We start from the raw sequence: 112,965 nt of genomic DNA, 5'->3' as shown, positions 1-112,965 counted from the left end.
GCGCGCGGCTGGCCGACCAGCCGCTCATGCGCAACGTGCTGGCCGATCTGGCACTGGAGTCCGAGGCGGCCACGACGCTCACGCTGCGGCTGGCCGGCGCGGCCGACCGGGCGGTGCGCGGCGAGGGCGGCGGCCTGACGGAGTCGGAGACGGCGTTCCGGCGGATCGCGACCGCCGCCGGCAAGTACTGGGTCACCAAACGGGGCCCGGCCTTCACCGCGGAGGCCCTGGAGTGCCTGGGCGGCAACGGCTACGTCGAGGAGTCCGGGATGCCCCGGCACTACCGCGAGGCCCCGCTGCTGTCGATCTGGGAGGGGTCGGGCAACGTCAACGCCCTGGACGTGCTGCGCGCGCTCGGCCGTGAGCACGGGGCCGCCGAGGCGCTGTTCGCCGAACTCGCCCTGGCCCGTGGCGCCGACGCCCGCCTGGACGCGGCCGTGACCCGGCTCGAGAACGGTCTCGGCGAGGCCTCTCCGGTCGGTGCGCGCCGCCTGGTGGAACTGATGGCGCTGGCCCTCCAGGCCTCCCTCCTGGTCCGCCACGCCCCGCCCGCCGTCGCCGACGCCTTCTGCGCGACCCGGCTGGGCGGCGACTGGGGGCACGCCTTCGGCACGCTGACGGACAGCGCGGACCTCGGCGCGATCCTCGGGCGGGCGCTGCCGGGCCTGGGGTAGAGGGGGCGCTGGGCGGGACGGCGCCCCGGCTCACCGAGTCCTGCGGCCCCACGGCGGGTCGAAGCGGGCCCACTCGGCGTCCCACTGGTCCATGCGCCGGCGTTCCAGGCGGCCGCGCAGGCGGCGGCCGCAGGCGAGGGGGACGGCGGCGGCGCCCACTCCGGCCAGGCCGCCCATCACCAGGGAGCGGGTGCGGGCCTGGCCGGCCGTCGGCGGCCGGGCCACCGGCCGTCCTCGCGGATCGGTCCACACGGTGACCGCGGCGCCCGCTGGGGTGCCCGGTGCGACCCGGGCCCGGCCGTCGCGCGCCGAGCCGTCGGACGCGGTCCAGCGCACCTTCGCCCAGACCGAGGCGCCGCCGCCCGGTCCGCGGCCCGTCTCCTCGTCGGCGGCGGCGTTGCCGGACCTGCCGGAGACAACGGGGCCCTGGCCCGGAGCCCGCTGGGCCACCACAGCCGCCGTGGGCCGGCGGTCGAGGCGTTCCCGGGCCACCCCGCGCTCCACCTCCCGGACGGCCGTCCAGCCGGCGAGCGCCCCGGCGACGACGGCGAGCAGCCAGGCGCAGAGCACGACCCACGCCTCCACCGTGTCGGCGCGGCGCCTGAGCGGATTGCGACGCCACCGCCACGACCACGCCTTGGGGCCACGAACCATCGAGGGCATCCTCTCTCACGAACGCGTGGGCGTCCCGGACCGCCCTCCCGTGCGCGGGACGGCTCGCCGGTGTGCGTGCCGGGTTCCCCGGCGTGGCGGCCCCATGGGCCCCGGCGTCGGGCCGGGAGCCGGGCGACGAGGCCGGAGCGGCCGTCGCGGCCGGGTGCGCTGCGCCGCGGCGGCTCCCCCTCCACGGCCGTGCGGTGCGCCGACCGAGCCGGTCCGACCTGCGAGGACGACGCGTCGGGGGTGACTGTCGGTGGTGGGGTGCACACTGACCGTTGTCCGGACGGATACGTCCGGACACCGATGTCGCGGAGGTGATCGGCATGACCGAGGTACTGCTCGCCGTGGGCACCCGCAAGGGTCTGTTCATCGGACGCCGGCGAGGTGACGCCTGGGAGTTCGACGACAGTCCCCACTTCAACGCCCAGGCCGTGTACTCGGTCGCCGTCGACACCCGCGGCAGCGTCCCCCGGCTGCTGGCCGGCGGCGACAGCGCGCACTGGGGCCCGTCGGTCTTCCACTCCGACGACCTGGGCCGCACCTGGACCGAACCGGCCCGGCCGGCGGTGAAGTTCCCCAAGGACACGGGCGCCTCGCTGGAGCGGGTGTGGCAGCTTCACCCGGCGGCGGAGCCGGACGTGGTGTACGCGGGCACCGAACCGGCCGCGCTGTACCGGTCCGAGGACCGCGGTGAGAGCTTCGAGCTGGTGCGCCCGCTGTGGGAGCACCCCACGCGCTCGAAGTGGGTGCCGGGCGGTGGCGGCGAGGGCCTGCACACCGTGGTGACGGACCGTCGCGACCCCAGGGCCGTCACGGTCGCCGTGTCCGCCGCCGGGGTGTTCCGCACGTCCGACGGAGGCGCGAGCTGGACCCCCGCGAACTCCGGGGTCTCCGCGGTGTTCCTGCCGGATCCGAACCCGGAGTTCGGCCAGTGCGTCCACAAGGTCGCCCAGGACCCGGTCGACCCCGACCGCCTGTACCTGCAGAACCACTGGGGCGTGTACCGCAGCGACGACGGGGGCGCGCACTGGACGGACATCGGCGAGGACCTGCCGTCGACGTTCGGCTTCGCGGCGGCCGCGCATCCGCACCGGGGCGGCACGGCGTACGTCTTCCCCATCAACGCCGACGCCGACCGGGTGCCCGCCGGCCACCGCTGCCGGGTGTTCCGCACCGCGGACGCGGGCAGGACCTGGGAGCCGCTTGCCGCGGGACTGCCTCAGGAGGAGCACTACGGCACCGTGTTGCGCGACGCGCTGTGCACCGACGACGCCGATCCGGCGGGCGTCTACTTCGGCAACCGCAACGGCGAGGTGTACGCCTCGGCGGACGACGGCGACAGCTGGCGGCAGTTGGCCGCGCACCTGCCCGACGTCCTGTGCGTGCGCGCGGCGGTGATCGGTTGACGACGTCGACGGCCCTCGGTCCGCACCGCGTGGCGACCGCGCCGGTCCGGTCGTCCTCGGCCGCCGTACGGCAACCGCTTGATCAACGCCCCGGGCGCGGCAGTAGGGTGACGCCCGTGGCACCACGACCGTTGCATGAGATCGTCGAGCCGGGCTGGGCGAAGGCCCTGGAACCCGTGGCCGAAAGCATCGCCCGGATGGGCGACTTCCTGCGCGCGGAGATCGCCGCGGGACGCACCTACCTCCCGGCCGGGGCGAACGTCCTGCGGGCCTTCCAGCAGCCCTTCGACGACGTACGCGTCCTGATCGTCGGGCAGGACCCGTATCCGACTCCGGGGCACGCGGTGGGGCTGTCGTTCTCGGTGGCGCCCGAGGTGCGCCCGCTGCCCGGCAGCCTCGTCAACATCTACCGGGAACTCAACAGCGACCTGGGGCTGCCCCAGCCGTCCAGCGGCGATCTGACGCCCTGGACCCGGCAGGGCGTGCTGCTGCTCAACAGGGCGCTCACCACCGCCCCGCGCAGGCCGGCCGCCCACCGCGGCAAGGGCTGGGAGGAGGTCACCGAGCAGGCGATACGCGCGCTGGCGGCACGCGGCAAGCCGCTGGTGTCGATCCTGTGGGGCCGCGACGCGCGCAATCTCCGTCCACTGCTGGGCGATCTGCCCTCGGTGGAGTCCGCCCATCCCTCCCCCATGTCGGCCGACCGCGGTTTCTTCGGCTCCCGCCCGTTCAGCCGTGCCAACGACCTGCTGACCAGGCAGGGCGGACAACCAGTGGACTGGCGCCTGCCGTGACGGGCCGTTCGGCGACCGGCACGGCGGGCTTCCTCGCCGTCGACTCCGGCGGATCCGGCGTCCGGGCCGTCGTCGGCGTTCCCGGCCGCGGGCCGCTGGCCGAACGACGCTCCGCGGAGCCGGTGCGCACCGGCTCCCGGGGCATCGACGCCGGGCACCTCATGACACAGCTGGTGCCCATGGCCCGGGAATTGTCCGAAGAGGCCGGGGTGGAGCGGCTGACGGCCGCCGTCGTCGGAGCCGCCGGATTCGCCACCCTCGGCGACGCCCTGCGCGCGGAACTGCCCGGCGCGCTGGCACGGGAACTCGGGGTGCGCTCGGTCGCGCTGGCCGCCGATGCCGTCACCGCCTACGCCGGCGCCCTGGGGCCGCGGCCGGGCGCGGTGATCGCCGCCGGGACGGGACTGATCGCGGTCGGCACCGACCTGGCCGGCTGGCGCCGCGCCGACGGCTGGGGTCATCTGCTGGGCGACTGCGGCAGCGGGGCGTGGATCGGGCGGGCCGGGCTGGAGGCAGCGCTGCGGGCCCACGACGGGCGCGACGGCGGTTCCCCGGCGCTGCTGGTCCGCGCCGAGGAGGCGTTCGGGCCGATGCCCGGACTTCCCGGCAGGCTCTACCCGCGTGCCGACCGCGCGGCGGTCCTGGCCTCCTTCGCGCCCCAGGTGGCCGCCTGCGCCCCCACCGACCCGGTGGCGGCGGGCGTGCTGCGCTCGGCGGCCCGGCACATGGCCGAGTCGGCCGCGGCCGTGTGCCCGCCGACGGGAGAGCCGCTGATCGCCCCCACCGGCGGCCTGTTCCGGATGGGCGACCCGCTCCTCGTGCCGCTGGCGGAGGAGCTGGCCGCACGGCTGCCGCACGCGCGGCGCGTCACGGCCGAGGGCGACCCGCTGCACGGCTCCGTGCGCATGGCGGTCGACCTGGCGGCGGGCGCCCTCGCCCTGCCGCATGACGAAAAGATGCTGTACGTCCCACCGGCACAAGGGGATTGATCCTCCGATTGGTCCCTCACATCCGCATGTGTGGACCATGCGTCGGACAAGTGCGTCGATGTCCTGGGCGTTTTGTCGCATTGGAGTCGCTTGCACACATCGATCGACCGCGATAGGTACGTAACCCATCAGACAAAACCGGACGGAAACCGCTCACCCGCACCCTCCCCGAACAGGGGGACCTCGAAAGCCAGTAACATGCGGCGCCATGAGCTCCCCCACTGGGCCCGCGTCCGGCCTGCCAGTACGAATGCCGCGCCCCCGCCAGCCCGGACGGCACCGCCGACCCGAACCGCTGGCGGCTCCCGAGGGCGCGCCCGCGCTCGTCCTCGCGGTGCCGGGCACGCCGGGCACCGCCACGCGCGGCCTCGCCGAGGAGGTCGTGAGCATCGCCCGTTCCGAGCTGCCCGGCCTCGACGCCCTGATCGGGTACCTGGACGGTGACGACTCGGAGTTCCCGACGCTGCAGACCGTTCTGGCCCGGGCTGCCGACGAGCGGACCGCCCGCTACGAGCAGGCCCTCGCCGCCGGCCTCGACACCAAGGAGCCCGAGGGCCCGGTCGCGGTCGTCGTACCGCTGCTGGCCGGTCCGGACAACGCGCTGCTGCGCCGGATCCGCCAGGCCGTCATGGACAGCCGGGTCGCGGCCGAGCTGACGGATGTGCTCGGCCCGCACCCGCTGCTCGCGGAGGCGCTGCACGTGCGGCTGTCGGAGGCCGGTCTGGCCCGCGCGGACCGCGCCCGCCTGTTCACCGTGGCGACCGCGGCGGACGGCATCATCCTCGCCGCGGTCGGCGGCGAGGAGGCCGTGCAGGCCGCCGGGATCACCGGCATGCTGCTCGCCGCCCGCCTCGCCGTCCCGGTGATGGCCGCCGCCCTGGACCAGGAGGGCTCGATCTCGGGGGTCGCCGAGCAGCTGCGTTCCTCCGGCTCCGGTCAGCTCGCCCTGGCGCCGTACCTGATCGGCCCGGAGATCGACGCCGAGCTGGTCGAGGCGGCCGCCAAGGAGGCGGACTGCGCCGCCGCGGAGGCTCTCGGCGCCTACCCGGCGATCGGCAAGCTCGCCCTGGCCAAGTACACGACGGCCCTGGGCATCGCCCCGCAGCAGCCGCAGGGCGCGCCGGTCCACTGACCGGACCGCACGAGCGCACGACGACGGCGAAGGGCCCGCACCGCACAGACGGGGCGGGCCCTTCGCCTCACGACCGGTCCGCCCGGCGGCCCCGCTCCCCGGCGCACCGGCCTGTCCGGCGGCCCTGCTGCCCGACGCACCGGTCCTTCCGAGGCGTTCAGCCGAAGATCACACAGGAGGCCGCCGCCACCCCCACCGCGCCGGCCCGCTCCGGGAGCCCGGTCCCCGGGTCCACGGTGAACCAGGTGACGTCTCCGGAGCGCTCGTTCGCGACGTAGAGGAAGCCGCCTGACAGGGCGAGCGCGCGCGGCCAGTGGCCGCCGCACGGCACCGTCCCGACCAGCTCCAGCCGCTCCCCGTCCGTCTCGACTGCGAACACGGACAGCACGTCCTCGCCGCGGGTGGCCGTCCACAGGAACCGGCCGTCCGGTGCGACCACCACACCCGAGGGATAGGCGTCGCCGGCCGGCGTGTCGGGCAGGACCGGAATCTCGGCCAGCGGCCTGAGGGAACCCGTCGCGGGGTCCCAGCGGCAGACGGTGACGGTGGGCGTGAGTTCGTTGACGACGTAGGCGTGGTGGCCGTTCGGGTGGAAGACCAGGTGGCGGGGGCCGGAGCCGGGGCGGAGCGCGATCTCCCGGTGCAGTCCGAGCCTGCCGTCCGTCAGCGTGCACACCCGCACCGAGTCCGTGCCCAGATCGACGCTGACGGCCCAGCGACCGCTCGGGTCGGGTTGCACCTGGTGCGCGTGCGGGGCCCGCTGGCGGCGTTCGTGCGGGCCGGAGCCGCTGTGCCGCAGCAGGTCGGAGGGCGTGTGCGCGAGGCGCCCGTCGGCCAGGACGGGTACCGCGCTGACGCTGCCGGAGCCGTAGTTGGCGGTGAGGACGTGTCCGGCGAACAGGCTCAGGTGGGTGGGTCCGTTCCCGCCGACCGGCACGGGCGGGCCGGTGAGCTCGATCGTCTCCCCCTTCACCCGGAAGGCGGCCACCGCGCCCTCGGCTGTCTCGCTGACCGCGTAGAGCGTGGCACCGTCGGGCGACAGGGCCAGGTAGGACGGGTCGAGAACGCCGTCCGCGCTGCTCAGCACGGTCAGCGCCCCGCTGTGCTCGGCCACGGCCGCGGTGACGACGCCGGGGCCGCCCGCCGCCGTGAACGATCCGATGAATGCCCGCTGTCGCCGCCTGCCGCCGTCCGCCACCGCTGTCCCCTCTCAGTCGACCCGTTGCGGCTGACGGTAGCAGTCGATCATGTGCGGTCTAGACCAAGATGCGGTGTGTTCCCGTCACGGTTGCTGGGCCCAGGCCCCGACCAGGGGTGATCCGGACGACGCGCGCAGGGGCGCGGACAGCTCCGCCAGCGCCCGTTCCAGGCCGTGCAGGTGAACGAGCGCGCCGCCGTCCGCGGCCGGCCCGGCGGCGACGGCGGTCACCGGTTCGCCGCCGCCGTCGGTGAGTGCCTCCACCGCGGCCTCCACCCGCCAGCAGGCGGCGGCCAGACGCGCGTCGTGCGAGGCCTCCGGGTCGGCGGCGACCGCGACGAGGCCACGGATCTCGCGGGCGCAGTCGTCGAGCAGGGAGAGCACCCGCCTCGCCCGCCGTTTGCGGCCGAGCATCGGGTTGAGCGGGTGCACGAGCGGGGCGACGGAGAGACGTACGCGGCCGAGCAGCTGTTCCAGTTCGGCCACGCGGGGGGCCGGGTCGGCCTGCGCCGCCCCCGCGAGCCGGGCGGCCGCTTCGCCCGTGCAGGCGTGGACGCAGCGCAGGGCGCGCTGAATCCAGGCGTCGGTCACGGCATGGGTGGTGACCGGCAGCACGAACAGGACGGCCAGCCAGGCGCCGAGCGCGCCGACGGCGGTCTCCCCGAGCCGCAGGGCGAGCAGGTCGGGGGTCAGCACACCGAGGAGGCCGTAGAGCGATTCCGCGAGCAGCGTGACCCACAGCATCATCCAGGTGTAGGACACGGCGGCTGTGTAGAAGATGCCGAAGACGGACAGGGCGACGAGCAGGGCCGTGGGCAGCGCCTCCCCGTGCAGGGGGGCGACCAGGAGGACACCGAGGCCGATGCCCAGCACCGTGCCGAGGACACGGCGGAAACCGCGCACCAGGGTCTCGCCGCGCGAGGCGGTGTTCACGAAGACCCACCAGGTGGCGCCGACCGCCCAGTACCAGCGCTGTCCGGACATCAGCTGGCCCACGAAGAGCGCGAAGCCGGCGCCGGCGGTCGCCTGCACGGCCTGCCGGGTGGTCACCCGGATCAGTCCGGTGCCGCCGACCGGTGCCACGGGAGCGGCGGCCGGGGCGGGCCTGCGCTCGTAGCACCACAGCCCGAACCGGACCGCCGCCGCGCTGAGCACGGACAGGACGACGGCCGCGGACAGCTCGGGCAGCTGACCGGTGGTGGCGTGCAGGAACTGGGCCACGAAGAAGGTCATGAACGCGAACACGCCGAGGCTGTGACCGCGCGGCCCCCAGCGGCGGGCGTACACCCCCGCGCCGACCACGGCGAGGAAGGCGAGGTCCCGGGCCAGGGGATGCTCGTGCAGTCCGGCCGCGGCGGCCAGCACCGGCAGACCGGCGACCGGCAGCAGAGCGGTGGTGACGGCCTGGCCGCGGACCGTGGGGTCGGCGACGGTGAACAGGGCCAGCAGCGCGGCGAGCCCGCCGGTGACGGCACCCGTGAGGGAGTGCCCGGCCAGAGCGCACACCAGGACCGCCAGGCCGATGCCGAGCACCGCCCGGGCCGCGAAGCGCAGTCGCGTCCGCCCCGGGTCCGCGGCGACGAACATCGTCTTCAGCACCAGTGACCTCCCCCTCGGAGTGTGCAAGGCGTCGCAGCACGCCGAACGCGCCGGGCGCGCGGACATCCGGACGCCGGCATGGAAAAGGCGCCGCGGGGACCCGCAGCGCCATCGACGTGTCCATCACAGCATCCTCTGGGTTCCTGGCTCAAGTGACCCGGGTTGCACTGGTCCATTGGCCCAACCTCAAGGTCGGAATCCACGCCGGTCGCGAGCCAATGGACGAGGTTCTCTGGCCCAGTCCGATTGGCCTCCGTTGAGCCATTGGTACAGTCGACGTAGATCGAAGCACCCACTGGGAGGCCGGTGCCGTCATGGCCGTGGACGAACTCGACACCCGCATCCTGCGCCTGCTGCTCGAACAGCCGCGCACCAGCGTGCGCGAGTACGCCCGCCTCCTCGGCATCGCCCGCGGCACGCTGCAGGCCCGCCTGGACCGCCTGGAACGGGACGGCGTGATCACCGGCACCGGCCCGGTCCTCTCCCCCGCCGCGCTCGGCCACCCGGTGCTCGCGTTCGTGCACATCGAGGTGACCCAGGGCCATCTGGACGACGTCGGTGGCGCGCTGGCCACGGTCCCGGAGATCGTCGAGGCGTTCTCCATCACCGGCGGCGGCGATCTCCTCACCCGGGTGGTGGCGCGTGACAACGCCCACCTGGAGGACGTCATCCAGAAGCTCATCAGCCTGCCGGGCGTGGTGCGCACCCGCACCGAGGTGGCGCTGCGCGAACGTGTCCCGCACCGGCTGCTGCCGCTCGTGGAGTCGATCGGCCGGAACGCGGGGAAGTGAACCGCGGACGGGGCCCCGGGCGCGGTCCGACGGCTTCCGGACGCGGTGCGACGCCGCCTGACGGTGCCGCCTCCCCGGCTGTCCCGGTGCCACCCGGGCGGCCGCGGTACGACGCCACGACGACGGGAGGCGACCTCCGTAGTCGCTCCACGACGTGTCACCACGACAAGTGCGGCCTCTTCTCTACGTGGCCACGACAACAGGGGCAACCGTCGCGGTCGCGGTATGACGCCACGACGACAGGTGCCACCCGCACCGTCGCTCCACGACGTCACGACAACAGGGCGACCGCCACGTCGCGGCACGACATCACGACGGCGTCGCAGACGGCAGCGCGGCGTCGATCTCCGCCAGCCATCGGGCGACCGGTCCGAGGGTGACCAGGGCGCTGCCCGCCCCCGCCAGCTCTCCCGCGGCCGGCCGCAGCCGCGCGAGGGCCCGTTCCAGCGCGGCCCGGTCACCGAGTTCCAGGGCGACCGCCGCCTCCAGGCAGCACAAGGCCTCGTACAGGAGGTCCGCGGGCGGCTCGGGCGCGGCGGCCAGAGCCGCCCGGGCCCTGGCGCGGCGTCCGGCGCCCAGCAGGGCGAAGGGAAGGATCCAAGGACGGTACGGACCCCAGTCCGCGTCCGGGTCGACGGTCTCGGCCGCTTCGGCGGCGGCCCCGGGCCGGCCCGCCAGGCGCAGGCACAGCAGCGCCAGCGGGAGCAGTCCGTCCGCCAGGCCCGGCATGCCGGCGCCGTCCAGAAGCGCGGCGGCGGACCGCACGGCCTCCTCGTTCCCGGCCTCCATCGCGCGGTACCAGCCGGTGAACACCCCCACCAGCGGGCGTTCATGGCGCTCGCCGAGGCGATCGGCGGCGACGGCGTGCGCCCGCGCTCCGTCGGCGTCGCCGAGGGCGGCGCGGGCCTGCATCCGTACGAGGTGGCCCAGCACCTCGTACGACACCAGCCCGTGCCGCGTCGACAACGCCACCAGTGCGCCGCCGATCGCATCCCGCCGGGGGGCGAGCCCCGCGCGCGTGCAGGACTGCATGAAGCGGCCGTTGAGGGCGAAGGCGAGCAGCGCCGGATCGTCGAGCCGGCGGGCCAGCGCCTCGGCGCCGTCCGCGGCCCGCGGCCCGCGCGGCGACCGGATGCCGCGGGTCTCCAGGGCCACGGTGGCCAGCAGACGGCAGCGGTCGGTGTCGTACACGGACGCCGACGGCAGCGCGGCGAGGGTGCGCTCGGCCGCGGCGACGATCCGGCGGGCCGCCTGCGGATCGTCGCTCCGGGTCCAGATCGCGGGCACGTCGTAGCCGCCGATGATCCGGGCGGTCAGCGCGGGATCGCCCAGTTCCTCCGCGGCGTCGACCACCGCGGTCCGCTGCTCCCGGGCGGCGGCCAGTCCGCCGCCGCCGGTCAGGGCGAGGCCCCGCAGCAGTCCCACCGTGGACTCCAGCCGGGCGCGGGACCCGGCGGCGACGGCGCGGTCGTACGCCTGTGCGGCGCGGTTCCACAGGCTCGCCGCGGCGTTCGAGTCCGGCTCCAGGCCGGGGCTGTGGGCGAGCACGTCCGCCTCCAGACGGCGCAGTCCGGGGCCGGGGTCCACACCGAGCTGTTCGACGAGGGTGGTCCGCGCGCGGCGGAGCACGGCGAGGGCGTCACCCTGGCGGCCGGTGCGGTACAGCGCGAGGGCGAGCAGCCGCCATGCCTCCTCACGCCACGGATGATCGGTGACGTGGGCCTCCAGATCCGGCACCGCCTCGGCGGCGCGACCCAGTTCGAGCCGGGTCCCGGCCCGCTGTTCCTCGGCGCGCAGCCTCAGTTCCGCCAGCCGGGCGCGCTCGGCGCGGGTCCAGTCCTCGTAGGCGAACTCGGCGTAGGCGGGGCCCCGCCACCACGCCAGGGCCTCCTCGAGCCGGCCGAGCGCCTTCTCCGGCGGGAGGCGGGCCGCATCGGTCATCGCCGTCTCGAACCGCCAGGCGTCCACCTGGTCAGGGGCGGCCCGCAGCGCGTATCCAGGACCCTCGGTGACCAGCAGGCGGGCGGGGGCTCGGGGCGGGCGGTCCGGTTCCAGGGCACGGCGCAGCGCGGCGACGAACGTCTGCACCGCGCCGACGGCTCCCGCCGGCGGCTCCGCCCACAGGTCCGCGACGAGCCGGGCGACCGGGACGACGCGACGGCGAGCCACGATCAGCCGGGCCAGCACGGCCCGGTGCCGCGGTCCCTTCAGATCCAGCGGGCCGTCGCCGCCCTCGGCCACCACCGGGCCGAGCACGCCGAACCGGACCCCGGTCATCGCCTACCGTCCTCTCCTCGCCCGACCGGCACCGGCCCGGCGTCCGCACGTCGGCCGGACACGGTGCTGATCCCCGTGCTGATTGTCCGCTGATTCGGCCGCGGCAGGCTCGGTGCCACCGGCTGATCCGGCCGGCCCCGCGTACGAAAGGCATCGCAGATGACACTCGGCATTCCCGGCTTCGAGCCGCGTCGTGTTCCCGTCGCCGACGGAGTCGAACTGACCACGGCCGTGGGCGGTTCGGGTACGCCCGTCGTTCTGCTGCACGGTTTCCCACAGACCCACCTGATGTGGCGGCACGTGGCCGCCGACCTCGCGGCCGACCACACCGTGATCTGCCCTGACCTGCGCGGATACGGCGCCAGCGACAAACCTGCCGACAGCGACGGGACTGCGTACGCCAAGCGGACCATGGCCGCGGACGTGGTGGCGCTGGCCCGTGCCCTCGGCCACGAGCGTTTCGCGCTGGCCGGGCACGACCGCGGCGCCCTGGTGGCCTTCCGGGCGGGCCTGGACCACCCGGAGCGGGTCACGCACCTCGCCCTGCTCGACATCCTGCCCACCCTCGACATGTGGGACGTACTGCACGGGGTGTCGGCCGCCGTGGCCTTCCACCTGTACCTGACGGCCCAGCCGCCGGGCCTGCCCGAGCGGATGATCGCCGCCGCGGCGGACGACTTCTTCGGGTACTTCCTCGACGCCTGGACCCGGGACCCGGAAGCCCTTCCCGCCGATGTGCGCGCCGCCTACCTCGCGGCCTCCCGTGCCGCCGTGCCCTCGATCGTGGCGGACTACCGGGCCTCGGCCGGCATCGACGTGACGCACGACCGTGCCGACCGGGACGCCGGCCACCAGCTGGGAATGCCCGTCACCGTCCTGCAGCAGGACTGGGGCGCCGCCCTCGGGTACGACGCCGCCGCGCTGTGGCGGGCCTGGGCACCGGACCTGCGCCACACCACGGTCGCCTGCGGCCACTTCATGGCCGAGGAGGACCCTGAGGAGGTGGCGCGGGCACTGCGCGAACTGCTCATGCGGTGAGCCGGTCCGCCCGTGCGGGAGACGGTGTTCAGGACCGCCGGCGCGGCCCGCCCTGCCTGCCGCTCCGGCCGCCTTTGGCGCCCTTGCCGCGCTTGGCGCCTCCGGCGTCCTTGCCCGACCGGGAGCCGCCGGAGCCGGCCTTCGCGGCGGTGGCCCCGCCGCCGCGGCCCGCCGGGGGCTTCCGGCGGGTGCCGGCCCCTTCACCGCGCTTCTCCTCGGACCGCTCCGCGGTCCGGGCCCGGGGGCGTCCGCGGGTGCTGTTGACGGTCCGGCCGCGGACGATGCCGATGAACTCCTCCACCAGGTCCGTGGTCGCCTCCTCCGGCCACGCCAGCGCGACGGCCGACTGCGGCGCGTCGACGACCGGCCGGTAGGTGAGGTCCCTCCGGTGGTACAGGCGGGCCAACGACTGGGGGACGACGAGCAGGCCCACACCGGCCGCCACCAGTTCGACGGCGTCCTCGGTGGTGGCCGGGCGTTCGAAGCCCGGCTCTCCGGGCGGCTGCTCCCAGCCGATGACGTCGTCCTGGGGGTGGAACAGGACCTCCTCGGCCAGGTCTTCGACGGACACCTCGTCCGCGGCCGTCAGCAGATGGTCCTTGGGCACCACGACGACCGTCGTCTCGGTGTAGAGCGGGATCGCGCTGAAGAACGTACGGTCCACCGGCAGCCGTACGAGACCCGCGTCCGCCGCACCGTCGCGCAGCGTCCCGACCGCCTCGGCGGCCGGGAGCTGGACGAGGGCGAGAGGGACGTCGGGCAGGCGCTCGTTCCAGGTCCGCACCCACTTGGCGGGCGTCACCCCGGGGACGTACGCGAGCCGGAACGTGGGGGATGTCTCCGAGCCTGTCACCCCGCCAGGTTACCCGCCGTGGTCGGACCTTCCTCCGGTGGTCGATAGTCTGGACACCATGAAGTCGCACCAGACCGCCCAGACCATGAAGGCCGCCACCGCGGCGAAGAAGCTGGGTGTGTACCTCCCCGCCACGCCCGCGGAGTTCCAGCAGGGCGTCGTCTCGCGCGCCGAGCTCAACGAACTCCAGGCCAATCCGCCCGAGTGGCTGCGGGAACTGCGACGCAACGGCCCCCACCCGCGTCCGGTGGTCGCGGCCAAGCTGGGTGTCTCCATCGCCGGCCTCGCGCGCGGCGGGGTGACCGAGGCTCTCACCACGGAGCAGATCGAGGCGCTGAAGCAGGACCGGCCCGAGTGGCTGGAGAAGGAGCGCGCCACTCAGGCGGAGGTCCGCAAGGAGACCGCCCGGATCAAGAAGCGGGACGCCGAACGCGCCGAGCGGAGCGACGAACCGCGCCCCTGACATCCGGCGCGTCCCATGACGCCCCCCTGCACTCGCCATGGCGGCCCGGGGAGGCCGGAGAACCGGGGATCGTTTCGAACCCCCGATCCTTCCCGCCGCCGAGGCCTTCCCGTCCATCAGACCTCTCCGGCGCCGTGCCGCTTTCCTCGGACGGCCGGCCCGGGCACCGGCGTTCCTCAGGCCGCCCGAGCACCGGTCCGATCCATCCCGTCACGGTGGATCGGGGTGCCGGAGCCGGTCAGCGGAACGCCCGTGCCCCCGCGCCGGGACGCGACGATCTCCGCCGCGATCGACAGAGCGGTCTCCTCCGGTGTCCGGGCACCGAGGTCCAGGCCGATCGGGGACCTCAGCCGGGCCAGCTCCCGGTCGCCCAGACCCGCTTCCCGCAGCCGCCGCTCCCGGTCGGCGTGGGTGCGGCGTGAACCCATCGCGCCGACGAACGCCACCGGCAGCCGCAGGGCCACCGTCAGCAGGGGCACGTCGAACTTGGCGTCGTGGGTCAGCACGCACAGCGCGGTGCGCGCGTCGGTCGCGGTCTGTCGGAGGTAGCGATGCGGCCAGTCGACCACGATGTCGTCGGCCTCGGGGAAACGGGCCCGGGTGGCGAACACGGGGCGGGCGTCGCACACGGTCACGTGGTACCCGAGGAACTTGCCCGCCCGTACCAGGGCCGCGGCGAAGTCGACCGCCCCGAAGACGATCATTCGCGGCGGTGGCACGTTCGACTCGACGAGCAGCGTCAGCCCGCCCGGGCACCGAGAACCGTCCTCCGACAGCTCCACCGTGCCGGTACGGCCGGCCTCCAGCAGGGCCCTGGCTTCGGCGGCCACGTTCCTTTCCAGCCCTGGTTCTGCGGCGAGGCCGCTTTCATCCGCTCCCTGGTACGTCCCGTCGGGCCGGACCAGCAGGGCGGCGCCCGGCAGACCCGCGGGGCCACGGACGACCCGGGCCAGGGCCACCGGCTCGCGCCGGACGGCTGCCGACAGCGCCGCCCGAAGGACCGCTCGCCCGGGGGATTCCGCGCGGACCGGGGTGACCAGTACGTCGATGGTTCCGCCGCAGGTCAGTCCGACGGCGAAGGCGTCCTCGTCGCTGTAGCCGAACCGTTGCAGGACCGTCTCGCCGTCCTGGAGGGCCTGGACGCACAGGTCGTACACCGCCCCTTCCACACAGCCACCGGAGACCGAGCCGATCGCCGTGCCCGCGCTGTCGACGGCGAGGGCGGCGCCGGGGCCGCGCGGTGCGCTGCCGCCGACGGTCACCACGGTGGCGACGGCGAAGTCCCGGCCCGCCTCGATCCAGCGGTGCAGTTCCTCGGTGATGTCAAGCATTCGGTGCTCCCGTCACCGCCTGGAGAACGCGGTCGGGCCGGATGGGGAGGCTGCGGTGGCGGACGCCGGTGGCGTGCCAGACGGCGTTGGCGATCGCCGCCGCGGCACCGACGATGCCGACCTCCCCGATGCCCTTGATCCCGACCGGGTCATCCGGGTCCGAGTCCTCCACCCAGTCCGCCTCGACACACGGCACGTCGGCGTGCGTGGCGACGTGATAGCCCGCGAGGTCGGCGGCGTAGAGGCCGCCCGTGCCCCGGTCCCGGACCGCCTCCTCGTGCAGAGCCATGGAGATGCCCCAGGTCATGCCGCCGACGAGCTGGCTACGTGCCGTGAGCGGGTTGACGATCCGACCCGCCGCGAAGATGCCGAGCATGCGGCGGACCCGTACCTCGCCGGTGGCGATGTCCACCGCGACCTCGGCGAACTGCGCTCCGAAAGAGTGCCGTTCCTTCTTCGTGAGGCCGGCGATGGCTTCGGTGGTGTCCGACCGAACCGTGATGCCTTCCGGTGGGATGTCGGCACCCAGCGTCAGCCGCTCCCGCAGTTCGCGGGCCGCGACGCTGACCGCCCAGCCCCAGGACCGGGTGCCCATGGAGCCTCCGGCGATCATCGCGGGTCCGAAGTCGCTGTCCCCGACCCGGACCTGGACCCGGCCGGGTGGGACCCCCAGGGCGTCGGCGGCGATCAGGGTGAGCGCGGTCCGGGCGCCGGTACCGATGTCGGCGGCGGCGATCCGCACCGTGAAGGTGCCGTCCGCCTCGGCGGTGGCGACCGCGGTGGAGGGCGCGGCCCCGGCGGCGAAGGACGCGGCGGCCGTGCCGGTGCCGATCAGCCAGCGTCCGTCACGGCGGAGACCGGGGCGTGGATCCCGCTCCGCCCAGCCGAACCTGCGGGCGCCCTCCCGGAAACAGGCCGGCAGGTTGCGGCCGCTGAACGGCAGCCCGGAGACGGGGCCCCGCTCCGGTTCGTTGCGCAACCGCAGTTCGATGGGGTCGAGACGGCACTTCTCGGCGAGTTCGTCGAGCGCCGACTCCAGCGCGAACGACCCCGGGGCCTCGCCCGGCGCGCGCATCCACGTCGGGGTCGGCACGTCCAGCCGTACGACATGGTTCGTGGTGTGGTGGGCGTCGGCGTCGTACATCACCCGGGCCGGGGCCGCGGTGTGTTCGACGAACTCGTGGACGGTCGAGGTGAGATTGACGGCGCTGTGCTCCAGCGCTCGCAGCCGCCCGTCCGCGTCCGCGCCGAGCCGGACCCGCTGGATGGTGGGGCTCCGGTAGCCGGTGAGCGAGAACATCTGGCGGCGGGTCATGACGACGCGCACCGGGCGTTGCAGTGCCGTCGCGGCCATCACCGCGGCCACCTGGTGCGCACGCACGCCCTTGCTGCCGAAGCCGCCGCCGACGTGTTCCGAACGCACCCGCACGGAGCCCGGGTCGAGTGAGAACAGCCTCGTGAGCTCGTCCACGACCCAGGTGGCACCCTGGTTGGAGTCGATCACCTCGAGCCTGCCGCCGTCCCACAGGGCGGTCGCCGCGTGCGGCTCCATCATGCTGTGGTGCTCTTCGGGTGTGGTGTACTCGGCGTCCAGGACCACGGCGGACGCGGCGAGTTCGGCCTCCAGGTCGCCCTTCCGTGCCACCGCGGGCATGTGCCCGTCCACGGCGTACGCGTCCGGGCGCCCGGCGTCGAACGCCACGTCGTGCGGCTCCTGTTCGTAGTGCACGACCAGCGATTCGGCGGCTTCCCTGGCCTGTTCGGAGGTCTCCGCCACGACCAGCGCCACCGGCCAGCCCAGGTGGGCCACCCGGTCGTTCTGGAAGACGGCGCACGTGGGGTCCGGTGGAACGCCCAGCATGCCGACGTAGTCGGTGTCCAGGCGCGGAGCGTTGCCGTGGTGCAGGACGGTGAGCACGCCGGGCATCCGGAGGACGGGCTCGGTGTCGATGGAGCGGATTCGGCCACGTGCGACGGTGGACAGAGCCAGCCAGCCGTGGGCGAGGTCGGCGAAGGGGATCTCGCCCGCGTACCGGGCGGCTCCGGTGACTTTCTCGTAACCCTCCACCCGGGTGTGCGCGGTTCCCACGGAGCCCTTCGCGGCCGCGGTCGTCCGGGTCGTCGCGGTGGTCATCGGGTGGGCTCCTCGGTGAGTTCGGTCAGCACGGCCACCATGAGGTTGCGCATCAGGGTCACCTTGTATCCGTTGCGGGGCAGCGGTCGGGCCGCCGCGAGCTCGGCGTCCGCGGCCGCGGCGAAGGCGTCGGCGTCGGCCGGGGCCCCGGTCAGTGCCTGCTCGGCCGTCCGGGCCCGCCACGGCCGGGACGCGACCGCCCCGAAGCCCAGGCGCACGTCGCGCACCACACCGTCCCGCACCTCGAGTGCGGCGGCCACCGAGCCGATCGCGAACGCGTAGGAGGCTCGTTCGCGCACTTTGCGGTAGCGCGAGCGGGCTGCGACCGGGGCGGGCGGCAGGGTGACTCCGGTGATCAGTGCGCCCGGTGGCAGGGCCGTCTCCCGGTGCGGGGTGTCCTCCACCGGCAGGTAGAGGTCGGCGAGGGGCAACGAACCGGGGCCGTCGACTGTCTCGTAGGAGACGGTGGCGTCGAACGCGGTCAGCGCGACCCCCATGTCGGAGGGATGAACGGCCACGCAGTGCTCGGAGGCGCCCAGGACGGCGTGATTGTGGTGCTCGCCCTCGATCGCGGGACACCCGCTGCCGGGAACGCGCTTGTTGCACGGTTTGGTCACGTCGGTGAAGTAACCGCAGCGGGTGCGCTGGAGCAGGTTGCCGCCGACGGTGGCCATGTTGCGCAGTTGCCCGGAGGCGCCAGCCAGCACCGCCTGCGTCAACGCCGGGTAGCGACGGCGGACTTCGGGGTGGGCGGCCAGGTCGCTGTTGGTGACGGTCGCGCCGATGCGCAGGCCGCCGTCCTGGGTCGGCTCGATCCCGTCCAGGGGGAGCTCCCGCACGTCGACGAGGCGGCCGGGCCGCTCCACACCGGTCTTCATGAGGTCGACGAGATTGGTGCCGCCTCCGAGGTAGCGCGCGTCCGGGTCGGTACCCAGCAGCGCGACGGCGCCCGCGACGTCGTGCGCCCTCTGATAGCCGAACTCCCTCATGCCGCGGCCTCCCGGTCCTTCTGGTCCCCGTGGGACGCCTCCTCCTCGGCCGGTGTCGCGGCCGCCCTGGCGACCGCCTGGGCGATCGCCACATACGCGCCGCAGCGGCACAGGTTGCCGCTCATCCGCTCCCGGATCTCTTCGGGGGTCAACGGCGGCGGACCCGCTTCGGGGCTTACGTCGTCGGTGACGGCGCTCGGCCAGCCGGCCGCGTGTTCCTCGATCACCGCGATGGCGGAGCAGATCTGTCCGGGGGTGCAGTAACCGCACTGATAACCGTCGAGGTCGAGGAATGCCTGCTGCACCGGGTGCAGCCGCCCGCCGTCGGCCACGCCCTCGATGGTGGTGATCTCGCGCCCCTCCGCGGCCACCGCGAACTGCAGGCACGCCACGGTCCGGCGGCCGTCGAGCAGGACGGTGCAGGCGCCGCACTGCCCCTGGTCGCACCCCTTCTTCGTACCGGTGAGATCGAGACGCTCACGCAGAGCGTCGAGCAGTGTGGTGCGGTGGTCGACGGACAGCGCGTGCTTCTCGCCGTTGATGTTCAAGGTGATGGCGCTCTGCGTGGGCGAGAGGGCTGGGTCCATGATCAGCTTCTTTCGCATATCCGGAAGTGCGCGCCGGGAGACCCGACGGACGGAGGATTCGGAGGACGAGCAGAAGAGAAGGGTCAGGAGTCGTAGGACGAGAAGCCTGGCGTCAGGAAGAGGGCACCGCACATGGCGGAAAAGCGCTGCCCGCCACTATGGTGGACAATAAGCGGACAGCTGTCCGCTATCAGGAAAACTACCGGACAGCTGTCCGCTTAGCAAGACCGGGCTCGGCGACGCCACCCGCGAGGAGGACGAGTGCGGCAGGAGAAGGACGCGCCCAAGCGCTCGGACGCGCAACGCAATCGCGAGAGCATCCTGGAAGCGGCGGTGGCCGAACTGACCCGCTCCGCGGACGTCGCGCTCAGCCTGATCGCCAAGAGGGCGGGAGTCGGGCAGGCCACCTTCTACCGCAACTTCCCCAATCGCGAGTCGCTCGTCCTGGAGGTCTACCGCCACGAGATGCAGCAGGTCGCCGACAGCGCGGTCCAGTTGCTGGAGAGCCGGGAGCCCGACCGGGCCCTGCGCGAGTGGATGGACCACCTGGCCCGGTTCGCGATGACGAAGGCCGGCCTGGCGGACGCGATCCGGCAGGCCACCAGCGCCCCCGGCAGCCCGGCGAAACCGGGGCACAGCCCGGTGTCCGCCGCGGCCGAACTCCTGCTGCGAGCGGCCGAGGAGGCCGGTACCGTCCGGCCGGGCGTGACCGGGGACGACTTCCTCCTGGCCATCGCCGGTCTCTGGCAGCTCGATCCGCACGGCGACTGGCAGTCGCGCGCCGCCCGTCTGCTGGACCTCGTCATGGACGGCCTGCGCGCCGGGGCGCCTCGGCGTCCCGCACCCGGCCCGACCGACCAGGCCCACCCGACCACGCAGGCGATCCGGACGCGTCCGGCGGGCCGGTCCGGCTGAGACGTCGGCACCGCCGCGTTCGGTCCGATCCGGAGGGCGAGGAGAACGGGAAGGCTCCGGCGTCTCCCCGGCCGCGTGCGCGGCCATGGACCACGGGTGGCGGCACACGGCACTTCGCACCGTGCCGCCCGCCCCACCTCCTGAGCTCTCCGGATATCCGCGAACAGGCAGTCGGGGACGGTTCGGCTCGCGGGCACGGCGGCCGAGGTCCGCCGGTGCACGTCCCCGAATGCCTCAGCGGCAGTCGAGCAGGCCCGCGTTGCGCTTGGCGTCGAGTATCCGGCGCACCGCGGCGTCGACCTTCGCCCGGAACGAAGCGTCCTGCCGCATCCGGGCCTGGACGGCCTGTGTCATCGCGGGCACGGTGCTCGGCCGCACCGTGAGGACCATGTCCCCGCCCGCGGCGATGAAGTTCACGGCCCGCTGGCCGGGGCTGAAGGACCGTACCGCGACCGCGTTCCCGAGGTCGTCCGAGATGACGACGCCCTTGAAGCCGAGTTGGCCGCGCAGCAGGTGATCGACGACCGTCGGCGAGAAGGCCGCGAGGTGCTTGGGGTCGATCTTGGTGTAGGTGGCCGACGAGATCATCACGAAGGGTGCCCCGGCGCGTATACCGGCCCGGAAGGGCGCGAGGTTGGAGCTGTTGGCGGTCGTCACCGAGTCCACGACGTTAGCGGTGGTGTCGGTGTTGCCGATCACCTGGCCCAGCCCGGGGAAGTGCTTGAACGTGGTCATCACGCCGGACTGTGCGAAGCCGGCGGCGAAGGCACCGGTGTGGGAGGTCACGGTGTCCGGGGTGTGGCCGTACTCCCGCTGGAAGGAGCCGATGGGGATGTTGCGGGTGCCCAGGGCGGCCGGGACCACGTCGGCGACCGGTGCCAGGTTCAGGTCGACCCCGGCGGCCTTGAGCTGCTTGGCCCATCCGGCGGCCCGGCTGCGCAGCGTCGCGGTCGGCCAGCCGCCCTGGGTCAGCCCGCTGGGCATGGTCGAGAAACCGGGGCCGTTGAGGACCTGCACCCGGCCGCCCTCCTGGTCGGTCGCGACCAGCAGGCCGACCCGCCGGCCGGCGACCTGGTCCGCCTGGCCTCGGAAACCGTCGACGAGCTTCCTGGTCGCCGTCGTACCGGCGGTGCTGCGACCGGTCAGCATGACGGACCCCACATGGTTGTCGCGCAGAGTGCGCAGCTGGGCCTGGTCGGGGTGGGCCGCGGAGACGCCGCCCATGAAAAGCTGTCCGACCCGTTGCGCGGTGGTCATGCCGGAGAAGTACCGGTCGGTGCAGGCGGCTGCGGACCGGGCGGCACTCGCGGTCACCGGGGGTGCGCCGTTGTCGCTGCGGCTGGGCAGCGCACTGACAGCACCAGGGTCTCGTGTGCCATGACTGGCGGCGACGGATCGAGGGGAGTCGGCCGCTGCCCCGGGGGGGACCGATGCACCGCAGCTGGTGACGGCGAGCACCAGGGTGGCGAGCGAGACTCCGGTGCGAAGTGTTGTGCGGCGGCTCCTGGGCTGCTGCCGGACGCGTATTGTCATTGCTTCTTCTCCCGGCCTGGACGAGCCGGGGCCGCCGCCGGCCGCGTGCTGCACAACCGATCCCGTCACGGCTAACCCGGCTTGCTGCGTCCATCACACCGTACGTTATTGGGCACTTGTTCGCCCCTCGGCGGGTGTGGGGATTCATGGTGGACCGGTGTGGCGACGCGGCAGCGCGCGGCGGTCCGGCGGCGGGCACCCGCCTGTGCCGCTCTTCGGGCCGCGCCGTCTGTTCGTCGCCGCCCACGTGCGGCTACGCGGTAGGTATGTCAGTTCGGGATCTCGGGACTTGCGGCAGGACCGGCCTTCCGGGATCCGGCGGCAGTGGGGCACGCCGCGTCTCGTGCAGGGCCCGAGCCACGGACGTCTCCGGCGCCGGCGCATCGGCGCGGGTGCGGGCCACGCCCGGGAATCCCACGCCGAGCCCGCGGCGCCTCCCGGACGATCACCCGTGGTCGACGACGCGACCGGCCGCGGCGATGCGCGGCCTCGACGGTGTGGCGAGAAGGCGTGGTCGGTACCGATCCGCGGTATGGCGAGAAGGCGTGGTCGGTACCGGTCCGCTCCGACCACGATGCGCGTGCCCGCTCCGCGTCACCTCACCGGCGGTGAACGCTGACGGCATAGCCGCCGCCGTCGTAGGGATCGGCGTCCCAGGTGGCGAAGCGGTCGACGAGGGTGAGGCCGGCCGCGGCGCAGCAGTCGTCGTACTCCGGCAGCGTGATGCCGGGCGGCACGGGCAGATGGGCCTCGTCCAGACCGAAGCCGGCGACCATCAGACCGCCCGGACGCAAGGCCGTGGACAGCCGCTCGACCACCATGGCCTCGGTGCCGGGAGCGAGCAACGGAAAGATGTTGCCTGCGGCGACGACCAGATCGAAGCCGCCCGCGACACCGACCCGGGCAGGCTCGAATTCGGCCAGGTCGATCTGGAACCAGGGCAGTTCCGGCGCCTGCTGCCGCGCCACGGCCAGCATCGACGCGTCAAGATCCACCCCGACACAGTCGTACCCGAGCTCCGCGAGCCGGATCATGACCCGTCCAGTACCGCACCCGGCGTCCAGCACCCGCGCTCCGGCGGGCACGAGAGCCGCGCAGAACCGCGCTTCTCCGTGCACATCCTCGCCGGTGCGGGCCAGGGCCGCGAACCGTGCGGCGTAGTGCTCTCCGGACGTACCCCCGGTCAACTCCCTCCAACGGCTCATGAGGCCCACTATAGGTCGACGGTTCGACCACTCGAAGAGGCCACCGAACTCGAGGCGCCGAAGACCGGCACCGAAGCCCGAGCCTCCGCGACGGTTGCCGAAGCCGTCCCCCCTCGCTCCGCCCGGGCCCCTGAGATGACGGGCGTCGACCGCACCACGCAGAGGTGGGAACGAATCATGCGCAGCCTCACCGAGGCGGACATCAAGGCGCTGACCGGAACCCGTTCCTTCGAACGCGGTCTCGGGTACCTCGACGCGGTGTCCGGAATCGAAGTCGGTGACGGCTGGGTCACCGCGTTCGTCCACGGCACGGAGCGTTACGAGGTGGAACTGAGCCTGGACCGGGCCGACGGGCCGGCCGGCGAGTGCGACTGCCCGTACGGTCCGGAAGGCAACTTCCGCAAGCACCTGGTCTTCCCTCGGCCTGACCGTACTGGCCCGGCACGAGAGCCTGCCGCGACAGCGGAAGGCGGCCCGGGAGCGTAAGCGGGGGCTCGACGAGTGGCTGTCCGCGCTGTCCAGGGACGAGTTGCTCACTGTGCTGCGGGAACAGGTCGGTGAGGACCGGCAGTTGCGACGACGCCTGGAGCTGCGGGCGGCGGGCGACCGCGGGGACCTCCCCGCGGTCCGGTCCCGCGTCCGCGACCTGCTGGACATCGGCTCCTTCGCACAGTATGGATACGTCGAATACTCCGACGCCCGCGCCTATGCCGACCAGGCCCGGGCAGGCCGTCTCCGCGATCGACGCGCTCAGCGGTTCCGGCCGGGCCGCCGACGCGGTCGACCTGGCGCGGGAGGCGATGCGGTTGCTGGCCGAGGCGGCGGAGAGCGTCGACGACTCGGACGGCCGGCTCGGGCGGATCGGCGCGGCCCTCGCCGACACGCATCTCGGCGCATGCCGTGCGGCACGCCCCGTCCCCGAGGAACTCGCGCGCTGGTTGGCCGGTCATGTGCTCGGTGACCTCGACGACGGCCTGACCGACATCGATCCGCTCGACCACGAGGACGTCCTGGGAGAAGCGGGGATGGCCGCCCTGCGTGAGTCGGCGGTCCGGTCCTGGCGGGCCAACCCCCGCGGCTGGGCGGAGAAGCGCCTGGTGGAGCACCTGGCCGGGGCGGGAGGCCATGTCGACACGGTGATCGCCGTGCACGCGGCCGACCTCTCACCGGACGGCCGCACACACCTGGTCATCGCCCGTGAGCTGGACGCCGCCGGTGGTCAGCTTCCGCACCGGTCGGACCGCGCGTTGTGCCGCTGTCAGGGCCACACCGACGGTCGCTCACGCGCTCGGGACGTGAACAACCACCGCGTCACGTTCCCCCCGACTCAGGGGAGCTCGGCAGGCCGAGTGGCGTACGGACAGTCACATGCCAGGCTGCGGAGGGAAGATGCGCGCCGGCCACGGCATGCCCGGCGGTGATCCGACGGGGCGGCGACGCCCGCGTGGAGCCCGGTCCGATCAGCCAGTCCGCCGCACTCGAGTGCCGTCACACCCAGGGATGAAACCGCGCGTGCATGATGCCTCCGTCGCACCCGGCAACGGCCGGACTGCGCGGCGGGTCGCCCCTACCCGTTGATACCGGCTGATCGGCGCAACCGGCCCGGCTGTTCTCCCAGAAAGCGGCAAGCACTCATACAATCAGTCCACGGTCTTTGATGCAGGCCGTCTCTCGCCCTGGCAAATGTCCACTTACACCTGTGCCGGGCGGAGCGACAGAATCCTTCGGTAATCACCAGGAGAATTCATGCGCGTGGCCGTGACAGGTGGTGGCGGTTTCCTCGGGTCGCATCTCTGCGAAGCGCTCCTTCGGCGTGGTGACGAGGTCGTATGTCTTGATGACTTCTCCACCGGCGACCCGTCGAACATCGCCGCCTTTATCGGAAATCCGGCTTTCGAACTCGTGCGGGGTGACGTCAGCCAGTCGGTCGACGTGCGGGGCGCGGTGGACGCGGTGGCTCACCTGGCCAGCCCGGCCTCGCCCCCCGATTACCTCCGACGTCCGCTGGAAACCCTTGCGGTGGGCAGTCGCGGCACGGAGAACGCGCTTCGGTTGGCTACGCAGCACGGCGCCCGCTTCGTTCTCGCCTCCACGAGCGAGGTGTACGGAGACCCAGAAGTACATCCTCAGGACGAGACGTACTTCGGCAACGTGAATCCCGTCGGGCCGCGCAGCGTCTACGACGAGGCCAAGAGGTTCGCCGAGGCTCTGACACAAGCCTACCGGAGGAATCGCGCAACGAATACGGGAATCGTCCGGATCTTCAACACCTACGGTCCGCGGATGCGCCCGCACGACGGTCGAGTCGTCTCCAGTTTCGTGGTCCAGGCACTTACCGGAGAGCCGTTGACCATTTATGGCGACGGGAAGCAGACGCGCAGTTTCTGCTACGTCGACGACCTGGTGCGCGGGATCGTCCGCATGCTGAACCATGACGAACCCGGACCGGTCAACCTCGGAAATCCCGTCGAACTGACGGTTCTCGAACTGGCCGGACTGGTCCTCGACCTGACCGGATCCCGGGCCGAGATTCAGTTCCATCCGCTGCCCGTCGACGATCCCGCCCGTCGCCGGCCGGTCATCGCCCGGGCGTCGGAACGCCTGGGCTGGGTGCCCGAGGTGGGAATCGAGGAGGGACTGCGTCGGACGATCGAGTGGTTCGCCGAGCGGCCCGGTGACATCACCGCTGCGCTCGCGGCGATTCGAGGCGGGCAGCAGGACGGGGCGACGGCCCCGGAGGGCCGACTGCCCATCACCACCCCCGCGACCTCGTGACACAGACGGATCCCGGCCCCGCGACCGACGCCGCCGTCGGCCGCGGTCCGCGGCCGACGGACACCGACGAGGCGATGAGAAACCACCTGCTGACCCTGTCGTCGGGCAACGTCCTCGACACACAACCGATCGGGCCGGTGTTCGGCAATCCGCGCACATCGCTCGACCCGATCCCCAAGGCGTGGATTCCCCGGCTGCGCAGAGCGGACCGGGTGACGTTGGCGCTGCTCGCCGGGTGCTGGCTGGCTGCCCTTGTGTGCTTCTGGGAGTGGTGGGTGCGTCCGGAGCACCGGGTCGGCTGGCCCGGTTTCGTGGCCAACAGCGCGTTGCTGCTGTACCTGTCGCTGCTGCCGCTGTACTTCGTCGTCGTCGTGCTGCGGCTGCGCACCTTCGACCCGTCCGCCGAAGTGCCGCGACTGCGCACAGCGTTCGTGGTGACCCGGGCCCCCTCCGAACCCTGGAACGTCGCGCGCACCACGCTCATCGCGATGCTGCGTCAGGACTTCCCCCACCCGTACGACGTCTGGGTGTGCGACGAGGACCCGGACCAGGAGATCCTGGACTGGTGCGCGGCCAACGGCGTGCGCGTGTCCTGCCGGCGCGGGATCGCCGCCTACCACCGGGACGCCTGGCCCCGTCGCACCCGGTGCAAGGAGGGCAATCTCGCGCACTTCTACGACCACTGGGGATATCGCGACTACGACGTGGTCGCTCAGCTCGATGTCGACCACGTGCCCCGGCCCGGCTACCTGAAGGAGGTGGTCCGGCTGTTCGCCGATCCGGCGGTCGGTTATGTGGCCGCCCCCAGCGTGTGCGACGCCAACGCCCGCACATCGTGGTCAGCCCGCGGGCGGCTGCACCGCGAGGCCACCTTTCACGGGCCGATGCAGCTCGGCCACTCCGTCGGCCTGGCACCGCTGTGCATCGGCTCCCACTACGCGGTGCGGACCCGTGCCCTGCGGGACATCGGCGGGATCGGGCCCGAGCTGGCCGAGGATTTCTCGACCACCTTCCTGCTGAACTCGGCGGGTTGGCAGGGCGCCTTCGCCATTGACGCCGAGGCCCACGGCGACGGCCCCCTCACCTTCGCCGCGATGGTGACGCAGGAATTCCAGTGGTCGCGGAGCCTGATGGTGATGCTGCTCGGCATGCTCCCGAAGCATCTGCGTCGGATGCCGCCCCGGCTGAGGCTGCGCTTCACCTTCGCACTCTCGTACTATCCGTTGCTGGCAGTGACCACGACCGGTGGGCTGCTACTGCCCCCTGTCGCCGCGGTTACGGGCATTCCGTGGATCGACGTCAACTACGCGGCATTCCTCGTCCATTTCTGGGCCATGTCGTTCTTCCTCGTCCTGCTCACCGCGCTGCTGCGACGGCGTGGGCTGCTGCGGCCCGTCGACGCGCCGTTGCTGAGCTGGGAGGGATGGTTGTTCGCACTCACTCGCTGGCCGTACGTGGCCTGGGGAGCCGTGGCAGCGCTGGTGCAGTTCCTGCGGCCGAGGGAAGTCGTCTTCAAGGTGACGCCCAAGCGCCGTGACGGAATGGAGCCGCTGCGGCTCCGTCTGATGCTCCCCTTCCTTTCGATCAGCGTCGTTCTGTCCGGGGCAGCCCTGGTCGGGGAGCTGACCGGTCCAGCAATCGGCTATGTGTTCCTCTGTCTGCTGGGTTCACTGTCGTACGGGGTGGTGACGATCGCGGTAGGCGCCCTGCACATCCGGGAGACCGCTCGCTCCGCAGGCGTCGACGTGTGCGAAGCCCTGCACACCGCCGCCCGGCCGTTGATCGCTGGACTCGTCGCGCTTGTACCGCTGGCCTGGGCGCTACTGCTGTTTCCGGCTCGCGCACGTGGAGTCCTCGTGGGCTGATGCCCACGTGTCCCCGAACCTGCCCGCGTGTGTCAGTCGGGTCCCGTCCGGACTCCCGCTCCTCCCGTCGAATCGAGGTATCTCCGTGCCCGAAACGGTTCTGGTGACCGGTGGCGCAGGTTTCATCGGCAGCCATACCTGCGTCGAACTGCTCGACCATGGCTACGAGGTCGTCACCGTGGACAACTACGTCAACAGCTCCCCCCAGGCACTGGACCGCGTCGCCAAGATCGCCCGTCGGCCGCTCACCGCTGCGTACGACGTCGACGTGCGCGACCGGAAGGCTCTCTCCGAGGTTTTCGCATCCCACCCAGTGGACGCCGTCATCCACTTCGCGGCTCACAAGGCGGTCGGAGAGTCCGTGTCCCTGCCGACCGAGTACTACGACACGAACGTGGGCGGCACCTGCGCACTGCTGTCGGTCATGCGCGAGCACCGGGTCCACCGGCTGGTGTTCTCCTCGTCGTGCTCCGTGTACGGCGACGCCGAGACGGTGCCGCTGACCGAGGACAGCCCCGTGGCGCCCACGAACCCGTACGCCTGCACCAAACTGATGTGCGAGCACATTCTCCAGGACGTGTGCGCACGCCTCAGTGAGATGAAAGTGCTCGCGTTGCGCTACTTCAACCCCGTAGGCGCCCACCCGAGCGGTCTGCTCGGCGAGGCCCCGCGTGGCATCCCCAACAATCTGATGCCGTACGTCGCACAGGTCGCCGTGGGCCGCCGGGAGAAGCTGAGCGTCTTCGGAGACGACTACCCCACGCCCGACGGCACGGGAGTACGGGACTACATCCACGTCATGGACGTCGCGGAGGGCCACCGGGTCGCCGTCGAGCACTTGGACGACCACACCGGCATGCAGGTGTTCAACCTCGGGACGGGCACCGGCACCTCCGTGCTCCAGCTGATCTCTGCGTTCAGCGAGGTGAGCAGGCGCCCGGTGCCCCACCAGGTCGTCGAGCGCAGGGCGGGAGACGTCGCCGCACTCGTCGCCGACGCGAGCGCGGTGGCCACGGCCTGGCGCTGGAGCACCACACGTGACCTCACCGCCATGTGCCGCGACACCTGGCGGTTTCAGGAACTCAATCCTGACGGATACTCCCCCGACCTCGTGCATGCCGGCCCGAAGACAGGAGAACTCTCATGCGGTTGACCGTCATCGGTACGGGATACCTCGGAGCCGTACACGCCGCATGCATGGCCGACATCGGACACGAGGTCCTCGGAGTCGACACCGACACAAGGAAGGTGGAGGCCCTCGGGGCAGGCCGGGCACCGTTCTTCGAACCCGGCTTGCCGGAGATCCTCGCCAGGAACACCAGGTCCGGGCGCCTGCGCTTCACGACCTCCCTTCAGGAGGCGGCGGACTTCGCCGACGTGCACTTCGTGTGCGTCGGCACACCTCAACGCCCCGACTCCCTCGCCGCCGACCTGAGCCACGTCGATGCGGTCGTCGACGGCCTCGTGCCGCTCCTCACCCGCGACAGCCTGATCGTCGGCAAGTCGACCGTCCCGGTGGGCACCACTCGCTCGCTCAGCCGCAGGGTGTCGGCGGCAGCCCGTCCCGGAGTCGGGGTTCAGGTCGCCTGGAATCCGGAGTTCCTGCGCGAGGGATTCGCTGTCCAGGACACGCTGCGCCCCGACCGGCTGGTGGTCGGGGCCACCGCGTCCCACGCCGATCAACTGCTGCGCAGCGTGTACGAGCCGATGCTGCGGGCCGGTGTCGTCTACATCAGCACCGATCCCGCCACCGCGGAACTGGTGAAGGTCGCCGCCAACTCCTTCCTCGCGACGAAGATCTCGTTCATCAACGCCATGGCGGAAGTGTGTGACGCTTCGGGCGCCGACGTGGTCACACTCGCCGATGCCCTCGGCCACGATGCGCGCATCGGGCGCAGGTTCCTTTCCGCCGGCCTCGGGTTCGGCGGCGGCTGCCTGCCCAAGGACGTTCGCGCCTTCCTCGCCCGGGCCGAGGAATTGCAGGTCGGGGATGCGGTGTCGTTCCTGCGCCAGGTCGACCGGATCAACGACCGGCAGCGCCGGCGGGCGGTCGACTTCGCCCGTCATCTGCTCGGCGGTGCGTTCGCCGGACGACGGGTCGCCGTACTGGGTGCCACTTTCAAACCCGACAGCGACGATGTACGGGACTCACCGGCGCTGGCCGTCACCGCGGAAATCCTCGCGCAGGGCGCCGACGTTCGCGTGCACGACCCGGAAGGCATCGACAACGCGCGGGCCGCCTTGCCGGGTCCGGCGTACTGCACGGACGTCATGGAGGTGTGCCGGGACGCGGATGTGGTGCTGCACCTGACGGAGTGGCGTCAGTACCGCGCGCTCGACCCCGCGAGGCTGGCTGAGACGGTCCGGGCGCCACGGCTGCTCGACGCCCGCAACGCCTTGGACCAGGCGGCCTGGCAAGCGGCCGGCTGGCACGTCCGTGCCCTGGGACGTCCCACGTCCGTGCCGCAGCCCGGGCAGCGCGCCGTCCACGTCACGGTCTCTCAGGCCCTCGGTGCGGCCGGCACGGCCCCCGCACCGGGGGACCCGGTCAGCGGGGTTCCGAGGTAGTCCACCGGGCCGGGGTCGATTCCGAGGGCCTTCAGGTCCACCACCGCACCGGCCAGCGCGGGGGCGCACCGGGATGCCAGTGCGCCCCGCGTCGGACCACTGTCTCGTACGTCGGAGCCGCTCGTGGGCAGCGGGACCTCAACGAGGCAGGGGTCGTCGCCGGTTCCGGTGGCTCGCGAGCCGGCCATCTCCTGACGCGACTCGCTCCGCCAGGCGGACAGATCGGTGTACCAGCGCTCGCCCCACTGCAGGTTGAAGCCCGTCGGGCTGTGGTAGTCGTTGCCCTGCATCACCACTTCCGACGTGTCGAAGTACTTGTGGGCTGCCACCACGGGAGAGCCGTCCGTGAGGAACACGTTGTTGCGCACCGAAACGGCGCCGAGGCTGGGCTGCAGCCGCAGCGCGGGGGCCCGGACCGATCCCTCCGTCGCAGCCAGCACGGTGTTCTGATAGATCGCGAGGTTCGTGATCCGCGATCCGAATACCACGATGCCGCCGTAGTCCTGAAGCTTACGGCTGTTGTTCTGGCTGATGTTGTAACGGATCGCGTTGTTCGTGTGCGCCGAGTTCGAGGCGGCGGAGAACGCAAGGAAGCCCGCGCCGTCGTTCCCGTACGACAAGTTGTACTGCACCAGCGAGTAGGACACGTTGTTGTCCAGGTCGAAGCCGCCGCCGTCCACCTGGGACCCGGTGTGGTTGCCGTAGGCGATGTTCCTCTCCAGGATCATCCGTGTCGAGTCGTACGTCCAGATACCCTCCGGGCCCTCCAGAGCGGCCGGCGCAGAGGATCTCCCGTTGTCGTAAGCGACCGACCCCCTCACCACACCGCGGTGGACGCTGCCGAGGACGATTCCGCTGCCGGTGTTGCGGTCGGACGCCTGCGGGTCCCCGTCATTCCTGAACGCCACCACTTTCGAGACCGTCACGTCCTCGTGCGCGTAAGCAGGCGCTCCCGCGTTGAAGGGGGGGCCGTCCGAGATGAGACCGGCGTCCTTGTTGTCGTGCACCGCGCAGTCATTGATCACCACGTCCTGGAAGCCGGACGCTTCGGCGCCGCTGTGCAGTCGGATGCCGTTGCGGAAGCCCGACACGTCGACGCCCGTGACCCGGACGTACGGCAGCCTGTGCTTCCTGGGCAGGTCGCTGATGAAGGCGATGCCGTCCTGCGACCGGTAGGACGTGGTGTCCCCCGCCAGGATCAGGTTGCGGATGACGATCCCGCTCGTGTTGTTCACCTTGATGCCGTGCGTGCCTGCGGCCGCGATCACCGCACGGCCCTCTCCATAGGACTCGACCAGCACGGGCATGCGGGCGTTTCCGGCGTCGTCCTGGCCGATGGTCAGCGTGCCGGAGAACCGCGCGCCGCCCTTCAGCAGGAGGTGATCGCCCGGCTCCAGCCGTACCGTGTCGGCGCGCCGCAGCGTGCGCCAGGCCGTCTGCGGCGTGCGGCCGTCGGCATCGTCATCGCCCTCGGGACTGAGATAGAACGTACGTCCCTCCTGCCTGGCCCCCGACACGGAGACGCGCGGGACGGACGTGCTGACCCCGGCCAACAGCAACGCCGTTGCCCCCAGGCCCATCAGGATGTGGTGCCACTGCCGGCCGGTGACGGCCTCCATTCGCCCTCCGATGACCGGCCGCGGCGATCCGGTGGCTCTCCTGGTGTCGTTCCGCCAACGCAATATCGCTCCTGTCCGGGCGATCGCCGAACGGCCTCCGGTCCGTGAGGGCCGCCAAGCTCACCCTGGCGTGCGGTCCTGTGATCGGCGGACCAGCGCGCGGAGTCCGGCTCAAGCCACGTCTGATCGGCCCCCTGCCACCGCAATGGACGGATTGCCGCCTTGGTCCGACCGGGGGTCCTTTCGGTGGCCGCTCGGGAGCGAACCTCGGTCTTCTACTCCCGGACGGATCCCACTGCGCCGCCGCCAGAACCACTCGAACACGCACTGAGGGCGAGCGCCCGTCATCCGAAGGTACCGGAGGTGCACACCAAGCGCTGTCCGGCACTGGTCAGACGTCACCGAGGATCGACCAGTCAGGGGAGGCCGACGAACGGCGTCAGTTCTTGCCGGACACCCGGGCCGGTCTCCGCAGGCCATACCCGTAGCGGCGATCGCCGGGGTGACGTGCGTCGGGCGGACCGGGCCCGGGACCCACGGCTCGCCCGCCTGCCCGCGTACGCCAGTCCTGCCCACGCAGCCGCCGACAGCACAGCGAGCGGCAGGCAACGTACCTGCCGCTCACGGACTGATCACGTACGGGCCGACAGACGTCCACCAGGACCCGATGCCGCAGTGCCGTCACACGCGTCAGCCGAGGAAGCTCAGCCGTACCTGGCGATTCGGATTGTCCTTGTTGGTGTCCACCAGGCACACCGACTGCCAGGTGCCCAGTTCCAGGCGGCCGGCGAGGACCGGGATCGTCGCGTGCGGCGGGACGATCGCGGGCAGGACGTGGTCACGGCCGTGGCCGGGGCTGCCGTGGCGGTGCTGCCAGCGGTCGTCCGCGGGCAGCAGGGTGTGCAGGGCGGCGAGGAGGTCGTCGTCGCTGCCGGCGCCCGTCTCGATGATCGCGATCCCGGCGGTCGCGTGCGGCACGAACAGGTTCAGCAGGCCGTCGCGGCCGTCGGAGGTCTCCCGCAGGAAGGTTTCGCAGTCGCGGGTGAGGTCGACGACCCTCTCACGCGATCCGGAGGCGACGTTCAGCACTCGGGTGGTGAAGGCATGTGACATGCCCCCATCCTCTCCGATGCCCGGGGAAGATCCGGGCCCGTGGCGCGGTTGACGCCTGCGTGAACAGGACACGCGAGGTCGCAGTGGTCGTCGTGGGCGCCGGGCAGGCCGGCCTGTCGAGCGCCTATCACCTGCGGCGCGCCGGTCTCCGGCCGGACCACGACTTCGTCGTCCTCGACCACTCCCCCGGCCCGGGCGGCGCCTGGCAGTTCCGGTGGCCGTCGTTGACGTTCGGCAAGGTGCACGGGATGCACACCCTGCCGGGGATGGAGCTGACGGACGCCGATCCCGCGCGGCCGTCGGCCGATGTCGTCGCCGAGTACTTCGCCGACTACGAGCGCACGTTCGATCTGCGGGTGCGGCGGCCGGTGGACGTGCGCGCCGTACGGGAGGGCACGGGTGGGCGGCTGCTCGTGGAGACTTCCGACGGGACGTGGGCGACGCGGTCCCTGATCAACGCGACCGGCACCTGGGACCGGCCGTTCTGGCCGCGTTGTCCGGGCCAGGAGACGTTCCGCGGAAGGCAGTTGCACACGGCGCAGTACACGGGGCCCGAGGCGTTCGCCGGCCGGCGGGTGGTCGTGGTCGGCGGTGGCGCGTCCGGCACCCAGCACCTGCTGGAACTCGCGCCGTACGCGGCGGCCACCACGTGGGTGACCAGGCGCCCGCCGGTCTTCCGTGAGGGGCCGTTCGACCAGGAGGCGGGCCGGGCCGCGGTCGCGCTCGTCGACGAACGGGTGCGCCAGGGGCTGGCGCCCCGCAGTGTCGTCTCGGTCACCGGCCTTCCGTTGAACGACGCCGTACGCAAGGGACTGGCGGACGGAACCCTGGACCGGCAGGCCATGTTCGACCGGATCACGCCGGACGGCGTGGCGTGGCGTGACGGGCGACGGGTCGCGGCCGACGTCATCCTCTGGGCGACCGGATTCCGGGCCGCGCTCGGACACCTGGCGCCGCTGGGGCTGCGCGAGCCGGGTGGTGGCATCCGTGTGGAGGGTACGCGGGCGGTCGCCGACCCGCGGGTCCATCTGGTCGGCTACGGCCCCTCGGCCAGTACCGTCGGAGCCAACCGAGCCGGTCGCGCGGCCGTCCGGGACATCCTGCGGCCGACGGCCGGGGCGGTCGGGGGCGCGGCGGCCTGAGACTCGTCCGGCCGTCGCGGCGGCGGCCTGAGCCCCGTCCGGGCATCCGGCGGCCGCCTTCCTCACCGGGCTCGGCGGCCGGTGCGACGGCCGGGGCCCGTGCGGCTCACTTCTCGGGTTTCGGGCTGTCGTCCTGCTTCCGGGCGGGGCCCTGCCGGCGGGCTTCGAAATCGGCGATGTTGCGCTGGTGCTGGGCGTAGTCGTCGGTGAAGCGCGTGTCCCCGGGTCCGACGGTGACGAAGTACAGCCAGTCCCCCGGGGCCGGGTCGAGCACGGCGCGCATCGCGTCCTCGCCGGGGTTGTCGATGGGGGTCGGGGGAAGTCCCATGCGCCGGTAGGAGTTGTACGGGCTGTCCAGGCGTGTGTCGTCCTCGGTCGTGCGGGCGGTGGCTCGGTTCAGGGCGTAGCGCAGGGTGGAGTACATCTGCAGCGGCATCCCGTGCCTCAGCCTGTTGAACACCACCCGGGCCACCTTCGCCATGTCGTCCCTCGAGGCGGACTCGGCCTGGACGATGCTCGCGATGGTGACCGCCTGATGGAGGTTCATGGAGTCGCGCTGCGCGCCCGCGGCGACCGGCGCCGTGCCGAACCTCTGGTTGGCCGTGTCGACCATGGCGGACAGCAGCGACCGCGCGGTCGCCTTGTCGTCGACCGGGTACGTCGCCGGGAAGAGGTAGCCCTCCGGGTTGCCCCCGGCGGCGTTCGGCAGCTTCAGGCCGGCCTCGGCCGCCGTCCGCCGGGTGCTGCCGGCGGGCAGGGCGAGGGCCTGGTCGACGGCGGCGTACACCTGGCTCGCCCGCCACCCCTCGGGAATGACCAGCGTGCGCGGGCGCGTGGGCCCGTCGCCGTCCAGGGTCAGCAGCGGCACCGCCACGGCGGTGCCGGCCAGCACGGCCCCGGACACGACGAGGACCATCCGGCCCCGGCGCGTCAGTTTGACGGTGTTCCGTGACGGAGCGTTCGTCTGCATGGGGGCACGGTAACCCCCATGAGCTCATAAACCTGGCATATCTTCAGCTTGTCGGTTCCAGTTGGGCGTCTCGGCGGACCAGCGCCGCATAGCGCCCGTCGAGCTCCAGGAGTTCCTGGTGGGTGCCACGTTCGGCCACGCGCCCGGAGTCGAGGACCACGATCTGGTCGGCGCCGCGGACGGTGGACAGCCGGTGGGCGATGGTGAGCGTGGTCCGGTTGGCCGACAGGGCGTCGATGGCTTCCTGCACGGCCGCCTCCGTTCGGGTGTCCAGAGCACTGGTCGCCTCGTCGAGGAGGAGCACCGGCGGGTCGCGCAGGATGGTGCGGGCGATGGCCAGGCGCTGCTTCTCGCCGCCGGAGAAGCGGTGGCCGCGTTCCCCGACGACGGTGTCGTAGCCGTCGGGCAGGGCCGCGATGTGGTCGTGTATCTGAGCCGCCCGAGCGGCCGCTACCAGTTCCTCGTCGGTGGCGTCCGGCTTGGCGAAGCGCAGGTTCTCCGCGACGGAGGCGTGGAAGAGGTAGGTCTCCTGGGAGACGACGCCGACGGCTCGGGCGAGTGTGTCGAAGTCGAGGTCGCGCACGTCGATCCCGTCGAGGGTGACACGGCCGCCGGTGACGTCGTAGAGCCGGGGCACCAGGTAACCGAGGGTGGACTTGCCGGCGCCGGTCGGGCCGACGATCGCGAGGCCGCTGCCCGCCGGGACCGTGACGTCGATGCCGTCGAGGACGGGCGCGCCCCCGTCGTCGTAGCGGAAGGCGACGTCCTCGAAGCGGACCTCGCCCCTGATCCGGTCCAGCCGGACCGGCCGCTCGCGCTCGGTGATGTCGATCGGCAGGTCAAGGTACTCGAAGATGCGCTGGAAGAGCGCCAGCGAGGTCTGGATCTGCACCCCGGTCGACAGCAGGCTCACGGCCGGCCGGAACAGGCCCTGCTGGAGCGAGACGAAGGCGACGATCGTGCCGATGGAGACCTTCGGGCCGCCGAGCTGGAGTGCCGTGCCCGCGGTCCAGTAGATGACGGCCGGCATGGCGGCCATGACGATGGTGATGACGGCCATGCGCCAGCGCCCCGCCATGTTCGACCTGACCTCGAGGTCGACCAGGCCTTCGGACTCCTCGGCGAAGGACGCGGTCAGCGAGTCCGAGCGGCCCATCGTGCGGCCGAGCAGGATGCCGCTGACGGAGAGCGACTCGGTGACGGTCGCCGCCATCGCGGCCATCTGCTTCTGCCGCTGGGTGGTGATCTTCTTGCGCTCGTTGCCGACGCGGCGGCTGATCCACACGAACACCGGGAGCAGGAGCAGCGAGACGACCGTCAGCCGCCAGTCGAGGGCGACCATCGCGACGACGGTGGCGACCACGCTGGTGAGGTTGGAAACCAGCGAGGTGGCGGTGGAGGTGACGGTGGCCTGCATGCCGCCGATGTCGTTGGCGATGCGGGACTGCACCTCGCCGGTGCGGGTGCGGGTGAAGAAGGCGAGCGACATGCGCTGCAGGCGGCCGTAGACGGCGGTGCGCAGGTCGTGCATGACGCGCTGGCCGACGGTCGTGGAGATCAGTGTCTGCAGGACCCCGAAGACGCTGGTGAGGACCGCGCTGAGGATCATGCCCGCGGCGAGCAGGCTCAGCAGGCCGGTGCGGCCCTGCGGGATCGCGACGTCAAGGGTCTCCCTCAGCAGGAACGGCGTCGCGACGGAGACCAGCGAGGAGGCGCCGACGAGCAGGCCGACGACCGCGAGACGGCCCCGGTAGGGGCGGAAGAGCTTCAGGATGCGGCGCACCTGCCGGGGTTGTTCCCCGGCGTCGGCGGGCGGGGTCCAGGAGGGCTGACGGTCGGGGTGCATGGGCTCCTACGGGGTGTGCGGGCGCCGTCCCGGTCAGGGGAGGGCGATGATTCACGGATCCTAGCTCATTGTTACCTATGCTCACAATGAACATGGTCCTGATATTGTTCCCGCATGACCAGCCCCGACCCCGACGGCCTCCTCGCCGAGCAACTGCTGCGGCTCACCCGGCGGGTGCACCGCATCCAGAAGCGCCACCTGGAGGAGCGCGCCCTGGGCATCACACCGGCCCAGTCCCGGCTGCTGCGCACGCTGGCGCACTTCGGCGGACCGCCGCGCATGGCCGATCTCGCCGAGTCCCTGGAGGTCGTGCCCCGCGCGGTGACCACGCTTGTGGACGCCCTGGAGGCGGGCGGCAAGGTGCGGCGGGTCCCCGATCCGACCAACCGCCGGGTGATCCGCGTCGAACTCACCGACGACGGCCGCGCGGCCCTGCGCCAGCTGCACGACGCCCGCCGGGCCGCGGCGGAGGAGATCCTCGACCCCCTGACAGGCCCTCAGCGCGAGGCGCTCGGCGGCCTGCTGGACACACTGGTGGGTACGGTGCCCCCGCGGGGCCGCCACTGCTGAGTCACGGCGCCCCGCCGGGCCCCGCGGCGGCTACGCCCGCAAGTTGGCCCTGTCCCCCATCACCACCACGGGTTCGTCCTCGGGGTCCAGTGTGCGCAGCAGGTACTCCATCGCGGACTCCGGAACGCTGACACAGCCCAGCGTGCCGTCGCCGTGGTCCAGGTGGAGCCAGATGCCGCCGCCCTTGTCCTGCCCCTGAGGACGGGTCGGGTCGTCGGGACGGGTGCCGCGCAGGCGGTTGTAGTCGATGGCGATGACGTAGTCGAAGTCGTGCCAGTGCGCCTCGTCCCAGTAGTAGGGGGAGGTGAAGGCCTCCTCGTCCTGGGTGTAGGGCAGCCGGGCGCCCGGGTCGTCGAGGATGCCGCCGGCGTCGGAGAGCGTGAACACACCCACCGGACTGCGCTCGTCACCTTCGTGATGGTCCGTCGTCCAGCCCCGCTTGCCGTTGTGCGCCGCCCAGCTGCCGGTGCGCTGCCACACCTCCCCCTGCCGCTCGTAGAGCACGAGCGTGGAGTCGGGGGAATCCTCACCGTCCCCGTAGACCACCACCATCTGACGGGTGCCCGCGGGGATCCGCCGCCACATCCGGTCACCGACACCCGGGACGCGGACCGGCTTCGCGATCGGACTGGGCCTGGCGGTCCCCGAGGGGCCGCCGGGCCTGGGGACGTCCGTGTGGCGGACCTCGGTCCGCGGGCCGCCGCACGCGGCCAGAGCCGTCAGCAGGAAACCGCAGGCCGCCACCGCGGCCGTCGCACGCCTTGTACCGCCTCTTCGCATGATCCCATGGTGGCCGTCCCGAACGGAATGATCTACCTGGTATTGGACCAAATAGCCTTATCCGCTGCTTTTTATGACCAAGTGACTATGTCGGTCAGGTGTGCGAGCGTGTCGGCCTGGTAGGCGCGCGTCGGCGGACAGGGACATGCCGAGCGGGCGCGAAAGGTCCTCCGGGCTGCCGGGTGCGCTCCGCACGGGCCCCAGGGTGTCGGGCCGACGCGGGACCGTCCGCGAGCGGACCGCCGGGACTCCGTGGACAGGGAGGCACCCACTCCGGGGGACCGGTCCGGGCGTGCGGTGGGCGCGGGGGCCCCGGGCTCAGGCGTGCCCCGGCCGGCAGGCGTGCGCCGGCCGGGGCACACCGGCGCACGCCCCGGTGCCGAGGAGCGCCGGGGCCCTTGGTCGCGAAGGCCCGTCAGCGGCCGGGCACGGAAAACCGTTTGCTTCCGGCGACTGCGTGAAGCGAGGCTGTCACGGCTCGTCGCCGCCTCCGGCGACCCCGTTCCGCCCCTGACACGAGCCACTGGGACGTCATGCAGATTCAAGACCTTCCGTATCCCGACCCGGGTGTGCCCGACGCACGCTCGGGTCCCCGATTCCTGTGGTGGCTGGGTCGGAACCAGCTCGGCGGCCAACTGAGAGCACTGGCCTGGGGACTGCTGCACTTCGCCTCGGTCTCCGCCCTCCCGTTCTGCGTCGGCCTCGCCGTCCAGGCGGTCGTCGACCGCTCCGGCACCCGACTCGCCCTGACCGGCGCACTACTGGTGCTGGCCTGCGCGGGCAACGCGCTCGGCGACACCTTCCTGCACCGCGCCGCCGTCACCAACTGGATCACCGCGGCCGCACGTGTCCAGCAGCTGCTGGCCCGCAAGGCCGCTCAGTTGGGTTCGGCCCTCACCCGGCGGGTCGCCGCCGGCGAGGTGGTGGCCGTGTCCACCGGCGACGTGGAGAAGATCGGCTGGTTCGTGGAAGCGGTGTCCCGGTTCACCGCCGCGGCCCTCACCATCCTGCTGGTCTGCGTCGCCCTCATCGTCTACCAGCCGGCCCTCGGCCTGATCGTCGCGGTGGGGCTGCCCGCCCTGGCACTCGCGGTGCTGCCGCTGCTGCCCCGCGCGACCCGGCGTGCCGACGTACAGCGCGAGAAGGCCGGCCGGGCCACCGAACTGGCCTCGGACACCGTGGCCGGGCTGCGGGTGCTGCGCGGCATCGGCGGCGAGGAACTGTTCCTCGACCGCTACCGCCGTGCCTCCCAGGAGGTACGGCGGGCGGCGGTCCGCAGCGCCCGCATGTGGTCCCTGATCTCCGCGATCCAGGTGCTGCTGCCGGGCCTGCTGCTGATCGCGGTGGTCTGGTACGGCGTGCACCTGGCCCGCGCCGGCCGGATCACCGTCGGCGAACTCGTCACCGTCTACAGCTCCGTCATGGTCCTCACCTATCCTCTGCGGCACTTCGAGGAGATCGCCATGGCGTACTCCTTCTCCCGCCCGTCGGCCGGGCGGGCCGCGCGGGTGCTGTCGCTGGAGCGCACGACGGAGCCGCAGTGCGCCTCGGAGCCGAGCGGGGCGCGGGGGACGGAGCCGGAGAGCACGGGGACCCCGATGACCGCGGCCGAGGCCGACGCGCCGTCCGACGGCCTGTACGACCCGGCGACAGGGCTGCGGGCGCCCGCCGGGCGCCTGACCGCCGTGGTCTGCGGTGATCCCGACGCGGCGGGCCGCCTGGCGGAGCGGCTCGGCGGCCACTCCGCCGGGGTCAGGCCGGGAGGCTCGGTGCTGCTGGACGGCGTGGCTCTCGACGAGCTGCCGCTCGACTCGGCGCGCACGGCCGTCCTGGTGCAGGACAAGGACCCGGTACTGCTGTCGGGCTCGCTGCGCGACCTGCTCGACGTTCCCTCCTCGGGCGACGTCACCCCGCAGGCGGCGCTGACGGCGGCGCAGTGCGGTGACGTCCTGGCGGCGCTCGCACAGTCCTCCGTGGAGGCCGAGGACCCGATGGACGTCCGCATCACCGAGCGCGGCCGGTCCCTGTCCGGCGGCCAGCGCCAACGGCTGGCCCTGGCCCGGTCCCTGATCACCGACCCGCGGGTGCTCGTGCTGGACGAACCGACCTCGGCCGTCGACTCCCACACCGAGGCGCGGATCGCGGAGGGGCTGCGGAGCCTGCGGGCCGGGCGCACCACGGTGGTCCTCACCTCCTCGCCGCTGCTCCTGGACCGCGCCGACCGGGTGGTACTGATCCAGCGGGGCCGCGTCGCGGCGGTCGGCGCGCACCGCGACCTGATCCGGACCGAACCCCGGTACCGGGCCGTGGTGACACGTGAGACGGACGAGGAACGCGCCGTGAGCGAGGTGCTGAACGGCGAGGGGACGCTCAGCGCACCCGCCGCCGCGCCCGCACAGCAGGAGGCCGCCCCGCGGGGCGTGCTGGAAGAGATCGAGGAGACCGCATGATCGGCGTGGCCCCACCCGCGTACGACCCGGCGGCCCCGACGACGGCGAACACCCTGCCCGTCGGCGCCTCCGCCACCGTACGCGCCTACGTGACCGAACTGTGGCGCCGGCACCGGCGAGCCTTCGTCCTCCTCGTCGCCGTCAACACGGTCGCCGTGCTCGCCTCCATGGCGGGTCCCTGGCTGCTGGGCGGTCTGGTCGAGCGGGTCTCCGACGGCACGCGGGAGCTCCGTCTGGGGCTCACCGCCACGCTGTTCGTGCTCGCGCTGATCGTCCAGGCGGTGTTCGTCCGGGAGGTGCGGCTGCGCGGCGCCGTGCTGGGCGAGCGGATGCTGGCCGATCTGCGGGAGGACTTCCTCGTCCGGTCGGTCGGGCTGCCACCGGGCGTGCTGGAACGGGCGGGCACCGGCGACCTGCTGTCGCGCATCACCACCGACATCGACCGGCTCGCCAACGCGATGCGCGAGGCCGTGCCGCAGCTGGCGATCGGAGTGGTGTGGGCGACGCTGCTGCTGGGCGGTCTGGTCGTCACGGCGCCGCCGCTCGCCGCGGCCGTGCTGCTCGCTCTGCCGCTGCTGCTGGTCGGCTGCCGCTGGTACTTCCGCCGGGCGCCGTCCGCGTACCGCTCGGAGGCCGCGGGCTACGCCGCCGTGGCCGCCGCGCTCGCCGAGACCGTCGACGCCGGCCGCACCGTGGAGGCGCACCGCCTCGGCGACCGACGCATCGCCCTGTCGGAACGCCGGATCAAGGAGTGGACGGCGTGGGAACGCTATACGTTGTGGTTGCGGTCGGTGCTCTTCCCGGTCATCAACGTCACCCATGTGACGGTGCTCGCCTCGGTGCTGATGGCCGGCGGCGTGTTCGTCCTGCGGGGATGGATCGGGGTCGGCCAGCTGACCACGGGCGCGCTCATCGCGCAGATGCTCGTCGATCCGGTGGGGCTGATCCTCCGCTGGTACGACGAGCTGCAGGTGGCGCAGGTGTCGCTGGCCCGGCTGGTCGGTGTCCGTGACATCGAGCCGGACGCCGGGGACCCCTCGCTCGTCCCCGACGGACGGGACGTCCGCGTCGACGGGGTGCGTTTCGGCTACCGCGAGGGCGTCGACGTGCTGCGCGAGGTCTCCCTGCGGGTGACACCGGGCACCCGGGTGGCCCTGGTCGGCCCTTCCGGCGCCGGCAAGTCCACGCTGGGCCGCCTCCTCGCCGGGATCTACGAACCCCGGGAGGGCCGGATCACCCTCGGCGGCGCGGAGCTGTCCCGGATGCCCGCCGAGGGCGTCCGCTCCCACGTGGCCCTGGTCAACCAGGAGCACCACGTCTTCGTGGGCACACTGCGCGACAATCTCCTGCTCGCCCGTTCCGGCGCCGGCGACGCCGAGCTGTGGGCCGCGCTGGGCGCGGTGGACGCCGACGGCTGGGCCCGTGTCCTCGACGACGGCCTGGACACCGAGGTCGGCTCGGGCGGCCTCGCGCTCACCCCGGCCCAGGCGCAGCAGATCGCGCTGGCACGTCTGGTCCTGGCCGACCCGCACACACTGGTCCTGGACGAGGCGACCTCGCTCCTCGACCCGCGCGCCGCCCGGCATCTGGAGCGGTCCCTGGCCCGGGTCCTCGACGGCCGTACGGTCGTCGCCATCGCCCACCGGCTGCACACCGCCCACGACGCGGACGTCATCGCCGTGGTCGACAACGGCCGCATCAGCGAGCTGGGCAGCCATGACGAGTTGGTCGCGGCGGACGGCGCGTACGCGGCGCTGTGGCGGTCCTGGCACGGCTGAGCGGTCGGCGGCGGTGCCCCGGAAGCCGCGTGGCGGCGGTACGCGGAAGGCACCGGTGGGCGGGTGCGGCGCCGGGCGGTAGCCGGCGGTCGGCGCCGGGTGGCGCGCCCCGGGAACGCCGCCGACGGGCGGGACGGGCGTGCCCCGGCGACCGCCCCGCCGGCCTGGCACCGCGCCGTGCGCGGCGGCGGTACCGGGAGCGGTGTCCGGGGACCGCGGGGCCCGGTGGGCGGTGGACGGTGTGCGGGCGGCTCGCCCCCTCCGTGCCGTTGCGCGGTGCCGAACAGGGGTGGAAGGCTGGAAAGCGGCAGCGGCTCGGGGAGCGCCCGGGAACCGTGCGGTTCGCGCCGGACGACAGCCGTGCCCAGCGCACCGGCGGCCGGCCGTCGGCCGCGGTGAGACCGGGCCCGTCCCCACCATCTGGAGGTATCCGTGGACAGCGCCGACGGTTGGGGAGACGACGTCTACCAGCCCGACGACGACTCCGAGATCAAGGAGGACACCGGAGTCCTCGACTCGGAGGACACACTGGAGTACGACGGTGTCGAGGATCCCCTGGACCGTGGCTGGTCCCCTCCGGAGCGGCCGTGGGCAGTGGAGCACACCGGTGTGACCGCTGCGGAGCGCAGGCAGGGCGAGAGCCTGGACCAGCGCCTCGCCGAGGAACGGCCCGACCTGACCGCACCCGACGGCGACGGGATCGGCGACTGTGAGGGCGGCGACGGGGAACTCCTGGACAACGAGGTCGGCGCGGCCCGCTCCGGCCGGCTCGTCGCCCCCGACGAGGGCGCGCACGAGGACGAGGAGAGCGCGCTGGTCGCCACGGACGTGGGCATCGACGGCGCCGCGGCCTCGGCCGAGGAGGCCGCGATGCACGTCGTCGACGAGGACACCCTCTACAGCTGACCGGGCCGTCACGGCCGACCGGGCGACCTGCCCGCCGCCGCCTCCGCCACCGCCGTACGAGGAGCACCCATGCAGCAGGACAAGCACCCCGAGTACCGGCCCGTGGTCTTCCGCGACCGCTCCGCCGGTTACGCCTTCCTCACCCGGTCCACCGCCACCAGCGACCAGCACATCGAGTGGGACGACGGTCGGACGTACCCGGTCGTGGACGTGGAGATCTCCTCGGAGAGCCACCCCTTCTACACCGGCAAGGCCCGCACGGTGGACTCCGAGGGCCGCGTCGCCCGGTTCGAGCGGCGCTACGGCGGCGGAACGGGGCAGGGGTCCGGCGGTGACGCGCCGGCCTGACCCGCCGCCCGGGCGTCGGCCGGGGTCCGGGCCGGTCACCCGGCGGCCGCACGAGCACGGCTTCCTGCGGGCCCCGCCGAACGGGCGCCTCAGATGAAGTTCAGCGCGGCGGCGCAGCCGACTCCGCCGAGCACCATGAACACCGGCATCAGCACCTTGAGCTCGACCCAGCTGCCCGCGCGGAACCGCATGGCCTTCGGGGGGCCGATGGGGTACCAGCGCTTGCGGCCCACCGGTATCGGCCACAGGATCGGGCAGCCGGAAACCGTCAGCGCGTCCCCGATGTCGTGCACCAGCGCTCCGAGCACGATCGGCAGGCCCAGCCACAGGTACTCCTGGCCCGGCGCCGTGAACAGCCAGTCCGAGCCCTTGCCCGGCTCGTCCAGGATCCCGGCGAGGATCCAGGCGCTGGTCGCGGCCAGCAGCCACACCAGGATGTCGCTGCTCGACCCCCTGGCCGCCCGCCACAGCAGGCCCTCGATGGCCAGCACCATGTGCGCGAAGAGGATCGCGAGCACCGCCCAGCGGCCCCCGGTGATCGCCGCGGCGGACGCCCCCGCACCGATCAGCACCGCCCACAGCCAGGTGTGCGTCAGGGTCCGGTGGCCGCCGGAGCGGCGCGGGTCGCCCTTCTTGCGGGTCGCCTTGTAGACGGCGTAGGAGAGCTTGTCGACGATCTCGCAGAGCCACCGTGAGAGCGGTCCGAAGGCGTGCGAGATGGTGGCGGCCTTGTGGTCCAGGTCGGGGGCGAGCGCGGCCCCGGCGCAGATCAGCGCACCGACCAGCAGGACCGGCCAGGGCATCGGATGCCCGGCCGCCGCGGTCGCGGCTCCGACGCCGAGCCAGGCGGCCGCGCCCGACAGTGAGTGTGCTGGTCCCATCATGGCCGTTCCCCGCCCCATTCCTCGTGTGCCGCTGTCCAGTTGGCCAGGCGCGCTGATCCCGTGCCGGCGACACAGCGTAGCGGCCGTGATCTTCACTCCGGCATCCGATTCCCGTCCCGGCCGGAGGGCCAGGCAAGATGGGTGCGTGACCCTCATCGATCAGTTGCCGCCGACCGCCGACCCCGACGCCCTGTACGAAGCCTTCGAGTCGTGGGCCCAGGAGCGGGGGCTCACGCTCTACCCCCACCAGGAGGAGGCGCTGATCGAGGCGGTCTCCGGTGCGAACGTGATCGTCTCTACGCCCACCGGTTCCGGCAAGAGCATGATCGCCGCGGGCGCGCACTTCGCCGCGCTGGCCCGGGACGAGGTCACCTTCTACACGGCGCCGATCAAGGCACTGGTGTCGGAGAAGTTCTTCGAGCTGTGCAAGCTGTTCGGCACCGAGAACGTCGGCATGCTCACCGGCGACGCCTCGGTGAACGCCGACGCTCCGGTCATCTGCTGCACCGCCGAGGTGCTGGCGTCGATCGCGCTGCGCGACGGCAAGGACGCCGACGTCGGTCAGGTCGTCATGGACGAGTTCCACTTCTACGCGGAGCCGGACCGCGGCTGGGCCTGGCAGATCCCGCTGCTGGAACTGCCCCAGGCGCAGTTCGTCCTGATGTCGGCGACGCTCGGCGACGTCTCCTTCTTCGAGAAGGACCTGACCCGCCGCACCGGCCGTCCCACCGCGGTGGTCCGCTCGGCGACCCGCCCGGTCCCGCTGTCCTACGAGTACCGGCGCACCCCGCTCACGGAGACGCTCACCGATCTGCTGCAGGCGCGGCAGGCGCCGGTGTACATCGTGCACTTCACGCAGGCCCAGGCCGTGGAGCGGGCGCAGGCGCTGATGAGCATCAACATGTGCTCGCGCGAGGAGAAGGAGCAGATCGCGGAGCTGATCGGCAACTTCCGCTTCACCACCAAGTTCGGCCGTAACCTCTCCCGCTACGTGCGGCACGGCATCGGCGTGCACCACGCCGGCATGCTGCCCAAGTACCGGCGCCTGGTGGAAAAGCTCGCGCAGGCCGGTCTGCTGAAGGTGATCTGCGGCACGGACACGCTCGGAGTCGGTGTCAACGTCCCGATCCGCACGGTGCTGTTCACGGCGCTGACCAAGTACGACGGCAGCCGGGTGCGCACCCTGCGCGCCCGGGAGTTCCACCAGATCGCCGGCCGGGCGGGCCGCGCGGGCTTCGACACGGAGGGCTTCGTCGTCGCCCAGGCTCCCGAGCACGTCATCGAGAACGAGAAGGCGCTCGCCAAGGCGGGCGACGATCCGAAGAAGCGCCGCAAGGTCGTCCGCAAGAAGGCGCCGGAGGGATTCGTCGCCTGGTCGGACAGCACCTTCGACAAGCTCATCGCGTCCGAGCCGGAGCCGCTGACGTCCCGCTTCCGGGTCACGCACACGATGCTGCTGTCGGTGATCGCCCGTCCGGGCAACGCCTTCGAGGCCATGCGCCGTCTGCTGGAGGACAACCACGAGCCGCGCAGGCAGCAGTTGCGGCACATCCGGCGGGCGATCGCCATCTACCGCTCGCTGCTGGACGGCGGCATCGTCGAGAAGCTCGACCGGCCGGACGCCGAGGGGCGCATCGTGCGTCTCACGGTCGACCTCCAGCAGGACTTCGCGCTCAACCAGCCGCTGTCCACCTTCGCGCTGGCCGCGTTCGAGCTGCTGGATCCCGAGTCGCCTTCCTACGCGCTGGACATGGTGTCCGTGGTGGAGTCCACGCTGGACGACCCGCGGCAGATCCTGGTCGCCCAGCAGAACAAGGCGCGCGGCGAGGCCGTGGCCGCGATGAAGGCGGACGGCGTCGAGTACGAGGAGCGCATGGAACGCCTCCAGGACGTCACCTACCCCAAGCCGCTTCAGGAGCTGCTCTTCCACGCGTACAACACGTACCGCAAGAGCCACCCGTGGGTGGGCGACCATCCGCTGTCGCCGAAGTCCGTGATCCGCGACATGTACGAGCGGGCCATGTCCTTCACGGAGCTGGTCTCCTTCTACGAGCTGGCCCGCACCGAGGGCATTGTGCTGCGCTACCTGGCCAGCGCCTACAAGGCCCTTGAGCACACGGTCCCGGACGATCTGAAGTCCGAGGACCTGCAGGATCTGATCGCCTGGCTCGGGGAGATGGTGCGTCAGGTCGACTCCAGTCTGCTGGACGAGTGGGAGCAGCTGGCCAATCCGGAGGAGATGACCGCCGAGGAGGCGCAGGAGAAGGCCGACCAGGTGAAGCCGGTCACCTCCAACGCGCGGGCCTTCCGTGTCCTGGTCCGCAACGCCATGTTCCGTCGTGCCGAACTCGCCGCCCTCGACCAGCTGGAGGAGCTGGGCGAGATGGACGCCGAGTCCGGCTGGGACGCCGAGGCGTGGGGCGAGGCGATGGACAGGTACTGGGAGGAGTACGAGGACCTGGGCACCGGTCCCGACGCCCGCGGGCCCAAGCTGCTGGTGATCAATGAGGAGCCGGAGCACGGGCTGTGGCGCGTGCGGCAGATCTTCGACGACCCCAGTGGCGACCACGACTGGGGCATCAGCGCGGAGGTCGACCTCGCCGCGTCCGACGCCGAGGGCCGCGCGATCATCCGTGTGACCGCCGTCGGACAGCTGTGAGCACAGGAGAATCCCACTGATGACGAACCCGGCCGAAAGACTCGTCGACCTGCTGGACCTGGAGCAGATCGAGGTCAACATATTCCGTGGCCGCAGCCCGCAGGAGTCCCTGCAGAGGGTCTTCGGCGGGCAGGTGGCGGGCCAGGCGCTGGTCGCCGCCGGCCGCACCACGGACGGCGAGCGCCCGGTGCACTCGCTGCACGCGTACTTCCTGCGCCCCGGACGCCCCGGGGTGCCCATCGTGTACCAGGTCGAACGGGTGCGTGACGGCCGGTCCTTCACGACGCGCCGGGTCACCGCGGTGCAGCAGGGCCGCACGATCTTCAATCTCACCGCCTCCTTCCACAAGCCTGAACAGGGAGGTTTCGAGCATCAGTTGCCGCCGGCCCGCGAGGTCCCGGCCCCTGAGTCCCTGCCGACGGTCGCCGAGGAGATCAGGGAGCACCTGGGCGCGCTGCCCGAGCAACTGGAGCGCATGGCACGCCGCCAGCCCTTCGACATCCGCTACGCGGACCGGCTGCGCTGGACCGCCGAGGAGGTGCGGGACGCCGAGCCGCGCAGCGCCGTGTGGATGCGCGCGGTGGGACCGCTGGGCGACGACCCGCTGGTGCACACCTGCGCGCTCACCTACGCCAGCGACATGACCCTGCTGGACGCGGTGCGCCTTCCGGTGGAACCGCTGTGGGGACCGCGGGGGTTCGACATGGCGTCACTCGACCACGCCATGTGGTTCCACCGCCCCTTCCGGGCGGACGAGTGGTTCCTGTACGACCAGGAGTCGCCGATCGCGATCGGTGGCCGGGGGCTGGCCCGCGGGCGCATCTACGACACGGAGGGGCGTCTGCTGGTGTCGGTCGTTCAGGAAGGACTGTTCCGACCGGTGCGGTGACCGGTCCGCGCCGCAGGTCCGTTCGTCGGCCGTATGGTGTCGCCGAACATGTCCGCCCCCCGTGGAGTCCGTGGCTCGCGCCGTCCGCGTTCACCCGCCAAAACCGTAGCCGGTGTCGAGGATCTCGGCGCGAGCCTGTGGAAAACTCCGAAGACGGCAGCGAACCCGCTGGTCAGAGGTTTGTTGATGAGGCGCCCCCGGGGCGGCGGGCGTCCACGTCGAGGTGCTCGCCGACCCGGTTCACCAGCAGGGTCATCTCGTAGGCGATCTGGCCGATGTCGGCCTCCGCGCCGCTGAGGACGCACAGGCAGCTGCCCGCGCCCGCGGCCGTGACGAACAGGACGGCGTCGTCGAACTCGACCATGGTCTGGCGCACCGAGCCCGCCCCGAAGTGCCGTCCCGATCCCTTGGCCAGGCTGTGCAGTCCGGACGAGACGGCGGCGAGGTGCTCCGCGTCCTCGCGTCGCAGCCCCGTGCTCGCCCCCGTGACCAGCCCGTCGTTCGACAGCACCAGGGCGTGCCGTACGTCTTCCACCCGCTCGGTCAGGTCGTCGAGCAACCAGCCGAGTGTCTGGTTCTGCGCCATGCTGTGGTCCCCCTGTGGTCTCCTCCCCCGTGACCGGAGGATTCCCTGCCAGCCTTCCCCACCGCCGCCGTGGCGGCAAGCAGGATGGGTGCATGGCACAGAACATGACCGATGAGGAATGGCGGGCGTTCGTCTCGCACGGCACGCGCACCGGCAAGCTGTCGACCGTGCGGGCCGACGGAAGCCCGCACATCGCGCCGATCTGGTTCCTGCTCGACGGGGACGACGTGGTGTTCAACACCGGCGAGGAGACCGTCAAGGGACGGAACCTGGCGCGTGACGGCCGGGTCGCCCTGTGTGTGGACGACGACCGGCCGCCGTTCGCCTTCGTGGTGCTGCAGGGTCGCGCCCGGGTGTCCGAGGACCTCGCCGAGGTCCGGCACTGGGCCAGCCGGATCGGTGCCCGGTACATGGGCGAGGAGCGCGCCGAGGAGTTCGGGGCCCGCAACGGCGTCCCTGGCGAGCTCCTGGTCCGGGTGGCGGTCGACAAGGTGGTGGCGGTCCGGGGTGTCGCGGGCTGAGGAGCCGCGTCGGCGGGCTCCTGGCCCGCTACCCGTTCGCGGCCGTGTCCGGCCCACCGGGCCGAGCGGCCGGGCGGACGCGCCGCCCGGCCGCTCGACGAGCGGATCAGCGCCTCCTGGCCCGGGTCGCGATTCGGGGCGTCGCGGGGGACCGCGGTGCTGCCCGGTCGGGACCGAGCGCGCGCGAAAGGGCGCTCGCCCCGTGCGCTCGGGCACCCGGGAAACGGTCGACGGCCGCCACCGACGGAATGCGGCGGTGGCCTGCGGCGCCCGGTCCGATGGGAGATCATGCGGGACATGAGCGAGGACCACACCCACGTCCAGGAGTTCTTCTCCGCGCGGGCCGCCGACTGGGACAGCAGGTTCCCGGACGACGGCCCCGCCTACGCTGCGGCGGTCGCCGGGCTCGGACTGCGCGAGGGCGACCGGGTGCTCGACGCGGGCTGCGGCACCGGGCGCGCCCTGCCGCCACTGCGCTCGGCCGTGGGCGCGTCGGGTGTCGTCGTGGGCGTCGATCTCACCCCCGCCATGCTGGAGGCCGCCGTCCGGGCCGGCCGGGACCGGGACGGGCGGCTGCTGCTCGCCGACGCCGGCGCCCTGCCGCTGAGATCCCGGTCGGTCGACGCCGTGTTCGCCGCCGGACTCGTCGCGCATCTGCCGCATCCCGCCGAGAACCTGCGGGAGTTGTGGCGCGTGGTGCGGCACGGTGGCACGCTGGCGCTGTTCCACCCGATCGGCCGGGCGGCACTGGCGGCACGGCAAGGGCGGCGGATCACACCGGACGACCTGCGCGCCGAACCCAACCTCCGGCCGCTGCTGGCCGCCGCCGGGTGGCGTATGACGTCGTACACCGACGAGGACGCCCGCTTCCTGGCGCTGGCGGTGCGGGAGGACTGACGACGGCGGCGCCGCCGGGTCCCGGGCGTGTGCTCACAGCGCCCCGGCGACGGCTGCGGCGAACACTTCCGGGTTGTCGAACATGATGTTGTGAGCTGCTCCGGGGACGGTCACGACACGCACGCCGGCCGCCTCGAGGCCACTGCTGTCCGGCAGTTCACCGCTGAGCTCGCCCTGCAGGAAGAGGCGGTCGACGGTGAGTCCTTCGAGGATGCTGCGCATCGTGGGGTCCGTACCGCGCCGGAGCCCCACCGCGCTGCGGTGCAGGGCGCGTGGATCGGCCAGCCGCATGGTCGCCGCCCACACCGGCCCGACGTCCCGCAGCACGCGCGCGCAGGCGCCGTCGACGAACGCCTCCTCGTCGAAGGAGGCGATGCCGCTGCTGCCCGCCGTGACCGGGGGGTGCGGGTCGAGATTGGCCTCCGCGAGGACCAGCCGGGAGACCAGGTCGGGTCTGCGGTGGGCGAGCACGATGGCGACCGCGCCGCCCATGCTGTGCGCGATCAGCTCGGAGCCGGTCAGCGCCGCCGCGTCCAGCGCGGCGGCCAGGGCGTCCGCGTGGTCCTCCAGGGTGTAGCCGAAGTCTGCGGGCCGGTCGCTGATGCCGTGTCCGGGCAGATCGACGAAGAGGCTGTGCCGGCCCGCGAGTTCGGGTCGGGCCGCGATGTGCGCGTGATACACGGACGAGACCGAGCCCAGACCGTGGACGTAGACCCGCGCGGGTCGCGCACCGGGCACCTCCGTCCAGCGGATCCGGCTGCCCCGGCCGTCGAACTCGGCCTCTCTCACGTCACCCTCCCTGTTGTCACCGCCGCCCTTGTCAGCAGCCACCGGAGCATACCTCGTAAGCGATGTATTACTGAAGCGATGTACGAAGGAGGCGATGTACCACGCGGGTAGGAGAGAATGCGGGCATGCTGGAGCTGGCGATCCTCGGTTTCCTTCACGACACCCCGCTGCACGGGTACGAGCTGCGCAAACGCATCACCGCGCTGACGGGACACGTGCGGCCCGTCGCCGAGAGCACGCTCTACCCGGCGATCAAACGGCTGGAACGGGCGGGCCTGCTCGAACGGGCCACGGAGCCGGGGGCGGTGGCGGCACCGCGGCACGTCCTCACGCTCACCGAGGACGGCCGGCGCGAGCTTCTGCGGCGGCTCGCCGAGCCGGCGCAGCGGGACATCACCGACGAGAACCGCTGGTTCACCGTTCTGGCCTTCCTCCGCCATCTGGCCGACCCCGCCGCCCAGGCGGCCGTGCTGCGGCGCAGACTGGCCTTTCTCAAGACGCCGTCGAGCTTCTTCTACGAGGGCGACCGACCCCTGCGCGCCGAGGAGCTGGACGACCCCTTCCGGCGTGGCGTCCTCACCGTCGCACGAGCCACGACGCAGGCGGAACTCAGCTGGCTGCGCGCCACGGTCGAGTCACTGGACGGCCTCGCCCGCTGAAGCGCCGCCGGCCCCCCGCACGGGGCAGCCCCGAAGACCGGGGACCGGACGGGTGCCGAGATCGGCCACCCGGTAGCCGCTCGGGTAGCTCCTGATCTCCCGGTTCTGCCGCGCGAAGTGCGGGGCGCGGCGCGGTGGCAGCAGGCGCACCGCCCGGCCCCGGGCACGCACGGCGCGGCGCACGAGCGCACGGGTGAGGGCGGCCGGGGGCTCGTAGCGGAAGGCCCTCAGCAGGGGCTCGTCGAGCAGGGCGAGGGTGGCGCCGCGCAGGAGGGGCGCCAGGGGGCGCGGGTACCAGGAGGCCATCAGTTCGAGCGTGGCGTCGGAGACCTTCCTGGACCGCTCGTCCCAGCCGAAGTGCAGCTCCTCGTAGGCGTCGAGAAGGGCCTCGAACTCCTCGTACGTCTCGGGGACGTCCTTGATGCCCAGGTGCCGGCCGAGCGTGCGGTAGTGGACTGCGGACGCCACGACCTCGTGTTGGGAGAGCCTGCGCCACCCGTAGGCGTCGATCCACCGTCTGGGCACCACCACGAACGTGCAGAGCACGTAGCGCATGTCGTCGTCGCTGATGTCGTAGCGGCGGTGCATCTGGTTGATGCGCCGGATCGCCGTGCGGCCGGCCTCGCTGCCGAAGCCGTGCTCGACGACGGTGTCGAGGAGCAACGAGGTGTCGTCGTAGCGCTTCTGCGTGCGGTCGGTCAGCTCCGCGGTCGCGGCGAGCAGGCGGCCGATGCTCGGGACGGCGTACGTCCGGTAGAGGGCCAGCTCCAGGGCTCGGGTGGTGTCCCAGGGGAACTCGTAGGCGGCGCTGAGCCGGTAGATCTCCGAGGCGTCCGCCACCGGATCCATGCGACGGATCCGCTCGAGCCGCTCGAACCGCTTCAGCACGTCGCGCCCCCTCTACCGGCAAGGCCCCAACTGTACGTCGCGCGACGGCGGACGCACGGTCGGCGTGGCGAACGCGTTCGCGTGTTCGACGGGCTCCGCACTCCCTTCACCGGGTTCCCCGAGCGAAAGGATTCGCCGCGGACGGCACGGCGTCGCCGGGCTCCCGGCCGCCCGCGCGTCCGGGAAGCCAGGGACGCGTGACAGCCGTTTCGCCCCTGTCCGAATGGAGAACCGCAGGTCCCGATGGTCACGGCAGTCGTGACAACCGCCTCGGCCCGCACTAGGGTGCGCGCCGTTGGACGAACCGATGGGGAGGCTGGGATGGCCGGGACGGACGAGGAAGCCGTCGCCGCCGCGGACGACGCGCTCTATGTGCTCACTGCGGTACTGATGACACCGGCGCAGTTCCCGAGTGTGCTGGGCGACGACTACCCGGAGGCCTGCGCCGCGCTCGGGCTGGCACCGCTCGCCGACGGGTACGGCCTGGTGCTCGGGCAGGACGGTGCCGGGGCCCGGTGGACGGTCGCCGTCGACGACGTGTCGCTCGTCGCCGTCGCCATCGCCTCCTGGGACTGCGGCATGGAGTACGAACTGTCGCCCGACGAGCGGACGGTCGTCGCCGCCCTGCCGGGCTGGCCGCTCTCCGTCGCCGTGGCGGCCCCCGGCGTGCCCGCTCCCCACGACCCGGACCCGCGGACCGCCGACGGACCCCCGCTGTCGCCACCGGACACCAGTGTCTGGGGGCCGGCCCAGCGGCGGCTGGGCGCCGACGAGATCGCGCGGCAGTGGACGGTGTGGCGGGACCAGATCGACGACGCCGTCTTCGCACCCTGGAGCGAGCGGCACGGGGCACCCGGTACGGGCGGGAGCCCGGAGGGCGGCGCGGCGGACACCGGGGCGGGGAGCGAGCCGAGCCCCGCGCCGAGCCCCGGGCCGGGCGACGGCTCGCCGGACTCGCCCGGCGGGAGCACGGCGCCCTTGCGCCGCGGGGTCCGGCGCGCCCTGGCGGAGGCCCGCGCGTACGTGGACTCACCGCCGCCGCCGGGTCGCGTCCGGTCCTCCTTCGCCCCGGGCGACGCGCGGACCCTGCGCGCCGACGGGCCGGGGTGGTCGATGGTGGCCCGCACCGACGACATCGCCTTCGTGCTCCTGGACGAGGAGCCCGGCGAAGTCGTGCCGGTCGGCCGGGGCCCGGAACTGCCCGGCCTGCTCGACGCCCTCGACAAGCTGGCGGTACGCCCGAGCTGACCGGCGTTCCCGTATGGCGAGCCGCGGTCAACACATGTCTTCGTCCCCCATGCCGTATCAGAGATCCATATGGCGCCACCCCATGGAGGTCGTAAGGACGGACCAGCACGATGGGGCAGCTCCGGGCTCCTTCGCCCCGCGCTGTCGTCACCGTCCCGTCGTGCCCTGGAGGCCGTCATGCGTCTGTTCCGAGGTGTGCCACTCGTCACCGCAGTCCTGTTGACCGGAGCCGTCGCGTGGCCGGCGCCCGCGGCGGCCACGGCCCGCGCCGGCGGGCACTGCGCGCACCAGGAACGGGTGCGGGTGCCGGGCGCGGCCTTCGAGCAGACCGCGTGTCTTCCCGACCTGACCACCACGGGGCTGGCCGGGACCCCGTACACGGACCCGGCCGACCAGGCAGGGCTCACCGCCCGGGCCACCCGTACGCCCTCCGGAGTGCCGGGGATCCAGATCGACGGCTACTTCCCGGACTCCTCGCACTTCAACACCACGCACGGCTGGCAGCACGACGCGCAGTTCGTGATCCGGCTGCCGGACCACTGGAACGGCGGCCTGGTGGTCACGGGCGCACCCGGCACGCGCAAGCAGTACTCCACGGACAAGGCCGTCTCGGACCAGGTGCTGGCGCGGGGGTACGCCTACGCCGCCACCGACAAGGGCAACAGCTCGGCCGACTTCTACCGCGACGGCGCCCGGCCCGGCGACGCGGTCGCCGAGTGGAACGCCCGGACCACCCAGCTCACCCGGGCCGCCAAACGCGCGGTCGCCCAGCGCTACGGGCGCGCTCCACGCCGGACGTACATGACCGGCGTCTCCAACGGCGGCTACCTCACCCGCTGGCAGCTGGAGCACCACCCGGAGCTGTACGACGGCGGCGTGGACTGGGAAGGCACCCTGTGGACGGCGGACGGCCCCAACCTGCTCACCTCGCTGCCCGCGGCGGTGGCACGGAGTCTGGGCTCGGCCGACGACGCGGACCTGTACGCGGTGGGCTTCGCGCGTGGCTCGGAGTTCCTCTGGCCGTACCACGCGCAGGCGTACTGGGGTGTGACGCAGAAGACCTACCGCGCCGAGTTCGACCCGGACTACGACCCGGCCTGCCCGGGAACGTCCGCCGGAAGCACGGTCCAGCAGATCCTGGCTCCGTGCGCCTCGGACGCGGCGTACGACTACGCCTCCCGGCCCGGATCCGTCCACCGTGCGGTGGGCCGTGTCGCGCTGACCGGGCGGATCGGCCGGCCGCTGATCACCCTGCACGGCGACCTGGACACGCTGCTGCCCGAGGCGGCGGACTCGGACGTGTACGCCCGCATGATAGACGCGAGCGGACGCGGCGGGCTGCACCGGTACTACACGATCCAGGGCGGCACGCACGTGGACGGGCTGTACGACACGTTCCCCGACCGGCTCAGGCCGATCCTCCCCTGCTACCGGGCGGCGTTCGACGCGCTCGTGGCGTGGGTGGAGGACGGCGTACGGCCGCCCGCGGACCACACCGTCGGCAGGCCCGCGAGCGGTGACGTCGTCGACTCCTGCTCCCTGGCCCCGGGCGCGCCGGGCCGGTAGGCGTCAGCGGCCGAGTTCCTTGCGGGTGACGCGGCGCAGCCGACGTCGCTGCGAGGGGTCCAGCGCGAGGTAGGCGGCGGCCGGGACTCCCAGGACTATCAGGAGCGCGGCCCACCAGGGCAGCCAGATCAGCAGGATCAGGCCGGCCGCCACACCTCCGGCGGCGATCTTCGCGTTCTTCGACATCTGTCGCCTCCTTCGCGGCCACTGCCGCTCTCTGTCGTGAAAACGGCCCCGCCTCGCCGGCGGTTCCGGGCCGCGCCCCTGAGACTTCCCGGAGCCGGTCCCCTACGGGTCCCGCCCACGGATCGCGGCGGGCGTCGCGCCCGAAGGCCGGGCGACGTCCACCGCGCGGGAGGGCCGGGCGACACCCGCCGCGTCTAACGCGTCCTGAGCGGCTCCCCCACCTCGTGCAGGTGCCGCAGGGCCTGCCGGTAGGAGTCGACGAGGCCGGTCTCCGCATAGGGGACGCCCAGTTCGCGGCAGTGGGCACGCACCAGCGGCTGGGCGAGCCGCAGATGGGGGCGGGGCATGCTCGGGAAGAGGTGGTGCTCGATCTGGTAGTTGAGGCCGCCGAGGAACCAGTCCGTCAGGGCCCCGCCCCGGATGTTGCGGGAGGTGAGCACCTGACGGCGCAGGTGTCCCCAGTGGTCGCCGTCCGGGTCGGGCATCTCCATCCCCTTGTGGTTGGGCGCGAAGGCGAGGCCCAGGTGAAGGCCGAACAGCGCCTGGTGGAGGGCGGCGAACGCCAGGGCCCTGCCGGGCGACAGGACGGTGATCAGCAATCCGGCGTAGGCCGCGACATGGGCCACGAGCAGCGCGCCCTCCACCAGCCGCGCGCGGGGAGGCTGCCGGCGCAGGTCCCGGAAGCTGTGCACCTTGAGGGCGACTCCCTCCAGAAGGGTGAGCGGGAAGAACAGCCAGGCCTGGTTGCGGGTGAGCCAGCGGCGCAGACCCCGCCGTTGGCCTGCCTGCCCACTGGAGAACACCAGTACGTCCGCGGCCACGTCGGGGTCCTTGTCGACGTGGTTCGGGTTGGCGTGATGCCGGTTGTGCTTCGCGTTCCACCACGAGTAGCCGAGGCCGAGGAGCAGATTGCCGTGCACCAGCCCGATGAGCCGGCCAAGGCCCTTGTCGCCGGTGATCTGCGCATGACCGGCGTCATGGCCTATGAACGCGGTACGGGCGAAGAGCACGGCGAGCGGCACCGCCAGGAGCAGCGCCCACCAGGAGTCGCCGACCGCGACGAGCCCGGTGACGACGGCGGCCAGGGCCAGCGCGTTGCCCGCGATGACACGGGCGTACCAGGCGTTCCGCCGTCCCAGGAGACCCCGGTCCTTGACCGTGCGCAGCAGGGGTGCGAACTCGCTGCCGGCGGACGTACCGCCGGTCCTTGCTCGGGATCCGTCCAGGACGGCTGCGGCAGGTTGGGGCATGGCGGGTCTCCGGCTCTCTCGGCAACGGCCTGACCTGAGGAAACGTACGGATCGGGGCCGTGTGCCGACCATGGCGCCAGCACCCGGGCGGGTACGGGGGCCAGCCCCGCGCGCGGCAGGGGGGTTGACGGCACCCGTAAGGGTGCGGTGGCCCCCATCACCGCCGCGCCGTTGTCGGCCGGCCGCCGTCGCGTTGTACCCACGGCGACTCCGACCGGTGGCCGAGCCGGCCGCACCGGACGGTGTGGGCGCGGCACGGGCCCATGCCGCCGGACGTCCGCCGGCTAGGCCGCCGCCCCCGCCCGCGGGGCCCGGCGCGCCGCCCTCCCCCGGCACGGGGACGGCCCCGGGCGCCGGTTCGGGCGTGCCGGAGTCGCCGGCCGGGCCGGGGGGCCGCCGTGGCGGCGCACCACTGTCCCGCCGAGGCGTCGGGGGGCGGCTCCGGCGACCGCTCGACGGATCGGTACCCGTCCGGCGGCGGGAGCGGCCACAGGCCGACGGGCGGCGGTCGCCCGGCATTCACCCGCCCGTCTCCGGCCGTTGCCCACGGGGTCCGACCCTGACCCCTGTCAGCGCACTTGTCTCCCAGGAGGCCCGATGTCCTCGCACGCCGCCGACCGGCGCCGCGTCAACCGTTCCCTCGCGGCCGGCCTTCCGCTCGCCCTGCTCGCCGCCGTCACGGCGGCGGGCCCGGCGGCGGCCGCCCCTGCCGGGAGTGACGGCCCCGGAGCGGCCCCCGCCCGCAGCGCGCACGTCACCCGCACCGCGACGCTCGGCGACATACCGCTGGGCGCGTTCAGCAACGCGCTGCTGCCCGGCACCGTGGCCGACGACCGGGGTGTGGACCTCGGGGGCATCGGCAGCGACCTCTACCCGGCGGGGCGCGAGGGCGAGTTCTGGACGGTCACCGACCGCGGGCCAAACGGCCAGATCAAGGTGGGCGGGACCAAGCGCCGCACCTTCCCGGTGCCGGGCTTCGACCCGGCGATCGTGCGGATCCGGGTGTCCGGCGAGACGGTGCGGGTGCTGGAGGCGATCCCCCTGACCACGTCCTCCGGCAAGCCCGTCACCGGCCTGCCCGACCAGGCGGGGCGCGACGAGGCGCCGTACTCCTACGACGCGTCGACGCCGTTGTCCTACGACCCGGACGGTCTGGACACGGAGGGCATCGTGCGGGCGGCGGACGGCACCTTCTGGCTGGTGGACGAGTATGGCCCCTCGCTCGTGCACGTGTCCGCGCACGGGAAGGTGCTCACGCGCTACGTGCCCAAGGGGCTCGGTCTGACCGGCGCCGGCTACCCCGTCGTGGAGGCGCTGCCCTCCGTCCTGCTGCACCGGAAGATCAACCGGGGTTTCGAAGGGCTCGCCCAACTGCCCGGCGGTGATCTGGTGATGGCCCTGCAGAGCCCCCTGTCCCTGCCCGACGCGGACGCGGGGAACACCTCCCGCACGACCCGGCTGCTGCGTTTCTCGCCGCGCGAGCGGGCGGTCACCGCCGAGTACGCGTACCGCTTCGACCCGGTGGGCGTGGTCGATCCGGGCGAGGACGACACCTCCGAGCTGAAGATCTCCTCCGTGGTCGCCGTGGGACGGGACCGGCTGCTGGTCGAGGAGCGCACCGACAAGGCGGCGCGGCTGCAACTGGTGCGGCTGGAGCGCTCCGCGGACATCCTCGGTGACCGCTGGGACGACGCCACCGCCTCCCCGTCGCTGGAGCAGTTCGACGACCCCGCCGCCGCGGGTGTGCCGGTGCTCGCCAAGCGGCTGGTCGTCGACCTGGGCGCCGTGAAGGGGGTGCCGGGGAAGATCGAGGGCGTCGCGCTCGTGGACGACCGCACGCTCGCCCTGATCAACGACAACGACTTCGGGATGACGGACGGCCCGGGCGCGTTCGACGCACGGGGCCGGCTGGTCGACAGCGGAGTGGAGACGACGGTGACCTACGTGCGGTTGCCGCACCGCGTCTGACCGGCCGGACGCGGGCGGGGGACGCGCGCGCGTGTCCCCCGCCCCCGTTTCCCGGTGTCAGCCCCGCGCTCCCAGCAGGTGGTCCATCGCCAGCTGGTCCAGGCGCTCGAAGGCCATCCCGCGCGCGGCGGCCGCGTCGACGTCGAAGTCCTCGAAGGCGGAGCTGTCCGCGAGCAGTGCCCGCAGGCCGTCCGCCGCCGTGGGCTGCGCCAGCTGGTCGAGCCGGGAGGCGCGCAGGGCCTCCTGGACCTCCGGGTCGGCGCGGAAGGCCGCGGCGCGCTCCTTGAGGATGAGGTAGTTGCGCATGCAGCCGGCCGCCGAGGCCCACACGCCGTCCAGGTCCTCCGTCCGCGGCGGCTTGAAGTCGAAGTGCCGCGGGCCGTCGTAGCCCGCGCTCTCCAGCAGGTCGACCAGCCAGAAGGCGGCACGCAGGTCACCGGCGCCGAAGCGCAGGTCCTGGTCGTACTTGATGCCGGACTGGCCGTTGAGGTCGATGTGGAAGAGCTTGCCCGCCCACAGGGCCTGGGCGATGCCGTGCGGGAAGTTGAGCCCGGCCATCTGCTCGTGGCCCACCTCGGGGTTCACGCCGTACAGCTCCGGGCGCTCGAGGCGCTCGATGAACGCCAGCGCGTGACCGACGGTGGGCAGCAGGATGTCGCCGCGCGGCTCGTTCGGCTTGGGCTCGATGGCGAAGCGGATGTCGTAGCCCTGGGCGGTGACGTACTCGCCGAGGAGGTCGAACGCCTCCTTCATGCGGTCCAGTGCTGCCCGCACGTCCTTGGCGGCGCCTGACTCGGCGCCCTCGCGGCCGCCCCAGGCCACGTACGTCTTCGCGCCCAGCTCGGCCGCCAGGTCGATGTTGCGGATCGTCTTGCGCAGCGCGTAGCGGCGCACGTCGCGGTCGTTGGCGGTGAAGGCGCCGTCCTTGAAGACGGGGTGCGTGAAGAGGTTGGTGGTGGCCATCGGCACGGTCAGGCCGGTCGCGTCGAGCGCCTCCCGGAAGCGCTTGACGTGCGACTCGCGCTCGGTGTCGGAGGACCCGAAGGGGATCAGGTCGTCGTCGTGGAAGGTCACTCCGTGGGCGCCCAGTTCGGCCAGGCGCCGTACCGTCTCGACCGGGTCGAGGGCGCGGCGCGTGGCGTCGCCGAACGGGTCCCGTCCCTGCCAGCCGACGGTCCACAGGCCGAAGGTGAACCTGTCCTCGGGGGTGGGCTGGTAGTTCATGCCGCGGCTCCTTGCTCGCTTGCGACTATTTCGTCATGGCGATTTACAAATTAGTATGCCGACGCGTCCCTGGGAAGGGACAGACGGGTCCGCCCTGGGTCCAACCCCGGCGGCCGGACCCGCGAAGTCGAGACAACCGCAGGTCAGCCGCGGTGAGCCGCGAAGAAGAGGGAGTGCCGATGTCAGCAGCCGAGGGTCCGCTCGTCGTCGGTGTGGACTCGTCCACCCAGTCCACCAAGGTGCTCGTCGTCGACGCGGCCACCGGCCGGGTCGTGACGAGCGGCCAGGCGCCGCACACGGTCTCCGGTGGGGCCGGCCGCGAGAGCGACCCCCGCCAGTGGTGGGACGCCCTGGGCGCGGCGCTGCACCAGTGCGGCGAGGCCGCCCGCGAGGCCGCCGCCGTGTCGGTCGCCGGGCAGCAGCACGGGCTCGTCACCCTGGACGCCCAGGGCGACCCGGTACGGCCGGCGCTGCTCTGGAACGACGTGCGTTCGGCGCCGCAGGCCCGCAGGCTGGTGGCGGAACTGGGCGGCGCGAAGACCTGGGCGGAGCGCACGGGCAGCGTGCCGGGCGCCTCCTTCACGGTCACGAAATGGGCCTGGCTCGCCGAGAACGAACCGGAGGCGGCCCGGTCGGTGGCGGCGGTGCGCCTCCCGCACGACTACCTCACCGAGCGGCTGACCGGCCAGGGCACCACCGACCGGGGTGACGCCTCGGGGACGGGCTGGTGGGCGTCGGCGAGCGGGACGTACGACGAGGACATCCTCTCCGGCGTCGGTCTCGACCCGGCGCTGCTGCCCCGGGTGGTGCGGCCCGGTGAGGTGGCGGGAACCGTGCGCGACGGCCATGACCTGCCCTTCACACGGGGCACCCTGGTCGCTCCCGGCACCGGCGACAACGCCGCCGCCGCGCTCGGCCTCGGGCTGCGCCCCGGCACGCCGGTCCTGAGCCTCGGCACGTCCGGCACGGTGTACGCGGTGTCCGAGCACCGACCCGCCGACCCCTCCGGCACCGTCGCGGGCTTCGCGGACGCCCGCGGCGACTGGCTGCCGCTGGCCTGCACCCTCAACTGCACGCTCGCCGTCGACCGGGTCGCCGCCCTGCTCGGCCGCGACCGGGAGGACGTGGAGCCGGGCGGCACCGTCACCCTGCTCCCCTACCTGGACGGCGAGCGCACCCCGAACCTCCCTGACGCCTCCGGGCTGCTGCACGGACTGCGCCACGACACGACCGCCGGGCAACTGCTGCAGGCGGCCTACGACGGTGCCGTCCACTCGCTGCTCGGCGCCCTGGACCTGGTCCTCGACCAGGACGCCGACCGCACCACCCCCCTGCTGCTGATCGGCGGCGGCGCCCGGGGCACGGCCTGGCAGCAGACGGTACGGAGGCTGTCGGGACGCCCGGTGCAGGTGCCCCGGGCCGGGGAACTGGTCGCACTGGGCGCCGCGGCGCAGGCGGCGGGCCTGCTGACCGGCGAGGACCCGGCCGCGGTCGCCCGCCGCTGGGGGACGGCCGACGGACCGGTGCTGGAGGCCGGGGAACGGGACGAGGCGACGCTGACCAGGATCTCCGGGGTACTCTCCGACGCGGCCCCGCTGCTGGAGCGGGGAGCGGAGACCCGCTGACGGAAACCGGCGGGCACCCGCTGACGGACCCGGCCGGCGGGCACCCGCCGGCCGGACACCGACCGAGGACGACGGAGGCATGACCGCACCGCTGCACGAGCCCCACCCGGCCGGCCCCGGCCGCGCGCTGCCCGACACCCAGCAGGGCATGCGCCGCCGCAACCTGGCCCGGGTCATGCACACCGTCAGCGCCGAGGGCCCCTTGTCGAGGGCGGCGGTCGCCTCGCGCATCGGGCTGACCCGTGCGGCGGTCTCGACCCTCGTCGACGAACTCATCCGCACGGGACTCCTCGAGGAACTGGGGCCCGAGCGGCCCGGCCGGGTGGGCCGTCCCGGTTCGGCGCTCGCCGTCAGCGGGCGCGGGCCCGCCGGGATCGGCGCCGAGGTCGGCGTCGATCACCTGGCGGCCTGCGTGGTCGACCTGCGGGGTGAGGTACGGGCGCGAGCGGTGCGGCACGGCACGAACCGGGGGCGCTCCCCCGAGCCGGTGGCCGAGGACCTCACGGCGCTGATATCCCAGGTCGTGGCCGAGGCGGAACGGCAGGGCCTGTGGCCCGCCGGTCTCGCCGTCGCCGTGCCCGGCCTGGTCGCGCGGGACGGCCGTACGGTCGTCCGGGCCCCCAACCTCGACTGGCGGGACACGGATCTCGGTGCCCTGCTGCCGGACGGGTTCGCCCTGAGCGTGGACAACGAGGCCAACTTCGGCGCCCTGGCGGAACTCTGGCTGGGCGAGGGCACACCACCCGACTTCCTGCACGTGTCGGCGGAGATCGGCATCGGCGCCGCCGTGGTCGTCGACGGCCGGCTGCTGCGCGGGACGCGCGGCTTCGCGGGCGAGCTGGGCCATGTGCCGGTCGAACCGGAGGGGCCCGCCTGCCCCTGCGGCGGCCGCGGCTGCCTGGAGCAGTACGCGGGCGAGGAGGCCGTGCTGCGCGCGGCCGGCCTGGAACCGGGCGGGGGCCGGGTCGGGCTCCTCGCCACCCGCGCCGCCGAGGGCGACGAGCGCGTACGGCGGGCCCTGCGCGACGCCGGTACCGCGCTCGGCGTCGCCCTGACCGGCGCGGTCAACCTGCTCGATCCCGAAGCCGTCGTGCTCGGCGGCGCGCTGGCCGGACTCGCGCCCTGGCTGCTGCCGTCGCTGGAGGCCGAACTGGCCCGGCGCACCGCGGGGCCGGCCTGTCCGGTGTCCGTCTCCCGGCTGGGCCCCGAGGGCCCGCTGCTGGGCGCCGCGCACTCGGTGGTGCGCGCCGTCCTCGACGACCCGGCCGCGGTGGCCGAACGCGCCTGACCCGGACTCACCTCACCCGTCCGAGTGGCCGAGTTGTCCACAACCCGCCCCGCGTCCACCGAACGCCGCCGGGCCCTTCTGCCCGGCCCATGAGCGCCGTACCGTGATTCACGCGAGCGCCGGCCACGGGCCCAGGACGGCGACACGCGGCACGGGCGGCCGTATCACCGCGACCCGCCCGTACGACACGACACCCCGCCACACGCGTGCGGCCGAGCTCCCCGAGGAGCGGCCGGCCGTGCGCGAGACTCACCGCGACCGACGGGACGTCCCCACGTACACGAGCACCTCTCAGGTTCCCCACGAGAAAGGTCACCGCCCATGAACCGGGCCGGACCACCGCCCAGCAGACGGCGGATCCTCAAGGGCGCAGCCCTCGCCGCCGTCCCCTACTCGTTACTCCCCGCCGCGCGCGCCGGCGCCCTGCCCCAGGGGGTCGACTATCCGCCCGCCGAGTGGCAGCCGGCGAGCGGTTCCAACTACACGGTCTCCGACCGGCCCAGCAGTTACTCCCTCGACCGGGTGGTCATCCACGTCACCCAGGAGTCGTACGCCGACACGCTGGCCATCTTCCAGAACTCGCAGAAGAAGGTGTCCGCTCACTACGTCGTCCGGTCCGCGGACGGGCACGTCGCGCAGTGCGTGCGCGAGTCGGACATCGCCTGGCACGCGGGGAACTGGGACTACAACACGCACAGCATCGGCATCGAGCACGAGGGATGGGTGGACCAGCCCGCCTACTTCACCGACGCCATGTACGCGCAGTCGGCCGGACTCACCGCGGCGGTCTGCGACCGGTACGGGATCCCCAAGGACCGGGCGCACATCATCGGGCACTACGAGGTGCCCGGCACGGACCACACCGATCCCGGCCCGAACTGGGACTGGGTCCGCTACATAAGGATGGTCAACTTCTCCTGACGGCAGGCGGCCGGGACGTCGGCCCGCGCACCCGGCGCGGGCGGCACCGGGTCCTCGACTCGAGCCGCGGGCGCGCCGGCCGGGACGCGGAGCGTACGCCGACCGCCGCGGCCCCGGCTCGGTCCGGACCGCTCCGCACGCGGGCCGCACCGGCTCCCGAAGGGGCGGCGGAGGCGCGCTCACGCACCGCGCCGGGCACCGGAGCGGGCCCCGGCCGGGACCGCCGTGGCGGGCGGTCACCCCCGGCCGCGGTGATCCGGCCGCGTCCATGACGGGTGATCCGGTCGCGCCGCTGCCACGATGATGCGGGGTCGGGCCCGCACGGATCGGCCGCCGTGTCCGTGCACCCGCTGCCCGGCGGTTCGCGGAGCGCGGAACGGAAGAGGCACCAGATGAGCGATTCAGCGGCTCGCCGCACGGGGCGCGCCGGTTCGGGACGGCGCCCGTCCAAGACGGGTCGACGGCCGCGTGCGCCGCGGTGGGCGGCCGTCGTGGCGCTCACCCGCACCCTCCTGGTCACGGTGGGCTCCGTGACCGCGTACTACCTGCTGCCCCTGGAGGGACACGGCACGGTCCGGGCGTCGGTCGTGCTGGCCTGCGGGCTGGCGGCGGTCGCGGTGCTGTTCGGATGGGAGGTGCTGGTCATCACGCGTTCGCCCTACCCCCGTCTCAGGGCGGTCGAGGCCCTGGCCGCCACCCTGCCGCTCTTCCTGCTGCTGTTCGCCAGCGCCTACTTCCTGTTGGGCCAGTCCGCTCCCGGCTCCTTCAACGAGCGTCTGACCAGGACGGACGCCTTGTACTTCGCCCTCACCACGTTCACCACCGTCGGATACGGCGACATCACGGCGCTGTCCGAGACGGGGCGCGTGCTGACCATGTTCCAGATGCTGGGCGGGCTGCTGCTGGTGGGCGTCGCCGCGCGCGTCCTGACCGGGGCGATCGAGGCGGGGCTGCGACGCAGGCCGCACGGGGACCGCCCGCCCGAGTAGGACGGGCGCCGCCGGCCGTCCCGGCGTCACCGCCGCACACGCGCTCACAGGAGGCGGAGTTCCCGCGCCCGGCGGACCGCGTCGTTGCGGCGGTTCACGCCGAGTTTCCGGTACGCGCTCTTGAGGTGCGTCTTCACCGTGTTGACCGACACGAACAGATCCGCGGCGATCTCCTCGGTCGACATCGCCCGGGCCAGCCGCCGCAGCACGTCGCGCTCACGTCCGCTCAGCGCCTCGACGACCGGCGGCGCGGCCGCCCCGGGATCGGATCGGCGTCGTGCGCCGGGCCGTGGCGCGAGCCAGTCCAGGTCCATTCGGTGCGCCGCGTCCGTGTCCAGCACACGCTGGACCCACGGGCCCGCCTCGGCGAAGGGACGCCGCAGCCGCTCCCGCCGGGCTTCGCTGACGGCTCGGTGGGCCAGCCGGCGCGCGGCGGCGTGGTCGCCCGTGCGGTCCGCCGCCTGGGCCCGGGCGAGCATGACCCGGACGGTCACCGCGGGACCGTCTTGCTCCCCTGCGGTGAGGCCGTCGAGCAGTTCGACGGCCTCGGCGACGTTGCCCGCCGCGAGCTGGGCCCGGGCGGCGGCCGCGGCACAGGCGGCCCGCCGGCACACGGCGTCCGCCACCACCTTCGCGGCGGTCTCCGGCCGGCCCTCGGCGAGGTGGGCGGCTGAGGCGAGCAGCGCGAGGTGGTCCTCCAGCCACGGTGACGCCACGACCGCGGGAACGACCGACTCGGCGGTCTCCAGGGCCGCCCGAACCTGTCCGAGGGCGAGCTGGAGGTTTCCCCGGACGATGACGCGTCCGGCCGCCGTCACCGGGTCCGGTGGCCCGGTCCGCTCCGTCCCGGTCCGGGCCAGCAGGGTCCGTGCCTGGTCGAGTTCGTCACGCTCCACGGCGACCGCCGCCAGGACCAGGCGGGCGAGCTCGGACCCCGTAGCCCCGGAGAGGCTGAACCGTTCCGCCTCCGCGAGCGCGGCCAGGGCCTCGCCCTTCGCACGTGCGGGCCAGCCGTCCAGCCAATCGATGAGGGCCAGCAGGCTCAGGGACTCCGCCCTCGGCAGCGCCGTCGAGGCGCCCGCGCCACCGGCCGCGGCCGCGTACAGGGCCGTGCGGGCGTCGGCGAAACGCCCCGCCCACAGCCGGACCGAGCCCAGCTGGGTCTGGAGCAGGTCCTCGAGTTCGGGGTGCCTGTCCAGAAGTCCGGACGGGACCTCCCGCCGGAGCCTTCGTGCCGTCTCCGCCGCGTGCTCGGCCCGGCCGGGTGCTCCGGCGAGCCGCGCGACGAGGACGTCCAGCAGGGCACAGCTCAGCCGTCCCGTCACCGGGTCCGGCGCGCTTCCGCCGCGCGCGGCCCGCTCCCGCCCGACCGGCTCCCACCCGATCCGGTCGAGCTCGCGCCGGGCGTGTTCCAGATGGGCCCCGGCACGGCCCGGGTCACGGCCGGTCAGCTCGCGGGCCGCACGCACGAGCTCGGCCTCCGGGCCGCTCGCCTCCGAGGTCATCCGCGAGAAGAGCTCGTCCAGGCCGTCGGAGCGGGGGCCGGTGAAGAACCGCCCGATCGCGAGGTCGTCGACCAGCGCACGGGCGGTGAACTCCCAGTCGCCCGCGGCGGCGCCGTGGGCGAGGGTCTCGGACAGGGGTCCGTGGTGCCGCAGCCATCCGGCGGCCCTGCGGTGCAACTCGGTCTCCAGGCCGGGGGACCGCGCTCTCAGGTGCGCGCCGAGGATCTCCGCGAACAGCGGATGCAGGCGGTACCACGAGTGCCCGAGGTGTTCCACGAACGCGTTCGCGCGGTCCAGGCCGGCCAGCAGGGGCCCGGCGTCCCGGCGGCCGGTGAGCGCGTCGGCCAGGTCGGGACAGAACCGGTCCAGGACGCTGACGCGCAACAACAGGTCCTGGGTCTCCTCCGGCTGACGCCTGAGCACTTCGGCGAGCAGGAAGTCGGCGATCGCGCTCTGGCCGGCCTCGAACTCCCTCAGACAGGTCTCGGGGTGGCCGCTCTGCCGCGCGGCCAGAGCGGCGAGCCGCAGACCGGCCGCCCATCCCCGGGTGCGTTCGACGAGCGCGCGGGCGTCGGCGTCGGCCAGGCGCAGGCCGTGCGACTCCAGGAGGGTCGCCGCCTCGTCCGGGGTGAAGGCCAGTTCGGCGTCCCTGATCTCGGTCAGGGAGCCCTCGGCCCGGTAGCGGTGCAGGGGCAGCATGGGTTCGGTACGGGTCACGAGAACCAGGTGCAGCCCCGGTCCGGCGTGGTGCAGTACGAAGCCGAGCTGTTCCGCGATCTCGGGGGCGGTGACGCGGTCGTACTCGTCCAGGACGACGACCAGCGGCCGGTCGCGGCCGCTGAGCCGCGCGGCCAGCCGGACGAGCAGACGGTGGTCGACCGAGCCCGCGTCGGCCGGGCAGCCGACGCCCCGGATCTCCCGCACACCGCAGGCGCGCAGGGACTCCAGCAGGTAGGACCAGAAGACGCCCGGCGCCTGGTCGGGAGCCTCGTCGGTCAGCCACGCCACCGGCAGACGCAGATGGGCCGCCCAGTCGGCGACCAACAGGGTCTTGCCCGCGCCCGCGCACCCGTCGACCAGCGTCAGGGGTGTGCGGAGCCCCTGGTCGAGGTGCCGGGTCAGACGCGTCCGGCGCAGGAAGGTGGCGGGCCGTTCCGGGACCGCGAACCGGGTGCGCAGGAAAGGATCTCCCAGGGGATCGAGACCCGTCGCCGGACCGGGGTCGTTGTCACCGGATGCGGGCACCGCGCTCACCACCACTGTCCGTACCACTGTCCGTCAGGCCATGGGCTGCGCTCTCCTCCCGTCAGGATCCCAGTGTTCGTTCCCGCCCGCGCGTCGCGGACGGGACGCGGGAGCTCCGTGGTCACGGAGAGCCGGTGGCCCGGTCCACCGTCGGGAGCGGCCGGCCGCCTCCCCCGGTCCACGCGCGGCCTCGGGCCCGCCCGCGCCCACGGCCGCGCGAGCCGACGACCGGGCACGCTCACGACCGGGCACGCTCACGACCGGGCACGCTCACGACCGGGCACGCTCACGGCCGGACACCCACTGCCGGACGCCCACGGCCGCTCGCACCGAGGACCCGGCGCCCCACACACGGCCGCGCACCCCGATCAGCGGATGCCCCAGCCGCGCACGCCGACGACCGGACGACGTAGCGCCCGCCGGACGCGTTCGGCGCTGCACATGCGCCGTACCTGCGGCTGGAGCACGCTGGAAGCGCGCCCCCGGCCACGGGCCGGAGCGGGCGCACCGGCGCGCGGCCCGAAGGAGGTCCCTGTGGCGTACGGCAATCCGGGCCGGCCCGTGGACAGGACGACGGCCGCCATGCTGGAGGCCCTGTTCACCAGCTCACCGGTCGGACTGCATCTGTTGGACACCGACCTGCGGGTGGTGCGGCTGAACACCGCGACGCGGGCCATGCGGGGCGTGACCCTGGACGACCTGGTCGGACAGCCGATCCGCGACGTGTACCAGATGGTCTCGGACAACGAGGTGGAGCCGGTCCTGCGCCACGTCCTGCGGACCGGCGATCCGCTGTGGAAGCACATCGTCCGGGCGCACATCAGGGGCGATCCGCCCGAGGAGCGCTACTTCGAGATCACCGCCCTGCGTCTGGAGAGCCGGCGCCAGGAGGTGCTCGGGCTGGCGGTCACCGCGATCGACGTCACCGACCGCGAACGGGCACGCGAACGCACCGAGGTGCTCGACGCCGTGCGGCGGCAGGTGGGACGGACCCTGGATCCGGCGGTGACCGGCGAGGAGCTCGTCAGCGCGCTGGTCCCGGAGTTCGCCGACATCGCCGTCGTGGAGGTGGTCGACTCGGTGATCCGCGGCGACGAACCCCCGCCGGCCCCGCTGCCGCCCGGCACCCCCCTGATGCGCACCGCGTTCCGCAGCGGCCACACGCACCCGCCGCAGGCGCATCCGGTGGGGGACGTACGGCGGGTGCCGGCGCCCACACCCTTCACCCAGGCCCTGACCGACCTGCGGCCCCGCGTGGTGGAGCTGCGGCCGGCCGCACCGTGGATGCCCGTCGACCCGGAGCGGACGGAGGCGATGCACTCCTCCGGCTCCCACACTCTGCTGGTGGCGCCGCTGGCCCTGCGCGACGCGGTGCTGGGTCTGGTCAGTCTCTACCGCGCGGGGCAGTCGCCGCCGTTCGACGTGGGCGACCGGCAGCTCGCGGTCGAGCTGGCCGCGCACACCGCCCTGGGCATCGACAACGCGCGGCGCTTCGTCCGCGAGCACGCCATCGCCGCCACGGTCCAGCGTCAGCTGCTGCCCCGGGCCCCCGAGGCGCACGCCTCGCTGGAGACCTCCTACCTGTCGGTCAGCGGCGCCGATCCCGGTGCCTGGTACGACTCCATCGCCCTGTCCGGGGCCCGTACCGCGCTCGTGGTCGGGAACGTGTCCGGTCGGGGCCTGAACGCGGCGGCCAGCATGGGCCAGCTGCGCACCGTCATCCGTTCCCTGGCGGCGTTCGACCTCGCTCCGGACGAGCTGCTGGCCAGGCTGCACGACACGGCGGCGGAGCTGGCGTTCGAGCGGGCGAACCTGCCGCTGGGCGACCCGCTGCGCCGGGAAGCGCTCACCGCGAACTGCGTGTACGCCGTGCACGACCCCCTGGCCGGCACCTGTGTGATGGCGACGGCCGGCCGGCTCGCCCCGGTCGTGGTCCGCCCCGACCACGGCGTCTTCGTCCCCGACACCCCGACCGGGCCGTGCCTGGGCGCGGCGGAGGACGCGCCGTACGCGACGGCCGAGTTCTCGGTGCCGCCCGGCAGCGTGCTGGTCTTCACCAGCGATCCGCTGGTCACCGACTACCTGGCGGAGTCCTCACGGCAACTGCGGGCGGCGTCGGACTACGCCGAGCGGCCGTTGCAGGAACTGTGCGACGCCGTGGTCTACGCCCTCCCGGACGGTCTGGGCGCGGGCGACGCCGCGGTGATCATCGCGCGTACCCGCGCCTTCCCGCCCGGCGACTTCGTGACCTGGGACCTCGACTTCGACCACACCGCGGTCGCCACGGCGCGTCACCGCGCCGGCGACCAGCTCGCCGAATGGGGCGAGAACCCCGAGACGGCCTTCAACACCCAGCTCATCGTGAGCGAACTCGTCACCAACGCCCTCCGCTACGGGGCCCCGCCCATCGAGCTCCGCCTGATCCACGACCGCACCCTCACCTGCGAGGTGGGGGACGCCAGTCCGGCCGCGCCGCACCTGCGGCACGCCCACGTCGCCGACGAGGGGGGCCGGGGCCTGTTCCTCGCCGCCCAGCTGGCCCAGGCGTGGGGCATCCGGTTCACGTCCTCGGGCAAGACGGTCTGGACCGAGCAGTCCCTCGTGCCCAGCCGCTGACAGCGGGCAGCCGACCCGGTCGCGCGCGGAGGGAAGGGGCGCACTCCTCCCCCGCGCCGCGCCGGTGCCCGCGGGCGTGTCCGCCGACCGTCTCCCCCGTCGTCCCGTCCGCCCACCGGGCGCGGACGGGCGGCGGCCGGGGCCGGGACCGTGCGGGGCGAGGACCACCAGCACAACGACCGGCACCAGGACCGGCCAGGGCGAGGACCACCAGGACAACGGCCGGGGCCAGGACCGGCCAGGACGCGGACCACCAGAACGGCGACCGGGGCCAGGACCGGCCAGGACGCGGACCACCAGAACGGCGACCGGGGCCAGGACCGCCAGAGGGAGACAGGAGGGGCCGGGGCGGCCGGTCCCGGCCCTCCTGTCTCCCTCTTGGCGCCGCGGTTCACCCAGCACCCCGGCGTCGCGGCGACCGGGTCGGCCGTCGGCCCGGAGATCGCGGACGGCCGGGCACTGAAGGCCGCGGTGCCGCGCGGCCGGCGCTTCGGCCCCGCCCTGCCGCCAGGTACGACCACCGAGGACGTCCTGGGCGTGGGCACGGACGGCACGGCCCGCCTGGGCCGGCTGGCCCTGACCGGCTCGGTGAGCACACCGCAGGGCCGACTGGAGCTGGGCGGGATCGACCAGTACGCCCTGCCGGTCGGCTCGATCGGGGCCTACACCTCCGACTGGGGCGGCGTCTCCCGGGCCCGGGCCTTGTGCGGCACGGACACCGACCGGGGCGCGCCGTGCGGCACGGACGCCTACGAGGTGACGGTCAGCGGCGGCCGGGTCGTCGCCACGGCCGACCAGCCGGACGGCGGCGCCCCCGTCGGCACGACGGTGCCGGTGGGCCGTGAGGCGGGGGCGCGGCGGCTGCGCGAGCTGGTCAGGGGCGAGGCGGTGCGGGTGAGCACGATCTGGTGGCGGCCTCCGGCGCCCGGCTGGCGTTCGCGGTCGGCGGCTACCCGGCGCTGCGGCACGGCATCGCGCCGTCCGGTCCGGACGACACGGTGTCGGCGGTGCGCACGGCCGTGGGCATCGGCGGCGACGGGCACCGTCTGCTGCTCCTGGCCCTCGACGGCGGGGCCGCGTACCGCGGCGGGCTCACCGTCGCCGAACTCGCGACCGCGCTGCGGCACCTGGGCGCCACCGGGGGTTTCGACCTGGACGGCGGCGGTTCCGGCACGCTGGTGCTCCGGACGCCCGGCGAGGACGCGGTGCGTGTGCTCAACCCCCCGAGTGGGGCGCGCAACGGGCGGTCGCGAACGGGATCGGCGTGTTCTCCGCCTCCTGAGGTCCGGCACGGGACCGGTTCAGGGCCGCAGGCTGCTGACGATCTGCGCGGTGGCCGCGAGGCCCTCGTGGATGGTGGGGGCCAGGCAGGAGCCGGCCAGGAAGAAGCCCAGCATGCCGCAGACCAGGGCGTGCGAGAACTTCAGCGAGCAGTTGCGCACGAAGATGACCGCCAGGACCGCGAGCAGCAGCACCACAGAGATGGAAATGGCCACCGTCAACCTCCTCCGCCACGCCCACTTCGCGGCTTTCGGCGGCAAGTGTGACGTAGCGGAGGGTTCGCTCGGGCGGCTGACGTGTCCGCCGAACGTGTGGTTCTGCCGTCGGTCCTACTCGCCCCGCCCGCGCGCGTCGAGGAAGGCCTCCAGGCCGGCGAGGTCGTCGGTGTTGAGGTGGTCGACGCCGGCGGCGAGCAGTTCGCCCCAGAGCGCTTCACGGGCCGGGCCGGGCGTGTCCGGGGTGGCCCAGAACCGTACCCTCTGGCCGTGCGCGTGGGCCCGGCCGACGATGCCTCGCAGTTTGCGCCGTTCGGTGTCGGGGAAGGGGCCGGTGCCGAGCCAGCCGAAGTTCAGCGTCCAGTTGTCGCTGATCAGCGGGACGAAGGTGGCCGGGGCGGGGCCGTCGAGGTCGGTGAGCCGGCCGTCGTAGAAGGCCCGCCGTACGCTCTGCGCCTCCATCGGGCCCCGGGCCGCGCGGTCTCCGGAGACGACGGCGGTGACCGGGCCCGGGTGGACGCGTCCGTTCGCATAGGTGGTGAACAGGCGCGGGTAACGCCTCAGGTGCCGGTCGAGCTCCAGGTACGTCGAGGCGCCCTCCGTCTTGACGTCGATCAGCAGTTGCAGCGGCGGGCGGCGCCAACCCCGGTAGACGGAGCCCTGGTTGGCCTTGATCCGGGCGGCCAGCGGGGCGAGGTAGAGGGATTCGAGGGTGCGTCGCGGATCGAGGTCCACCGGGTCGTGGGCGACCAGGAGCCGGTCGCCCACGAGGTAGATGTCGGCCTCCACGCTGCCGAAGCGGTGGTCGAGGGCGTCGAGGAGGGGCCGGGGGTGCTCGTAGTCGTTGTGGGCGTGGGCGCGCCGCAGTGGGCGTGGGCCGTGGTGGGCGTCGTCCGCGGACGCGCGCGCCGCGGGCAGCGCCACCGCGCCCGCGAGAGCGGCGCCGAGGGTGGTGAGGGCTCTGCGACGGGTGGTGAGGGCCATGCTCTGCCTCCCTTGAGGGACCGTACGGAACCTCAAGGGAGTATGCGGACCGCGGCCGCCCGAAGTACGGCAGTGGCAGGTGAGTTGGCCGGATGGACGGCCGTCGTTCACTCGCCCGGGGCGGGACGCGGCGCCGGGCCCGCCCCTGGTGGGACGGGCCCGGGCGGGTGCTCGCGTCAGGGCGCCCGGAGGTCGGCCAGTTCGGCCAGCGCCTCGCGGTGGGCGCCCGCCGTGCCGAAGGCGATGGAGTCGGCCTTGGCCCGCTTCAGGTAGAGGTGCACCGGGTGTTCCCACGTCATGCCGAGACCGCCGTGCAGTTGCAGCGCCTCCTCGGCGGCGCGGACGGCGACCGGGGCCGCGTAGGCCTGTGCGAGGGCGGACGCCAGGTCGGCGTCCTCGTCCCGGGCGAGCGCGTCGGCGGCGTTGCGGGCGGCGGCGCGGAGGTTGACGACCTCCAGCCAGAGCTGCGCGAGCCGGTGCTTGAGCGCCTGGAAGCCGCCGACCGGCCGGTTGAACTGCTTGCGTTCCTTCAGGTAGCGCACCGTCTCCGTCAGCGTCCAGTCGGCGAGGCCGAGTTGCTCGGAGGCGAGCAGTCCGGCCCCGGCGCGCAGGGCCCGGCGCGCGGCGAGCCCCGCGTTGCCCAGCCGGCGCCCGGCCGCGCCCGCGAGGGCGACCGTCGCCACCGGCCGGGTCAGGTCCAGGGACAGTTGCCCGGTGACCGACACGGCGTCCGCGTCCGCGTCGACCGCGTAGAGCCCGCCGTCGTCCGCCGGCACCAGCAGGACATCGGCCGCGGCCGCGTCGGCGACACCGGTCAGCTCGCCGTGCAGGCGCCCGTCCGCCGTCCGCGCGGTGGCGAAGGCGCCGCCCGGTGCGGTGTGCAGTCCCACGGCGAGGGCGCCGACGGTGCGGCCGGAGGCGAGCCGGGCCAGCAGCTCGGCGGCGTCCCCGGCGCCCTCGGTGCCCCGCGCGCCCGCGCAGGCCAGCAGCGCCTCGGTGGCGACCACGGCGCTGGTGAGGTACGGGACGGGGGCCACAAACCGGCCCAGTTCCTCCAGTACGACGGCCGCTTCGCGGTGCGTGGCGCCCTGGCCGCCCCGCGCCTCGGGCACCAGCAGACCGGCCAGGCCCATGCCGTCGGCGAGCGACTTCCACAGCGCGCGGTCGTGCGGCGCGTCGGACTCCACCCGCGTGATCACGCCCGCGGCGTCGCAGTGGTCGCCGAGCAGGTCCCGCAGGGCGGCGCGCAGCGCCTCTTCCTCCTCCGAGTACAGCAGGTCGGGCTCGGTGCTCGGCGTGCTCGGCGTGCTCGGCGTGCTCATCGGGCGAGGTCCTTCCAGGCGACGTCCTTGTCGGTGCGCGGCTCGGCGGGCAGGCCCAGGACGCGCTCGGCGACGATGTTCAGCAGGACCTCGCTGGTCCCGCCCTCGATGCTGTTGCCCTTGGAGCGCAGGTAGCGGTAACCGGCGTCGCGGCCGGTGAAGTCGACCAGCTCGGGACGGCGCATGGTCCAGTCGTCGTACAGCAGCCCCTCCGCACCGCGCAGTTCGACCTCCAGGCCGCTGATCTCCTGGTTGAGGCGGGCGAAGGCCAGTTTCATGCCGGAGCCCTCGTAACCGGGCTGGCCGGCGACTAGCTGCTGACGCAGGCGCTCGGCGGTCAGGCGGGAGACCTCGGCCTCGACCCACAGTTCCAGCAGCCGCTGGTGCAGGTCGTGGGTGCGCAGCTCGGGGCGTTCGCGCCAGGTCCTCGCGACCGGGCCGATCATGCCGCCCTCGCGGGGCAGCCGCATGCCGCCGATGGAGACGCGCTCGTTCATGAGCGTGGTCTGGGCGACCCGCCAGCCGTCTCCGACGTCGCCCAGGCGGCGTGAGTCCGGGATGCGGACGTCGGTGAGGAAGACCTCGTTGAACTCGGCCTCGCCGGTGATCTGACGCAGCGGCCGGACCTCGACGCCGGGGTCGGTCATGTCGCACAGGAAGTAGGTGATGCCCTGGTGCTTGGGCAGGTCCGGGTCGGTGCGGGCGATGAGGATGGCCCAGCGGGCGAGATGGGCGCTGGAGGTCCACACCTTCTGCCCGTTGACCACCCAGTCCGCGCCGTCGCGGACGGCGCGGGTGCCCAGGGCGGCCAGGTCGGAGCCGGCACCGGGCTCGCTGAACAGCTGGCACCAGACCTCCTCCCCGGTCCACAGGGGCCTGAGGAAGCGCCGCTTCTGCTCCTGGGTGCCGTAGCGCAGGATCGTCGGGGCGGCCATGCCCAGACCGATGCCGATGCGGCGCGGGTCGTTGTCGGGGGCGCCCGCGGCCTCCAGTCCGGCGTCCACGACGGCCTGGAGCGAGCGGGGCGCGCCGAGGCCGCCGAGGCCCTCCGGGTAGTGCACCCAGGCGAGCCCGGCGTCGAAGCGGGCCCGGAGGAAGTCGAGGCGGTCGGTCGCCTCCGGCGGGTGCGCGGCCAGGAACAGGCTCGTGCGGCGGCGCAGTCCGGCCGCGTCGATCCGGCTGTCGGTCATGCGACGGCTCCGTTCCCCGACGCGGGCACCACGACGACGCGGCCGGTGGTGGACCCGTCGGCGACCCGTTGCACGGCGTTCGCCGCCCCGTCCAGCGGCACCCGCTCGCTCACCAGTGGCTTGATCGCGCCCCGGGCGGCCAGCTCGGTGAGCCGCTCGTGGCAGTGCCGGACCAGCTCGGGATCCTCGGTGTTGTACAGGCCCCAGTGCAGGCCGAGGATCGAGTAGTTCTTCACCAGGGCGTGGTTCAGCGCCGGGCTGGGGACGGTCCCGCTGGCGAAACCCACGACCACGATGCGGCCCTCGAAGGCGACGGTCTTGGCCGACTGGGCGTAGGCCGGTCCGCCGACCGGGTCGAAGACGACATCGGCGCCCCGGCCGCCGGTGGCCTCCTTGACGGCTGCGACGACGTCCTCGCCGCGCCGGTCGACCACCACGTCGCAGCCCAGCTCCCGGGCCACGGCGGCCTTCTCGGGCCCGCCGACGACACCGATGACGGTCGCGCCGGCCGCCTTGCCGAGCTGCACGGCCGCGCTGCCCACGCCCCCAGCGGCGGCGTGCACGAGCAGGGTCTCGCCGGCCTCCAGCCGGGCCCGGCGGTGCAGGCCGAACCAGCCCGTCTGGTAACCGATGTGCAGGGCCGCCGCCTCGGCGTCGTCCAGCGCCTCCGGCGCGGGCAGCAGCGCGGCGGCGTCGGCGACGGCGTACTCGGCGAAGCCGCCGTACGGCAGCGCGGGGTTGGCGATCACCCGGCGGCCGTCCTCGGTCTCGCCGCAGATCTCCACCCCCGGGGTGAACGGCAGCGGCGGCCGGACCTGGTACTGGCCGCGGCACAGCAGGGCGTCCGGGAAGTTGACGCCGGCGGCCCGCACCTTCAGCAGCACCTGGCCCTCGCCGGGCGTGGGCGGCCCGGTCTCCTCCAGGCGCATCACCTCGCCGGGCTCGCCGTTCTCGTGCACTCGCCATGCCTGCATGCGCCGCCTCCACGGGTGACTGCGTCGTCGGACCGGGTCGATCGCATACTAAGCGGTCGCTTGCCGATCGCGGAACACCCGGAGTCAGTCGCCCTGGCCACGCGGGGCGTGCCGCGCCCGTACGTGCATGCGCTCGCCCTGCGGACCGAAGAGGCTCAGGAACTCCACCGGCCCTTCGCCCGTCGACCCGAACCAGTGCGGCACGCGCGTGTCGAACTCCGCCGCCTCGCCGGCCTGGAGCAGCACGTCGTGCTCGCCCAGCACCAGCCGGAGCTTTCCGGAGAGCACGTACAGCCACTCGTAGCCCTCATGGCTGCGCGGATCCGGTTCCAGCTTCCGCTGCGGTTCGAGCACCTTGTACGCCTGCAGGCCGCCCGGCTGACGGGTCAGCGGCCAGTGGGTGCGCCCACCGCGCACGATCGGCTTCCTGGCGCGCACCCTCGGGTCCCCGACCGGCGGCGCGCCGACCAGTTCGTCGAGCGGCACCTGGTGGGCCTGCGCGATCGGCAGCAGCAGTTCCAGGCTGGGCTTGCGCAGGCCGGACTCCAGCCGCGAGAGGGTGCTGACGGAGATGCCGGTGGTCTCGGACAGGGCCGCCAGGGTCACCTCGCGCTCCCTGCGGATCCTGCGCAGCCTCGGTCCCACGCCTGCCAGTACGTCGTCGGTGGTCATGCTGGTATTGCAGATTCGGCAACGGCGTTTGTCAATCCGGCAGCACTCGGGGGACCGTCGTGCGCGGAGGTGGTCACCATGACCGAGAGCTACGAGGTGGTCGTCGTCGGAGGCGGCGCGGCGGGGCTGTCCGCCGCGCTGGTCCTGGGCCGGGCCCGGCGGCGCACGCTGGTCGTCGACGCCGGCGAGCCGCGCAACGCGCCCGCCGCGCACATGCAGGGCTTCCTGTCACGGGACGGCATGGCGCCGGGCGAACTGCTCGCCGTCGGCCGCGAGGAGATCGCGCGGTACGGGGTCGAGCTGGTCCGGGACCGGGCGGTGGACGCGACCCGGGACGCCGCGGGCGGATTCGGCGTCACCCTGGCCGGCGGGCGCGCCGTGCACGCCCGGCACCTGGTCGTCGCGACCGGGCTGAGGGACGAGCTCCCGACGGTCCCGGGCGTCGCCGAGCGCTTCGGCCGGGACGTGCTGCACTGCCCGTACTGCCACGGCTGGGAGGTGCGCGACCAGGCCTTCGGCGTGCTCGCCACGACCCCGCTGAGCGTGCACCAGGCGCTGATGGTGACGCAGTGGTCCAAGGACGTGACCCTGTTCCTGCACGAGGTCGCCGAGACGGAGCCGTCCGACCAGGACCTGCGCAGGCTGGCCGCGGCCGGCGTCGCCGTGGTGCCCGGGAAGGTGGCGGAGGTCGTCGTCGAGGCCGACCGGCTGACCGGGGTCAGGCTCGCCGACGGCACGGTGCACGCCCGCGAGGCGCTGTTCGTCGCGCCGCGCCCGGTACCGCGGACCGGACTCCTGCGGCGGCTGGGCGCCGAGCTGCGCGAGACACCGTTCGGCGCCTACCCGGTGATCGACGAGCGCGGCCTGACCTCCGTCCCCGGCCTGTGGGCGGCCGGCAACGCGAGCGGTTTCGCCGAACAGGTGATCAACGCGGCCAGCCGCGGCTACCGGGCCGGCGCGGCGATCAACGGCGAGCTGCTCTTCGCCGACCTCGACGCGGCGGTCGCGGCACGGAGCGGGGCGCCGTCCGGCGAATGAACGGGCGCGGCGGGTGCGGGGCACGGCGGATGCGGGACGGTCCGGGGCGCGCCTCCGGAGCGCGTGCGGTACGCGTGCGGTACGCGTGCGGTACGCGGGACGTACCGGGCCGCGCCGCGGACACGAAGCCAGGGCGCGGGTCCCGGGAGCCGGCGTCCGGGTGACGGGTCCGGGAGCCGACGTCCGGGAGGCGGGTCCGGAAGCTCACATCCCGGAGCCGACATGAAGCCGGTCCAGACGCCGACGTCCGGGAGGCGGGGCCCGAAGCCCGGACCCGGAAACCGGCTCCGGGTGCCGGTGTCCGGTACGGCCGGTCGGGGCGCCGGCCCCGCCCGGCCTCGCCCGGCCCGGCCCGGCTCCGGGGCGCGGGTGCCGGCACGGCCCTGTCGCGTCCGGTCCGCGCGCCACCCCGCGGACGGCCCTCCCCGGGGCGCCCGCGCACGTCCGCACCGTCCGTACGCGTCGTCGGCGCCCGGGTGTGGAGAAGGACGCTCCGGTGCAGGATGACTGCATGTTGCTCGCCCGGCTGGCACAGGTGTCGCGGGAGGTCGCCGCCACTTCGGCGCGGTCCCGCAAGACCGCCCTGCTCGCGGAGCTGTTCCGGGAGGCGGAGGCGGACGACGTTCCGATCGTCATTCCCTATCTGGCCGGACGGCTGCCGCAGGGGCGGCTCGGCGTCGGCTGGAAGGTGCTCGGACGCAGCGTCGAGCCGGCCGCCGGGCCCTCCCTCACCGTGGCCGCGGTGGACGCCCGGCTGAGCGAGCTCGGCAAGGTCTCGGGGCCCGGCTCACAGGCGGAACGCTCCCGGATCGTGGGTGAGTTGATGAGCGCCGCGACCGAGGACGAGCAGCGCTTCCTGCTGGGGCTGCTCACCGGCGAGGTGCGGCAGGGAGCGCTGGACGCCATCGCCGTCGAGGGGCTGGCCGGGGCCACCGGCGCGCCGCCGGCTCAGGTCCGGCGGGCCGTGATGCTGGCCGGGTCGCTGCAACCGGTGGCCCGGGCGCTGCTCTCGGACGGCCCCGCCGCCCTGGAGCGCTTCCGGCTCAGGGTCGGCCGACCGGTCCTGCCGATGCTCGCGCACAGCGCCTCCTCGGTGGCCGAGGCGGTCGGGAAGCTGGGCGCGTGCGCCGTGGAGGAGAAGCTGGACGGCATCCGGGTCCAGGTCCACCGCGACGGGGACACCGTGCGGATCCACACCCGCACCCTGGACGACATCACCGACCGGCTGCCCGAAGTGACCGCGGCCGCGCTGGGGCTGGCGGGCGAGCGGTTCATCCTGGACGGCGAGGTCATCTCCTTCGGCGCGGACGGCCGCCCGCGCTCCTTCCAGGAGACCGCCGGACGCGTCGGCTCCCGGACCGACGTGGCCACGGCCGCCGCGGCGGTCCCCGTCTCCCCCGTCTTCTTCGACGCGCTGTCGGTGGACGACCGCGACCTGCTGGACCTGCCGTTCACCGAACGGCACGCCGAGCTGGCCCGGCTGGTCCCGGAGCCGATGCGGGTCAGGCGGACACTGGTCGCCGGACCGCAGGACGTCCGGCGGGCGGAGGACTTCCTCGCCCGGACCCTGGAGCGCGGCCACGAGGGTGTGGTCGTCAAGGCCCTCGGCGCCGCCTACAGCGCGGGCCGGCGCGGCGCCTCCTGGCTGAAGGTCAAACCGGTGCACACGCTCGACCTCGTGGTCCTGGCCGCCGAGTGGGGCCACGGCCGCCGGACCGGCAGACTGTCCAACCTGCATCTGGGCGCCCGCACCGCCGACGGCGGCTTCGCGATGCTCGGCAAGACCTTCAAGGGCATGACGGACACGATGCTGGCCTGGCAGACCGACCGGCTGCGGGAGCTGGCGGTCGAGGAGGAGACCTGGGGGGTGACCGTGCGTCCGGAACTGGTCGTGGAGATCGCCTACGACGGTCTGCAGCGCTCCACGCGCTACCCCGCGGGCGTCACGCTGCGCTTCGCCCGGGTCGTGCGCTACCGGGAGGACAAGCGTCCCGAGGAGGCGGACACCGTGGAGACGCTGCTGGCGGCCCATCCGGACGTACGACCGCAGGCGCGGCCGTGACGGATCGGCGGGACGAGCGCGACCGGCGGGACCCGCGCGCCGAGCGGGGCGGGCGGGGGCAGGGGGAGCGCCGGAGCGGAGCGGCCCGGCGGGGCAGGCGCAGCGCCGGCCTGTTGCTGTTCCGGCGCGCCGGCGACGGCGGCCTGGAGGTCCTGCTCGGTCACATGGGCGGACCGCTGTGGGCGCGGCGGGACGTGGGGGCGTGGACCGTCCCGAAGGGCGAGTACGAGCCCGGCGAGCCCGCCTGGGACGCCGCCCGGCGCGAGTTCCAGGAGGAGCTGGGGCTCGCTCCGCCCGACGGCGAGGCGGTGCCGCTCGGTGAGGTCCGGCAGGCCAACGGCAAGATCGTGACGGCCTGGGCGGTCGAGGGCGACCTCGACCCCGCGTCGGTGGTCCCCGGGACGTTCTCCATGGAGTGGCCGCCGCACTCGGGACGGACGGGCGAGTTCCCGGAGCTCGACCGCGTCCAGTGGCTCGGACTCGACCGGGCGCGCGAGGTGATCGTCACGGCCCAGGCCGCGTTTCTGGACCGACTGGCTGAGCACTCGCGCTGAGGAGGACCCCACGCGTTGCGGCCGGGACCGCGGCGCGCGAAGGTCGAAGCACAGCCCGCTCCCAGGGAGGTCAGTCATGTCCATCGCCACGGTGAACCCGGCCAACGGCGAGACGCTCAAGACGTACGAGGCCATGGGCGAGGAGGAGATCGAACGCCGGCTGCAGCTCGCCGAGGCCACCTTCCGCACCTACCGGACGACGTCCTTCTCCGAGCGGGCCCGCATGCTCAACAGGGCCGCCGATCTCCTGGACGAGGACCGGCAGGAGATCGGTCGGGTCATGACCACGGAGATGGGCAAGCCGGTCGTACAGGCCCGCGCCGAGGCCGCGAAGTGCGCGAAGGCGATGCGCTGGTACGCCGAGCACGCCGAGGAACTGCTGGCCGACGAGGAGCCGGCCGAGTCGGACGTGAAGGACTCCGGCGCCTCGCGGGCCCTGGTCCGCTACCGGCCGCTCGGTCCGGTGCTCGCGGTGATGCCGTGGAACTTCCCGCTCTGGCAGGTGGTCCGGTTCGCGGCGCCCGCGCTGATGGCCGGCAACGTCGGTCTGCTCAAGCACGCCTCCAACGTCCCGCAGACCGCCCTGTACCTGGAAGACCTGTTCCACCGGGCGGGCTTCACCGAGGGCTGCTTCCAGACCCTGCTCGTCGGCTCCGGCGCGGTCGACGACATCCTGCGCGACGAGCGGGTGCGGGCGGCCACCCTGACCGGCAGCGAACCGGCCGGCCGGGCGGTCGCCTCCACCGCCGGGGAGATGGTCAAGAAGACGGTGCTGGAGCTGGGCGGCAGCGACCCGTTCGTCGTGATGCCCTCCGCGGACCTCGACCGGGCCGCCGAGGTCGCGGTCACCGCGCGGGTGCAGAACAACGGGCAGTCGTGCATCGCCGCCAAGCGGTTCATCGTGCACACGGACGTCTACGACGCCTTCGCCGAGCGCTTCGTGGCCGGCATGAAGGCGCTGAAGGTGGGCGATCCGATGCACGAGGAGACCGAGGTCGGGCCGCTCTCCAGCGAGCGGGGCCGGGCCGATCTGGAGGAGCTGGTCGACGACGCCCGGCGCAGCGGGGCGAGCGTGCTGTGCGGTGGCGAACGGCCCGACGGTCCCGGCTGGTACTACCCGCCGACCGTGCTGGCCGGCATCACCCGCGAGATGCGCGTCCACCGCGAGGAGGCGTTCGGCCCGGTCGCCACGCTGTACCGCGCGGCCGACCTGGACGAGGCGGTGCTGATCGCCAACGACTCGTCGTTCGGCCTGAGTTCCAACGTGTGGACGCGCGACGAGAACGAGGTCGACCGGTTCGTGCGGGACCTGGAGGCGGGGGGCGTGTACGTCAACGGGATGACCGCCTCGCATCCGGCGCTGCCGTTCGGCGGGGTGAAGCGGTCGGGGTACGGGCGTGAGCTGTCCGGGCACGGAATCCGCGAGTTCTGCAACATCACCACGGTATGGCACGGAGCGTGAGACTTCCACGGCTACGATCCCTTCTGTGAACCGCGAAGTGACTCTCCCTCTGATCGTCGACGACCGCGGTACCTTGCAGGTGGCCGCGGCCGATGTGAGCAAGCTGCTGCGGACGGTGGGCGGCCGGTGGCTGCGCCTGGTGGAGACCGGGCAGGAGGCTCTCGACGAGGACACGGTGGCCGCCCTGACCATCGAACTGGCCAAGCTGGCCGACCGGATCGACGTCGCCTGCATCGCGCACAGCAGCGGAACCACCGGATAGGCGCCCCCGCCCGGCCCCGCGTGGCGGCGACGACGCGCGACCGCCCCGGCTCCCGCCCCGGCCGCGCCGCCCCTCGGCCGGCCCGCGGCGGTAACCCGCGCCGCCGACGCCCGGCGGCGCGGGTTACCCACAGCCGGAAGGGCCGGAACACGCCGGAGGCGGGGAGCCGGCGCGGCACGGGTCCGGTGGGCGCGCGGGTCCCCGGCCGGCGGCGTTCTCCCCCGTTCCGCCCCGGCGCCGGGCGCCGTGTCCCGGCTCGCCGTGCCGCGGGTCCGGCGGGACGAACCGACCGGGCCCCGGTTCCCGAGCGCCTGCTCCTACCGCCCTGACCGGCGGACTTCTCGGCTCCCCCGCCTCTTCTCCCGCCGCCCCGCCGATGCCGCGGGCGCCGTGCGGCCCTCGTCCGCCGTCCCCGGAACGGAGTAGTCCCGCGAGATATCGTCGCTCTCCCGGGCGATCGTGGATGGACCACCCCTGTGGGTGCGCAACCCTCTGACCGGGGGGCTACCGGCCTTCCGGAAGGCGAAAGCAGGCACGGCTCATGGCGACCTTGTGCAGACCATCGGTGTCCGTTCCGGAGCATGTGATCACGATGGAGGAAACGCTCGAGCTCGCGCGTTCCCGTCACGCGGACCACCCGCAACTCCCGCTGGCCCTCCGGCTGATCGAGAACACCGGCGTGCGGACCCGGCACATCGTGCAGCCCATCGAGGAGACCCTGAAGCACCCGGGCTTCGAGGAGCGCAACAAACTCTACGAGCAGGAGGCGAAGGCCCGGGTACCGGCGGTCATCCAGCAGGCGCTCGACGCCGCGGAACTCCTGACCACCGATATCGACGTCATCATCTACGTCTCGTGCACGGGCTTCATGATGCCCTCGCTGACGGCGTGGCTGATCAACGAGATGGCGTTCGACTCGACCACCCGCCAGATACCCATAGCCCAGCTCGGCTGTGCGGCGGGCGGGGCGGCGATCAACCGGGCCCACGACTTCTGCACGGCGTACCCGGACGCCAACGCGCTCATCGTGGCCTGCGAGTTCTGCTCGCTGTGCTACCAGCCCACGGACCTCGGCGTCGGCTCGCTGCTGTCCAACGGGCTGTTCGGCGACGGCATCGCCGCCGCCGTGGTCCGCGGCACCGGCGGCACCGGCGTCAGCCTGGAGCGCAACGGCTCGTACCTCATCCCGAAGACCGAGGACTGGATCGCGTACGACGTCCGGGAGACCGGTTTCCACTTCCTGCTGGACAAGCGGGTGCCCACCACGATGGAGCCGCTCGCCCCGGCCCTTCAGGACCTGGCCGGCATGCACGACTGGGACGCGTCCGAGATGGACTTCTACGTCATCCACGCGGGCGGCCCGCGGATCCTCGACGACCTCAGCAAGTTCCTGGAGGTCGATCCGCACGCGTTCCGGTTCAGCCGGGCCACGCTCACCGAGTACGGCAACATCGCCAGCGCCGTCGTCCTGGACGCGCTGCGCCGGCTGTTCGACGAGGGGGCTCCCGGGGACGGGGCGCGCGGGCTGCTCGCCGGGTTCGGTCCCGGCATCACCGCGGAGATGTCCCTGGGCAGCTGGCGGAACGGGGGCCGGACATGATCGACGAGACGCTTGCCGGCCCCGTCGCCGGGCCCCTCCCCCCGGTGCGGCACTGGCCGGCCCACGACCTGGCCGGCGTCGAGTTCGACCCGGTGCTGAGCGAGCTGATGGAGGAGGGCCCGGTCACCCGCGTCGAGCTGCCCGACGGCGACGGCTGGGCGTGGCTGGTGACCCGTATGGACGACGTGCGGGCGGTCGCCGACGACCCCCGGTTCGGCCGCGCGGCGGTCATGGACCGGCCGGTCACGCACTTCGTCCCGAAGCGGGGCGCGGTCGGCTTCCTGGACCCGCCCGACCACACCCGGCTGCGCCGCTGCGTCGCTCCCGCGTTCACCGCGCGGGGGGTCGAGCGGGTGCGGGAGAACTCCCGGCGGGTGCTGGACGAGCTGGTCGGCGACCTCGTCGCCGCCGGTCCGCCGGCCGACCTCACCAGTGCGGTGCTCAGTCCGTTCCCCATCGCGGTGATCTGCGAGCTGATGGGGGTCCCGCCCGCCGACCGGCACGGCGTGCGCACATGGACCCAGCTGATCCTGTCCTCCTCGCACGGCGCCGACGTCAGCGAGCAGGCCGAGGAGGAGATGGGGACGTACTTCGCGGAACTCGTCGACGCGCGTGTGGACAGCACCGGCGAGGACGTGGCCTCGCTGCTCGGCGCCGCCGTGGGGCGCCGGGAGATCACGCTGGAGGAGGCCGTGGGCCTCGCGATGCTCCTCCAGATCGGCGGCGAGGCGGTCACCAACACCAGCGGGCAGATGTTCTACATCCTGCTGACCCGCCCCGAGCTGGCCCGCCGGCTGCGCGCCGATCCGTCGATCCGCCCGCAGGCCGTCGACGAACTGCTGCGCTACATCCCGCACCGCAACGCGGTAGGGCTGTCCCGGGTCGCGCTGGAGGACGTGGAGATCAAGGGGGTGCGGATCCGGGCGGGCGACGCGGTCCACGTGTCGTACCTGGCCGCCAACCGCGACCCGGAGGTCTTCCCGGACCCGGAGGTGATCGACTTCTCGCGCGCACCGAACCCGCACGTGGCGTTCGGCTTCGGCCCGCACCACTGTCCCGGCGGCCGGCTGGCCCGGATGGAGTCGGAGCTGCTGGTCGATGCCCTCCTCGACCGGCTGCCGGGGCTGCGGCTCGCGGTGCCGCCGGGTCAGGTGCCCTTCAGACGGGGCGCGTTGATCCGGGGGCCCGAGGCCCTGCCCGTGACGTGGTGAGCGAGCGGCCGATGACGACGATCCCACCGGTCGGCGCCGGCGCGAAGAACGCGGCCGGGGGCCGCTCGCCCACCTCGTCCGACGGGCTGCTCGTGCCCCCGGGCCACGGCCGGGTGGTGGAGACGCCCGCGCAGCGCGTGACGTTCAAGGTGACCGGTTCGCACTCGCGTACGGCCTCCACCTTCGAGGTGGAGGTCCCGCCGGGCTTCGACGTCGGCGCCCATGTGCACACCCGCAGCGAGGAGTTGTTCTACGTGCTCGAGGGCGAGCTGGACGTGCTCGCCTTCGAGCCGCGGGTCCGGACCCCCGACCACTGGCAGCGGTGGGAGTCCGGTTCCGGCAGGCGGGTGGTGCGGGCCACCCCGGGCACGGTCATCGTCGTGCCCCCGGGCTGTCCGCACGCGTTCGCCAACCCCACGGACACCCCGGCCAAGATGTTCTTCCAGGCCTCTCCGCCCCCGGACCACGAGCGGTACTTCGAGGAACTGCTGGAGATCCTGGGCAACGGGGGCCCGCCGGACCTGGAGGCGATCGAAGCCCTGCGCAAGCGCTACGACATCGAGCAGCTGACACCGCTCAGGCACCGCTGAGCCGTGGACGCCAGGCGCCCCGCCCGCGCACGACGGGCGGGGCGCACGGTGCCGTGCGCGCCACGGCGGTGCGGGCGGGTCCGCCGCGGCGACGAAAGCCGCCACGGCGCCGCCGGGCCCGGCCGGCTCTGCGCCGCCCGCTCGGACGGGACGCGGTCCGCGCTCCCCGGCGCCGTCCGCTAGCGGATCGGCATCCCGGAGATCGTGCGGGAGATCACCAGCCGCTGGATCTCGCTGGTGCCCTCGAAGATCGTGTAGATGGCCGCGTCACGGTGCATCCGCTCCACCGGGTACTCCCGGGTGTAGCCGTTGCCGCCCAGGATCTGGATCGCCTGGGCGGTGACCTTCTTCGCGGTCTCGCTGGCGAACAGCTTGGACATCGAGCCCTCGGCGGCGGTGAACGGCTTGCCGTTGATCGCCATCCAGGACGCGCGCCACACCAGCAGACGGGCGGCGTCGACGGAGGTGGCCATGTCGGCGAGCTGGAAGGCGACGCCCTGGTTGTCGATGATCGGCCGGCCGAACTGCTCACGGGTCTTCGCGTAGTCGAGGGCGACCTCGTACGCGGCCCGGGCGGTGCCCACCGCCATCGCGCCGACGGCCGGGCGGGAGGCCTCGAACGTGGCCATCGCGGCGTTCTTCACCCTCTCCCCGCCCGTCCTGGCCTTCTCCCGGGCCCGGGCGAGGCGCTCGTCCAGCTTCTCCTTGCCGCCGAGCAGGCAGGAGCCGGGGACCCGGACGTTGTCGAGGATCACCTCGGCGGTGTGCGAGGCGCGAATGCCGTGCTTCTTGAACTTCTGCCCCTGGGAGCAGCCCGGGGTGTTCGGCGGGACGATGAAGGAGGCGTGCCCCTTGGAGCCCAGCTCCGGGTCGACGGAGGCGACGACCACATGGACGTTGGCGATGCCGCCGTTGGTCGCCCAGGTCTTGGTGCCGTTGATCACCCACTCGTCCTTGGCCTCGTCGTACACCGCGCGGGTGCGCATGGAGGCCACGTCGGATCCGGCGTCGGGCTCGGAGGAGCAGAAGGCGGCGACCTTGACGTCGGTGGCGTCGCCGTACATCTGCGGGATCCAGGTGCCGATCTGCTCCTCGGTGCCGTTGGCGAGGACGCCGACCGCGGCCAGGCCGGTGCCGACGATCGACAGGGCGATGCCCGCGTCGCCCCAGAACAGCTCCTCCATGGCCATCGGGATGCCGAGGCCGGTGGGGTCGAAGTACTGCTGGGCGTAGAAGTCCAGGGAGTAGATGCCGACCTTGGCGGCCTCCTGGAGGACCGGCCAGGGAGTCTCCTCACGCTCGTCCCATTCGGCGGCCGCGGGGCGGATCACATCGGCGGCGAAGCCGTGCAGCCAGGCCCGGACCTCCTTCTGTTCGTCGTTGAGCTCCATGGTGAACTCGGCCATGTCCCCTCCAGCGGCGCACACTTGTGTTACTTGCGGTAACCGTACTGTGTTACCGACCAGTAGGAAATGTCAAATCCCCGTGCCTCCTCGGCAGCCCGTTCGATGGCCGAGGCCCGGTCAGTGTTAGTTTGCGCAGGCGTCACCGAATCAGCACGGGTGGGGAGAGCTCATGGACACCACGCAGCGGACCGATCAGCAGCGGTCCGCCGACCGCCGACGGCGCGAGCTGCTGGAGGCCGCCGACCGGGTGGTGCTGCGCGACGGCCCACAGGCCTCGATGAACGCCATCGCCGCCGAGGCCGGCATCACCAAACCGATCCTCTACCGCCACTTCGGCGACAAGGGCGGCCTGTACGCCGCCCTCGCCCAGCGGCACACCGACGCGCTGCTCGACTCCCTGCGGGCGGCGCTGGACGCGCCGGCCGGGCGGCGCGAGCGGGTCGAGTCCACGCTGGACACCTACCTCGCGGCCATCGAGGCCCGGCCGCAGGTGTACCGGTTCCTGATGCACCCGGCGGAGGGCGGCCAGGGCGGTGACCAGGGCTTCGACGTCGGCAAGCACTCCGCGCCGCTGCTGCGCCGCATGGGCGAGGAGCTGGCCCAGGTCATCGAGGAGCGCCTCGACCTCGGTCCGGACAGCCAGCGGCTGGCCCGGGTCTGGGGCCACGGCATCGTCGGCATGATGCACGCGGCCGGTGACTGGTGGCTGGGCGAACGCCCCTGCTCCCGGGCGGAACTGGTGCGCGGCCTCGCCGATCTGCTGTGGGGGCGCCTCGCGGCGGCCGGGGACCGGGTCGGCGGGCCCGGCTTCTAGCGCCGTGACAGACGGCGTCGGCCCCGACGCCACGCCCGGCACGCCTGCCCGGGGCCCTTCGAGCGGGGCAGCGCCCACTCGCCGCACCGGTCCGGAGCCCGAGTACGTCCGGTACGAGGACTTCCGCCCGGCACTCCCCCGCGCCCCGCGGGCAGCGGGACGCCCGGAGCACGCGCCGGAACGCCGCGGGGCCCCCTTCGTGCGACGACGGGATCCGACGACGGAACCTATCTTCCAGGGACCGCTCGGCCCCGCCCCCAGGGCGCCTTCGCCGCCTGCCGGAGCACCTTGCGCCGGCGCCGGCCGGTGAGGCGGTCCACGTACAGGCGGCCGTCCAGGTGGTCGCACTCGTGCTGGAGGCACCTGGCGAAGAACCCGGTCCCCGCCACGGTGACCGGCTCCCCGGTCACCGTGAAGCCCTCGACGACCGCGTGGTCGTGGCGCTCGGTGCCCGCCTCCAGGCCCGGCAGGGACAGACAGCCCTCCGGACCGCGCAGCACCACGCCGTCGGCCGTCACCAGCCGCGGGTTCACCACGTGCCCCAGGTGACGTACGTCCTCGTCGTCGGGACAGTCGTAGACGAACACCCGCAGGTCCTCGCCCACCTGGTTGGCGGCCAGTCCGACGCCACGGGCCGCGTACATCGTCGCGAACAAGTCCTCCACGAGCGCCGCCAGTTCCGGACCGAAGTCGGTGACCTCCCGGCAGGGCGCGTGCAGCGCCGCGTCGCCGAGCAGGGTGAGGGGCCGCACGCGCCCGCGGGCGCCCGGGATCGAGCCGTTTCGCATGGCGGTAAGGGTACGGTCCTGGTGAACGCGCGAAGGGCGCGCGGGCGCCGTGACCGTGCCGGGATTCGGGTGCACGATCGGATCTCGATAGGCTGAGGTCCACACCACGTTGCCGGATGGCTCACGCGCGGCGCGTACGCAAGGAGGATCGAGAACTGATGGCAGGCAACTCGGACCCGCTCACGCCGCGGGCCAAGCTGGCCGTGACCGCGGGCAAGGCGGTCGCGGCTGCATCGCGCGCCGCGGGGCGCGGCAGCGGTTCGGTGATCGGGGGCCGGGTGGCGCTCAAGCTCGACCCCGACCTGCTGGCCCGGCTGGCCCAGAACCTGGACGTCGTCCTGGTGTCGGCGACCAACGGCAAGACCACCACCACCCGGCTCATCGCGGAGGCGCTGCGGGCCGCAGGCCCGGTGGTCTCCAACGCGCTCGGCGCCAACATGCCCGCGGGCATCACCTCGGCGCTGGCGGGCGGGTCGGAGGCCAAGTTCGGCGTCATAGAGGTCGACGAGAAGTACCTCGCGGGCGTGGCCCGGGACACCGACCCCAAGTGCATCGCACTGCTCAACCTCTCCCGCGACCAGCTCGACCGCGCCGCCGAGACCCGGATGCTCGCGGAGAACTGGCGCGAGGGGCTGGCCGGCTCCAAGGCCGTGGTCGTCGCCAACTGCGACGACCCGCTGGTCGTGTGGGCCGCGTCCTCCTCCCCCAACGTGATCTGGGTGGCCGCCGGGCAGATGTGGAAGGACGACGCCTGGTCGTGCCCGTCGTGCGGCGGCGTGATGCAGCGCCCGGGCGACGACTGGTACTGCGGCGAGTGCGGCTTCCGCCGGCCCACGCCGAGCTGGGCGCTCTCGGGCGACCACGTGCTGGACCCGCACGGCTCGGCCTGGCCGATCCACCTCCAGCTGCCGGGCCGCGCCAACAAGGCGAACGCCGCCTCCTCGGCGGCCGTGGCCGCCGTCTTCGGAGTGCCCCCGCAGGTCGCCCTGGAGCGCATGTACCAGGTGCAGGCGGTCGCCGGACGCTACGACGTCGTGCAGTTCCAGGGCCGCGACCTCCGGCTGCTGCTGGCGAAGAACCCGGCCGGCTGGCTGGAGACCTTCTCGCTGATCGACCCGCCGCCGACCCCGGTGATCCTGTCGGTGAACGCGCGCGGCGCCGACGGCACGGACACCTCCTGGCTGTGGGACGTCGACTACACCCGCCTCACCGGCCACCCCCTCTTCGTGATCGGCGACCGGAAGCTGGACCTCGCGGTGCGTCTGGAGGTGGCCAACCAGCACTTCCAGGTCTGCGAGAACCTCGACCAGGCGGTGCAGCAGGCGCCGCCCGGCCGGATCGAGGTCATCGCCAACTACACCGCGTTCCAGGACCTGCGCCGCCGCGTCGGCAACTGACCACGGAGGACGACCACTTCATGAGCGACAACCAACTGCGGCTGGTGTGGATCTACCCGGACCTGCTGAGCACCTACGGCGACCAGGGCAACGCGCTCGTCGTGGAGCGCCGGGCCCGGCAGCGCGGCCTGGACGTGGCCCGGCTCGACGTGCGCAGCGACCAGCCGATCCCGACCTCCGGCGACATCTACCTGATCGGCGGCGGCGAGGACCGGCCGCAGCGGCTGGCGGCGGAGCGGCTGCGCCGGGACGGGCACCTCTACCAGGCGGTGCAGAACGGCGCCATCGTCTTCTCCGTCTGCGCCGGCTACCAGATCCTCGGCCACGAGTTCGTCAACGACCTCGGTCAGCGTGAGCCGGGCCTGGGCCTGCTCGACGTGGTGTCGGTGCGCGGCGAGGGCGAGCGGTGCGTCGGCGACGTGCTGGGCGACATCGACCCACGGCTCGGCCTGCCCCCGCTGACCGGGTTCGAGAACCACCAGGGCGTCACCCACCTCGGCCCCACCGCCCGCCCGCTCGCCCAGGTGCGGATCGGCAAGGGCAACGGCACGGGCGACGGCACAGAGGGCGCGTACAACGACACCGTCTTCGGCACGTACATGCACGGGCCCGTGCTGGCCCGCAACCCGCAGATCGCGGACCTGCTGCTGAAGCTGGCGCTCGACGTCAACGCGCTGCCGCCGATCGACGACCACTGGTACGAGGCCCTGCGCGACGAGCGCATCTCGGCCGCGCAGCAGCCCGCGTAGGCATCGCGGAACGGTGGCCCGCGCCGCGGGGACGGTACAGCCGTCCCCGCGGCGCGCGAGCGTGTGTACACCGGCCCGTCAGCACGGCGCAACCAGCCCGTCTGTCGGGCCGTCCGCACAGGTGAGCGGCCCCGTCCAGCAGGCGGACGCACGCTTCGGCGGGCCCCCCTGCTGCCGCTAGGGTGGCGGGGATCGAGCCGGACAGCGCGGTCCGGTCCCGTGCCCACGTGGAGAAGGTTGTTCGGGCTATGCGCATTGGTGTCCTCACGTCCGGCGGCGACTGCCCCGGCCTGAACGCCGTCATCCGGTCCGTCGTCCACCGTGCCGTCGTCGACCACGGCGACGAGGTCATCGGCTTCCGGGACGGCTGGAAGGGCCTCCTGGAGTGCGACTACCTCAAGCTCGACCTCGACGCGGTCAGCGGCATCCTGGCCAGCGGCGGCACCATCCTCGGCTCCTCCCGGGTCCGTCCCGAGCACCTGCGGGACGGTGTGGAGCGGGCCAGGGGGCACGTGCGGGAGCTCGGTCTGGACGCGATCATCCCGATCGGCGGCGAGGGCACGCTCAAGGCGGCGCGGCTGCTGTCGGACAACGGACTGCCCATCGTCGGTGTGCCGAAGACCATCGACAACGACATCGCCGTGACCGATGTCACCTTCGGCTTCGACACCGCCGTGACCGTCGCCACCGAGGCCCTGGACCGCCTGAAGACCACCGCGGAGTCGCACCAGCGCGTGCTGATCGTGGAGGTCATGGGCCGCCACACCGGCTGGATCGCGTTGCAGTCCGGCATGGCCGCCGGCGCCCACGCCGTCGTCGTCCCCGAACGGCCCTTCGACATCGAGCAGCTGGCGAAGAAGGTCGGCGCGCGCTTCGAGGCCGGCAAGCGGTTCGCGATCGTCGTCGCCGCGGAGGGCGCCAAGCCGCTGCCGGGCACCATGGACTTCGACGAGGGCGGCAAGGACGTCTACGGCCACGAGCGGTTCGCCGGCATCGCCCGGCAGCTCTCCCTGGAGCTGGAGCAGCGCCTGGGCAAGGAGGCCCGGCCGGTCATCCTCGGTCACGTCCAGCGCGGCGGCACCCCCACCGCGTACGACAGGGTGCTGGCGACCCGGTTCGGCTGGCACGCCGTGGAGGCGGTGCACCGCGGGGAGTTCGGCCGGATGACCGCGCTGCGCGGCACCGACATCGTGACGGTGTCGCTGGCCGAGGCCGTGGAGACCCTCAAGACGGTGCCCTCGGAACGGTACGCCGAGGCGGAGTGCGTGTTGTAGAACACGTCCCGGCACGAGCCGCCCCCGGTCGCGGACGCGACCGGGGGCGGCTCTACTCTGGGTGCGGACAGACAGCTGGGACATACGGCTGCGGACACGCACAGCTGTGGTCGGACAGCGCACAACCCCCACGAACCAGGAGCCGGCGGATGGATCACAGCGGGCACGGCATGACCATGGATCTGCCGCCGTTCACGCTGGGACGCGGCCTCGAGTGGTCCACGGACCCGTTCTTCCTCGTCGCCTGCCTGCTGGGCCTCGGGCTCTACGGCTGGGGCGTGGTGCGGCTGCGGCGGCGCGGCGACGCCTGGCCGGTGGGCCGCACCGTCGCGTACGTCGTCGGCGTTCTGACCGTACTGCTGATGATGTGCACCAAGCTGAACGACTACGGCATGGTCATGTTCAGCGTGCACATGGTGCAGCACATGGTCATCAGCATGCTGTCGCCGATCCTGGTCCTGCTCGGCGCCCCGATCACCCTGGCGCTGCGCGCGCTGCCGGTGGCGGGCCGGGGCCGCAAGGGGCCGCGCGAGCTGCTGCTGGCCCTGCTGCACAGCCGCTACGTCCGGGTCATCACGCATGCGGCGTTCACCATCCCGCTGTTCATCGCCAGCCTGTACGCGCTGTACTTCACCCCGCTCTTCGACTTCCTGATGGGGTCGAGGGCGGGACACATCGCGATGATGGTGCACTTCCTCGCGGTGGGCCTGGCGTTCTTCTGGCCGATCATGGGCGTCGACCCGGGGCCGCACCGGCCGGGCTACCTGATGCGGATGCTGGAGCTGTTCGCGGGCATGCCGTTCCACGCCTTCTTCGGCATCGCGCTGATGATGGGGTCCACGCCCATGGTGGAGACCTTCCAGCACCCGCCCGCCTCCCTCGGCATCGACGCCCTGTCCGACCAGAGCGCGGCGGGCGGCATCGCCTGGGCGTTCAGCGAGGTCCCGTCCGTCCTGGTGCTGCTCGCCCTGCTGTTCCAGTGGTACCGCTCGGAGCAGCGGCAGGCCAAGCGCAAGGACCGGGCCGCGGACCGGGACGGGGACAAGGAGCTCGCGGCCTACAACGCCTATCTGGCCTCGCTCAACGCCCGCGGCAACTGACCGCCGCCGCGGTCCTTTTCCCGCACCGCCGCCGCCCGGACCGGGAAACGGGGGCACCATGGAGGGGAAACGGACCTGAGGAGGGTGTCGCGATGCCCGGTTCGACGGATGGTGCCACGAGAGCGATGGGGGTGCTGACCGTCGGCGCCCTGGTGATGGTGTCGGCCTACTCGGTCGCGCTCGGCGCCAACGGATGGCTGTGGTTCGGCTGGGTGACGCTGGGGCTGATCACCGTGGGCATGGTGGTCACCCGCGGCGGTTGAGGCTCAGTCCCCCGGCAGGGGGCGAAGCCGCCCCGAGGAGTGCACGCCCGGCTGGTACTTGGGCAGCCGGGCGGTGATCCGCATGCCCGCGCCCAGGGCGGTCTCGATGACGAGGCCGTGGTCGTCGCCGTAGACCTGGCGGAGCCGGTCGTCGACGTTGGACAGCCCGATGCCGCCGGAGGGGCTGCCCTCGCCCGCCAGGATGCGGCGCAGCAGGCCCGGGTCCATGCCGGCGCCGTCGTCCTCGATGACGACCAGCGCCTCGGCTCCCGCGTCCTGCGCGGTGATCCGGATGCGGCAGGTGCCGGCCTTGCCCTCCAGTCCGTGCTTGACGGCGTTCTCCACCAGCGGTTGCAGGCACAGGAAGGGCAGGGCGACCGGCAGGACCTCGGGGGCGATCTGCAGCGTCACGGCGAGGCGGTCGCCGAAGCGGGCCCGCACCAGCGACAGGTAGTGCTCGATGGCGTGGAGTTCGTCGGCCAGCGTGGTGAAGTCGCCGTGCCGGCGGAACGAGTAGCGGGTGAAGTCGGCGAACTCCAGCAGCAGCTCGCGGGCGCGCTCGGGGTCGGTGCGGACGAACGAGGCGATCACCGCCAGCGAGTTGAAGACGAAGTGCGGGGAGATCTGGGCGCGCAGGGCCTTGATCTCGGCCTCGATGAGCCGGGTGCGGGACCGGTCGAGGTCGGCGAGTTCGAGCTGGACCGAGACGAACCGGGCGACCTCGGCCGCGGCGCGGACCAGGACGGCGGACTCGCGGGGTGCGCAGGCGACGAGGGCGCCGTGCACGCTGTCGTCGACGGTGAGCGGGGCGACGACGGCCCAGCGCACCGGGCAGTCCGGGATCTCGCAGGTCAGCCGGAACGCCTCGCCGCGGCCGGTCTCCAGGGGCCCGGCGAGGCGTTCCATGATCTCGTCGCGGTGGTGGGCGCCGACGCCGTCCCAGGCCAGGACCCGCTGGTCGTCGGTGAGGCAGAGCGCGTCGGTGCCGAGCAGGGAGCGCAGCCGGCGGGCCGACTTGCGGGCGGTCTCCTCGGTCAGCCCGGCCCGCAGCGGCGGCGCGGCCAGCGAGGCGGTGTGCAGGGTCCGGAAGGTGGCGTGCTCGACGGGGGTGCCGAGGCCGCCGAGGCTGGGCGTGCGGGCGGTGCGCCGGCCGAGCCAGAACCCGGCGGCCAGCAGCGGCAGGACGGCCACGCACAGCCCGGCGAGGAAGCCGCTCACGCCTTCACCTCCGCCCGCAGTTGCTCGGGCAGGTGAAACCGGGCCAGGACGGCCGCCGTCCCGGCCGGCACCCGGCCGGGTGTGGCCAGGGACACCAGCACCATGGTGAGGAAGCCCAGCGGCACCGACCACAGGGCGGGCCAGGCGAGCAGCGCGTGCGGCGGGCCGGTCTCGGCGAGGCCGGCCATGGTCACGGCGACGGCGACGAGCGCCGCGCCGCCGCCCACCAGCATTCCGGCGGCGGCGCCGGGCGGGGTGAGCCGCCGCCACCAGATGCCGAGGACGAGCAGCGGGCAGAAGGAGGAGGCGGACACGGCGAAGGCGAGTCCGACCGCGTCGGCGACCGGAAGGGAGCCGACCAGGACGCTGGCGGCCAGTGGCACGGCCATGGCGAGTACCGTGCCCAGCCGGAAGTTCCGTACCCCGCGTGCGGGCAGCGCACCGCGTGCGGGCAGCACGTCCTGGGTGAGCACCCCGGCCACCGCCATGGTCAGCCCGGAGGCGGTCGACAGGAACGCGGCGAACGCGCCGCCGGCGACCAGCGCCCCCAGCAGGTCGCCGGCCGGGCCGCCGATCAGGCGGTCGGGCAGCAGCAGGACGGCGGCGTCCGCGTTGCCGGTGAGGGTCAGCTCCGGGGCGTAGAGCCGGCCGAGGGCGCCGTAGACCGGCGGCAGCAGGTAGAAGGCGCCGATGAGGCCGAGCACCGCGACCGTCGTGCGGCGCGCGGCGACGCCGTGCGGGCTGGTGTAGAAGCGGACGACGACGTGCGGCAGCCCCATGGTGCCCAGGAAGGTGGCGAGGATGAGCCCGTACGTGGCGTACAGCGGGCGCTTCTCCGGGCCCGCGGCGAGCGAGGTGGACATGCCTCCGGTGCTGCCGCGGTCGGTCCCGGGCACGGCGGCGCCCGGGGCGAAGGTGAGACGGGTGCCGCGTTCGACGTGGTGGGGTCCGGCGGTCAGGGTCACCGGCCGGCCGTGGTGGGCGCGGCCGTCGACGGTGCCGCTGACGGTGACGGTGAGCGGGCTGTCCAGCAGCAGGTCGAGAGTGGCGTCGACGCGGACGGTGCGCTGCTCGCGGAAGGCGGCCGGTTCGTCGAAGGCGTGACGGGGGGCGCCGTCGCCCTGCCAGGCGAGGACGAGGAAGAGGACGGGGACCAGCAGGGCGGTCAGTTTCAGCCAGTACTGGAAGGCCTGTACGAAGGTGATGCTGCGCATGCCGCCCGCGGCGACCGTGGCCACGACGACGACGGCGACGATGACGCCGCCGAGCGCGGCGGGGGCCCCGGTGAGCACGGCCAGGGTCAGCCCCGCGCCCTGGAGCTGCGGCAGCAGGTAGAGCCAGCCGACCCCGACGACGAAGGCGCCCGCGAGCCGCCGCACGCCCTGGGAGGCGAGCCGGGCCTCGGCGAAGTCGGGCAGGGTGTAGGCGCCGGAGCGGCGCAGCGGGGCGGCGACGAACAGCAGCAGGACCAGATGGCCGGCCGTGTAGCCGACCGGGTACCACAGCATGTCCGGGCCCTGGAGGAGGACCAGGCCGGCGATGCCCAGGAACGAGGCGGCGGAGAGGTACTCGCCGCTGATGGCGGCCGCGTTCAGGCGTGGGCCGACGGTGCGCGAGGCGACGTAGAAGTCCGATGTCGTACGGGATATGCGCAGGCCGAACGCGCCGACGAGGACGGTGGCGACGACGACGAGGGCGACGGCGGGGACGGTGTAGGCGGAATTCACGGGCCCTCGGCCTCAGCGGTCCTCGACGAGCCGGACGAAGTCGCGTTCGTTGCGCTCGGCGCGGCGCACGTACCAGCGGGCGAGCAGCACGAGGGGTGCGTAGAGGCAGAAGCCGAGGACCGCCCACTTCAGGCGGCGGGCCTCGGGGGCGGCGGCGAACACCAGCGGCAGCGGGCCGACGAGCAGCACGAGCGCCGCGAACGCCATGAGCGCGGCGCGCAGTTGGCTGCGCATCAGGGAGCGGACGTAGGTGTGGCCGAGGGTGGTCTGCTCGTCGATCTCGGTGCGCGGGCGGTAGTGGCCCGGGGCACGGCGGGTGCGGCGCGGCGGACCGGTGACGACGACCCGGCGTTCGGTGGCGTCCTGCGGCATGGCGTACGTCCCCCTAGCGCGCGGTCCGGCGCATCAGCAGCTCCCGCAGCTCGCGCGCGTGGCGGCGGCTGACCTGGAGTTCCTCGGCGCCGATCAGGACGCTCACCGAACCGGCGTCCAGGCGCAGTTCGCCGATGTGGCGCAGCGCGACCAGGTGCCGGCGGTGGATGCGGACGAAGCCGCGGGCGCGCCAGCGTTCCTCCAGCGTGGACAGCGGGATGCGGACGAGGTGGCTGCCCTTGCCGGTGTGCAGGCGGGCGTAGTCTCCCTGGGCCTCGACATGGGTGATGTCGTCGACGGCGACGAAGCGCGTCACTTTGCCGAGTTCGACGGGCAGGTGGTCCGGGTCGGGTTCGCTGACGGGGATCCGGGGGGTGGTGTCGCTCAGTTGGGCGGCGCGGCGGACCGCTTCGGCCAAACGTTCCTTGCGGACGGGTTTGAGCACGTAGTCGACGGCCTTGAGGTCGAAGGCCTGTACGGCGAAGTCCTCGTGGGCGGTGACGAACACGATCAGCGGCGGCCGGGCGAACCCGGTGAGCAGCCGGGCGAGGTCCAGGCCGTCCAGGCCGGGCATGTGGATGTCGAGGAAGACCACGTCGACGGCGTCGGGTCCGTCCGGGCCGGACGCCAGCGCCCGGTTGATGCGGCGCAGCGCCTCGGTGGCGTCGCCGGCCCCTTCCGCGCCGGCGATGCGCGGGTCGGCGTTCAGCAGGTAGAGCAGTTCCTCGAGCGAGGGGCGTTCGTCGTCGACGGCGAGGGCGCGCAGCATGAACGTGGAGTGTAGGGGCGAAAGCCGTGCCTGGACATGTCCCGGGCGGGGACGCCGTCGCTGGATACAGTGCCGGCATGAACAGCAGGCCCACGCCGTTCGACGACCTCGACCGGAAGATCCTCACCGCCCTGATGGCGAACGCCCGCACCAGCTTCGCCGAGATCGGCGCGGCCGTCGGGCTGTCGGCGACGGCCGTCAAGCGGCGGGTGGACCGGCTGCGTGAGACGGGTGTGATCACCGGGTTCACGGCCACGGTGAAGCCGTCGGCGCTGGGCTGGCGCACGGAGGCGTACGTCGAGGTGTACTGCGAGGGGGCGGCGCCGCCCCGGCGGCTGGCGGAGGTGGTGCGCAACCATCCGGAGATCACGGCGGCGATGACCGTGACCGGCGGCGCGGACGCGCTGCTGCACGTGCGGGCTCGGGACGTGGAGCACTTCGAGGAGGTGCTGGAGCGGATCCGCACGGAGCCGTTCATCCGGAAGACGATCAGCGTGATGGTGCTCTCCCACCTGCTGCCGGAGAGCCCGGAGGCGGGGGCCAGTCATGCCGCCCCCGAGTGACGCAGTACTCGTGCGCGACGGCTCGTGAAGACGCAGCGTTCCTGCTCGGACACGCAGCCCTTCTTCCTTGTCGTCCGTATTGGACGCTTCCTACCTTGGTGTCAACCCTCAGTCGACACCTTTGGAAGCGGAGGAACCCCTCTGTGCCCGAAACCCGTGTGCCGCGCCGGCGGCGCTTCCTGGTCTGCGAACCCAGACACTTCGCCGTGCAGTACGCGATCAACCCCTGGATGCGCCCGGACCGTCCCGTGGACGCCGGACTCGCCCAGGCCCAGTGGCAGGCGCTGACCGACGCCTACCGTGCCCACGGTCACACCGTGGAGACCGTGGAACCCGTGCCCGGCCTGCCGGACATGGTCTTCGCCGCGAACGCGGCCGTCGTGGCCGGCGGGCGCGTCTTCGGTTCCCTGTTCAAGGCGCCCGAGCGGCGCCCGGAGTCCGTGCCGTACGACACCTGGTTCAAGTCGGCCGGCTTCGACGTCCACCGCCCGGAGTCGGTGTGCGAGGGCGAGGGCGACTTCGTGCACGCCGGCCGCTGGCTGCTCGCCGGCACCGGCTTCCGCACCACCCCGGAGGCCCATCGCGAGGCGCAGGAGTTCCTGGGCCTCCCGGTGATCGGCCTGACCCTGGTGGACCCGTACTTCTACCACCTGGACACGGCGCTGTTCGTCCTCGACGAGGAGAACATCGCGTACTACCCCGAGGCGTTCTCGCCGGGCAGCCGCGAGGTGCTCGCCCGGCTCTACCCGGACGCGGTGCTCGCCACCCGCGAGGACGCGAGGGCCTTCGGCCTCAACTCCGTCTCCGACGGCCGGCACGTCTTCGTCTCCCCCGGCGCGAGCGCCCTCGTCGAACAGCTCGCCCGCCTCGGTTACCTGCCCGTTCCCGTCGACCTGTCCGAGTTCCACAAGGCGGGCGGCGGCATCAAGTGCTGCACCCAGGAGATCCGCTCATGACCGCACCCGCTCGCACCCGCACCTCCGACGAGCTGATCCGCGCCGAGGAGCCGGTGCTCGCGCACAACTACCACCCGCTTCCCGTGGTCGTCGCCCGCGCCGAGGGCGCCTGGGTGGAGGACGTGGAGGGCCGCCGCTACCTCGACATGCTGGCCGGCTACTCGGCGCTGAACTTCGGCCACCGCCACCCGGCGCTGGTCGAGGCGGCGCACCGCCAGCTCGACCTGCTCACCCTCACCTCGCGGGCCTTCCACAACGACCGGCTCGCCGGGTTCGCCGAGCGGCTGGCCGCGCTGACCGGCCAGGACATGGTGCTGCCCATGAACACCGGCGCCGAGGCGGTGGAGAGCGGCATCAAGGTCGCCCGCAAGTGGGCCTACGAGGTCAAGGGGGTGCCCGCCGACCGGGCCACCATCGTGGTCGCGGCGGACAACTTCCACGGCCGTACGACGACGATCGTCGGCTTCTCGACCGACGAGACGGCGCGGTCGGGATTCGGGCCGTTCACCCCCGGCTTCCGGATCGTCCCGTACAACGACCTGGCGGCCCTCGACGCGGCGGTCGACGAGACGACGGCCGCCGTGCTGATCGAGCCGATCCAGGGCGAGGCGGGCGTGATCGTCCCGGACGACGGCTACCTCGCCGGAGTGCGTGAGCTGACCCGCCGGGCCGGCTGCCTGTTCGTCGCCGACGAGATCCAGTCGGGGCTCGGCCGCACCGGGCGCACGCTCGCCGTCGAGCACGAGGGCGTGGTGCCGGACGTCGTGCTCCTCGGCAAGGCGCTGGGCGGCGGCATCGTGCCGGTGTCCGCGGTCGTGGGCAGCCGGGAGGTGCTCGGCGTGCTGCGGCCGGGCGAGCACGGGTCGACCTTCGGCGGCAACCCGCTGGCCGCGGCGGTCGGCACGGCGGTGGTCGAGCTGCTGGAGACGGGCGAGTTCCAGCGCCGGGCCGCCGAGCTGGGCGCGGTCCTGCGCGAGGGGCTGACGGATCTGGTCGGGCGGGGTGTGGTGGGCTTCCGCTCACGTGGTCTGTGGGCGGGCGTCGACGTGGACCCGGCCATCGGCACCGGCCGGGAGATCAGCGAGCGCCTGATGCGGGAGGGCATCCTGGTCAAGGACACCCACGGCTCCACGATCCGGCTGGCGCCGCCGCTGACCGTGACCGAGACGGAACTCCGTTCGGCGCTGGGCTCCCTGGCCGGGGTGCTGGCTTCCTGACCCCGGACACGGCCGGGGGCGCCCGCCCGGACGCCCCCGGTGGTCCCGCGTCGCGGCCCTACTGGTTGGGTTCGGCCGAACTGATGTCCCCGAGCGCGGAGCCCGGGTCCCGCTCGACGGCCAGGTCACCGAGGGAGACGATGCCCACGGGATGACCGTGGTCGATGACCGGGATCCGGCGGACGGAGTGTTCGCGCATCAGCCGCACCGCCTGGTCGACGTCCTCGTCCGGGGTCACGGTGAAGATGTCGCCGCTGCAGGCGGAGGCCACGGTCCGCTGCTCCTGGTCGCCGCCCTCCGCCAGCGAACGGATCACCAGGTCCCGGTCGCTGACCAGGCCGCGCAGCTCGTCGCCCTCGGTCACCAGGACGATGCCGATGTCCTCGTCGCGCATCCGCTGGGCCACGGCCGTCACCGACGTCTGCGGCTCCACCGTCACCAGTCGGCTGGTCATGATGTCGCGTACGTGCTGAGCCATGACGCCTCCCTTCGTCAGGTCCTGCGGTGCCGTTCACCGCTCTGCGTCGCGCCGGGTACCCCGACCGGGACGGCGCCGCACCTGCCGGGGACGCGGGCGCGGGGCCCGCCGTTGACCCGGCGGGATGCGGGTACCCGCCGGGTGACGGCACTTCCTGAGGAGATGACTCCCATGCTGCTCATCGGCCTGCTCCTCCTCGCGGCCACCGTGGCGTTCGTGGTCCTGGCCATCATCGGCAACCTGACCGGCGGGCCCGACTACTCGGTGTCGATGCTCGGCAACCACATCGCCACCATGAGTCCGCTCGCGCTCTTCAGCGCCGGGCTGGCTCTCGCCCTGATCTTCTGCCTGGGTCTGACCCTCATGGCCGGCGCCGCCAACCACCGCCGGCACAGCCACCGGGCGGCGCACAGCTACGGCCGACCGGGCACCGGACCGGTGAACGACCCGACGCGCCCGGACGACCGCCGCTACCCGTGACCCCCGACACCCTCCGGCGGGGCCGGCGGCGCGGGGGTGTCCGGTCAGTGGTAGGCGTGCACCACCGCGTGACCCTTGCCCCGGCCGATCATCCACCGGTTGACCGGGGTGGTCAGCACGAACGCCAGCGCAAGGGAGAGGACCAGCGAGACCCAGAACAGCGCGTCCGAGAGGCCCGCGTCCATGGCGCCGGGAACGCCCACCATGACGGTGTTGTCGATCAGTTCCATCACCGCGATGGACACCGTGTCGGCGGCGAGGGCGACCTTGAGCGCCTGCCGTACCGGGAGCCCGGCGCGCAGGACGCCGCGCATGGTCAGCGCGTAGCCGAAGACGAAGGCCAGCGCGATCGAGACGACGACGGTCGCCGCGTTGTGCAGCCCGGCGGCGGTTCCGACGACCATGCCGAGCACCTCGCCGATGGCGCAGCCGGTCAGGCAGTGCAGCGTGGCCTGCGCGGCCATGCGCCAGGAGGAGCCCGCCGGGGCGTGGTGGTGTGCGTGGTGGTGCGCCGGGTGTGTCATGGTCACTCTCCCCTGCCGACAAGCCTTCAGCGAGCGACAACAACATACCCCCGAGGGGTATTCCCATGCCGTGCTGTTCCGGTTGCCTCCGGGGCGGCCCGGTCGTGCGGCCGCCCCGGAGGGGTCATGACGGAGGCGGGAAGCGGACCTACCGCTCGCCGAGCGACTTCCTCATCCCGGCGATCTCGGCCGACTGCGAGGTGATGATCGACTTCGCCAGCGTGGTGGCCGGACCGTAGACGCCCTTGGCCTGCTCGGTCCGTGCCATGTCGACCGCGCCCTGGTGGTGGCCGATCATCATGCGGAGGAACGCCTGGTCGAAGGCGGCACCGGACAGCTTCTCCAGCTCGCCCATGTCGGAGTCCGACATCATGCCGGGCATCGACGAGCCGGAGTGCCCCGAGCCGGAGTGGTCCATGCCCGGCATGTCGCCCATCCCGGAGGCGTCGGCCTCGGGGACGGTCGCGCCCCAGGCCCGCAGCCAGCCGGTCATGGTGTCGATCTCCGGGTCCTGAGCCTTCCTGATGCTCGCGGCGAGGTCCTTGACCTGCTGGGACCTGGCCCGGGTGGGAGCCAGGTCGGCCATCGCGACGGCCTGCCGGTGGTGCGGGATCATCTGCTGCGCGAACGTGACGTCCTGCGCGTTGTGTCCGTCCTGCCCTGCCGAGTGGCCGGCGGACGGGGCGGACGCGGAGGCGTCGGCGGTGGCCCCCTTGCCGTGCTCGGAGTGGCCCGAGGACCCGGAGTCGCTGTCGCCGCCGCAGGCGGTCAGCACCAGTGCGGCGGTCGCCGCCGCGGCGAGGGCGGCGGTACGGCGGAGGAGGGAACGGCGGATTGCCATGGGTGGAGCTCCTTGGAAGACCCGCGTACGGGCACGCGGGAACGGCGGATCGAGGAACGGGAGCGGAGCACGCCACCCCGAGGCGGGGCGTCGTGCGGGCGCCTCTAGATCCGCAGGAGCTGCAGTTCGGCCAGGTCGGGTGGGGCCCGGCCGTCGACGTTCCCGGTGGCGGCGCCGGTGCGGGCGGCCGTCGGGGCCGGTGCGGGCAGGTCCGGCGCGGGCAGCAGGGCGGGCGGCACGTAGGCCGTGGCCGTGCCGGCCGCCGCGCAGGTGCCGCCCGTGTGCGACATCGCCGTGCCGCCGGAGTCCGCGCCGGCCAGGTGGCGGCAGACGCCGTCGGCCCTGTGCGCGGGTGCGACCCGGTGCGCCGGCGCCCCACGGTGCCCGGTCGACGCGGCCGGACTCGGCGGCGCCGCCCGGTCGGGGGACGCCGGGGCCTGGCGCGCCGACGCCGCCCGGTGCGCGGAGGGCATGTCCCGATGCGCGGAGGGCATGTCCCGATGCGCGGGCACGGAGCGCTGCGTGGCGGTGCCGGCGTGCCCCTCGGCCATGGCCAGGGGCGTCATGGCGCCGTGTTCGCCCGACGAGGGCATTCCGCCGGGCGACAGCGCGTGCATGGCCAGCACCCCGGCGAGCACCGCCAGGACGAGCAGCGTCCAGCGGGCACCCTTCGCCGCGGAGCGGGTGCGGGCGCCGGACGTCATGGGGCCATCGTACGGAGTGATCGGACCGCCCGGCGCACACCCCGCCGTCGGGCGGGCTGCGCGGCGGCCGGCGGACCTCCGGACCTCCGGACCTCCGGGCAGCTGACGAGGTGACCGGAGCGGAGTCCGGTCGGCCGGTCCCCCGCCCGGCGGATCAGGACTCCTGGCGGCGCCTGCGTCGCAGCAGGTGCCGGGCGATCAGCGCGGCGGCGAGGACGCCGATCCCGGCGAACACGTACACCTCGTAGCGGCCGATCGTGTCGTAGACGGCGCCGATGTGGCTGCCCGCGAAGTAGGCCAGCGTCACCCACAGCCCCACCCACAGCGCCGCGCCGAGCGCGTTGAAGGCCAGGAACCTCAGCCAGTGCATGCCGCTGGTGCCGGCGATGATGCCGTTGGCCTGGCGCAGCCCCTCGACGAAACGGGCCACCGTGACGACCTTGCCGCCGTGCCGGCCGAAGAACCGCTCGGCCTTCTCGAACCGCTCGGGCGTCAGGAAGACGTACTTTCCCCAGCGGTGGACGAAGGCGCGTCCGCCGAAACGGCCGATGAGGTATCCGATGTTGTCCCCGACGACCGCGGCGACGAACGCGATCACCCCCACGGCCACGACGTTCAGCTCCCCCGCCCCGGCGTACACGCCCGCCGCGATCAGAATCGTCTCGCCGGGGGCCGGGATGCCGAAGTCCTCCACGAGGACGACGCCACCGACGGCCCAGTAGCCGTAGTGGCCGAGCAGGGGTGCCAGGTGCTCCAGCGGACCCGGAAGCGGAGGGGCCATGCCTCCCACCGTACGTGGCACGGCGCACGGGAACCGGCAGCCGCCGCGCGCCCGGCCCCGCCCGCCCCCTGCCCGCACCGCCGTCCGTGCCGCACGGCCCGGCGGCCGGGCCCGACCCGGACACGGCGGGAACGTCGCGCATCGCGACCGGGGGCCTCAGTGCGCGTGTTCCGCTTCCCCGTCGGCGGGCTCGGTCCGCGTGGTCTCGCCGGAGGCGTCGGCCGCGGCGCGGGCGTGGACGGTGAAGGCCGCCGTGCGGACCTTCCCCTCGTGCTTGAAGTCGAGGAACAGGCGGTAGTCGCCGGGGGTCGGGGCGGTCGCCGTGAAGGAGATCCCCGGGCCCGACGCGGTCTTGCCGTCGCCCGGCTCGCCGTTCGGGTGGACGTGCAGGTAGGCGAGGTCGCCGGAGCGCAGGGCGACGAGGTGGCCGTAGGCGCCGAGGTAGGGCTGGAGGTTCCGTACCGGACGGCCGTTCCGGGTCACGGTCAGGGTCAGCTCGCCGGCCCTGCCGGGGGTCAGTTCGCCGTCGAGCGCCACCTGGTAGCCGTCGACCTCGGCGGTGGAGCCGGCCTCGGGCAACGCGGTCGGCCGGTAGGCGCCGGAGGCGGCGAGGTCGGCGCCGAGGGTGAGCGCCTCGCCGCTTGCCGTCGTGAAGTCGGCGAACACCCGGTAGCCGCCGGCCGCGGGCAGGTCCACGGGGGTGGACCAGGTGCCGTCGGCGGCCCGGACCGGGTGCAGGTGGCGGAAGACGGTCAGGTCGCGGGAGGCGACGATCAAGTGCAGTTCCTTGTCGTGCTCGCGCTTGTAGGCGGTGACGTTGCGGCCGGTCGCGTCCTTGACCACGGCGAAGCGCAGGTCCGTCCTCGCCCCGGCGGCGACGCGAGGGGTCTTCAGGTCGAGCGTGTACCCGTCCCTGGAGATCTCCAGTCCGCCCGGCGGCGTCGCCTGGTGACCGCCGGCGTGTTCCTCCTGCCCGGCGGCTTCCTGGCCGCCGTGGCCCGCGTGGACGCCGCCCTTCCCCTCCGGCGAGATGGCGTCGACCGCGTTGCCCACGCCGTACGCGGCACCGAAGGTCGCGGCGAGCGCGGTGGCGAAGATGCCGATTCGCAGACCGGTGTGCATGGCTGACTCCTCGTGTCATGGCCGCTCGTCCTCCGTGCGACCCGAGACCAACATACCCCCCGGGGGTACCAAGTCAAGCGGGGCCGGATCTTGCGCGGAATACGGTAGGGGGGTATACATGGAACTCGAACGGGTACCCCCCAGGGGTATCGACCAGGAAGTGATCCGGAGGTTTCCGTGTCGGACTACCGCACCACCGACGACAGCCGCCCCCGCACGGCGGGGGCCACGACCACCTACCGGGTCGGCGGCGTCGGCAGCGCCCACTGCCAGGGCGTCGTCACCAGGGTGGTCGGCGCGGTGGAGGGGGTGACGGGGGTCGAGGTCGAGATCGGCACCGGCCTGGTCACCGTGACCACCGCCGCCGAACCCGACGCGGCCCTCGACGCCCTGGTCGCCGAGGCCGTCGACGAGGCCGGCTACGACTTCGCCGGCCGCGTCGCCGCCTGACCCACGCCCCGGGCGGGGCCGCCCGCGACCGGGCCGCCCCCTGCCCGTTGTTCTCCCGCGTTTCGCGTTCGTGAGCTCCGAGGAGCGGACATGACCACCACCACACCCGGCGCCGCCGAGGTCGAACTCGCCATCGGCGGCATGACCTGCGCCTCGTGCGCCGCCCGGATCGAGAAGAAGCTCAACCGCATGGACGGTGTCGAGGCCACCGTCAACTACGCCACCGAGAAGGCGAAGGTCAACTTCCGCGAGGACGTCACCGTCGCGGAGCTGATCGCCACGGTCGAGGCCACCGGCTACACCGCGCGCGAGCCCGAGCCGGCACGCCCCGCCGGCGGCGCCGGCGAGAGCGCCGAGCCCCGGGACGACGACGAACTGCGCCCGCTGCGCCAGCGGTTGACCGCCGCCGTGCTGCTCGCCGTTCCGGTGATCGTGCTGGCGATGGTCCCGGCCCTCCAGTTCGACTACTGGCAGTGGCTCTCGCTGACGCTGACGGCGCCCGTGGTGACGTACGCGGCCTGGCCCTTCCACCGGGCCGCCTGGACCAACGCCCGGCACGGCGCCGCCACCATGGACACCCTGATCTCGGTCGGCACCTCGGCCGCCTTCCTCTGGTCGCTGTGGGCGCTCTTCCTCGGCACGGCCGGCACGCCCGGCATGACGCACCCCTTCGAGCTCACCATCGCCCGCACCGACGGCGCCGGGAACATCTACCTGGAGGCCGCGGCCGGTGTCACCGCCTTCATCCTGGCCGGGCGGTACTTCGAGGCACGCTCCAAGCGCCGGGCGGGAGCGGCCCTGAAGGCCCTGCTGGAGCTGGGCGCCAAGGAGGTCACCGTCCTGCGCGGCGGCCGCGAGGAGCTCATCCCGGTCGGCGAGCTGAAGGTGGGCGACCGCTTCCTGGTCCGGCCGGGCGAGAAGATCGCCACCGACGGCACCGTGGTCGAGGGTTCGTCCGCCGTGGACGCCTCCATGCTCACCGGCGAGTCGGTGCCGGTCGAGGTCGGCCACGGGGACGGGGTCACCGGCGCCACCCTCAACGCCGGCGGCCGACTGGTCGTCGAGGCGACCCGGGTGGGCTCCGACACCCAGCTGGCCCGGATGGCCAAGATGGTGGAGGACGCCCAGAACGGCAAGGCCGCGGCACAGCGGCTCGCCGACAGGATCTCCGGTGTCTTCGTCCCGGTCGTGATCGGGCTGGCGCTGGCCACCCTGGGTTTCTGGCTCGGCAACGGCGCCGGTCTGACCGCCGCCTTCACCGCCGCGGTGGCCGTCCTGATCATCGCCTGCCCCTGCGCCCTGGGCCTGGCCACCCCGACCGCGCTGATGGTCGGCACCGGGCGGGGCGCGCAGCTCGGCATCCTCATCAAGGGCCCGGAGGTACTGGAGTCCACCCGCAAGGTCGACACCATCGTCCTGGACAAGACCGGCACCGTCACCACCGGCCGGATGACCCTGCTCGCCGTGCACACCGCCGCGGGCACGGGCGAGGAGGACGTGCTGCGGCTGGCGGGCGCGCTGGAGCACTCCTCCGAGCACCCCATCGCCCAGGCGGTCGCCGCCGGCGCCGCCGCCCGGGTGGGCGCGCTGCCCGCGCCGGAGGACTTCGCGAACGTCGCCGGCCTCGGTGTCCAGGGTGTCGTCGACGGGCACGCGGTCCTCGTCGGCCGCGAGCAGCTGCTGGCCGAGTGGGCGATCACCCTGCCCGCGGAACTGGCGCGCGCCAAGGCCGAGGCCGAGGCGGCCGGTCGGACCGCGATCGCCGTCGCCTGGGACGGTGCGGCCCGCGCGGTCCTGGAGGTCGCCGACGCCGTCAAGGAGACCAGCCCGGAGGCCATCAAGCGGCTGCGGGCCCTGGGCCTGACGCCCATCCTGCTGACCGGCGACAACAAGGCGGTCGCGGAGTCGGTCGCCGCCGAGGTCGGCATCGCCGCCGAGCACGTGATCGCCGAGGTCATGCCGCAGGACAAGGTGGACGTCGTCAAGCGCCTCCAGGGCGAAGGACGTTCGGTCGCGATGGTGGGCGACGGCGTCAACGACGCCGCGGCGCTGGCCCAGGCCGACCTCGGCCTGGCGATGGGCACGGGCACGGACGCCGCCATCGAGGCCGGCGACCTCACGCTGGTGCGCGGCGACCTGAGGGTCGCGGCGGACGCCATCCGCCTGTCCCGCAAGACGCTCGGCACCATCAGGTCCAACCTCTTCTGGGCCTTCGCCTACAACGTCGCCGCGCTGCCCCTGGCCGCCTCCGGCCTGCTCAACCCGATGATCGCGGGCGCGGCCATGGCCTTCTCCTCGGTCTTCGTCGTCGGCAACAGCCTGCGGCTGCGCGGCTTCCAGCCGGCCGACCGCTGAGCCGCCCGACCGACGAGGAGACGGAGGCCGCCGTGACCGGATACCAGACCCAGCGGGACAGCATCGTCAGAAGACTGCGCCGGATCGAGGGACAGGTGCGCGGGCTGCAGCGCATGGTCGAGGAGGACAGCTACTGCATCGACGTACTCACCCAGGTCGCCGCCACCAACGCCGCGTTGCAGTCCTGCGCCCTGGCACTCCTGGACGAGCATCTCAACTGCTGCGTCACCGACGCCATCGCACAGGGCGGCGAGCAGGCCCGCACCAAGGTGAGCGAGGCGTCCCAGGCCATCGCCCGACTGGTACGGGCGTGAGCCGTCGACTTCCGGGCCCGGGCGGATCCTCCGCCCGGGCCCGGTGCCGTGTTCGACTCCCCTCGGCTCAACTCCCCGCGCGGGACGGACAGTCGGCGCTGATCCGCATGCTGAGCCGCAGACACACGCCCAGCACCTGGCGGAGCAGCACCAGCTCGGCCCCGCCCGGACCGGCACCGCAGACCTTGACGCACGCGCTCCCGGGCGCTCCGGCAGTGATTTCCCTGGTGAATGAGAGCATGGGTCCAACATACCCGGTAGGGGTATGTTGGACTCCTTTGTGACGTGGACCTGCCTTACGATGTCAGGGCCTCGGCGACGAGGGAAAAGGGGGAGTGGTGCGACGGCTCGGTGACCTGGAAGCCGAAATCATGGACCGGCTCTGGCGCTGGTGCCGCCCTGCGACGGTCCGGGAGATCGTCGACGACATCAACAGAACGCGGCCCGTCGCCTACACGACCGTGATGACCGTCGCGGACATACTTCACCGCAAGGGGCTGCTGCGGCGCGAGAAGACCGGGCGCGCCTGGCTCTACGAGCCCCGGCGGAGCCGGGAGGAGTACACCGCCGGCCTGATGCAGGACGCGCTCGGCCGCACCGACAACCGGCAGGGCGCGCTGCAGCGCTTCGTGGAGCACATGTCGCCGGAGGACGTGTCCGCGCTGGCGGCGGCCCTGCGCGCGGCGGGATACATGTGCGACGACGCCGACGGGCCGGGGACGCCCGGGTGACCGAGGTCCTGTACCGCCTCGGCCACGAACTACTTCGCGTCCACCACGTGGTGCCGCCGCTGACCCTGGGGTTCGCCACCGGAGTGCTGCTGCCCGGCGTCCTCCCCCGGAGCCCCTGGGCACACCGGGCCCCGCGACTCGCGGTCGCGGTGTGGAGCGTGCTGGCCCTCGCGTTCACCGCTTCCGTCTCGCTCACGGTCCTGCAACTGCTCCTCCCGGTGGCCGCCAGCCACCGGCTGGCCGATCTGGCCCAGATCTGCGTCCTGTCCGGCGACGTCTCCTCCGTTCCCCTGCTCTGGCGGTCGCTGGAGAACCTGAGCGCCCGGGCCTGGGTGGACCTGGGCGCGGCCGCGGCCGTACCCGCCGCCTTCGTCGGGGCGCTCGTCCACCGGCTGCTGCACGGCCGGCGCCGCCGCACACGGCACGCCCGGGTGCTGCGTCTGGTGGGCAGCAGGAGACCCGAGTTGCGCGCCACCGTTCTGCCGCTCGACGTGCCGACCGTGTACTGCCTGCCCGGACGCGCGCCCCAGGTGGTCGTCAGTTCCGGCGCCCTGGAGGTCCTCACCGAGCGGCAACTGGCCGCGGCGCTGGAGCACGAGCGGGCGCACATCACGGGACGGCACCACCTGCTGGTGGCCGCGACGGGGGCCTTCTCGGCCGTGTTCCGCGGCGTTCCGCTGGCCCGTCGGCTCGGTACCGAGGTGCCGCTGCTGCTGGAGATGGCGGCCGACGACCGGGCACTGCGCCGGTGCTCCCCCCAGGCCCTGGCCACCGCGATGTACACGGTGGCCGCCGGACAGGCTCCTCATTCGGCCTTCGCGGCGGGCGGCCCCTCGGCGGTGGTACGGGTACAGCGCATCCTCACCCCGTGCGTCCTGGGCCGGCCGAGGCTGCGCACGGTCCTCGTCTCGCTCGTCGTCGTCACCGCTCTGTTCGTACCCATGGTCGCCTGCTGCTCCGTGCCGGGCCTCGACGGCTGACCGGAGCGCCACGCGCCCGGGCGTTCGCAGGTCCGGGTACGTGCTCCCCCGCTACTGTGGGGCCACCGGGCGGGATGAACCCCTTCTGAGAGGTAAGGCCTGATGCACACGGTGGAAGTACGGCCGGCCGTGGCCGCCGACGCGGCCGCGATATCCCAACTGCTCGCCGCCGTGATACGCGAGAGCTACACCGGGAGGCTCGAGGCGAACGCGGTCGAGCACATGGTCGGAACGAACTGCTCACTCAGTCGCATCGGCGCCGAAATAGGGATTCCCGGCGGCGCGCCGAGCTGGCTGGGCTGGCTGGTCGTCACCAACGCCGGAGGCCGGGTGGTCGGCGCCGCGGCCGGGGGCGTGCCCGGGGCCGGCGAGGGCGAGGTGTACGCACTGTGCGCCGCCCCGCTCTTCCGTCGTGACGGCATCGGGAGCGCGCTGCTCGCCGCGGTCACCGAGCGCATGCGCGCGCACGCCGCCGAGCGGCAGTCGGTGACCCTGCCGTGCGACGCCGACCCCGCCCTGCCCTTCTACAACGCCCACGGGTTCAAGGGCTCGGAGCGCCGGCTGACCCGCGACATCTGAGGGACGGCACGTCCCGCGTCGCCGGCCCCGGCTCACGCCGGCCGCACCGGCCCGGCGCCTGGGACCGTGGCGTACCCACGCGTTGGCGTGAACGCGCATCCCGGAGAGCTGGCTCGTCCGGCGGGCTCCCGGACACGATGGTGGCGCGGCTCGGCTCCGGCGGCACGGAGCCCGCCCGACGGCAGGGACCGGTCGACCCACCTGGAGGAGCGATGCACACACAGACCGGCACGCCGGCCACGCGGACGTCCGACCCCCTCCCGCCGTCCCGGGTGACCACCTTCTCCCCGGCGGCGTCCGCCCGGCTTCCCGGGCTCGAGTCGGTCTCCGCCCTGGACGACGACCAGATGTGGCTGCACGACGCGTTGCTGGGGCCGTTCAGCGGTGACATCGTCGAGTACCTGGCCCTGGCCAGGAGCACCGGCGGCCCGGTGCTGGACCTGGGCTCGGGCACCGGGCGGCTCGCCGTTCCCTTCGCCCGCCACGGCTTCGCCGTCGAGGCGGTGGACCGGGACGCGCGCAGCCTGGACCGGTTGCTCGACTGGGCCGAGCGCATCGGTCCGCACGTGCGGAACCGGATCACCGTCACCCGGACGGATCTGGCCCGGCTGCGCCTGCGCCGGCGCTACCGGCTCGCCCTCCTGGCCGGCACGATGGTCGCCGCGGTGCCGCCGCCCGCCCGTCCGGCGGTGCTCCGGGAGATCGCCGCCCACCTCGCCTCGGACGGCGCGCTCGCCCTGGACTACACCGCGCACGATCCCGCGGGTCTGGCCCGGGACCCCTACCGCACCTGGGCTTTCGAGGTGCCGCGGTTCGACGGGGTCACCGAGTGGGTCGTGGCCAGGCAGGCCTTCGACACCGCCGCCTCGAGCGAGCGCATCACCTACTTCGTCGAGCGCTCGGACAAGACCCGGATCCGCCGGTCGATCGCCTCCACCGACAAGTGGATCGTGCGTCAGGGCGACCTCTACGAGGAGCTGCACGCGGCGGGACTGCGGGTCGCCGACGAGCGGGAGCAGTGGCTGGACGAGCGGACCAGGAGCGTCCTCCTGGTGTGCCGCACCGCGAAGTGACGCGTGTCACATTACTAAACAGGATCGGAGATCCTGACCGCCGCTTGTGACAAGGTGTGACCGGGGCGACTCGGAGCATCACAAGGGGGGCAGTTCGCGGTGGTCAACAGCGGTGGCAGAACCGGAACCCAATCCACTGACCTGGCTCTCGCCCTGTACCAGGAACTCCGGGCCCAGGGAGCGTCGTCGTTCCAGGGAGCCGTGTCCGAGATGGGCTTATCCGACGACGAACGCGACCGATGTCGCGACGAACTGCTCGGCCTCGGCCTCATCGTCCCGACCGGACGACTGCACGACAACCGCCTGGACCTCGACGCGGGCAAGGCGTCGGAGGCGGAGAGCGACGCCGTCACCGTCATCACACCGGAGATCGCCCTGCTCAGGCTGCTGGAGCGGGAGCGTACCCGGCTGCGCAACCATCTGGAGCAGGCCGACCGGGCACACCACACCCTGAAGACGCTGGCCGGCAACTTCCTCCGCGTCGAGACCCTGGCCCAGACCGCCGGCGTGGAGGTCGAGATCCTGCGCGACTACCGGCGAATACAACAGGTGCTCGAGGACATCACCTGCACCGTGCAGCACAGCCTCTCCTCGATGCACCCGATAGCGCGCGGCCGGGAGATCCCCGAGCGGGCACTCGACCGCGACCGCCGCCAGATCAAGAACGGCGTCCAGGTCCGGTCCATCTTCAGTCAGCGCCTCACCGTGGTACCGGAGGACGCCGACCACTTGCGGAGCAAGGCCGAACTGGGCGTCCAGGTGCGCCTCTCGCCCGTCGTGCCGATGAACATGATCATCGCGGACGAGCAGTTCGCGCTGCTTCCGGCCAACCCCGAGGACAGTTCGGCAGGCGCCATCCTGGCCCGCGGCTCCGCTCTGGTCCGCTCCTACCTCACGCTGTTCGAGCACTGCTGGCACACCGCGACGCCGTACGGCGAGCAGGGACAGCCGGCCCGGGGCGGGGACGGCCTCACCGAACAGCAGCGCGCCGCCCTGCGCATGCTGGCCTCCGGCATGAAGGACGAGAAGGTCGCACGCAATCTCGGCGTCTCCCTGCGGACCGTCAGCAGGATGATCTCCGAGCTGATGCAGGAACTGGGCGCGTCCAGCCGCTTCGAGGCCGGCGTGCGCGCCACGCGTCTCGGCTGGCTCGACTGACCCCGGGCGCCCGCTCCCCCGGCGAGCATCTGCCTGCTCCGGACAGCCGCGGGATCGGACAAGAGGTACGATGCAACCAAACCTTTGGTCCGATCAGGCGGCGGGGAGATGGCACGCGAAGCAGTGGCGAGCGAGCGTGAGGCGGCGATTCAGCGGCTGCGCGATGTGGGCCTGCGCGTGACGGGGCCGCGCCTGGAGGTGTTGCAGGTGCTGGCGGCCGGTGGGCATCTCGACGTCGAGGCCCTGACCGCCACCGCCCGCGAACGCCTCGGCACACTCACTTCCCAGGCCGTCTACGACATGCTGCGGCACTTCCTGGAAACCGGCCTGGTCACCAAATTCGACCGCCCCGGCTGGCCCGCCGTGTTCGAGCTGTCCGGGCCACCGCACCAGCATGCGCTCTGCACCGGCTGCGGGCGCGTCGAGAACGTCGACCACGAGGCGCCGGTCGCTCCCGGAGAGGGGCTGGAGAACTGGGACATGATCGGCGCCGACATCGTCTTCAAGGGGCTGTGCCCCGACTGCCGCCGCGCCTGACAACGGGAAAGGCCCCCCGGGGCTCCGCGCTCCTTGGGTTCTAACGGTCCTCGCAACACCCGCGATCTGTGGGAGTTGCGAGGACCGTGGCCGTTGGACGCGATGATCTTTCGGGGCTGCGGGAGCG

General features: G+C 73.2%; 101 protein-coding genes and 3 pseudogenes (1 of these 104 only partly in view). 61 read left to right on the top strand and 43 right to left on the bottom strand.

Annotated elements, in window-relative coordinates; all coding sequences use genetic code 11:
• On the top strand, positions 1-674 hold the 3' portion of the coding sequence (locus tag ACF061_RS30170) for an acyl-CoA dehydrogenase family protein (protein WP_392270165.1). The gene continues 1,072 nt to the left of window position 1, outside the view; the window shows 674 of its 1,746 coding nt (coding positions 1,073-1,746); its start codon lies off the left edge, out of view; it ends in the stop codon at positions 672-674.
• Between the two features lie 30 nt (positions 675-704).
• Here the strand turns inward: ACF061_RS30170 and ACF061_RS30165 are convergent, their stop codons facing one another.
• Positions 705-1,328 carry a hypothetical protein gene (locus ACF061_RS30165; RefSeq protein ID WP_392270164.1) on the bottom strand — a complete coding sequence of 208 codons (624 nt, stop codon included), beginning with the start codon at positions 1,326-1,328 and terminating at the stop codon, positions 705-707.
• Between the two features lie 329 nt (positions 1,329-1,657).
• On the opposite strand from ACF061_RS30165, the gene ACF061_RS30160 reads away from it, so the two are divergent.
• From ACF061_RS30160 to ACF061_RS30145, 4 genes are all read left to right on the top strand, one after another.
• Positions 1,658-2,740, top strand: a complete 1,083-nt coding sequence (locus ACF061_RS30160) for a WD40/YVTN/BNR-like repeat-containing protein (RefSeq protein ID WP_392270163.1) — start codon at positions 1,658-1,660, stop codon at positions 2,738-2,740.
• Between the two features lie 116 nt (positions 2,741-2,856).
• Complete coding sequence (locus tag ACF061_RS30155; RefSeq protein WP_392270162.1) at positions 2,857-3,534, top strand: uracil-DNA glycosylase; 678 nt, start codon at positions 2,857-2,859, stop codon at positions 3,532-3,534.
• A complete protein-coding gene (locus tag ACF061_RS30150) occupies positions 3,531-4,523 on the top strand; it encodes an N-acetylglucosamine kinase (RefSeq protein WP_392270161.1) in 993 nt (330 codons plus the stop codon). Before ACF061_RS30155 ends, ACF061_RS30150 begins: the two co-directional genes overlap by 4 nt.
• 208 nt (positions 4,524-4,731) lie before the next feature.
• Positions 4,732-5,655 carry a sirohydrochlorin chelatase gene (locus ACF061_RS30145; RefSeq protein WP_392270160.1) on the top strand — a complete coding sequence of 308 codons (924 nt, stop codon included), beginning with the start codon at positions 4,732-4,734 and terminating at the stop codon, positions 5,653-5,655.
• Positions 5,656-5,812: 157 nt separating this feature from the next.
• Here the strand turns inward: ACF061_RS30145 and ACF061_RS30140 are convergent, their stop codons facing one another.
• Positions 5,813-6,853 (bottom strand): lactonase family protein, encoded by a 1,041-nt coding sequence (locus ACF061_RS30140; RefSeq protein ID WP_392270159.1) that lies wholly within the window; start codon positions 6,851-6,853, stop codon positions 5,813-5,815.
• 84 nt (positions 6,854-6,937) lie between these two features.
• Positions 6,938-8,452 carry an FUSC family protein gene (locus ACF061_RS30135; RefSeq protein ID WP_392270158.1) on the bottom strand — a complete coding sequence of 505 codons (1,515 nt, stop codon included), beginning with the start codon at positions 8,450-8,452 and terminating at the stop codon, positions 6,938-6,940.
• Positions 8,453-8,766: 314 nt separating this feature from the next.
• Here ACF061_RS30135 and ACF061_RS30130 point away from each other — a divergent pair, with 314 nt between their 5' ends.
• The gene (locus tag ACF061_RS30130) at positions 8,767-9,243 is read left to right on the top strand and encodes an Lrp/AsnC family transcriptional regulator (RefSeq protein WP_392270157.1); all 477 of its coding nucleotides are present in this window, start codon (positions 8,767-8,769) and stop codon (positions 9,241-9,243) included.
• A 309-nt stretch (positions 9,244-9,552) separates the two neighbouring features.
• Here the strand turns inward: ACF061_RS30130 and ACF061_RS30125 are convergent, their stop codons facing one another.
• Complete coding sequence (locus ACF061_RS30125; RefSeq protein ID WP_392270156.1) at positions 9,553-11,520, bottom strand: BTAD domain-containing putative transcriptional regulator; 1,968 nt, start codon at positions 11,518-11,520, stop codon at positions 9,553-9,555.
• Positions 11,521-11,679: 159 nt separating this feature from the next.
• Here ACF061_RS30125 and ACF061_RS30120 point away from each other — a divergent pair, with 159 nt between their 5' ends.
• The gene (locus ACF061_RS30120) at positions 11,680-12,558 is read left to right on the top strand and encodes an alpha/beta fold hydrolase (protein WP_392270155.1); all 879 of its coding nucleotides are present in this window, start codon (positions 11,680-11,682) and stop codon (positions 12,556-12,558) included.
• Positions 12,559-12,586: 28 nt separating this feature from the next.
• Here ACF061_RS30120 and ACF061_RS30115 read toward each other — a convergent pair whose 3' ends face one another.
• A complete protein-coding gene (locus tag ACF061_RS30115; protein WP_392270154.1) occupies positions 12,587-13,411 on the bottom strand; it encodes a LysR family substrate-binding domain-containing protein in 825 nt (274 codons plus the stop codon).
• 58 nt (positions 13,412-13,469) lie between these two features.
• Here ACF061_RS30115 and ACF061_RS30110 point away from each other — a divergent pair, with 58 nt between their 5' ends.
• On the top strand, positions 13,470-13,874 hold the full coding sequence (locus ACF061_RS30110; RefSeq protein ID WP_392270153.1) for a DUF5997 family protein: 405 nt from the start codon (positions 13,470-13,472) through the stop codon (positions 13,872-13,874).
• A gap of 176 nt (positions 13,875-14,050) precedes the next feature.
• On the opposite strand, the gene ACF061_RS30105 is transcribed toward ACF061_RS30110, so the two are convergent.
• The 4 genes from ACF061_RS30105 to ACF061_RS30090 are packed head-to-tail and all read right to left on the bottom strand — an operon-like array spanning position 14,051 to position 18,915.
• Positions 14,051-15,205 carry an XdhC family protein gene (locus ACF061_RS30105; RefSeq protein WP_392270152.1) on the bottom strand — a complete coding sequence of 385 codons (1,155 nt, stop codon included), beginning with the start codon at positions 15,203-15,205 and terminating at the stop codon, positions 14,051-14,053.
• Positions 15,198-17,339, bottom strand: coding sequence for a xanthine dehydrogenase family protein molybdopterin-binding subunit (locus ACF061_RS30100; protein WP_392270151.1), 2,142 nt, complete (start codon positions 17,337-17,339; stop codon positions 15,198-15,200). Before ACF061_RS30100 ends, ACF061_RS30105 begins: the two co-directional genes overlap by 8 nt.
• The gene (locus ACF061_RS30095; protein WP_392270150.1) at positions 17,336-18,328 is read right to left on the bottom strand and encodes an FAD binding domain-containing protein; all 993 of its coding nucleotides are present in this window, start codon (positions 18,326-18,328) and stop codon (positions 17,336-17,338) included. The genes ACF061_RS30100 and ACF061_RS30095 overlap by 4 nt, the downstream gene beginning before the upstream one ends.
• Positions 18,325-18,915, bottom strand: coding sequence for a (2Fe-2S)-binding protein (locus ACF061_RS30090; protein ID WP_392270149.1), 591 nt, complete (start codon positions 18,913-18,915; stop codon positions 18,325-18,327). The genes ACF061_RS30095 and ACF061_RS30090 overlap by 4 nt, the downstream gene beginning before the upstream one ends.
• A 261-nt stretch (positions 18,916-19,176) precedes the next feature.
• Between ACF061_RS30090 and ACF061_RS30085 the strand changes: the two genes are divergently transcribed.
• Positions 19,177-19,830, top strand: a complete 654-nt coding sequence (locus ACF061_RS30085) for a TetR/AcrR family transcriptional regulator (protein ID WP_392270148.1) — start codon at positions 19,177-19,179, stop codon at positions 19,828-19,830.
• Between the two features lie 234 nt (positions 19,831-20,064).
• On the opposite strand, the gene ACF061_RS30080 is transcribed toward ACF061_RS30085, so the two are convergent.
• Positions 20,065-21,087: a glycoside hydrolase family 3 N-terminal domain-containing protein gene (locus tag ACF061_RS30080; protein ID WP_392270147.1), complete on the bottom strand. Its 1,023-nt coding sequence runs from the start codon at positions 21,085-21,087 to the stop codon at positions 20,065-20,067.
• A gap of 875 nt (positions 21,088-21,962) precedes the next feature.
• Positions 21,963-22,568, bottom strand: a complete 606-nt coding sequence (locus tag ACF061_RS30075) for a class I SAM-dependent methyltransferase (RefSeq protein WP_392270146.1) — start codon at positions 22,566-22,568, stop codon at positions 21,963-21,965.
• Positions 22,569-22,745: 177 nt separating this feature from the next.
• On the opposite strand from ACF061_RS30075, the pseudogene ACF061_RS30070 reads away from it, so the two are divergent.
• The 5 genes and pseudogenes from ACF061_RS30070 to ACF061_RS30050 form a co-directional block, all read left to right on the top strand.
• A pseudogene (locus ACF061_RS30070) lies at positions 22,746-23,785 on the top strand (SWIM zinc finger domain-containing protein); the annotation flags it as partial.
• Between the two features lie 529 nt (positions 23,786-24,314).
• Positions 24,315-25,343, top strand: coding sequence for a UDP-glucuronic acid decarboxylase family protein (locus ACF061_RS30065; RefSeq protein WP_392270145.1), 1,029 nt, complete (start codon positions 24,315-24,317; stop codon positions 25,341-25,343).
• On the top strand, positions 25,340-27,208 hold the full coding sequence (locus ACF061_RS30060; protein ID WP_392270144.1) for a glycosyltransferase: 1,869 nt from the start codon (positions 25,340-25,342) through the stop codon (positions 27,206-27,208). Before ACF061_RS30065 ends, ACF061_RS30060 begins: the two co-directional genes overlap by 4 nt.
• A gap of 85 nt (positions 27,209-27,293) precedes the next feature.
• Positions 27,294-28,361 carry a UDP-glucose 4-epimerase GalE gene (gene galE / locus ACF061_RS30055; RefSeq protein WP_392270143.1) on the top strand — a complete coding sequence of 356 codons (1,068 nt, stop codon included), beginning with the start codon at positions 27,294-27,296 and terminating at the stop codon, positions 28,359-28,361.
• Positions 28,352-29,776: a UDP-glucose dehydrogenase family protein gene (locus ACF061_RS30050; RefSeq protein WP_392270142.1), complete on the top strand. Its 1,425-nt coding sequence runs from the start codon at positions 28,352-28,354 to the stop codon at positions 29,774-29,776. Before galE ends, ACF061_RS30050 begins: the two co-directional genes overlap by 10 nt.
• On the opposite strand, the gene ACF061_RS30045 is transcribed toward ACF061_RS30050, so the two are convergent.
• Both ACF061_RS30045 and ACF061_RS30040 read right to left on the bottom strand, forming a co-directional pair.
• Positions 29,710-31,395 (bottom strand): right-handed parallel beta-helix repeat-containing protein, encoded by a 1,686-nt coding sequence (locus ACF061_RS30045; protein ID WP_392270141.1) that lies wholly within the window; start codon positions 31,393-31,395, stop codon positions 29,710-29,712. The two genes, ACF061_RS30050 and ACF061_RS30045, sit on opposite strands and share 67 nt — an antisense overlap.
• 690 nt (positions 31,396-32,085) lie before the next feature.
• The gene (locus tag ACF061_RS30040; protein WP_392270140.1) at positions 32,086-32,508 is read right to left on the bottom strand and encodes a secondary thiamine-phosphate synthase enzyme YjbQ; all 423 of its coding nucleotides are present in this window, start codon (positions 32,506-32,508) and stop codon (positions 32,086-32,088) included.
• Between the two features lie 59 nt (positions 32,509-32,567).
• On the opposite strand from ACF061_RS30040, the gene ACF061_RS30035 reads away from it, so the two are divergent.
• Positions 32,568-33,650: an NAD(P)-binding domain-containing protein gene (locus ACF061_RS30035; protein WP_392270139.1), complete on the top strand. Its 1,083-nt coding sequence runs from the start codon at positions 32,568-32,570 to the stop codon at positions 33,648-33,650.
• Between the two features lie 106 nt (positions 33,651-33,756).
• Here the strand turns inward: ACF061_RS30035 and mltG are convergent, their stop codons facing one another.
• Positions 33,757-34,620 (bottom strand): endolytic transglycosylase MltG, encoded by an 864-nt coding sequence (gene mltG, locus ACF061_RS30030; RefSeq protein ID WP_392270138.1) that lies wholly within the window; start codon positions 34,618-34,620, stop codon positions 33,757-33,759.
• Positions 34,621-34,663: 43 nt separating this feature from the next.
• On the bottom strand, positions 34,664-36,466 hold the full coding sequence (locus ACF061_RS30025) for an ABC transporter ATP-binding protein (protein ID WP_392270137.1): 1,803 nt from the start codon (positions 36,464-36,466) through the stop codon (positions 34,664-34,666).
• A gap of 114 nt (positions 36,467-36,580) precedes the next feature.
• Between ACF061_RS30025 and ACF061_RS30020 the strand changes: the two genes are divergently transcribed.
• A complete protein-coding gene (locus ACF061_RS30020; protein ID WP_392270136.1) occupies positions 36,581-37,036 on the top strand; it encodes a MarR family winged helix-turn-helix transcriptional regulator in 456 nt (151 codons plus the stop codon).
• A 30-nt stretch (positions 37,037-37,066) separates the two neighbouring features.
• On the opposite strand, the gene ACF061_RS30015 is transcribed toward ACF061_RS30020, so the two are convergent.
• On the bottom strand, positions 37,067-37,816 hold the full coding sequence (locus tag ACF061_RS30015; protein ID WP_392270135.1) for a L,D-transpeptidase family protein: 750 nt from the start codon (positions 37,814-37,816) through the stop codon (positions 37,067-37,069).
• A gap of 533 nt (positions 37,817-38,349) precedes the next feature.
• On the opposite strand from ACF061_RS30015, the gene ACF061_RS30010 reads away from it, so the two are divergent.
• From ACF061_RS30010 to ACF061_RS29995, 4 genes are all read left to right on the top strand, one after another.
• Positions 38,350-40,266 (top strand): ABC transporter ATP-binding protein, encoded by a 1,917-nt coding sequence (locus ACF061_RS30010; protein WP_392270134.1) that lies wholly within the window; start codon positions 38,350-38,352, stop codon positions 40,264-40,266.
• The gene (locus tag ACF061_RS30005) at positions 40,263-42,044 is read left to right on the top strand and encodes an ABC transporter ATP-binding protein (RefSeq protein WP_392270133.1); all 1,782 of its coding nucleotides are present in this window, start codon (positions 40,263-40,265) and stop codon (positions 42,042-42,044) included. Before ACF061_RS30010 ends, ACF061_RS30005 begins: the two co-directional genes overlap by 4 nt.
• A 432-nt stretch (positions 42,045-42,476) precedes the next feature.
• The gene (locus ACF061_RS30000; RefSeq protein ID WP_392270132.1) at positions 42,477-42,950 is read left to right on the top strand and encodes a DUF5709 domain-containing protein; all 474 of its coding nucleotides are present in this window, start codon (positions 42,477-42,479) and stop codon (positions 42,948-42,950) included.
• Between the two features lie 69 nt (positions 42,951-43,019).
• Positions 43,020-43,298, top strand: coding sequence for a type B 50S ribosomal protein L31 (locus ACF061_RS29995; protein ID WP_392270131.1), 279 nt, complete (start codon positions 43,020-43,022; stop codon positions 43,296-43,298).
• A gap of 89 nt (positions 43,299-43,387) precedes the next feature.
• Here the strand turns inward: ACF061_RS29995 and ACF061_RS29990 are convergent, their stop codons facing one another.
• Positions 43,388-44,182 (bottom strand): metal-dependent hydrolase, encoded by a 795-nt coding sequence (locus ACF061_RS29990; protein ID WP_392270130.1) that lies wholly within the window; start codon positions 44,180-44,182, stop codon positions 43,388-43,390.
• A gap of 145 nt (positions 44,183-44,327) precedes the next feature.
• Between ACF061_RS29990 and ACF061_RS29985 the strand changes: the two genes are divergently transcribed.
• Both ACF061_RS29985 and ACF061_RS29980 read left to right on the top strand, forming a co-directional pair.
• Positions 44,328-46,841: a DEAD/DEAH box helicase gene (locus tag ACF061_RS29985; protein WP_392270129.1), complete on the top strand. Its 2,514-nt coding sequence runs from the start codon at positions 44,328-44,330 to the stop codon at positions 46,839-46,841.
• 19 nt (positions 46,842-46,860) lie between these two features.
• On the top strand, positions 46,861-47,730 hold the full coding sequence (locus ACF061_RS29980) for an acyl-CoA thioesterase (protein ID WP_392270128.1): 870 nt from the start codon (positions 46,861-46,863) through the stop codon (positions 47,728-47,730).
• A gap of 172 nt (positions 47,731-47,902) precedes the next feature.
• On the opposite strand, the gene ACF061_RS29975 is transcribed toward ACF061_RS29980, so the two are convergent.
• Complete coding sequence (locus tag ACF061_RS29975) at positions 47,903-48,316, bottom strand: roadblock/LC7 domain-containing protein (RefSeq protein WP_392270127.1); 414 nt, start codon at positions 48,314-48,316, stop codon at positions 47,903-47,905.
• Positions 48,317-48,408: 92 nt separating this feature from the next.
• Here ACF061_RS29975 and ACF061_RS29970 point away from each other — a divergent pair, with 92 nt between their 5' ends.
• Positions 48,409-48,837, top strand: coding sequence for a PPOX class F420-dependent oxidoreductase (locus tag ACF061_RS29970; RefSeq protein ID WP_392270126.1), 429 nt, complete (start codon positions 48,409-48,411; stop codon positions 48,835-48,837).
• A 297-nt stretch (positions 48,838-49,134) separates the two neighbouring features.
• The gene (locus ACF061_RS29965; protein ID WP_392270125.1) at positions 49,135-49,734 is read left to right on the top strand and encodes a class I SAM-dependent methyltransferase; all 600 of its coding nucleotides are present in this window, start codon (positions 49,135-49,137) and stop codon (positions 49,732-49,734) included.
• Positions 49,735-49,767: 33 nt separating this feature from the next.
• Here ACF061_RS29965 and ACF061_RS29960 read toward each other — a convergent pair whose 3' ends face one another.
• Complete coding sequence (locus tag ACF061_RS29960) at positions 49,768-50,523, bottom strand: alpha/beta fold hydrolase (protein ID WP_392270124.1); 756 nt, start codon at positions 50,521-50,523, stop codon at positions 49,768-49,770.
• A 125-nt stretch (positions 50,524-50,648) separates the two neighbouring features.
• On the opposite strand from ACF061_RS29960, the gene ACF061_RS29955 reads away from it, so the two are divergent.
• Entirely contained in the window at positions 50,649-51,182 is a 534-nt protein-coding gene (locus ACF061_RS29955) for a PadR family transcriptional regulator (protein ID WP_392270123.1), read from the top strand.
• Here the strand turns inward: ACF061_RS29955 and ACF061_RS29950 are convergent.
• Positions 51,159-52,067 carry an oxygenase MpaB family protein gene (locus tag ACF061_RS29950; RefSeq protein ID WP_392270194.1) on the bottom strand — a complete coding sequence of 303 codons (909 nt, stop codon included), beginning with the start codon at positions 52,065-52,067 and terminating at the stop codon, positions 51,159-51,161. The genes ACF061_RS29955 and ACF061_RS29950 overlap by 24 nt on opposite strands.
• A 324-nt stretch (positions 52,068-52,391) precedes the next feature.
• Between ACF061_RS29950 and ACF061_RS29945 the strand changes: the two genes are divergently transcribed.
• Complete coding sequence (locus ACF061_RS29945; protein WP_392270122.1) at positions 52,392-53,318, top strand: hypothetical protein; 927 nt, start codon at positions 52,392-52,394, stop codon at positions 53,316-53,318.
• A gap of 177 nt (positions 53,319-53,495) precedes the next feature.
• Complete coding sequence (locus ACF061_RS29940) at positions 53,496-54,884, top strand: tannase/feruloyl esterase family alpha/beta hydrolase (RefSeq protein ID WP_392270121.1); 1,389 nt, start codon at positions 53,496-53,498, stop codon at positions 54,882-54,884.
• A 3-nt stretch (positions 54,885-54,887) separates the two neighbouring features.
• Here the strand turns inward: ACF061_RS29940 and ACF061_RS29935 are convergent, their stop codons facing one another.
• Positions 54,888-55,070 (bottom strand): hypothetical protein, encoded by a 183-nt coding sequence (locus tag ACF061_RS29935; protein WP_073943599.1) that lies wholly within the window; start codon positions 55,068-55,070, stop codon positions 54,888-54,890.
• A 194-nt stretch (positions 55,071-55,264) separates the two neighbouring features.
• Positions 55,265-56,320: a fatty acid desaturase family protein gene (locus ACF061_RS29930; protein ID WP_392270120.1), complete on the bottom strand. Its 1,056-nt coding sequence runs from the start codon at positions 56,318-56,320 to the stop codon at positions 55,265-55,267.
• Between the two features lie 597 nt (positions 56,321-56,917).
• Here ACF061_RS29930 and ACF061_RS29925 point away from each other — a divergent pair.
• Positions 56,918-58,288, top strand: coding sequence for an esterase-like activity of phytase family protein (locus ACF061_RS29925; RefSeq protein ID WP_392270119.1), 1,371 nt, complete (start codon positions 56,918-56,920; stop codon positions 58,286-58,288).
• 57 nt (positions 58,289-58,345) lie between these two features.
• Here the strand turns inward: ACF061_RS29925 and xylA are convergent, their stop codons facing one another.
• Positions 58,346-59,512 carry a xylose isomerase gene (xylA, locus tag ACF061_RS29920; protein ID WP_392270118.1) on the bottom strand — a complete coding sequence of 389 codons (1,167 nt, stop codon included), beginning with the start codon at positions 59,510-59,512 and terminating at the stop codon, positions 58,346-58,348.
• 179 nt (positions 59,513-59,691) lie between these two features.
• On the opposite strand from xylA, the gene xylB reads away from it, so the two are divergent.
• The 4 genes from xylB to ACF061_RS29900 all read left to right on the top strand — a co-directional run bounded on the left by xylB (position 59,692) and on the right by ACF061_RS29900 (position 64,335).
• Positions 59,692-61,137, top strand: a complete 1,446-nt coding sequence (gene xylB / locus ACF061_RS29915; RefSeq protein ID WP_392270117.1) for a xylulokinase — start codon at positions 59,692-59,694, stop codon at positions 61,135-61,137.
• 79 nt (positions 61,138-61,216) lie between these two features.
• Positions 61,217-62,425, top strand: a complete 1,209-nt coding sequence (locus tag ACF061_RS29910) for an ROK family protein (protein WP_392270116.1) — start codon at positions 61,217-61,219, stop codon at positions 62,423-62,425.
• 321 nt (positions 62,426-62,746) lie between these two features.
• On the top strand, positions 62,747-63,346 hold the full coding sequence (locus ACF061_RS29905) for an N-acetylmuramoyl-L-alanine amidase (RefSeq protein ID WP_392270115.1): 600 nt from the start codon (positions 62,747-62,749) through the stop codon (positions 63,344-63,346).
• Positions 63,347-63,837: 491 nt separating this feature from the next.
• Positions 63,838-64,335 carry a potassium channel family protein gene (locus ACF061_RS29900; protein ID WP_392270114.1) on the top strand — a complete coding sequence of 166 codons (498 nt, stop codon included), beginning with the start codon at positions 63,838-63,840 and terminating at the stop codon, positions 64,333-64,335.
• Positions 64,336-64,379: 44 nt separating this feature from the next.
• Here the strand turns inward: ACF061_RS29900 and ACF061_RS29895 are convergent, their stop codons facing one another.
• The gene (locus tag ACF061_RS29895; protein ID WP_392270193.1) at positions 64,380-67,100 is read right to left on the bottom strand and encodes a LuxR C-terminal-related transcriptional regulator; all 2,721 of its coding nucleotides are present in this window, start codon (positions 67,098-67,100) and stop codon (positions 64,380-64,382) included.
• A 519-nt stretch (positions 67,101-67,619) separates the two neighbouring features.
• Between ACF061_RS29895 and ACF061_RS29890 the strand changes: the two genes are divergently transcribed.
• Positions 67,620-69,701 (top strand): SpoIIE family protein phosphatase, encoded by a 2,082-nt coding sequence (locus ACF061_RS29890; protein WP_392270113.1) that lies wholly within the window; start codon positions 67,620-67,622, stop codon positions 69,699-69,701.
• A 393-nt stretch (positions 69,702-70,094) separates the two neighbouring features.
• A pseudogene (locus ACF061_RS29885) lies at positions 70,095-70,983 on the top strand (phosphodiester glycosidase family protein); the annotation flags it as partial.
• Positions 70,984-71,002: 19 nt separating this feature from the next.
• Here the strand turns inward: ACF061_RS29885 and ACF061_RS29880 are convergent.
• From ACF061_RS29880 to ACF061_RS29855, 6 genes are all read right to left on the bottom strand, one after another.
• Entirely contained in the window at positions 71,003-71,197 is a 195-nt protein-coding gene (locus ACF061_RS29880) for a hypothetical protein (protein WP_392270112.1), read from the bottom strand.
• Positions 71,198-71,311: 114 nt separating this feature from the next.
• Positions 71,312-72,181: a phosphatidylinositol-specific phospholipase C/glycerophosphodiester phosphodiesterase family protein gene (locus ACF061_RS29875; RefSeq protein WP_392270111.1), complete on the bottom strand. Its 870-nt coding sequence runs from the start codon at positions 72,179-72,181 to the stop codon at positions 71,312-71,314.
• A gap of 176 nt (positions 72,182-72,357) precedes the next feature.
• Entirely contained in the window at positions 72,358-73,503 is a 1,146-nt protein-coding gene (locus ACF061_RS29870; RefSeq protein WP_392270110.1) for an acyl-CoA dehydrogenase family protein, read from the bottom strand.
• A complete protein-coding gene (locus tag ACF061_RS29865; RefSeq protein WP_392270109.1) occupies positions 73,500-74,693 on the bottom strand; it encodes an acyl-CoA dehydrogenase family protein in 1,194 nt (397 codons plus the stop codon). The genes ACF061_RS29870 and ACF061_RS29865 overlap by 4 nt, the downstream gene beginning before the upstream one ends.
• Positions 74,690-75,667: an NADPH:quinone oxidoreductase family protein gene (locus ACF061_RS29860; protein ID WP_392270108.1), complete on the bottom strand. Its 978-nt coding sequence runs from the start codon at positions 75,665-75,667 to the stop codon at positions 74,690-74,692. The genes ACF061_RS29865 and ACF061_RS29860 overlap by 4 nt, the downstream gene beginning before the upstream one ends.
• An 84-nt stretch (positions 75,668-75,751) precedes the next feature.
• Positions 75,752-76,339 (bottom strand): helix-turn-helix domain-containing protein, encoded by a 588-nt coding sequence (locus ACF061_RS29855; RefSeq protein ID WP_392270107.1) that lies wholly within the window; start codon positions 76,337-76,339, stop codon positions 75,752-75,754.
• 78 nt (positions 76,340-76,417) lie between these two features.
• Here ACF061_RS29855 and ACF061_RS29850 point away from each other — a divergent pair, with 78 nt between their 5' ends.
• From ACF061_RS29850 to ACF061_RS29815, 8 genes and pseudogenes are all read left to right on the top strand, one after another.
• Positions 76,418-77,377, top strand: coding sequence for an NAD(P)/FAD-dependent oxidoreductase (locus ACF061_RS29850; RefSeq protein WP_392270106.1), 960 nt, complete (start codon positions 76,418-76,420; stop codon positions 77,375-77,377).
• 511 nt (positions 77,378-77,888) lie between these two features.
• Complete coding sequence (locus ACF061_RS29845) at positions 77,889-79,439, top strand: ATP-dependent DNA ligase (RefSeq protein ID WP_392270192.1); 1,551 nt, start codon at positions 77,889-77,891, stop codon at positions 79,437-79,439.
• The gene (locus tag ACF061_RS29840; RefSeq protein ID WP_392270105.1) at positions 79,436-79,993 is read left to right on the top strand and encodes an NUDIX domain-containing protein; all 558 of its coding nucleotides are present in this window, start codon (positions 79,436-79,438) and stop codon (positions 79,991-79,993) included. The genes ACF061_RS29845 and ACF061_RS29840 overlap by 4 nt, the downstream gene beginning before the upstream one ends.
• Positions 79,994-80,069: 76 nt before the next feature.
• Positions 80,070-81,455 (top strand): NADP-dependent succinic semialdehyde dehydrogenase, encoded by a 1,386-nt coding sequence (locus ACF061_RS29835; RefSeq protein WP_392270104.1) that lies wholly within the window; start codon positions 80,070-80,072, stop codon positions 81,453-81,455.
• A gap of 25 nt (positions 81,456-81,480) precedes the next feature.
• A complete protein-coding gene (locus ACF061_RS29830; protein ID WP_392270103.1) occupies positions 81,481-81,717 on the top strand; it encodes a DUF6213 family protein in 237 nt (78 codons plus the stop codon).
• Positions 81,718-82,249: 532 nt separating this feature from the next.
• A pseudogene (locus tag ACF061_RS29825) lies at positions 82,250-83,317 on the top strand (type III polyketide synthase); the annotation flags it as partial.
• Entirely contained in the window at positions 83,314-84,528 is a 1,215-nt protein-coding gene (locus ACF061_RS29820; protein ID WP_392270102.1) for a cytochrome P450, read from the top strand. The pseudogene ACF061_RS29825 and the gene ACF061_RS29820, both read left to right, overlap by 4 nt.
• Before the next feature lie 11 nt (positions 84,529-84,539).
• On the top strand, positions 84,540-85,118 hold the full coding sequence (locus tag ACF061_RS29815; protein WP_392270101.1) for a cupin domain-containing protein: 579 nt from the start codon (positions 84,540-84,542) through the stop codon (positions 85,116-85,118).
• 179 nt (positions 85,119-85,297) lie between these two features.
• Here ACF061_RS29815 and ACF061_RS29810 read toward each other — a convergent pair whose 3' ends face one another.
• Positions 85,298-86,524, bottom strand: coding sequence for an acyl-CoA dehydrogenase family protein (locus ACF061_RS29810; protein ID WP_392270100.1), 1,227 nt, complete (start codon positions 86,522-86,524; stop codon positions 85,298-85,300).
• Between the two features lie 169 nt (positions 86,525-86,693).
• On the opposite strand from ACF061_RS29810, the gene ACF061_RS29805 reads away from it, so the two are divergent.
• Positions 86,694-87,338 (top strand): TetR family transcriptional regulator, encoded by a 645-nt coding sequence (locus ACF061_RS29805; RefSeq protein ID WP_392270099.1) that lies wholly within the window; start codon positions 86,694-86,696, stop codon positions 87,336-87,338.
• Positions 87,339-87,565: 227 nt separating this feature from the next.
• Here ACF061_RS29805 and def read toward each other — a convergent pair whose 3' ends face one another.
• Positions 87,566-88,126 carry a peptide deformylase gene (def, locus tag ACF061_RS29800; protein ID WP_392270098.1) on the bottom strand — a complete coding sequence of 187 codons (561 nt, stop codon included), beginning with the start codon at positions 88,124-88,126 and terminating at the stop codon, positions 87,566-87,568.
• 158 nt (positions 88,127-88,284) lie between these two features.
• On the opposite strand from def, the gene ACF061_RS29795 reads away from it, so the two are divergent.
• The 5 genes from ACF061_RS29795 (at position 88,285) to ACF061_RS29775 (ending at position 92,909) form a co-directional block, all read left to right on the top strand.
• Entirely contained in the window at positions 88,285-89,523 is a 1,239-nt protein-coding gene (locus ACF061_RS29795; RefSeq protein ID WP_392270097.1) for a MurT ligase domain-containing protein, read from the top strand.
• A gap of 20 nt (positions 89,524-89,543) precedes the next feature.
• The gene (locus ACF061_RS29790) at positions 89,544-90,272 is read left to right on the top strand and encodes a type 1 glutamine amidotransferase (RefSeq protein WP_392270096.1); all 729 of its coding nucleotides are present in this window, start codon (positions 89,544-89,546) and stop codon (positions 90,270-90,272) included.
• A gap of 248 nt (positions 90,273-90,520) precedes the next feature.
• Entirely contained in the window at positions 90,521-91,546 is a 1,026-nt protein-coding gene (locus ACF061_RS29785; protein WP_392270095.1) for a 6-phosphofructokinase, read from the top strand.
• A 149-nt stretch (positions 91,547-91,695) separates the two neighbouring features.
• On the top strand, positions 91,696-92,646 hold the full coding sequence (locus ACF061_RS29780; RefSeq protein WP_392270094.1) for a cytochrome c oxidase assembly protein: 951 nt from the start codon (positions 91,696-91,698) through the stop codon (positions 92,644-92,646).
• Positions 92,647-92,738: 92 nt separating this feature from the next.
• Positions 92,739-92,909, top strand: coding sequence for a hypothetical protein (locus ACF061_RS29775; RefSeq protein ID WP_392270093.1), 171 nt, complete (start codon positions 92,739-92,741; stop codon positions 92,907-92,909).
• A 3-nt stretch (positions 92,910-92,912) separates the two neighbouring features.
• Here ACF061_RS29775 and ACF061_RS29770 read toward each other — a convergent pair whose 3' ends face one another.
• From ACF061_RS29770 to ACF061_RS29755, 4 genes are read right to left on the bottom strand one after another with little or no spacing between them, the layout of a single operon-like run.
• Positions 92,913-94,127 carry a sensor histidine kinase gene (locus ACF061_RS29770; RefSeq protein ID WP_392270092.1) on the bottom strand — a complete coding sequence of 405 codons (1,215 nt, stop codon included), beginning with the start codon at positions 94,125-94,127 and terminating at the stop codon, positions 92,913-92,915.
• Positions 94,124-95,854, bottom strand: coding sequence for a cation acetate symporter (locus ACF061_RS29765; RefSeq protein ID WP_392270091.1), 1,731 nt, complete (start codon positions 95,852-95,854; stop codon positions 94,124-94,126). Before ACF061_RS29765 ends, ACF061_RS29770 begins: the two co-directional genes overlap by 4 nt.
• A 12-nt stretch (positions 95,855-95,866) precedes the next feature.
• Complete coding sequence (locus tag ACF061_RS29760) at positions 95,867-96,226, bottom strand: hypothetical protein (RefSeq protein WP_392270090.1); 360 nt, start codon at positions 96,224-96,226, stop codon at positions 95,867-95,869.
• A gap of 13 nt (positions 96,227-96,239) precedes the next feature.
• Positions 96,240-96,995, bottom strand: a complete 756-nt coding sequence (locus ACF061_RS29755) for a LytR/AlgR family response regulator transcription factor (RefSeq protein WP_392270089.1) — start codon at positions 96,993-96,995, stop codon at positions 96,240-96,242.
• Positions 96,996-97,072: 77 nt separating this feature from the next.
• Between ACF061_RS29755 and ACF061_RS29750 the strand changes: the two genes are divergently transcribed.
• From ACF061_RS29750 to rocD, 3 genes are all read left to right on the top strand, one after another.
• Positions 97,073-97,558, top strand: a complete 486-nt coding sequence (locus tag ACF061_RS29750) for an Lrp/AsnC family transcriptional regulator (protein ID WP_392270088.1) — start codon at positions 97,073-97,075, stop codon at positions 97,556-97,558.
• Between the two features lie 143 nt (positions 97,559-97,701).
• Complete coding sequence (gene ddaH, locus ACF061_RS29745; protein WP_392270087.1) at positions 97,702-98,514, top strand: dimethylargininase; 813 nt, start codon at positions 97,702-97,704, stop codon at positions 98,512-98,514.
• Positions 98,511-99,731, top strand: a complete 1,221-nt coding sequence (gene rocD / locus ACF061_RS29740) for an ornithine--oxo-acid transaminase (protein WP_392270086.1) — start codon at positions 98,511-98,513, stop codon at positions 99,729-99,731. The genes ddaH and rocD overlap by 4 nt, the downstream gene beginning before the upstream one ends.
• 58 nt (positions 99,732-99,789) lie before the next feature.
• Here rocD and ACF061_RS29735 read toward each other — a convergent pair whose 3' ends face one another.
• Positions 99,790-100,209: a CBS domain-containing protein gene (locus ACF061_RS29735; RefSeq protein WP_392270085.1), complete on the bottom strand. Its 420-nt coding sequence runs from the start codon at positions 100,207-100,209 to the stop codon at positions 99,790-99,792.
• Between the two features lie 171 nt (positions 100,210-100,380).
• On the opposite strand from ACF061_RS29735, the gene ACF061_RS29730 reads away from it, so the two are divergent.
• Positions 100,381-100,689 carry a hypothetical protein gene (locus ACF061_RS29730; protein WP_392270084.1) on the top strand — a complete coding sequence of 103 codons (309 nt, stop codon included), beginning with the start codon at positions 100,381-100,383 and terminating at the stop codon, positions 100,687-100,689.
• A 44-nt stretch (positions 100,690-100,733) separates the two neighbouring features.
• On the opposite strand, the gene ACF061_RS29725 is transcribed toward ACF061_RS29730, so the two are convergent.
• From ACF061_RS29725 to ACF061_RS29705, 5 genes are all read right to left on the bottom strand, one after another.
• Positions 100,734-101,213: a DUF4396 domain-containing protein gene (locus tag ACF061_RS29725; RefSeq protein ID WP_392270083.1), complete on the bottom strand. Its 480-nt coding sequence runs from the start codon at positions 101,211-101,213 to the stop codon at positions 100,734-100,736.
• Positions 101,214-101,361: 148 nt separating this feature from the next.
• A complete protein-coding gene (locus ACF061_RS29720) occupies positions 101,362-102,054 on the bottom strand; it encodes a DUF305 domain-containing protein (RefSeq protein WP_392270082.1) in 693 nt (230 codons plus the stop codon).
• A 104-nt stretch (positions 102,055-102,158) separates the two neighbouring features.
• The gene (locus tag ACF061_RS29715; protein ID WP_392270081.1) at positions 102,159-102,758 is read right to left on the bottom strand and encodes a DUF6153 family protein; all 600 of its coding nucleotides are present in this window, start codon (positions 102,756-102,758) and stop codon (positions 102,159-102,161) included.
• A 154-nt stretch (positions 102,759-102,912) separates the two neighbouring features.
• Positions 102,913-103,539, bottom strand: a complete 627-nt coding sequence (locus tag ACF061_RS29710) for a DedA family protein (RefSeq protein ID WP_392270080.1) — start codon at positions 103,537-103,539, stop codon at positions 102,913-102,915.
• A 156-nt stretch (positions 103,540-103,695) separates the two neighbouring features.
• Positions 103,696-104,661 carry a hypothetical protein gene (locus tag ACF061_RS29705; protein WP_392270079.1) on the bottom strand — a complete coding sequence of 322 codons (966 nt, stop codon included), beginning with the start codon at positions 104,659-104,661 and terminating at the stop codon, positions 103,696-103,698.
• 177 nt (positions 104,662-104,838) lie between these two features.
• Here ACF061_RS29705 and ACF061_RS29700 point away from each other — a divergent pair, with 177 nt between their 5' ends.
• From ACF061_RS29700 to ACF061_RS29690, 3 genes are all read left to right on the top strand, one after another.
• Positions 104,839-105,111 carry a heavy-metal-associated domain-containing protein gene (locus ACF061_RS29700; RefSeq protein WP_392270078.1) on the top strand — a complete coding sequence of 91 codons (273 nt, stop codon included), beginning with the start codon at positions 104,839-104,841 and terminating at the stop codon, positions 105,109-105,111.
• Between the two features lie 90 nt (positions 105,112-105,201).
• Positions 105,202-107,466 carry a heavy metal translocating P-type ATPase gene (locus ACF061_RS29695; protein ID WP_392270077.1) on the top strand — a complete coding sequence of 755 codons (2,265 nt, stop codon included), beginning with the start codon at positions 105,202-105,204 and terminating at the stop codon, positions 107,464-107,466.
• 32 nt (positions 107,467-107,498) lie between these two features.
• Positions 107,499-107,780 (top strand): metal-sensitive transcriptional regulator, encoded by a 282-nt coding sequence (locus ACF061_RS29690; RefSeq protein WP_392270076.1) that lies wholly within the window; start codon positions 107,499-107,501, stop codon positions 107,778-107,780.
• Positions 107,781-107,847: 67 nt separating this feature from the next.
• Here ACF061_RS29690 and ACF061_RS29685 read toward each other — a convergent pair whose 3' ends face one another.
• Positions 107,848-108,021, bottom strand: coding sequence for a hypothetical protein (locus ACF061_RS29685; protein ID WP_392270075.1), 174 nt, complete (start codon positions 108,019-108,021; stop codon positions 107,848-107,850).
• A 97-nt stretch (positions 108,022-108,118) separates the two neighbouring features.
• On the opposite strand from ACF061_RS29685, the gene ACF061_RS29680 reads away from it, so the two are divergent.
• From ACF061_RS29680 to ACF061_RS29655, 6 genes are all read left to right on the top strand, one after another.
• Positions 108,119-108,511: a BlaI/MecI/CopY family transcriptional regulator gene (locus tag ACF061_RS29680; protein WP_392270074.1), complete on the top strand. Its 393-nt coding sequence runs from the start codon at positions 108,119-108,121 to the stop codon at positions 108,509-108,511.
• A complete protein-coding gene (locus tag ACF061_RS29675) occupies positions 108,508-109,491 on the top strand; it encodes a M56 family metallopeptidase (RefSeq protein ID WP_392270073.1) in 984 nt (327 codons plus the stop codon). Before ACF061_RS29680 ends, ACF061_RS29675 begins: the two co-directional genes overlap by 4 nt.
• Before the next feature lie 102 nt (positions 109,492-109,593).
• Complete coding sequence (locus ACF061_RS29670; protein ID WP_392270072.1) at positions 109,594-110,070, top strand: GNAT family N-acetyltransferase; 477 nt, start codon at positions 109,594-109,596, stop codon at positions 110,068-110,070.
• A gap of 212 nt (positions 110,071-110,282) precedes the next feature.
• Complete coding sequence (locus ACF061_RS29665) at positions 110,283-111,143, top strand: class I SAM-dependent methyltransferase (protein ID WP_392270071.1); 861 nt, start codon at positions 110,283-110,285, stop codon at positions 111,141-111,143.
• A 210-nt stretch (positions 111,144-111,353) separates the two neighbouring features.
• Entirely contained in the window at positions 111,354-112,301 is a 948-nt protein-coding gene (locus ACF061_RS29660; protein ID WP_392270070.1) for a LuxR C-terminal-related transcriptional regulator, read from the top strand.
• A gap of 108 nt (positions 112,302-112,409) precedes the next feature.
• A complete protein-coding gene (locus ACF061_RS29655) occupies positions 112,410-112,838 on the top strand; it encodes a Fur family transcriptional regulator (protein WP_392270069.1) in 429 nt (142 codons plus the stop codon).
• Positions 112,839-112,965: the final 127 nt, after the last annotated feature.

This window comes from Streptomyces sp. NPDC015220, from assembly GCF_043079345.1.
GTDB lineage: Bacteria > Actinomycetota > Actinomycetes > Streptomycetales > Streptomycetaceae > Streptomyces.
Note: the sequence above shows the minus strand (reverse complement) of the source record. Positions and strands in the feature narration are given on the sequence as shown.

What these genes read in the sequence shown, in the direction of transcription:
- ACF061_RS29865 (WP_392270109.1), bottom strand. Translation starts at nt 74,693, where the DNA reads ATGACCGACAGCCGGATCGACGCGGCCGGACTGCGCCGCCGCACGAGC.
- ACF061_RS29735 (WP_392270085.1), bottom strand. Translation starts at nt 100,209, where the DNA reads ATGGCTCAGCACGTACGCGACATCATGACCAGCCGACTGGTGACGGTG.
- ACF061_RS29810 (WP_392270100.1), bottom strand. Translation starts at nt 86,524, where the DNA reads ATGGCCGAGTTCACCATGGAGCTCAACGACGAACAGAAGGAGGTCCGG.
- ACF061_RS29965 (WP_392270125.1), top strand. Translation starts at nt 49,135, where the DNA reads ATGAGCGAGGACCACACCCACGTCCAGGAGTTCTTCTCCGCGCGGGCC.
- ACF061_RS29875 (WP_392270111.1), bottom strand. Translation starts at nt 72,181, where the DNA reads ATGGCCCTCACCACCCGTCGCAGAGCCCTCACCACCCTCGGCGCCGCT.
- xylA (WP_392270118.1), bottom strand. Translation starts at nt 59,512, where the DNA reads ATGAACTACCAGCCCACCCCCGAGGACAGGTTCACCTTCGGCCTGTGG.
- def (WP_392270098.1), bottom strand. Translation starts at nt 88,126, where the DNA reads ATGCGAAACGGCTCGATCCCGGGCGCCCGCGGGCGCGTGCGGCCCCTC.
- ACF061_RS29860 (WP_392270108.1), bottom strand. Translation starts at nt 75,667, where the DNA reads ATGCAGGCATGGCGAGTGCACGAGAACGGCGAGCCCGGCGAGGTGATG.
- ACF061_RS30005 (WP_392270133.1), top strand. Translation starts at nt 40,263, where the DNA reads ATGATCGGCGTGGCCCCACCCGCGTACGACCCGGCGGCCCCGACGACG.
- ACF061_RS30165 (WP_392270164.1), bottom strand. Translation starts at nt 1,328, where the DNA reads ATGGTTCGTGGCCCCAAGGCGTGGTCGTGGCGGTGGCGTCGCAATCCG.
- ACF061_RS29815 (WP_392270101.1), top strand. Translation starts at nt 84,540, where the DNA reads ATGACGACGATCCCACCGGTCGGCGCCGGCGCGAAGAACGCGGCCGGG.
- ACF061_RS29785 (WP_392270095.1), top strand. Translation starts at nt 90,521, where the DNA reads ATGCGCATTGGTGTCCTCACGTCCGGCGGCGACTGCCCCGGCCTGAAC.
- ACF061_RS30020 (WP_392270136.1), top strand. Translation starts at nt 36,581, where the DNA reads ATGACCAGCCCCGACCCCGACGGCCTCCTCGCCGAGCAACTGCTGCGG.
- ACF061_RS29855 (WP_392270107.1), bottom strand. Translation starts at nt 76,339, where the DNA reads ATGACCACCGACGACGTACTGGCAGGCGTGGGACCGAGGCTGCGCAGG.
- ACF061_RS29760 (WP_392270090.1), bottom strand. Translation starts at nt 96,226, where the DNA reads ATGCCGCAGGACGCCACCGAACGCCGGGTCGTCGTCACCGGTCCGCCG.
- ACF061_RS29670 (WP_392270072.1), top strand. Translation starts at nt 109,594, where the DNA reads ATGCACACGGTGGAAGTACGGCCGGCCGTGGCCGCCGACGCGGCCGCG.
- ACF061_RS29905 (WP_392270115.1), top strand. Translation starts at nt 62,747, where the DNA reads ATGAACCGGGCCGGACCACCGCCCAGCAGACGGCGGATCCTCAAGGGC.
- ACF061_RS30080 (WP_392270147.1), bottom strand. Translation starts at nt 21,087, where the DNA reads ATGACCACCGCGCAACGGGTCGGACAGCTTTTCATGGGCGGCGTCTCC.
- ACF061_RS29980 (WP_392270128.1), top strand. Translation starts at nt 46,861, where the DNA reads ATGACGAACCCGGCCGAAAGACTCGTCGACCTGCTGGACCTGGAGCAG.
- ACF061_RS29975 (WP_392270127.1), bottom strand. Translation starts at nt 48,316, where the DNA reads ATGGCGCAGAACCAGACACTCGGCTGGTTGCTCGACGACCTGACCGAG.
- ACF061_RS30090 (WP_392270149.1), bottom strand. Translation starts at nt 18,915, where the DNA reads ATGGACCCAGCCCTCTCGCCCACGCAGAGCGCCATCACCTTGAACATC.
- ACF061_RS29775 (WP_392270093.1), top strand. Translation starts at nt 92,739, where the DNA reads ATGCCCGGTTCGACGGATGGTGCCACGAGAGCGATGGGGGTGCTGACC.
- ACF061_RS29715 (WP_392270081.1), bottom strand. Translation starts at nt 102,758, where the DNA reads ATGACGTCCGGCGCCCGCACCCGCTCCGCGGCGAAGGGTGCCCGCTGG.
- ACF061_RS30010 (WP_392270134.1), top strand. Translation starts at nt 38,350, where the DNA reads ATGCAGATTCAAGACCTTCCGTATCCCGACCCGGGTGTGCCCGACGCA.
- ACF061_RS29720 (WP_392270082.1), bottom strand. Translation starts at nt 102,054, where the DNA reads ATGGCAATCCGCCGTTCCCTCCTCCGCCGTACCGCCGCCCTCGCCGCG.
- ACF061_RS30105 (WP_392270152.1), bottom strand. Translation starts at nt 15,205, where the DNA reads ATGCTTGACATCACCGAGGAACTGCACCGCTGGATCGAGGCGGGCCGG.
- mltG (WP_392270138.1), bottom strand. Translation starts at nt 34,620, where the DNA reads ATGCAGACGAACGCTCCGTCACGGAACACCGTCAAACTGACGCGCCGG.
- ACF061_RS29940 (WP_392270121.1), top strand. Translation starts at nt 53,496, where the DNA reads ATGCGTCTGTTCCGAGGTGTGCCACTCGTCACCGCAGTCCTGTTGACC.
- ACF061_RS29870 (WP_392270110.1), bottom strand. Translation starts at nt 73,503, where the DNA reads ATGAGCACGCCGAGCACGCCGAGCACGCCGAGCACCGAGCCCGACCTG.
- ACF061_RS29710 (WP_392270080.1), bottom strand. Translation starts at nt 103,539, where the DNA reads ATGGCCCCTCCGCTTCCGGGTCCGCTGGAGCACCTGGCACCCCTGCTC.
- ACF061_RS29955 (WP_392270123.1), top strand. Translation starts at nt 50,649, where the DNA reads ATGCTGGAGCTGGCGATCCTCGGTTTCCTTCACGACACCCCGCTGCAC.
- ACF061_RS29805 (WP_392270099.1), top strand. Translation starts at nt 86,694, where the DNA reads ATGGACACCACGCAGCGGACCGATCAGCAGCGGTCCGCCGACCGCCGA.
- ACF061_RS30025 (WP_392270137.1), bottom strand. Translation starts at nt 36,466, where the DNA reads ATGCACCCCGACCGTCAGCCCTCCTGGACCCCGCCCGCCGACGCCGGG.
- ACF061_RS30100 (WP_392270151.1), bottom strand. Translation starts at nt 17,339, where the DNA reads ATGACCACCGCGACGACCCGGACGACCGCGGCCGCGAAGGGCTCCGTG.
- ACF061_RS29845 (WP_392270192.1), top strand. Translation starts at nt 77,889, where the DNA reads ATGTTGCTCGCCCGGCTGGCACAGGTGTCGCGGGAGGTCGCCGCCACT.
- ACF061_RS30110 (WP_392270153.1), top strand. Translation starts at nt 13,470, where the DNA reads ATGAAGTCGCACCAGACCGCCCAGACCATGAAGGCCGCCACCGCGGCG.
- ACF061_RS29930 (WP_392270120.1), bottom strand. Translation starts at nt 56,320, where the DNA reads ATGCCCCAACCTGCCGCAGCCGTCCTGGACGGATCCCGAGCAAGGACC.
- ACF061_RS30015 (WP_392270135.1), bottom strand. Translation starts at nt 37,816, where the DNA reads ATGCGAAGAGGCGGTACAAGGCGTGCGACGGCCGCGGTGGCGGCCTGC.
- ACF061_RS30075 (WP_392270146.1), bottom strand. Translation starts at nt 22,568, where the DNA reads ATGAGCCGTTGGAGGGAGTTGACCGGGGGTACGTCCGGAGAGCACTAC.
- xylB (WP_392270117.1), top strand. Translation starts at nt 59,692, where the DNA reads ATGTCAGCAGCCGAGGGTCCGCTCGTCGTCGGTGTGGACTCGTCCACC.
- ACF061_RS29795 (WP_392270097.1), top strand. Translation starts at nt 88,285, where the DNA reads ATGGCAGGCAACTCGGACCCGCTCACGCCGCGGGCCAAGCTGGCCGTG.
- ACF061_RS29925 (WP_392270119.1), top strand. Translation starts at nt 56,918, where the DNA reads ATGTCCTCGCACGCCGCCGACCGGCGCCGCGTCAACCGTTCCCTCGCG.
- ACF061_RS29755 (WP_392270089.1), bottom strand. Translation starts at nt 96,995, where the DNA reads ATGCTGCGCGCCCTCGCCGTCGACGACGAACGCCCCTCGCTCGAGGAA.
- ACF061_RS29945 (WP_392270122.1), top strand. Translation starts at nt 52,392, where the DNA reads ATGGCCGGGACGGACGAGGAAGCCGTCGCCGCCGCGGACGACGCGCTC.
- ACF061_RS30095 (WP_392270150.1), bottom strand. Translation starts at nt 18,328, where the DNA reads ATGAGGGAGTTCGGCTATCAGAGGGCGCACGACGTCGCGGGCGCCGTC.
- ACF061_RS29655 (WP_392270069.1), top strand. Translation starts at nt 112,410, where the DNA reads ATGGCACGCGAAGCAGTGGCGAGCGAGCGTGAGGCGGCGATTCAGCGG.
- ACF061_RS29790 (WP_392270096.1), top strand. Translation starts at nt 89,544, where the DNA reads ATGAGCGACAACCAACTGCGGCTGGTGTGGATCTACCCGGACCTGCTG.
- ACF061_RS29730 (WP_392270084.1), top strand. Translation starts at nt 100,381, where the DNA reads ATGCTGCTCATCGGCCTGCTCCTCCTCGCGGCCACCGTGGCGTTCGTG.
- ACF061_RS30050 (WP_392270142.1), top strand. Translation starts at nt 28,352, where the DNA reads ATGCGGTTGACCGTCATCGGTACGGGATACCTCGGAGCCGTACACGCC.
- ACF061_RS30130 (WP_392270157.1), top strand. Translation starts at nt 8,767, where the DNA reads ATGGCCGTGGACGAACTCGACACCCGCATCCTGCGCCTGCTGCTCGAA.
- ACF061_RS29695 (WP_392270077.1), top strand. Translation starts at nt 105,202, where the DNA reads ATGACCACCACCACACCCGGCGCCGCCGAGGTCGAACTCGCCATCGGC.
- ACF061_RS30120 (WP_392270155.1), top strand. Translation starts at nt 11,680, where the DNA reads ATGACACTCGGCATTCCCGGCTTCGAGCCGCGTCGTGTTCCCGTCGCC.
- ACF061_RS30065 (WP_392270145.1), top strand. Translation starts at nt 24,315, where the DNA reads ATGCGCGTGGCCGTGACAGGTGGTGGCGGTTTCCTCGGGTCGCATCTC.
- ACF061_RS30040 (WP_392270140.1), bottom strand. Translation starts at nt 32,508, where the DNA reads ATGTCACATGCCTTCACCACCCGAGTGCTGAACGTCGCCTCCGGATCG.
- ACF061_RS29660 (WP_392270070.1), top strand. Translation starts at nt 111,354, where the DNA reads ATGGGCTTATCCGACGACGAACGCGACCGATGTCGCGACGAACTGCTC.
- rocD (WP_392270086.1), top strand. Translation starts at nt 98,511, where the DNA reads ATGACCGCACCCGCTCGCACCCGCACCTCCGACGAGCTGATCCGCGCC.
- ACF061_RS30045 (WP_392270141.1), bottom strand. Translation starts at nt 31,395, where the DNA reads ATGGAGGCCGTCACCGGCCGGCAGTGGCACCACATCCTGATGGGCCTG.
- ACF061_RS29995 (WP_392270131.1), top strand. Translation starts at nt 43,020, where the DNA reads ATGCAGCAGGACAAGCACCCCGAGTACCGGCCCGTGGTCTTCCGCGAC.
- ACF061_RS29725 (WP_392270083.1), bottom strand. Translation starts at nt 101,213, where the DNA reads ATGACACACCCGGCGCACCACCACGCACACCACCACGCCCCGGCGGGC.
- ACF061_RS29820 (WP_392270102.1), top strand. Translation starts at nt 83,314, where the DNA reads ATGATCGACGAGACGCTTGCCGGCCCCGTCGCCGGGCCCCTCCCCCCG.
- ACF061_RS29850 (WP_392270106.1), top strand. Translation starts at nt 76,418, where the DNA reads ATGACCGAGAGCTACGAGGTGGTCGTCGTCGGAGGCGGCGCGGCGGGG.
- ACF061_RS29910 (WP_392270116.1), top strand. Translation starts at nt 61,217, where the DNA reads ATGACCGCACCGCTGCACGAGCCCCACCCGGCCGGCCCCGGCCGCGCG.
- ACF061_RS30160 (WP_392270163.1), top strand. Translation starts at nt 1,658, where the DNA reads ATGACCGAGGTACTGCTCGCCGTGGGCACCCGCAAGGGTCTGTTCATC.
- ACF061_RS29665 (WP_392270071.1), top strand. Translation starts at nt 110,283, where the DNA reads ATGCACACACAGACCGGCACGCCGGCCACGCGGACGTCCGACCCCCTC.
- ACF061_RS29935 (WP_073943599.1), bottom strand. Translation starts at nt 55,070, where the DNA reads ATGTCGAAGAACGCGAAGATCGCCGCCGGAGGTGTGGCGGCCGGCCTG.
- ACF061_RS30125 (WP_392270156.1), bottom strand. Translation starts at nt 11,520, where the DNA reads ATGACCGGGGTCCGGTTCGGCGTGCTCGGCCCGGTGGTGGCCGAGGGC.
- ACF061_RS29685 (WP_392270075.1), bottom strand. Translation starts at nt 108,021, where the DNA reads ATGCTCTCATTCACCAGGGAAATCACTGCCGGAGCGCCCGGGAGCGCG.
- ACF061_RS29750 (WP_392270088.1), top strand. Translation starts at nt 97,073, where the DNA reads ATGAACAGCAGGCCCACGCCGTTCGACGACCTCGACCGGAAGATCCTC.
- ACF061_RS29780 (WP_392270094.1), top strand. Translation starts at nt 91,696, where the DNA reads ATGGATCACAGCGGGCACGGCATGACCATGGATCTGCCGCCGTTCACG.
- ACF061_RS29990 (WP_392270130.1), bottom strand. Translation starts at nt 44,182, where the DNA reads ATGATGGGACCAGCACACTCACTGTCGGGCGCGGCCGCCTGGCTCGGC.
- ACF061_RS29835 (WP_392270104.1), top strand. Translation starts at nt 80,070, where the DNA reads ATGTCCATCGCCACGGTGAACCCGGCCAACGGCGAGACGCTCAAGACG.
- ACF061_RS29705 (WP_392270079.1), bottom strand. Translation starts at nt 104,661, where the DNA reads ATGCACACCGGTCTGCGAATCGGCATCTTCGCCACCGCGCTCGCCGCG.
- ACF061_RS30145 (WP_392270160.1), top strand. Translation starts at nt 4,732, where the DNA reads ATGAGCTCCCCCACTGGGCCCGCGTCCGGCCTGCCAGTACGAATGCCG.
- ACF061_RS29970 (WP_392270126.1), top strand. Translation starts at nt 48,409, where the DNA reads ATGGCACAGAACATGACCGATGAGGAATGGCGGGCGTTCGTCTCGCAC.